The organism is Methanosarcina sp. 2.H.T.1A.6 (assembly GCF_000979455.1).
Lineage (GTDB): Archaea > Halobacteriota > Methanosarcinia > Methanosarcinales > Methanosarcinaceae > Methanosarcina.
In genome coordinates this window covers 1-95,219 of record NZ_JJOY01000041.1, presented here as the reverse complement: position 1 = coordinate 95,219, position 95,219 = coordinate 1, and the positions used below count along the sequence as shown (strand labels likewise).

General features: G+C 42.3%; 85 protein-coding genes. 57 read left to right on the top strand and 28 right to left on the bottom strand.

The window, feature by feature from the left end:
* Nucleotides 1–1,038: hypothetical protein (locus EO98_RS12170; RefSeq protein ID WP_235284790.1), on the bottom strand; the 1,038-nt coding region annotated here is incomplete at its 3' end.
* A gap of 1,092 nt (nt 1,039–2,130) precedes the next feature.
* Between EO98_RS12170 and EO98_RS12165 the strand changes: the two genes are divergently transcribed.
* The 10 genes from EO98_RS12165 (at nt 2,131) to EO98_RS12115 (ending at nt 10,734) form a co-directional block, all read left to right on the top strand.
* Nucleotides 2,131–2,757, top strand: a complete 627-nt coding sequence (locus EO98_RS12165) for a magnesium transporter (RefSeq protein ID WP_048132576.1) — start codon at nt 2,131–2,133, stop codon at nt 2,755–2,757.
* Nucleotides 2,754–3,332 (top strand): magnesium transporter, encoded by a 579-nt coding sequence (locus EO98_RS12160; RefSeq protein WP_200895254.1) that lies wholly within the window; start codon nt 2,754–2,756, stop codon nt 3,330–3,332. The genes EO98_RS12165 and EO98_RS12160 overlap by 4 nt, the downstream gene beginning before the upstream one ends.
* A 150-nt stretch (nt 3,333–3,482) precedes the next feature.
* Complete coding sequence (locus EO98_RS12155) at nt 3,483–4,682, top strand: potassium channel family protein (RefSeq protein ID WP_048137417.1); 1,200 nt, start codon at nt 3,483–3,485, stop codon at nt 4,680–4,682.
* Between the two features lie 430 nt (nt 4,683–5,112).
* The gene (locus EO98_RS12150) at nt 5,113–5,991 is read left to right on the top strand and encodes a DUF362 domain-containing protein (RefSeq protein ID WP_048137415.1); all 879 of its coding nucleotides are present in this window, start codon (nt 5,113–5,115) and stop codon (nt 5,989–5,991) included.
* 254 nt (nt 5,992–6,245) lie between these two features.
* Nucleotides 6,246–6,452 (top strand): hypothetical protein, encoded by a 207-nt coding sequence (locus tag EO98_RS12145; RefSeq protein ID WP_048132579.1) that lies wholly within the window; start codon nt 6,246–6,248, stop codon nt 6,450–6,452.
* 321 nt (nt 6,453–6,773) lie between these two features.
* Complete coding sequence (locus EO98_RS12135; RefSeq protein ID WP_048137411.1) at nt 6,774–7,358, top strand: YbhB/YbcL family Raf kinase inhibitor-like protein; 585 nt, start codon at nt 6,774–6,776, stop codon at nt 7,356–7,358.
* 120 nt (nt 7,359–7,478) lie between these two features.
* The gene (gene msrA / locus EO98_RS12130) at nt 7,479–8,039 is read left to right on the top strand and encodes a peptide-methionine (S)-S-oxide reductase MsrA (RefSeq protein WP_200895253.1); all 561 of its coding nucleotides are present in this window, start codon (nt 7,479–7,481) and stop codon (nt 8,037–8,039) included.
* Between the two features lie 260 nt (nt 8,040–8,299).
* A complete protein-coding gene (locus tag EO98_RS12125) occupies nt 8,300–9,013 on the top strand; it encodes an ABC transporter ATP-binding protein (protein ID WP_048137409.1) in 714 nt (237 codons plus the stop codon).
* A gap of 119 nt (nt 9,014–9,132) precedes the next feature.
* Complete coding sequence (locus EO98_RS12120; protein WP_048137407.1) at nt 9,133–9,813, top strand: heme exporter protein CcmB; 681 nt, start codon at nt 9,133–9,135, stop codon at nt 9,811–9,813.
* Nucleotides 9,814–9,990: 177 nt separating this feature from the next.
* Nucleotides 9,991–10,734 (top strand): cytochrome c biogenesis protein, encoded by a 744-nt coding sequence (locus EO98_RS12115; protein WP_082098595.1) that lies wholly within the window; start codon nt 9,991–9,993, stop codon nt 10,732–10,734.
* 223 nt (nt 10,735–10,957) lie between these two features.
* Here the strand turns inward: EO98_RS12115 and EO98_RS12110 are convergent, their stop codons facing one another.
* The gene (locus tag EO98_RS12110; protein ID WP_048137403.1) at nt 10,958–11,212 is read right to left on the bottom strand and encodes a hypothetical protein; all 255 of its coding nucleotides are present in this window, start codon (nt 11,210–11,212) and stop codon (nt 10,958–10,960) included.
* Between the two features lie 62 nt (nt 11,213–11,274).
* On the opposite strand from EO98_RS12110, the gene EO98_RS12105 reads away from it, so the two are divergent.
* Entirely contained in the window at nt 11,275–12,372 is a 1,098-nt protein-coding gene (locus tag EO98_RS12105; RefSeq protein ID WP_048137401.1) for an NADH:flavin oxidoreductase, read from the top strand.
* Nucleotides 12,373–12,555: 183 nt separating this feature from the next.
* Here the strand turns inward: EO98_RS12105 and EO98_RS17540 are convergent, their stop codons facing one another.
* The 6 genes from EO98_RS17540 to EO98_RS12070 form a co-directional block, all read right to left on the bottom strand.
* Nucleotides 12,556–13,794 carry a 2'-5' RNA ligase family protein gene (locus tag EO98_RS17540; RefSeq protein ID WP_052734426.1) on the bottom strand — a complete coding sequence of 413 codons (1,239 nt, stop codon included), beginning with the start codon at nt 13,792–13,794 and terminating at the stop codon, nt 12,556–12,558.
* Between the two features lie 85 nt (nt 13,795–13,879).
* Complete coding sequence (locus tag EO98_RS12090) at nt 13,880–14,107, bottom strand: hypothetical protein (protein ID WP_048137400.1); 228 nt, start codon at nt 14,105–14,107, stop codon at nt 13,880–13,882.
* A 136-nt stretch (nt 14,108–14,243) separates the two neighbouring features.
* Nucleotides 14,244–14,843 carry a hypothetical protein gene (locus EO98_RS12085; RefSeq protein WP_048137398.1) on the bottom strand — a complete coding sequence of 200 codons (600 nt, stop codon included), beginning with the start codon at nt 14,841–14,843 and terminating at the stop codon, nt 14,244–14,246.
* Between the two features lie 721 nt (nt 14,844–15,564).
* A complete protein-coding gene (locus EO98_RS17535; RefSeq protein ID WP_052734425.1) occupies nt 15,565–17,283 on the bottom strand; it encodes a pentapeptide repeat-containing protein in 1,719 nt (572 codons plus the stop codon).
* Nucleotides 17,284–17,333: 50 nt separating this feature from the next.
* Nucleotides 17,334–18,353: a hypothetical protein gene (locus EO98_RS12075; RefSeq protein WP_156164096.1), complete on the bottom strand. Its 1,020-nt coding sequence runs from the start codon at nt 18,351–18,353 to the stop codon at nt 17,334–17,336.
* Between the two features lie 522 nt (nt 18,354–18,875).
* Nucleotides 18,876–19,208 carry a hypothetical protein gene (locus EO98_RS12070; protein ID WP_048137394.1) on the bottom strand — a complete coding sequence of 111 codons (333 nt, stop codon included), beginning with the start codon at nt 19,206–19,208 and terminating at the stop codon, nt 18,876–18,878.
* 269 nt (nt 19,209–19,477) lie between these two features.
* Between EO98_RS12070 and EO98_RS12065 the strand changes: the two genes are divergently transcribed.
* The 9 genes from EO98_RS12065 to EO98_RS12020 all read left to right on the top strand — a co-directional run bounded on the left by EO98_RS12065 (nt 19,478) and on the right by EO98_RS12020 (nt 29,362).
* Nucleotides 19,478–19,972, top strand: a complete 495-nt coding sequence (locus tag EO98_RS12065) for a winged helix-turn-helix domain-containing protein (protein ID WP_048137393.1) — start codon at nt 19,478–19,480, stop codon at nt 19,970–19,972.
* An 11-nt stretch (nt 19,973–19,983) separates the two neighbouring features.
* Nucleotides 19,984–20,325, top strand: coding sequence for a DUF3467 domain-containing protein (locus EO98_RS12060; protein ID WP_052734424.1), 342 nt, complete (start codon nt 19,984–19,986; stop codon nt 20,323–20,325).
* A 641-nt stretch (nt 20,326–20,966) separates the two neighbouring features.
* The gene (locus tag EO98_RS12055) at nt 20,967–21,278 is read left to right on the top strand and encodes a hypothetical protein (RefSeq protein WP_048137389.1); all 312 of its coding nucleotides are present in this window, start codon (nt 20,967–20,969) and stop codon (nt 21,276–21,278) included.
* Between the two features lie 1,193 nt (nt 21,279–22,471).
* Complete coding sequence (locus EO98_RS12045; RefSeq protein WP_048132585.1) at nt 22,472–23,050, top strand: helix-turn-helix domain-containing protein; 579 nt, start codon at nt 22,472–22,474, stop codon at nt 23,048–23,050.
* Between the two features lie 107 nt (nt 23,051–23,157).
* Entirely contained in the window at nt 23,158–23,613 is a 456-nt protein-coding gene (locus tag EO98_RS12040; RefSeq protein WP_048132586.1) for a thioesterase family protein, read from the top strand.
* 96 nt (nt 23,614–23,709) lie between these two features.
* Nucleotides 23,710–25,362, top strand: a complete 1,653-nt coding sequence (locus EO98_RS12035) for an AMP-binding protein (RefSeq protein WP_048137385.1) — start codon at nt 23,710–23,712, stop codon at nt 25,360–25,362.
* A gap of 372 nt (nt 25,363–25,734) precedes the next feature.
* Nucleotides 25,735–27,600, top strand: a complete 1,866-nt coding sequence (gene hcp / locus EO98_RS12030; RefSeq protein WP_369799047.1) for a hydroxylamine reductase — start codon at nt 25,735–25,737, stop codon at nt 27,598–27,600.
* A gap of 156 nt (nt 27,601–27,756) precedes the next feature.
* Complete coding sequence (locus EO98_RS12025; protein WP_048132589.1) at nt 27,757–27,999, top strand: hypothetical protein; 243 nt, start codon at nt 27,757–27,759, stop codon at nt 27,997–27,999.
* A gap of 673 nt (nt 28,000–28,672) precedes the next feature.
* The gene (locus EO98_RS12020; protein WP_052734423.1) at nt 28,673–29,362 is read left to right on the top strand and encodes a pentapeptide repeat-containing protein; all 690 of its coding nucleotides are present in this window, start codon (nt 28,673–28,675) and stop codon (nt 29,360–29,362) included.
* A 329-nt stretch (nt 29,363–29,691) separates the two neighbouring features.
* Here the strand turns inward: EO98_RS12020 and EO98_RS12015 are convergent, their stop codons facing one another.
* Nucleotides 29,692–30,114, bottom strand: coding sequence for a phosphate-starvation-inducible PsiE family protein (locus tag EO98_RS12015; RefSeq protein ID WP_235282858.1), 423 nt, complete (start codon nt 30,112–30,114; stop codon nt 29,692–29,694).
* 597 nt (nt 30,115–30,711) lie between these two features.
* Between EO98_RS12015 and EO98_RS12010 the strand changes: the two genes are divergently transcribed.
* Both EO98_RS12010 and EO98_RS17530 read left to right on the top strand, forming a co-directional pair.
* Nucleotides 30,712–33,777, top strand: coding sequence for a chemotaxis protein CheB (locus tag EO98_RS12010; protein WP_200895252.1), 3,066 nt, complete (start codon nt 30,712–30,714; stop codon nt 33,775–33,777).
* A gap of 976 nt (nt 33,778–34,753) precedes the next feature.
* Nucleotides 34,754–37,573, top strand: coding sequence for a PAS domain S-box protein (locus EO98_RS17530; RefSeq protein WP_052734421.1), 2,820 nt, complete (start codon nt 34,754–34,756; stop codon nt 37,571–37,573).
* 276 nt (nt 37,574–37,849) lie between these two features.
* On the opposite strand, the gene EO98_RS11995 is transcribed toward EO98_RS17530, so the two are convergent.
* Both EO98_RS11995 and EO98_RS11990 read right to left on the bottom strand, forming a co-directional pair.
* A complete protein-coding gene (locus tag EO98_RS11995) occupies nt 37,850–38,776 on the bottom strand; it encodes a DUF5996 family protein (RefSeq protein ID WP_048137382.1) in 927 nt (308 codons plus the stop codon).
* A 200-nt stretch (nt 38,777–38,976) separates the two neighbouring features.
* Nucleotides 38,977–39,339 carry a VOC family protein gene (locus EO98_RS11990; protein ID WP_048137380.1) on the bottom strand — a complete coding sequence of 121 codons (363 nt, stop codon included), beginning with the start codon at nt 39,337–39,339 and terminating at the stop codon, nt 38,977–38,979.
* A 74-nt stretch (nt 39,340–39,413) separates the two neighbouring features.
* Here EO98_RS11990 and EO98_RS11985 point away from each other — a divergent pair, with 74 nt between their 5' ends.
* Nucleotides 39,414–39,611, top strand: coding sequence for a hypothetical protein (locus EO98_RS11985; protein WP_156161127.1), 198 nt, complete (start codon nt 39,414–39,416; stop codon nt 39,609–39,611).
* 55 nt (nt 39,612–39,666) lie between these two features.
* On the opposite strand, the gene EO98_RS11980 is transcribed toward EO98_RS11985, so the two are convergent.
* Nucleotides 39,667–40,596, bottom strand: a complete 930-nt coding sequence (locus EO98_RS11980) for a glycosyltransferase family 2 protein (RefSeq protein WP_235283445.1) — start codon at nt 40,594–40,596, stop codon at nt 39,667–39,669.
* 154 nt (nt 40,597–40,750) lie between these two features.
* Here EO98_RS11980 and EO98_RS11975 point away from each other — a divergent pair, with 154 nt between their 5' ends.
* From EO98_RS11975 to EO98_RS17940, 12 genes are all read left to right on the top strand, one after another.
* Complete coding sequence (locus EO98_RS11975) at nt 40,751–42,181, top strand: flippase (protein WP_048137374.1); 1,431 nt, start codon at nt 40,751–40,753, stop codon at nt 42,179–42,181.
* A 109-nt stretch (nt 42,182–42,290) separates the two neighbouring features.
* Entirely contained in the window at nt 42,291–43,460 is a 1,170-nt protein-coding gene (locus EO98_RS11970) for an ATP-grasp domain-containing protein (protein ID WP_048137372.1), read from the top strand.
* 342 nt (nt 43,461–43,802) lie between these two features.
* Complete coding sequence (locus EO98_RS11965) at nt 43,803–44,822, top strand: ATP-binding cassette domain-containing protein (protein WP_311135558.1); 1,020 nt, start codon at nt 43,803–43,805, stop codon at nt 44,820–44,822.
* A gap of 3 nt (nt 44,823–44,825) precedes the next feature.
* Complete coding sequence (locus tag EO98_RS11960) at nt 44,826–45,662, top strand: ABC transporter permease (RefSeq protein WP_048137369.1); 837 nt, start codon at nt 44,826–44,828, stop codon at nt 45,660–45,662.
* A 34-nt stretch (nt 45,663–45,696) separates the two neighbouring features.
* The gene (locus EO98_RS11955) at nt 45,697–45,957 is read left to right on the top strand and encodes a UBP-type zinc finger domain-containing protein (protein WP_048131370.1); all 261 of its coding nucleotides are present in this window, start codon (nt 45,697–45,699) and stop codon (nt 45,955–45,957) included.
* A 306-nt stretch (nt 45,958–46,263) separates the two neighbouring features.
* Nucleotides 46,264–46,977: an SDR family oxidoreductase gene (locus tag EO98_RS11950; RefSeq protein WP_327037286.1), complete on the top strand. Its 714-nt coding sequence runs from the start codon at nt 46,264–46,266 to the stop codon at nt 46,975–46,977.
* Nucleotides 46,978–47,351: 374 nt separating this feature from the next.
* Nucleotides 47,352–48,065: an SDR family NAD(P)-dependent oxidoreductase gene (locus EO98_RS11945; RefSeq protein WP_048137367.1), complete on the top strand. Its 714-nt coding sequence runs from the start codon at nt 47,352–47,354 to the stop codon at nt 48,063–48,065.
* 57 nt (nt 48,066–48,122) lie between these two features.
* On the top strand, nt 48,123–48,797 hold the full coding sequence (locus EO98_RS11940; protein WP_048137365.1) for a phosphoribosyltransferase: 675 nt from the start codon (nt 48,123–48,125) through the stop codon (nt 48,795–48,797).
* Nucleotides 48,798–49,842: 1,045 nt separating this feature from the next.
* Nucleotides 49,843–50,298: a hypothetical protein gene (locus tag EO98_RS11930; protein ID WP_048137361.1), complete on the top strand. Its 456-nt coding sequence runs from the start codon at nt 49,843–49,845 to the stop codon at nt 50,296–50,298.
* Between the two features lie 41 nt (nt 50,299–50,339).
* Nucleotides 50,340–50,798, top strand: a complete 459-nt coding sequence (locus EO98_RS11925; protein ID WP_048137358.1) for a hypothetical protein — start codon at nt 50,340–50,342, stop codon at nt 50,796–50,798.
* A 185-nt stretch (nt 50,799–50,983) separates the two neighbouring features.
* Nucleotides 50,984–51,193 (top strand): nucleotidyltransferase family protein, encoded by a 210-nt coding sequence (locus EO98_RS11920; protein WP_082098592.1) that lies wholly within the window; start codon nt 50,984–50,986, stop codon nt 51,191–51,193.
* 20 nt (nt 51,194–51,213) lie between these two features.
* On the top strand, nt 51,214–51,399 hold the full coding sequence (locus EO98_RS17940) for a DUF86 domain-containing protein (RefSeq protein WP_327037285.1): 186 nt from the start codon (nt 51,214–51,216) through the stop codon (nt 51,397–51,399).
* Nucleotides 51,400–51,411: 12 nt separating this feature from the next.
* Here EO98_RS17940 and EO98_RS11910 read toward each other — a convergent pair whose 3' ends face one another.
* The 10 genes from EO98_RS11910 to EO98_RS11865 form a co-directional block, all read right to left on the bottom strand.
* Nucleotides 51,412–52,131, bottom strand: a complete 720-nt coding sequence (locus tag EO98_RS11910) for a hypothetical protein (protein WP_156161125.1) — start codon at nt 52,129–52,131, stop codon at nt 51,412–51,414.
* Nucleotides 52,132–52,614: 483 nt separating this feature from the next.
* Complete coding sequence (locus EO98_RS11905) at nt 52,615–53,373, bottom strand: hypothetical protein (RefSeq protein ID WP_048137354.1); 759 nt, start codon at nt 53,371–53,373, stop codon at nt 52,615–52,617.
* 391 nt (nt 53,374–53,764) lie between these two features.
* On the bottom strand, nt 53,765–53,956 hold the full coding sequence (locus EO98_RS11900; protein ID WP_048137352.1) for a hypothetical protein: 192 nt from the start codon (nt 53,954–53,956) through the stop codon (nt 53,765–53,767).
* A gap of 86 nt (nt 53,957–54,042) precedes the next feature.
* Nucleotides 54,043–54,648, bottom strand: a complete 606-nt coding sequence (locus EO98_RS11895) for a hypothetical protein (protein WP_235284789.1) — start codon at nt 54,646–54,648, stop codon at nt 54,043–54,045.
* A 281-nt stretch (nt 54,649–54,929) separates the two neighbouring features.
* Nucleotides 54,930–55,148: a hypothetical protein gene (locus EO98_RS18905; RefSeq protein ID WP_048137348.1), complete on the bottom strand. Its 219-nt coding sequence runs from the start codon at nt 55,146–55,148 to the stop codon at nt 54,930–54,932.
* A 1,143-nt stretch (nt 55,149–56,291) separates the two neighbouring features.
* Nucleotides 56,292–57,728 carry an NAD(P)/FAD-dependent oxidoreductase gene (locus EO98_RS11885; protein ID WP_048140561.1) on the bottom strand — a complete coding sequence of 479 codons (1,437 nt, stop codon included), beginning with the start codon at nt 57,726–57,728 and terminating at the stop codon, nt 56,292–56,294.
* A gap of 872 nt (nt 57,729–58,600) precedes the next feature.
* Complete coding sequence (locus EO98_RS11880; RefSeq protein ID WP_048140557.1) at nt 58,601–61,339, bottom strand: DEAD/DEAH box helicase; 2,739 nt, start codon at nt 61,337–61,339, stop codon at nt 58,601–58,603.
* A 485-nt stretch (nt 61,340–61,824) separates the two neighbouring features.
* On the bottom strand, nt 61,825–62,373 hold the full coding sequence (locus tag EO98_RS11875; RefSeq protein ID WP_048131934.1) for a LemA family protein: 549 nt from the start codon (nt 62,371–62,373) through the stop codon (nt 61,825–61,827).
* 51 nt (nt 62,374–62,424) lie between these two features.
* Entirely contained in the window at nt 62,425–64,209 is a 1,785-nt protein-coding gene (locus EO98_RS11870) for a DUF2207 domain-containing protein (protein WP_235284788.1), read from the bottom strand.
* A gap of 232 nt (nt 64,210–64,441) precedes the next feature.
* Nucleotides 64,442–65,623: an acyltransferase family protein gene (locus EO98_RS11865; protein ID WP_048140554.1), complete on the bottom strand. Its 1,182-nt coding sequence runs from the start codon at nt 65,621–65,623 to the stop codon at nt 64,442–64,444.
* 421 nt (nt 65,624–66,044) lie between these two features.
* Between EO98_RS11865 and EO98_RS11860 the strand changes: the two genes are divergently transcribed.
* From EO98_RS11860 to EO98_RS11795, 15 genes are all read left to right on the top strand, one after another.
* Nucleotides 66,045–66,635: a 50S ribosomal protein L15e gene (locus EO98_RS11860; protein ID WP_048131926.1), complete on the top strand. Its 591-nt coding sequence runs from the start codon at nt 66,045–66,047 to the stop codon at nt 66,633–66,635.
* Nucleotides 66,636–66,649: 14 nt separating this feature from the next.
* Complete coding sequence (locus EO98_RS11855) at nt 66,650–67,075, top strand: RNA-binding protein (RefSeq protein WP_048140552.1); 426 nt, start codon at nt 66,650–66,652, stop codon at nt 67,073–67,075.
* Nucleotides 67,068–67,787, top strand: a complete 720-nt coding sequence (gene rnp3 / locus EO98_RS11850) for a ribonuclease P protein component 3 (protein ID WP_048131922.1) — start codon at nt 67,068–67,070, stop codon at nt 67,785–67,787. The genes EO98_RS11855 and rnp3 overlap by 8 nt, the downstream gene beginning before the upstream one ends.
* Nucleotides 67,784–68,146: an Rpp14/Pop5 family protein gene (locus EO98_RS11845; RefSeq protein ID WP_048140551.1), complete on the top strand. Its 363-nt coding sequence runs from the start codon at nt 67,784–67,786 to the stop codon at nt 68,144–68,146. The genes rnp3 and EO98_RS11845 overlap by 4 nt, the downstream gene beginning before the upstream one ends.
* A 1,102-nt stretch (nt 68,147–69,248) precedes the next feature.
* Nucleotides 69,249–69,998, top strand: a complete 750-nt coding sequence (psmA, locus tag EO98_RS11840) for an archaeal proteasome endopeptidase complex subunit alpha (protein ID WP_048140549.1) — start codon at nt 69,249–69,251, stop codon at nt 69,996–69,998.
* Between the two features lie 78 nt (nt 69,999–70,076).
* Nucleotides 70,077–70,769 (top strand): ribosome assembly factor SBDS, encoded by a 693-nt coding sequence (locus EO98_RS11835; protein WP_048140548.1) that lies wholly within the window; start codon nt 70,077–70,079, stop codon nt 70,767–70,769.
* Nucleotides 70,770–70,780: 11 nt separating this feature from the next.
* Nucleotides 70,781–71,563: an exosome complex RNA-binding protein Rrp4 gene (gene rrp4 / locus EO98_RS11830; protein ID WP_048140546.1), complete on the top strand. Its 783-nt coding sequence runs from the start codon at nt 70,781–70,783 to the stop codon at nt 71,561–71,563.
* Nucleotides 71,564–71,641: 78 nt separating this feature from the next.
* On the top strand, nt 71,642–73,096 hold the full coding sequence (rrp41, locus tag EO98_RS11825) for an exosome complex exonuclease Rrp41 (RefSeq protein ID WP_048140544.1): 1,455 nt from the start codon (nt 71,642–71,644) through the stop codon (nt 73,094–73,096).
* The gene (gene rrp42 / locus EO98_RS11820) at nt 73,080–73,880 is read left to right on the top strand and encodes an exosome complex protein Rrp42 (protein WP_048131912.1); all 801 of its coding nucleotides are present in this window, start codon (nt 73,080–73,082) and stop codon (nt 73,878–73,880) included. The genes rrp41 and rrp42 overlap by 17 nt, the downstream gene beginning before the upstream one ends.
* Nucleotides 73,881–74,039: 159 nt before the next feature.
* Nucleotides 74,040–74,324 carry a 50S ribosomal protein L37ae gene (locus EO98_RS11815; RefSeq protein WP_048140542.1) on the top strand — a complete coding sequence of 95 codons (285 nt, stop codon included), beginning with the start codon at nt 74,040–74,042 and terminating at the stop codon, nt 74,322–74,324.
* A 29-nt stretch (nt 74,325–74,353) separates the two neighbouring features.
* On the top strand, nt 74,354–74,491 hold the full coding sequence (locus EO98_RS17930; RefSeq protein WP_011021777.1) for a DNA-directed RNA polymerase subunit P: 138 nt from the start codon (nt 74,354–74,356) through the stop codon (nt 74,489–74,491).
* Nucleotides 74,492–74,496: 5 nt separating this feature from the next.
* The gene (locus EO98_RS11810) at nt 74,497–74,970 is read left to right on the top strand and encodes an rRNA maturation protein (RefSeq protein WP_048140541.1); all 474 of its coding nucleotides are present in this window, start codon (nt 74,497–74,499) and stop codon (nt 74,968–74,970) included.
* A gap of 226 nt (nt 74,971–75,196) precedes the next feature.
* Nucleotides 75,197–75,442: a KEOPS complex subunit Pcc1 gene (locus tag EO98_RS11805; RefSeq protein WP_048140539.1), complete on the top strand. Its 246-nt coding sequence runs from the start codon at nt 75,197–75,199 to the stop codon at nt 75,440–75,442.
* A gap of 483 nt (nt 75,443–75,925) precedes the next feature.
* Complete coding sequence (locus tag EO98_RS11800; protein WP_235283609.1) at nt 75,926–78,028, top strand: CHASE4 domain-containing protein; 2,103 nt, start codon at nt 75,926–75,928, stop codon at nt 78,026–78,028.
* A 547-nt stretch (nt 78,029–78,575) separates the two neighbouring features.
* Entirely contained in the window at nt 78,576–81,257 is a 2,682-nt protein-coding gene (locus EO98_RS11795; RefSeq protein WP_052734516.1) for a NosD domain-containing protein, read from the top strand.
* A 304-nt stretch (nt 81,258–81,561) separates the two neighbouring features.
* On the opposite strand, the gene EO98_RS18900 is transcribed toward EO98_RS11795, so the two are convergent.
* Entirely contained in the window at nt 81,562–81,735 is a 174-nt protein-coding gene (locus tag EO98_RS18900) for a hypothetical protein (RefSeq protein WP_200894988.1), read from the bottom strand.
* A gap of 463 nt (nt 81,736–82,198) precedes the next feature.
* Nucleotides 82,199–82,594 carry a Mov34/MPN/PAD-1 family protein gene (locus tag EO98_RS11790; protein WP_048131902.1) on the bottom strand — a complete coding sequence of 132 codons (396 nt, stop codon included), beginning with the start codon at nt 82,592–82,594 and terminating at the stop codon, nt 82,199–82,201.
* 328 nt (nt 82,595–82,922) lie between these two features.
* Between EO98_RS11790 and EO98_RS11785 the strand changes: the two genes are divergently transcribed.
* Together EO98_RS11785 and EO98_RS18895 are read left to right on the top strand one after the other, a co-directional pair.
* Nucleotides 82,923–84,146 carry an NADP-dependent malic enzyme gene (locus EO98_RS11785; protein ID WP_048140563.1) on the top strand — a complete coding sequence of 408 codons (1,224 nt, stop codon included), beginning with the start codon at nt 82,923–82,925 and terminating at the stop codon, nt 84,144–84,146.
* Between the two features lie 109 nt (nt 84,147–84,255).
* The gene (locus EO98_RS18895; protein ID WP_200895251.1) at nt 84,256–84,411 is read left to right on the top strand and encodes a hypothetical protein; all 156 of its coding nucleotides are present in this window, start codon (nt 84,256–84,258) and stop codon (nt 84,409–84,411) included.
* Between the two features lie 360 nt (nt 84,412–84,771).
* Here the strand turns inward: EO98_RS18895 and EO98_RS11780 are convergent, their stop codons facing one another.
* Complete coding sequence (locus tag EO98_RS11780; protein ID WP_048140536.1) at nt 84,772–85,017, bottom strand: hypothetical protein; 246 nt, start codon at nt 85,015–85,017, stop codon at nt 84,772–84,774.
* Between the two features lie 200 nt (nt 85,018–85,217).
* On the opposite strand from EO98_RS11780, the gene EO98_RS11775 reads away from it, so the two are divergent.
* A complete protein-coding gene (locus EO98_RS11775) occupies nt 85,218–85,907 on the top strand; it encodes a trans-aconitate 2-methyltransferase (RefSeq protein WP_048140530.1) in 690 nt (229 codons plus the stop codon).
* Between the two features lie 306 nt (nt 85,908–86,213).
* Here the strand turns inward: EO98_RS11775 and EO98_RS11770 are convergent, their stop codons facing one another.
* Nucleotides 86,214–86,738, bottom strand: a complete 525-nt coding sequence (locus tag EO98_RS11770; RefSeq protein ID WP_048140528.1) for a YIP1 family protein — start codon at nt 86,736–86,738, stop codon at nt 86,214–86,216.
* A 74-nt stretch (nt 86,739–86,812) separates the two neighbouring features.
* On the opposite strand from EO98_RS11770, the gene EO98_RS18510 reads away from it, so the two are divergent.
* The 4 genes from EO98_RS18510 to EO98_RS11755 all read left to right on the top strand — a co-directional run bounded on the left by EO98_RS18510 (nt 86,813) and on the right by EO98_RS11755 (nt 91,165).
* A complete protein-coding gene (locus EO98_RS18510; RefSeq protein WP_156161124.1) occupies nt 86,813–86,950 on the top strand; it encodes a hypothetical protein in 138 nt (45 codons plus the stop codon).
* A 381-nt stretch (nt 86,951–87,331) separates the two neighbouring features.
* Entirely contained in the window at nt 87,332–89,191 is a 1,860-nt protein-coding gene (gene iorA, locus EO98_RS11765; protein ID WP_048140527.1) for an indolepyruvate ferredoxin oxidoreductase subunit alpha, read from the top strand.
* Nucleotides 89,188–89,865 (top strand): indolepyruvate oxidoreductase subunit beta, encoded by a 678-nt coding sequence (locus EO98_RS11760; RefSeq protein ID WP_048140526.1) that lies wholly within the window; start codon nt 89,188–89,190, stop codon nt 89,863–89,865. The genes iorA and EO98_RS11760 overlap by 4 nt, the downstream gene beginning before the upstream one ends.
* Nucleotides 89,858–91,165 carry a phenylacetate--CoA ligase family protein gene (locus EO98_RS11755; RefSeq protein ID WP_048140521.1) on the top strand — a complete coding sequence of 436 codons (1,308 nt, stop codon included), beginning with the start codon at nt 89,858–89,860 and terminating at the stop codon, nt 91,163–91,165. The genes EO98_RS11760 and EO98_RS11755 overlap by 8 nt, the downstream gene beginning before the upstream one ends.
* Nucleotides 91,166–91,246: 81 nt before the next feature.
* Here the strand turns inward: EO98_RS11755 and EO98_RS11750 are convergent, their stop codons facing one another.
* Entirely contained in the window at nt 91,247–92,356 is a 1,110-nt protein-coding gene (locus tag EO98_RS11750) for a mechanosensitive ion channel family protein (RefSeq protein ID WP_048140518.1), read from the bottom strand.
* A 304-nt stretch (nt 92,357–92,660) separates the two neighbouring features.
* The coding region (locus EO98_RS11745) for a fasciclin domain-containing protein (RefSeq protein WP_048160061.1) at nt 92,661–95,219 on the bottom strand (2,559 nt) is incomplete at its 5' end.

Here is a 95,219-nt window from a genome sequence, read left to right as displayed (position 1 = left end):
ATTATTATTATTATTATTATTATTTAATTTATTGAGTAAGCTAGCGTTTTTTTCTTCGGAAGCTGATAAATTCGCTGTCTCTTCAACTACTCCTAAATCTGCACTCTCAACGTCATTAATAAATATGCCTTCGTCAAAAATAACCGGAACACCAGTTACATTTTGTTTTCTTGCTTCTTTATAAATGATCTCATAAATCTCTTTAACTATAGTATCCTTTTCTTTAGAAGGTAAAGTCTCATTAATTCCTACTTCCAGTCTAGTGAGTTCTCTTCCGTATGTTATTACCTGTCCTTTTTTCATATATGGATTGATTTTATTCTGGGTGCTACCAGCAATTGCAGACAGCTTCTCCGCCCAGGTAATTATTTCATTCTGGTCTTTCAGAAGAGGGATTTTTCCATAAGCTGCAACTATTTTTTGTACTGGAGTGGTTGGTTTTTCCTTCATAACTTCTTCAAGTGTATATATATCAGATTCAGAAAGATTCTCTGTACTTTCCCCAAACCAGTGATAAATGCCTTGTTCTGAGTTCAATGTAATTTCCTGCCTATAAGTTCCATACCCGAATTCTACCGGAATATCCTGTATACCCATCTCTTTTGCAGAATCATCTATTAGAGTGTAAATTTCATTTATCAGCGACTCATTAACATTGCCATACTTGAACAAAATTACGAAGTATCCCTTAGCATTAGCCCCACATGTCATTACCTCTCCATTAGGATACATGTATTTGGAGACAACAGTGTCTTTTATCTCATTACTAAGTTCTTCAAGTGTAAAGTCCCATCTTTCGTTTTGATCCTCAGTTTCCAGTACAGGAAGTTTTCCGTATCTTGTAATTACATTATTTCCTTGTGAGTACAAACCAAAAAAGTAAGTATAATAGTCAAAATCTACATTACTTACTTCTGAATTTTCAGAATTATTACTTTCCTGAGAAAGTTGCACTGAATCATCAGCAGATGCAGGAAATATCAAGACCCCAAAAAATAACAGTAACGTTATCAACAAAGTATCAGATTTTCTAATCATATAACTGCTCCATGCTTAATTAACTAAAGAAAGACAAAACTAATCCCAACACTTTATAATGTAAAATTTCTGCATTGGTCATCGGTTAAGGAATTTTCTTGTATGTATGCTATCGATTTTAGAGCAAAAAATAATCCCAAGTTTCTAACATCAAAACTAAAATCGATGCCCTGTTCCAACTTTACATCAATATTTGCTTTTGAAAAATGTTACAGAAATAGAGCAATTTACCAGGATTCCTCCCTTAGCCGAAGACGCATGAAAATTTCTGTGATTTCAAGCTCTTAGAGTTAATGACAACTTAAATTATTTTGATGCCGCCAAGATTTATCACGTGTATTATCAAAAGAAGTATGCTTATCGTAATTTTGTTCTTAATCATTCGTCTAACTCCTAAGTTGTTTTTCCCTTAGGAGGCAGGATCAGGCAAGCTTAAATACAGGCAAAGCTAACATAATCACTGCCTTTTAGGGTGTATTTTATGGAGTTCGTGTGGTACGGGAAATACTTTTGAACTCCATGAATTCCTCTTAGTTATCTCCTTATAAGTTTTCCGACCATCCTCTCTAACTATCCGTTTTTCATACTCATTTTGAGTCTGCAATTACTCTGAATCTTTGATAGTTCGATGATCTGGCCAGAAACTATATATCTAAACATCCTTCCATTCGCATTCATGCAATTATATAATAAAAAGAATAGCATGACATGGTTTCATCCTTTCTTCCTTCCTATGAGCCTGTAAATAAATCCACTTTATACAGTTTGCAGGCTTCGCGCCCTCCAACCAGTCCGAATTTCCCCACATCAAAACTTTTTCTCTTTGTCAGTTCAGAAATTTTTCCCTGAACTGCGTTCTGTATTTTACAAAGTAACAGCAAAAACGACAAAAACTTCAAGATTTGGTAAAATATAAGGTTGGGACTTATCCGACCTTATTCTTCGTAATGTCGGGAAAATTGCCACCTTCAATAACTAAGATTGAGTTTTTTTCTATTATTTTGTACAGACTTGAAATAAATTTTTTTTTCACATACTCACTTTTCGAAAGTTCCCTATTATTTTAATAATATCAGCGTATTATACAACCGCATGCCTCCCGAGTCGCACAGGGATGAGGACATCTTCGAATCCCAGTTTAGAGACAAGTATCTCAGCGAGTACGCGAGTGTCTCTTCAATAGTACGTGAGGCGCTGCCTTTTGAACTTATGGCGACTGTAGGAGGGGTTATCGCAGGGGTCATTTTTTCAGGAATGACCAGCGAACTTGAAATGATTCCCGGATTAATTGTTATTTATCCTGGCGTGCTCGGGCTGCGCGGGAATATTTCCTCAACCCTTGGTTCGAGGCTAGGCAGTGCAATCCATATGGGGTTGATCACTGACATAGACAGGAACAACCCTGAGCTGACAAATAATATTTCAGGTTCTCTTCTTCTTGGTTTTTTTATGGCGATCTTGCTCGGGTTTTTAGGGCATTTTGTCACCCTCGCCCTGGGTTTTGAAAGTGCGGGAGCTTTCAAACTTATCCTTATCTGTGTGATTTCTGCCCTTACTTCCGGAGTAATCCTCTCTTTTGTTGCTGTCCTGCTTGCCATAGGTATGTTCAGGTTCGGTTTCGATCCCGATAATGTTGTTACGCCTTCAATTGCAACTATCGGGGATATCGTTTCCATGTTCATGCTTTTTCTCTCGGCAAAACTGGTGGTGATGCTTTGAGAAAAACCGGGAAACAGACCAGCTATTACACTGTAAGAGGCATTATCCAGCGCGGGCTTCCCGTTCTTTCGGTCACCTGCGTAATAGGAATCATTGTCGGGCAGATACTTAACACAAGAGAAAACAGCCTGCTTTCCATGCCTGCAATCCTGATCCTTATTCCTTCCCTTATCAAGATCGGGGGCGATACAGGCAGTATGCTGGGTGCCAGACTCTCATCGGCTTTCCACATGGGACTTGGGGACCGGATTTACAGGAACCCTGTGGTCCATAACAGCGTTATTGCAGCATCAATTGTGGGCTTTGTTTCTTCGATTTCTGTCAGTGTGCTGGTTTTCTTTGCAAGCAAACTTATGGGGTTTGGGATGCCTTTCATTACCCTGCTGGAAATCAGCCTTATTGCAGTTGTTATAGAACTTACAGTTGTATACTCTGCTACAGTTGTAATCGCCTTTGCTTCTCACCGCTTCGGGATAGATCCTGATGATACTGTTATCCCTTTAATAGCAAGTCTTGGAGACCTCGTAGGGGTTATGGGGATCTTCACAGCCCTGCATTTGCTGGAAATTATATAAATGGGATGCGACTTAATATTATTACTTTTATCCAGAATATTTTTATTTAATCTATTAAGCCTTCCAATTCAGAATAATTCGAAAATTAATAATTACTATGAGGTATATACTCATACACACCAACAATAAGGTAGAGTTGATACATAGACCATGTTCCCTAAAGAATTCAGATACAGTCCAAGGAATCTTATAGACCTTTTGACTGAGATGAAGGATACTTCCGAACTCATGGTAGACCTTGCGTATTCTGCAATGGTCTATGATGATGAGGACATCGCAGAAGAGGTGCTTAACCTTGAAGATAAAATGGATACCCTCGACTATAATATGAAGATGGCTGCAATGTTAAGCACGCGCAGGGTTGATGAAGCTGAAGAACTCCTGGGAGTTCTGAAGGTTGCTGCATCCTCGGAAAATATAGCAAACGCTGCAGGCGACATTGCCAAAATCGTTCTCATGAACATGGGCATTCCTATGGAGCTGAAGGTAGCCCTCAGGGAAGCCGAAGAAACCATTGTCAGGGCAACCGTTGCTGCAGAATCTGTAATGACCGGGCGCACTCTTGGTGACCTCGAGCTTGATATCGAGACCGGGATGTGGGTAATTGCGATCCGCAGAAGCGAGGACTGGATTTACGATCCTGATAAGGAAACCCGACTCCGCCAGGGAGATGTGCTGATCGCCAGGGGGCATGATGAAGGTGTCCCTCTTTTCTTTCAAATGGCGACGACAAGGAAGTTTATTCCGAGAGAAATCGAGCACGATAAGATCTTAAAGGACCTCGAACATGCCGTGGACATAATCGTGGACATGAAAAACATGTCTGAACTCTCGGTAGGGCTTGCGTACTCTGCTATCCTCTTCGATAACGAAGATATCGCATATGAGGTCAGCGCCCTTGAGTCCGAAATGGATTCCATGAAGTACGAACTTCAGCACTGGGTGCTTGAAACTGCAAAACACGTTGAAGATGTAAACATGCTCAGGGGAATCCTGCACCTTGCCAGCGCCTCGGAAGCAATTTCGGATGCTGCCTACGGGATTGCAGATACGGTTCTCAGGGATATTGAGCTCCACCCGATCATAACCCTTGCAGTCCGGAACTCCGAAGAGGTAATCACACGGCTCCAGGTCGAAAAATGCTCTCCAATAGTTGGCAAGACCTTTTCGGAACTGAGACTCGAAACCGAAACCGGGTTGCATGTAATGGCAATTAAGAGAGCGGAACGCTGGGTCTATGCTCCCAAAGGCAATACTGTTGTTCAGGCAGGAGATACGCTTATTGCCCGCGGTTCAAGAATCGGAGAAGTGGCGCTCATAGAGATGTGCGAGTGCAAGTTACGCCAGTAACACCCGAGTTTCGCCGCCCGAATTGCGCCTCGCCCGAATTGCAATTCGTCCGAGTTGTGATTCGGGATCTCAGGAAATCTGATATTTTCTGGGAGTTGCGATGTAATCGCAACAGCCCGCGGTTCTTTTCGCTGCGTTCAAGAGGGCTTATTTATGGCTTATAGCAGCAGTGAGCTTCGCTTAAGCGGACTAAATTACAAATATTGGTGGAGCTTGAAAGCCGGTTTTCATGCTCAGGGAATGTATTTCTCTGGCCGGGAGGCCGGTTACAGCCCTGCGCGGCGCGCGGGGGGAGACAGATCTGGAGGGTTTTGGATATCTTGAAAATGTCACTGATTAATCAGCGTTTGCTCTTTGCTTAAGCACACAGAAATCAATTATATTTCTGATTTTTATACCTCGGGTTACAATTCCTCTATGGGAGTTTGGTATGGTAATTGTTGGACTTTCAAGAAATCGGGATACTCTGGAGTCCGTGAAGACAGCTGTGGAGCTGGCAGGTGGGCTTGGAATCAAGGACGGGTCAACTGTCTTGATCCGGCCGAACGCAAATACTGCAGACCCTGCACCGGGCTCGACAAATCCCGAGGTTTTGAGGGGCGCTATCAGGGAAGTAAAAAGATGCAATCCTGGAAAAATAATCGTGGCTGAGAAGTCGATGTCCCCCCTGAATACGGAGGCAGTGCTTAACAGATTGGGGCTCTGGCAGGTTGCGGAGGCTGAGGAAGTTGATGAGATTCTGACATTCGACCACATGAAACGCGAACATGTGGAGCCCGGGAAGGCTTACTCCTGGCCATGGGGATTTGATGTGCCTGAGTTTCTGAAGTCAATAGATTACACGATTGCTCTTCCGGTAATCAAGACTCATTGGACTGCAACGTTTACTATGGGCCTTAAGTCCCAGATCAGCATAACTGCAGACCGGGATAGGAGGCAGCTTCCTCACGGGCAGGGGATGGATGTGCTTTTCGGAAACATGATTGCTGAGTCTAACCTCGTTTATAAGCCTGATTTCTATATCTCGGATGCTACAAAGTGCTTTGTAACCGACGGCCCGAATATAGGGACTCTGAGGGAACCGGGAATTATCCTGGCAAGCCCGGATGTGATTGCAAACGACACTACAGGACTTGCCCTTCTTAAAACCCTGGGCACGGTTCCTAAGATCCAGATGAACTCAGTCTGGGCTCAGCCCCAGATCAAAAGGGCTGTGGAGCTGGGACTGGGGGTGCGCAGCAAAGAAGAGGTCACGGTCAAGGGCTCCGGGGTAGAGGAGATAAACGAGATTATTGCCAACCTTGCCTGAACTGTCGTTACCTTATATTATCTGAAAAAGATCTCCGGAGGTATCAGATTCCCGAAAGTGCCATAGTTCCCGGGAGAATAAGAGCTGGCTGAGGGTGAAAACCTGGAAGGCTTTAAAGGATAGACACCTGTACCAAGACACCTGTATCTTCAATAAATTTCAGCTCCTGGTTTTCAATGACTGTGCAATTATGCTCACATATCACCAAAATTTATTTATTTTCGACAGGCACATAGATTATGGGGGTATTTTCTATGAAATGCGAAATTTGTGAAGCAGAGAGCGATGCAAGATACTGCAACGATTGTGGCAAAGTTATGAACGAAGTTATAAGACGCGTAGGTGAAGCTCGCTGGGCAGCAATTGATGACTGCGCATTTATCTATCCGCTTGTACGGCGCGTAGGTAAAGGGGAGCTTACAGTTAATGATATAATTCAGTCTCTTGAAGTTGAAGATTGAGTTATCTGCCTTTCAGAGCTTCATCTTATCAAGAGATGGCTTTAAAGATCGTTCCCGGGCTGCAGTTTATTTTTAAACCTGTTTTTCAGGTTACCGGAGGTACCGATACCGATGGTGTAGCCCGGGAATTCCGGGAGACGGATTTAAGTTTTTTAAGAGGCCCGGGCTTTAAGATCTGATTCTAAATTAGTTTAGACTACGGTCTTTAAGTTCAAGTTTTGAAGTTGGGCTTTGAGATAAAATCCTTAAGGTTATATCTCTTCAGCCTTAACATTATTAGTGTTAATCAATTTTCTCTGATCGCAGGGACTGGTGCTGTACGTGAACAGAAAAGCCGGAGCAGTTGTTTTAATGTTCCTGTTTGCAGGAGTTCTCTTGATTTCGGGATGTATTAAAAATGAGCAGATTGAAGCACCTGCAGATGAAGAGTCTTCCGATGCCGGGAAAGGGGATGAAAATATGGACCTCCAGATTATAAAGGTTTTTAGTAGCGCGTTTGAATCTAATAGTACTATCCCCCGAAAATATACCTGTAATGGGGAAAACATAAATCCGCCTCTGGAATTTACTAACATTCCTGAGGAGGCCGAAAGTCTGGTATTGATCATGGACGATCCTGATTCTCCCATGAATCCATTTACTCACTGGGTCGTCTGGAATATCGAGCCGGTGGCGAAAATAGAGGAGGATAGTATCCCCGGGATTGAGGGAATTAATAACTTCAGGAAGATCGGCTATGGCGGTCCATGCCCTTCCTCAGGCACGCACAGGTACTTCTTCAAAGTTTATGCATTGGACAGGCAGCTTGAGCTCAAAGCAGGGTCCGGGAGAAACGAGCTTGAAAGCGAAATGATAGGGCATATTATTGCTGAAGGGGAACTGATGGGGAAATACGGTAAAACCTGATCCGAGAAAAAGGATCTTATCCTGAGTAAGCTATACTTTTATTATGCGGCATGCTTCGATTATGAAATATGCCCTGATCATAAGGCAGACCTGATTTTCTTTAAGACTGGGGGGAAGATAGTGGAAGAAAATAAAAAGGCTGAACAGAGAAACGCAACACCTGAAGAGAGTACGGACATATTTGAAAACCCTGAAGAGGGCCTGGAAAAGGCAACCTTTGCTGCAGGCTGTTTCTGGGGAATTGAAGAGGCTTTTCGGCAGGTAAAAGGCGTGGTTGCAACTGCGGTTGGCTACAGCGGAGGGCATTTTGAAAAGCCTACTTACGAGCAGGTCTGCACCCTTAATACCGGGCATGCAGAGGCTATAAGGGTCATTTTCGATCCCAAAGTTGTTTCGTATCAATCCTTGCTGGATGTTTTCTGGAAGGTCCATGACCCTACAACAAAGGACAGGCAGGGACAAGATGTCGGAAAACAGTACCGCTCCGTGATCTTTTACCACAACGAGGAGCAAAAAGCTGCTGCTCTAGCCTCAAAGGAAGGACTCGAGAAGTCAGGAGCTTTCAAAAATCCTATCATAACCGAAATAGTACCGGTTTCTGATTTCTATATGGCAGAAGATTACCACCAGCAGTACTTCGAAAAGAAGGGGTTTTTGAAGAATATACTCAGGAAGTTTTAATAAATAATTGCTGGAGACAAGTTCTGCAAGCAGAATCAGTATACGGAACTGTGCGAAAAAGTCATTTACAACCAGGTCATGCACAGACTATAACTTTCATGTATCAGACTATAACTTTCATGCTCGGACAGCCAGACTATACAGCATTAGACTATACAGCATTAGACTATACCGAGCTATAATCCAGTGCAAAGTTACAGGCCGATAAATCACAGACCATATAAAAAGATTAATTTAGAGGGATTCTCAAAGTAGGTCCGATGGAAAACGCGGTCTCTATAAGGGAACTATCAAAAGTTTTCGGGAAAACTCCTGTCCTGAAAGCCCTTGACCTTGACCTCAAAAAAGGCGAATTTGCAGTTGTTTTTGGCCCTAACGGGGCTGGGAAGACCACTCTTTTGAAGTTGATCTCAACCCTGATCGAACCTACCGGAGGCTCTGTTTTCGTGTCCGGATTTAATATAACTGAAGAGCCGGAAAAGGTCCGCAAAGAAATAGGGATGCTTTCCCACGATTCCTACTTATACGGAGATCTTACTGCAAAAGAAAACCTGCATTTTTTCGGAAAGATGTATGGAATAAACGGTCAGGAACTCGAAAAGAGAATTTTACAGCTTTTAAATGAAGTCGGGCTTGCAACAAAAGCGGACGAACGTGTCAGCACTTTTTCAAGAGGTATGAAACAGAGGCTTTCCATTGCAAGGGCTCTGCTTCACAGACCTTCCCTCCTCCTCCTGGACGAACCCTATACAGGGCTTGACCCCGGAGCCTCCCTGGTTTTCGAAAATCTCCTCAAAAGCCCTGAATTCCAGGGAAGCACAAAATTAATGGTTTCCCACGACCTTGAAAGGGGCTTTGCCCTCTGCGACAGGGTTCTTATCCTGAATAAAGGAAAGTTTGTATATGATGGATTTAAGGTAAATTTCTCAGGTTTTCAGGAATTCAGGGAAAAATGCGGCTCCATGCTCACATGAGCCCAAAAGTTAAGAACGAAAACACGATTAAAGTGCAAATATTAAAAATGCAAATATAAAAAGATTAATATTGAAATCAGGATAAAGTAATAAATAACGTGAAAACAGGAGTTTAAAAAATGATCCGGAGCTTTTATATCGCTGCAAAAGACCTTAAAGCCGAGTTCCGGACAAAACAGATGCTTAACTCAATGTTCATTTTCTCGCTTCTCGTGCTTGTGGTCTTCAGCATTTCTTTTGGGGATTTTCTAGGGGATACTGAGAAAGTTGAAAAACTTGCTCCCGGCGTGCTCTGGATTGCTTTCACCTTTGCCGGAATGCTCGGGCTTTCCAGGACCTTCGTAATGGAAACTGAAAACGGCTGTCTTGAAGCACTTATGCTCTGCCCTGTGGACAGAGGGGCGATTTATACCGGAAAAATCCTCTCCAACCTTGCGATTGTATTTCTTATGGAAGCTGTAACCCTGCCCTTCTTTATCATACTTTTCAATTACAGCCTGGGAATCGGAACCCTGCTCCTGCTCCTGCTCATCCTCTTCCTCGGGACTTTCGGGTTTATTGCTGTCGGGACCCTGCTCTCTGCCCTTACCCTTGGTACCCGTACCAGAGAACTTCTCCTGCCTGTCCTTCTCCTGCCTTTACTCCTGCCTGTCCTGATTCCTGCAGTGGAAGCAACTGCCGGAATTCTTGCCGGAAACAGCATCGGGAATTTGATTCCTGAAATAAGGCTGCTTGCAGTTTACGACCTTGTGTTCTTTGTAATCTCGCATCTGGTCTTTGAACATGTTGTTTCTGACTGAGGTCTGACTGAGGTCTTCCTAGCAGGAAAAAAAGGAAAAGGAAAAAAGAAAAGAAAGAGAGGAAAAGAAAGAAAGGAAAAGGAAAATAGTAAACATAAGGTCATTCGAGACAGCGATCAAAATCGAATCAATAATAAACGAAGTAAATCGAATTAATAACAAGTATCAGTATTGAACTTGTGCTTTATCTTTAATCTCTCAAGACACGTGAACAAAATGGCATCAAATTCCAGAAAAACCGGAGTACTGGCAGTTGCAACTGCCAGTGTAATGCTTCTTGCGATATATATGCTCTTTTTCTACCTGCCTCCGATAAAGGACGAAGCAGGCGAGGTTCTGAGCGGGAGCTTCAGGATCTTTTTCTTCCATATGCCAATAGCAATTATATCCTATCTGGCGTTTGGAGTCGTATTTGCCGCAAGTATCCTCTACCTCCGGGATAAATCTCTCAAATGGGACATCTACGCCCGCTCGGCTGCAGAAGTGGGAACCCTTTTTGCGTTCCTGGTGCTTGTCACGGGTTCGATCTGGGCAAAGGATGCCTGGGGCTGGTACTGGATCTGGGATCTCAGGCTGACAACCTCCCTGGTTCTCTTCCTTGTTTACCTCGCCTACACGATGCTCAGAAAAGCCCTCGAAGAGCCTGAAAAAAGAGCCAGACTCTCGGCAGTCTTCGGAATTTTAGGTTTCATTTCCGTACCCCTGAGTTTCTTTTCAATCCGGCTCTGGCGCTCAGCTCATCCCCTTATGTTCGGAGGAAACACAGGCGGAAGCGGAGGAGGACTTGAAGGGACAGCACTTCAACTGACTCTCCTTGTCAATTTCATAGCTTATTTCCTGCTCTTCCTCACCCTCTTTTCCGTGAAAGTGCAGAATGAGCGGATGGAAGAGGAACTTGACTCACGCAGATATGCGGAATAAAAGACCTGATCTGCCCAAGTTACTTTATTCATCATTTTCTTTTTTTAGCCCAGCTTACATAATATCTATAGACCACACCAGATATAGATAAGACGAGATAGTCTCGCCTAAAATAGATGCCGAATTGGGGCAATACAAGTATGAAATTATTCTGGACAATGAATTTACTTATGAAGAGTAAGTACAGGCGGATTACACTGCGAATCTGAGTTTTTCAGAAAAACTATACATTTACATTCCCGATTATCCGGATGACCTTCTCATGTTTGGAATTGAAGTTTCCTGAGTAAATTTCCCTTCCTTTCCCTTCCTTTCCCTTCCCTCCTCTCCCTTCCTTTCCTTCCCTTCCCCTCTTCTCCCTTCCCCTCTTCCCCCTTCCCCCCTCTCCCTTTCCCTCCTCTCCCTTTCCCTCCTCTCCCTTTCCCTCCTCTCCCTTCCTTTTCCTGTAACAGCTAAGAGAAACTTTGTGCCTGAACACGAAGTTTTCTATTTCAAAGAATCCGGGATAATTATTTACCTTTCCTTCTCCTATTTTTTCCCATGATTTTTGACCCTGTCACATTCTGTAACATGGAACTCCAGAACCGAGTTGTAAGGTCAGCAACACATGAATTCATGGCTGAAGAAGACGGAACGCCCACTTCCCGGCTCGGTGACCTCTATGAAGAGCTTGCAAAAAGTGAAGTCGGATTAATAATAACTGGCTATTCTTGTGTCCTCCCCGGCGGGCAGAGCGATAATTTGCAGCAGGGCATCTACGATGATCGCTTCATCGAGCCATACCGGAAGATAACCGAGAGGGTACACAGGTACAGAAGCAAGATAGTGCTCCAGATAGTGCATGGAGGACGGCAGGCAGACATTTCGGACGAATATCCGTTTCCTCTTGCCCCGTCAGTGGTCAAAAACGGGCATTCGTCAGTAGTCCCTAGGGAGATGACCGACAAGGAAATCCTTGAAATGATTGAGGCTTTTACCATGGGAGCTGTGAGGGCAAAGGCGGCAGGGTTTGACGGAGTCCAGCTTCACTGTGCCCATGGTTTCCTTTTAAGCAATTTCATCTCTCCCTACACAAACAGGCGGAATGACAGGTGGGGAGGCTCCGTCGAAAACCGGGTAAGGATAGTTACGGAGATAGTAAAGCGCATAAAAGAGGAAGCTGGGGACGATTTTCCTATTCTTGTGAAAATGAATGCAACGGATGGGTTTCTGCCCGGTTCCTCAAAGGCAGGGCTGGGACTCGATGCTCCTGAATGCGTGGAAATTGCAAAGCTTCTTGAAAAGGCAGGTGTATGTGCAATAGAGGTCAGCGGAGGGATAGGTGAAGCAGGTGGGGTAACCATAAAAACTGCAATAAACTCTCCTGCAAAAGAGGCATATTTCAAGAACTACTCAAAAATGATCAAAAGTGCAGTGGATATCCCGGTAATCCTTGTAGGTGGTATCAGGTCTCTTTCTGTTATGGAGGATCTTCTTGCAGACGGGTTTGCAGACCTTATATCAATGAGCAGGACGTTCATCAGCGAACCTGACATTGTTTTAAAGCTTAAATCAGGAGAGGCTAAAAAGGCAAGGTGCGTATCCTGCAACCTCTGTTTTGATCCCAAAGGGATCAGGTGCAATTTCGAGTTTCAGTGAGTTCAGGAAAAATGTAGTTTTTTCCTTTTTCCTTTTTTCCTTTTTCCCGATTTTCCTTTTTCCTTTTTTTCTAATTTTTCCTTTTTTCTTCTAGCTGGTTTTTGGTTTTTGTTAACAATTGTTTTTTAATTATTACTTCGAAAAGCGGGTCTGAACGTATATTTTTGACAAAATAATGTGGAGTTATTTACCAAAAAGCCATGTAAATATACGATACAAAAAAGATTGTATAGACTCTTCTTCTTTTTGTTTCGATGACCCATTAACTTTAGACTCAATCGTTTGTTCTTTAACTACCTCGTTTTTTGTTAAATGTATCAATCTAAGTATAGTCCTTATATCAACTGGTTTATAATTTATTACTTCTACAGATACATTAATGGATTTATTTTTATAATTAATCATAGGTATATTATTATGAACATGTCCATGAATTACCCAGCCATTCCAATTAGGTGGTACATCTGCGGGATTGTGCGTTAAAAAAAATTTAGTGCTTTCAAATGTGACTATTTTTGAGTCAATAAATCTGATATTATCTGAAGCGTCGTGATTTCCCCTAAAGAATATGATATTACCGTTTAATCTTTTTAACCAATAGTCTGTTGATGAATTTTTTCCATATGCGAGATCACCAAGAAAATAAACTGTATCATGTTTAGATATTGTTGAATTCCAGTTATTTATCAATGTATTATTCATATCATTGAGACTATAAAATGGCCTATTACAATACCTTATTATGTTGTAATGTCCTAAATGCAAATCAGATATTACAAATATACGATTATTTAATGGTTGATCTATTTCTGTGTTTTTACTTTCGTGTCTTTTACTTAATAATCTCATTGTCTCGGCGAGAATTTTTCTATCCAATGCTTCAGACCTATTAAGCATCTTTCGAAGTAAGAAATCATACTCTGCAAGTATTCTTCCGTTTTTCAGCAATGTTGCTCTTAACATTTTATGACTATATCTTTTATCATGTTTGATCTTTCGTCCAATTCTTCTAATCTTTTCTTGGTCTACTTTATTTACAATTGTTGTATGAAACCTGAAATCCTCAACAAAATCCCACTTAGCTAAGTAGCAATTATTAAATAATTTGTCTCTTAAATCCTTACGGAAAATAATAAGCTCTTCACTTGGATGAACATCTAAGTAAACTACACCGTTATCTACAAAAACACCAATACCTTCAACAACATACCCGATTAAATCAACGTTTTTACATACTGATTCGAAATCTTTTATTAATCCATTTTCGTATTTTGTATCAAACGGTCCTACTAGTGTAATATGCGGCACCGGTCGTCTTGGTATTTGCACATTAAATTGCTTACCTGAATCTAATATGAGTTCTCTTATATCGTATTTTGCTTTACCAAACATTCTGATTTCGATTAAGTATGAAGCACTCATGTAGATCATTCAGTTATTCGACTTGAGTTCATTAGTGAACTTAAATACCTATAAAAATCATTATACACTGCATTCTTATCTAAATCTACCATCTTTGACCTTGTTTCCACTTCATTGTATTATTCATTATTTTTAATTCCAAATTATCTACTGTAGATTTTAATCGTCTACCATTTCTCATTTCATTTTCAAGATATTTCAATTCGTGCAAATCAGTCATGAATCCCTTATATGGCTCAAAAATAAGCTTTCCTTCTTTATTGAAAGGCAATAAAGGACCAACTACCAACCATACCTTGTATGATAATTTCATTACCTTACTCCCTTGTCAGTTGTTTTGTCATCGGTTAACGAATTTTATGCACATCTTCGAATACTACATATAGTGATTTTCCAACAGAATCTGCTTAGATGCTGCATAAAAATGATCCTAATTTCTTTATAGTCTCTTACAATGGACGGCCATCCCTCTTTTCTTTAATATCATCCTTAAAGCGTCTCACATCTTTTACGAAGTTGGAGACCTTGCGAGGCAGTGCATCGTCAAGTTTACCTATGCAAATTGTTTCGGTTTCCTTTCCATCCGGCCAAATGACATTTATGATATCAAATTTCTGGTATTGATCAGAGTTTCGAAATGATGATCTACCAATACCCTTCGCCCCACCACCCACATTACCTTTATGTGTCACATAAATATTTTCGTCGTCATCCATTACAAATAATCCATTCACTTTCCGGTTAATACCCTCACAAGGAAAATCGATTAAACATGTTATAATAAGACGAGGTGGTTTGGATGTATCTTGGGATGAAGTGGATGAATCTTGTACACCAACTGGACCCCAATAGAGTTTCTCAGCTTTATCAAAAAATGACCAGATCCCCAATGATTTGTTCCAGCATACACATCTTTTTTTTTCTTTTTCAGGGTATCTTCGGTAAGCCAAGTAGCTGAGAAATGGTGTGGTACCTTTTGTCATTTTGCCTGAAAATGAATCAAATGCTTCCGCAATCTCGTCTTCTTTAATTAATGGTGTGTATTCCATGTTGTAGCCCCAAGTTCGGTCTTAAGTTCCTCTTTTATTAAAAGTTTACTAATTTAGTTTGTCCCCACTCGGCATCATATAAAATGGAACACAGCATAGCTATTTTTTCAACTATCCCGAGCTTTCTACATACATATTACTAGAAGCCACGTTAAGCCTCATAGCCAATCGTATAGGACGAGTCTGGAGTAATTTCCATCCCTAAATATGGGATGCGTAAAGAAGACAGCAAAACTGGGTTCGGGATATATTGAATTTGGCATTTGTCAAAACTAGAACATGGCATATCCCGAAAATCTTGCTTAGAGGCTTAGTTCAGAGTTTACCATCTTTGACCTTGCTTCGTTGTTCTTCTCATTCTATAGACACTATATTTCCTTATGATGAAATTTTACGAAATATAAAAAACTATCACTAAAAACGATAACCATATCGATGATCTTTTAATATATTCATCCAACCAAAATTAAACTTTTGATTAATTTACATTCTGACGATTAATTAGAGCCTATACGAAAAGTTCTGCTGCTCTAAACATTGTTATGTGGAAATGAGCACAGAAGTAGAATTCTATTTTTTATCATATTCTCGTAGTGTGCCCAATTTTTCGTTTTGTTTTTATAGCACATTAGCTGGAGGTTAAATAGAGGGATATTGAAAGATACTAGCTATTTATGACCTCAGAACCCGAAAAAGATTAAGAACGTATTAAGTGAGGAAGTTATCTTGAGATCTGATATGTAATGACAAAAATAATCAGAGATACCATTATCAGCCCAAAAATAGTTTCTCCCATTACTAATGGTTGCATTAATGGTATTGATATATCAGGCTGTATATTTGGAAAACTGTATCCTGTAAAAGTAGTGAGACTAAAGTAAAGATAGTCTATTAGTTTGACTTCTCTTCCTTGAACAATTATACCATTTATATGCCAGAAACAAAAAGAGAATAGAATAATACCAATCATAGAAGAAAAAATAGGATTCCAAATTTGGTCTCCATGTCCTGATAAAACTTTCAGAATAAACCCATCAAAAACTCTTGCCCTAATATTATTCTTAAAACCTCCCTTTGCAAGTAAAAGTTTTCGATAAGACTCATTTGCCCTATAATGAGCATGTTTTGCTTGAAGACTGTCACCATTGGATGAATAAAAGTTATATAATTTTGTATATATTTCAAAGGAAGATTCATAAAGAAGTCCTTTTCTATATGAAGATAAGAATGTCGGATATTCAAAAAAAAGTTCTTTTCTATCATCAAATAAAAAATATTCATATGCAATAGCTATCATATAGTTTTTTAATGATGGTATTTTGTTCCATAGATGACTATTTTCTTTCGGCTTTTTATAAAATACTAAATCATCAAATTTTTCCTTAATTTCATAAGAAATTTTCCCTTTTTGATGTGCATCGATTAAGTCTTTGTAGAAAATAACTTTGTAAATATTAAGTGCTTTACCATAACCGATACACCTTATAATTTCTTCTTTATTTAAAGCATCTAATACAAAATCGGAATCACTTTCGAAGTCCTCAATTTTTTCGACATCAAACATAATTTGTTTATTTAATATAAATGGAAATGGTCTTTTAGTCGAGAGAGTATCTGCAACGAATTCGTTAATCTCTTTCTCACTAATTTCAGTAGAGTTAAAGAAAATGGCAGTTCTGAATGTCTTTGTTTCATCAACATATGAGCTAGATATATTTGAACCTATGAGCCGAGTTCCTTCTAAAATGGATTTGGAATCAAAAATAGTGCCTATTAAAGATGCCTGCCTTATATCAGCATAACTAAGATCTGCTCCACTCAGATCTGAATCAGCTAAATCAGATTTTGAAAGATTAGAATAATACATCTTCGCTTCAATTAATTTACATCTTCTTAAGTTTGCATTTTCGAGAGTAGCATATTCCAAATTTGCTCTGCTAAGATTCGCACCACTCAAGTCTGAATTTGTTAGATCAGAGTATCTTAAGTCAGCATCCTGAAAGTTTATTGTAGTGAGACTATAATTTTGTAATCTTGCAAATTCCAAGCATGCTCCCTTTAAATTGGTTTGGAAAAGTTTTACTCCCTGCAAATTAGCTCTTGGTAGATACGCATTTTCTAAATTTGCTTCTCTTAAATCTGAACCTTGCAAATTTGCGGAATTTAAGTTAGCTTCTTTTAAATTTGCTTTATAAAAAGATGATCCCTCTAAATTAGCTAAAATTAAATTAATGCCTTGTAAATCAACAAAGTTAAAGTTGACTTTAGGAAGGAAGATACCGATAATTTCATTCTCTTTTAAAAGATTTAGCTGCTCTTTAGAAGGTCTTTTTTCTTCTATTTCCTGATGCCAGAAGCAGTATTTACTTCCCTCTTCAACTTCAAAAGGACACGTAAAGTTGTAGTGAGTACCTTGGAACTTATATTTGCATCTGGCCATTAAAATGTCTCCTATTTCTAAATGAAAGTAAATTTATTCAATTAAGTCTTTTAAAAACTTATAAACAACAGGTATTGACAAAATAAAAGGGGCATAAGTGCAAAATCAACGCGATATCCTAAAATATGATCAAAGGTTTCATTAAGAAGATTATTTAAAACCTCGTCTGGAATAAAAAATTTAAATAATCCTATAATAAAAAAAATACCAACAAAAACTTCCATAAGGTAAGTTTGTTTTTTATTGATATTATATATAAAATTAGTAAATAGATTGTTTTTAGGTATAACATAAGAATGTTGATTAAGAAATGTTACTATGTCTTGATGAATAGAATGAATTATTTTTATGATATCTAAAGAAGTTATCGTATTTTCATTATCTATCAAATTTGCCATTGAGTTTAGTTTTGTTTTGAAAGAGTTTAGTTCTGTCTCACTACAATAACTTAAGTATAAGGGAAGATAACGGATTATTAATTGTTTTACGGTGATATTTTCTTCAGTTTGCAAAGAGTCAATATTCATTCTTTTATTATAAAGAGCGCTAAAATGAAAATCGATGCCGTCTAGAACCTTTTTAAAGTGCTTCGTAAACTCTTTAATAGCTAAATATCTTATATCGGTATCGTTTGGAGAAATATAATTAATTAAAATATCGTTAGCTCTAGTGATATTGTTATATTTGTCATATACTCCCATTTTATAAAAGGTAATTTTCATTAAGGTGAACATAAAAAGTGCGTACCATCCAAGACAGAATAATATTATCCCCGCTAAAACAAAGTACACATGGACGTTAACTAAGGTTACCAATGCAATGCCTGTAGTTATCAGACAAACTGGGATCAATGTATAGTAATAGTCAAAGAAATCCGAAACTATAGTTACACCTTTAATATGAGAATATTTGAGAACATGTATTGGCATATGTTTCCATTTAAAATACGTATAAAAAAGTATAGAAATAGTCATTAAATATACAGCAACAAAAATAATTTCAGGAAGCATTCTAATAATAGGTAAAACATTAGGAATTGCTTTTACTTGAGAAGGAAACCAAGATATCACCGAAATAATAAAAGTAATAAAGAAAAGATAAGAATAATTTGTGTTCCGTAGAAACTCGAGTATTACAACAATGTTATTAGTATTTATTGTATTTTTTAATAGATTTTTTATAAATAGTAATAACTTCATATTTGTTTTTGTAGATATTTAGAAATAAACTACTTTTGGTAAAAATAGCCTATTTTAGGCTCAATATCTTTTTTACTATGTTTGTTCTCCACTTCAATAATAATTTTTTATGAAGATGTCGAATAAAAAGAGTGTGCTTATATATGAGTTGCTTTTCTGACCTGCTAATTGTTCTAGCATCAAAAACATATCTACATACGGTTCTGTATAGTTTATTAGGGATCGAGCCAAAATCAAATGCTGTGTAAAGTCGGAGGATAAAATGACGTTTTCTTTTAGAACTTAATTGCATTATAAAAATAATGCTTTTTATATAATAGGGCTCTGTAACGTTTCGTCTGTTTTCCTAGAAATGTTCATGTAAAAACGGAAAATTACTAAAAGAATATTTTATTAATGTTTTTTGTATTTTATATTTAATGTCTCTATATCAATAAAGTCATACTGACCTGAATATCTCTTTAATACATCGAGGACGAAAGGGTAATACTCTTGATGGAAACAATAATCAGGCCTTGATTGCGCTGGATACTTATGTATAATCCCTAGTTTATATAATTTGTCGATAGCTTTTCTCATTAGACCGATTTTATCTGATTTAACGCCTTGAAAAAGGCTTTTTTCGTCGTAATGCCCATTTCTACAAAATCTAGGTTTACGACAAAGTTTTTCTAGAATCATTAATTCATATTCGTTAAACTCAATTTTTTCCCAATCAATTTCCATCAGACTACTAATAATTTTTTTACAATATATACCTGCTGTTTATATTGCAGGTTACGAAAACAAGCTGTAAAATAGAATTTACAGGTAGGCAATAAGATTAAATACAATATTTACATATTGTAATGTACAACACAGATACTTTGAGGATAAAATGAAGGTGTTACCAAACTATCTATTTCGAATTGCCATGTTAAGATTGTTTTTCTTAACAATTTAACGTAATTGGAGGTTAATAAATTTAATTAGTTACAAAAAGAGGGGTAGAAAATATGGCATTACAAGATATTTTGGGAAAAACGGTTGCAGTACAAATTATTGACTTTTTAGCTGAGAACCCAGCATTTACATACAACCAAACTGAAATTGCAGAATGTGTGGGAATATCAAGACAAAGCGTGAACTCTAAATTACCCGAATTAATGTATAACGGGATAATTGAAATAAAAGAAAAACGTAGCAATGCAAATTATTATCAACTTGTAAAAAATGAAATTGTGAGAAATTTAATTCGTGTTATATATGCAAATGGATTATTCTTGTCAGAATATGAAGATGATGAAAAGACAATTATTTCAAATCTAAAAGAAGTTGTTGGACCAATTACATATTGTGAAGTGAATGACTGCTTCTGTTATCCTGACAGGACATCTGAACTTATATTTCCAGCGAAATCACTTGAAATAATTGAAGTGACAGAATCTCCATATAAAAAATCAAACCACCAAGAATATAATTTAGGTGAAACCACCACAGCATCCGCTTAATGGGGTATAATATGGAAGAGAAAAATGAAGGTAAAAGTGTAGAGCCAATAGTTACCGAAAAGAAGGAAAAAGAAGTATCAATAGCTCGCACTCCAATTTTTAGTAAAACATATGCTACTAATGTTTTTGTCACTAAAACTGATTCCGATTTTCGCATAGAGTTATTAAATGAAAAGTTTGAAACTGAGGATCGGGTTCAATTTCACAGCGATGGTCTCGTAATATTAACTAATCAAGCAGCTAAAAAACTACTCTTAACTCTAAGTAAAAAAATAGAAGAATATGAAAACAAAAGCGGAGAAATTGAAATCGATGAAGATAGAATGAATGTCGATTTAAGTCATATAGAATAAAATAACTCTTCAAATTGCATTTATAAATACTCTAAATAATTATTTTTTCTTTATTTTTATTCATTTGTTGATTCTACTTTTGGAACTATAACGACAATTATCAACTTATTTTTCTTGTTATACTCCAATCTGATTTATCCCTTCTTTTAAATCAAATTGCTTAGGACTCGTTACAAAATAACCTAGGTAACGCATAATTATGTTAGAAGTTAATCGAGCTGCTTGCTTGTGGAAATGGTTGAGTACAGTCTAAAAAATTACCTATGATATTTCGCGGCGGGTCCATTAACTATCCCGCTGGAATCGTTGTTCTTAAAGAATTGCTTTGCTATGACTGTATGTGTACTCATAGGAAGTTATAAGCTGTTAGTTATTCCGTTCATATGAAATGGACGGAACAAAGCTATTTTTGATACACCCCTCCAGAGCTTTCTACATGCGTATTACTAGAAGCCACGTGCGGCTTCATAGCCAATCGTATAGGATGAGATTGGAGTATTTATCCATCCCTAAATAGCCGAGGCTTACAAACGGGTTCGGGATATGATAGTTAGACGCCAATTCAACATACCCTGAAAATTATCGCCCTACTTGACTATATAAAATAAAAGTTTATATCTCTTGCACCGAATATTCTATATATGTCAGATGTTACAAGAGACGAGTATGAAAAATATATACTTGAAAGAGCAGAAATCAATGCTGAAGCCAAAAGAGTTACTGAGAAAGTTATACAGTTTAGAAAAGCACTAATTGAAGCGAAGCGCCAAAATGGAATTATATCGGCGAATCAGATTCAGGCTATAGCAGCACAAGAATCGGATCCAATCGTGCGATCTGCTCTCGATGAAATAGTAAACAAAATAATCCAACCAAAAGTTAAACCGATTGATACCAAGAAAGGTTCCAAGAGATCGCTATTCGATCTGTTACCAAACTCTGGGAGGTGTTAACATCGTTGCAGTAGGATATGCTCATAGAACGAACTTCCTCAAGTTCAGGATATTAGAGGCGTTGCATAATTCGAAAGAACCTCTGACCACGAGGGATATTGAAAGAATAACAGGTGTTCAATACACCACGATATCTGCTGCCATGTCACGGTATCAGCATAAACGAAAACGAAGTGGCAAAATAATAAAACTGCCTTACATTAAGCGGTTAGTGAAAAAAGGTCCTAACGGATTATACCGATATAGAATAACAAAGAAAGGTATAGACGCATATGCCGACTATGCACAGCGAATCAAACGTGGGGTAGGTCTCAAACGAGTTGGTAAGTCTCAGCATATGGAAACGTATGATAGATCTCCACAGAACAAGATACGATCAGCGACTGACTTCGAACTACTACCCGAACAAATATTGCCATATTATGTTATAACCGAGGAAGGGAAACAATATCTCAGTAAGATAGAAGATGTGTTATACGTAGAAAGCCGAGTAAAGGAAGCCGTGAGTGGTGAAGCTTAACATTTTATTTTATAGACCTTTATAAGGATTTATAGTCTACAAACATTTTATTTTATAGACCTTTATAAGGATTTATAGTCTACAAACATTTTATTCTATAAAACTGCCTGAAATCGACTGATTAAAATAACACCCTTCTTTTTGAACATTTTATGCTATAAATTTGTACGGGCTGCAAAACTTTCCCTTTTCCTTATATTATATTTTGTGCCGATTTTTTGATTAATTTTGCTGGAAAAAGCATGTTCTAAGCATCGCGATTTTGCTTGCTATGAAAGGTATATAAAGCGCTATAAAGCAATATAAAATGTGTATAAAGCAATATAATTTTTCGCAGTCACCCACATCTACCATATCCCGGACAGTACATATATACAATCTCTCCTACAACACTGCCACATGGCACCAAGTCACCCGCACTTTAAATTTGATTAGGAAGCCATAAATCTTATATAGAAGCAGTTCTATATTTAACTTAGTAAGTTCCTAAATACTTTTTTATTTAGACTGATTGCTATAGCTGGCGCTTTTTAGTAGGTTCCGCCATTTCAAAAACTTTTTTATAATAGAGAGATACAAAAGAGATAAGCTTTACAGGCTGTTTATAGGGATTCTGGTTTACATTTTTTTGCCAGATCCGTTACCTAAAAAATGTGTTTGAGGAAACAGAATTATGTCAGAAGAGAACCGTGTCGGCGGTAAGATACGTCATCTTAGAGAAGCCCAGGATATGACTGTTGAAGAACTGGCCGAAGCCAGTCAGAGCAGCGTGGAGTTAATCCAGCAATTAGAAAACGGAGCCCTAGTTCCGTCCTTAACCCCTCTTTTAAAGATTGCTCGGGCTTTAGGCGTCCGTCTCGGGACTTTTCTAGACGACATGCCCCAGAGCGGGCCTGTAGTGGTAAGAGCAGGGCTATCCGAAAATGTGGTCCGTTTTTCCGGAAAGACCGAGAGACCAAAGAAGAGTGCTCTTGAGTTTTACGCTCTTGCCTCGGATAAAGCAGACCGCCATATGGAGCCTTTCATCATTGACATCCATCCCTCTCCTGAGGAAAGCCACAAACTCTCTTCTCATGAAGGGGAGGAGTTCATCTACGTCCTTTCCGGAGAAATTGAAATCTTCTACGGCAAGGATGTTCACAGGCTGAGTGTCGGAGACAGCATCTATTACGATTCCATTGTCCCTCATGACCTCCATGCAGCGGGAACAGAAGATGCCCGAATAATGGCTGTAGTCTATGCTCCTCTCTGAGAGCCTCAGTTGAGTAGGTAAGAGAGTAAGACTGTGACTTCAATGGCAGAAGTTTTGATTAAATAATTGGTAATTGAGTACAGATATTAAAAGCTAGGGAATCCAGAATGTTCAGTATAAATGTTAGTCCGCGCTTTGGAGATATTGATGGTCTGGGGCATGTAAACAATACAGTCCTTCCAGTCTGGTTCGAAACGGGAAGAAACTCCATTTTCAGGCTTTTCTCACCGGACCTTAACCTTAGCCCTGATGTGTGGCACCTGATTCTTGTAAGAACTGAGTTTGATTTTGTGAACCAGATGTATTTCAGGTCCGATGTGGAGATCAGGACCTTTGTTGCAAAGATCGGTAATAGTTCCTTTACTGTCGGGCATGAAGCCTGGCAGGAAGGGGAACTCAAGGTCAAAGGCCAGGCAGTACTGGTCTATTACGACTTCAAACTCCAGAAAGCGTTCCCCCTTCCGGAATCTATCCGCGAGGTCCTTAAAAGGCATATGTTCCCTTCAATGGACGCCTCCCCGGTGGACGCAGAAACGGATACGGATTCTCCCTGCTCGATTTAAATATACTTCAGGAACGCCCTTGACTGGCCTGGATATAAAACCCCCATTCATAAGCTTGAAGTTTCTGAAAGTAGTCCAGAAAAAGAGGCTGAAACCATGCATCTTATAGAAGATTCTCTAGGAGAATACTTTGAAAAACAGGTAGCTATAGACCCTGACCACGAGTTTATCATTTATCCGGACCGTAACCTGCGTTTTACTTACGGTCAATTCAATGAAAGGGTAAACAACCTTGCAAAAGGGCTGCTTGCAATCGGGATAAAAAAGGGAGATCATGTAGGGATCTGGGCAAAGAATGTCCCTGATTGGCTTACCTTCATGTTTGCCACCTCTAAGATCGGGGCAGTGCTCGTTACGGTAAATACCGCCTACAAGAGCCATGAAGTTGAGTATGTGCTCAAACAGTCAGATATGAAGGCACTTGCTCTTATCGATAGTTTCAGGGACGTTGATTACCTGAATATTATCAATGAACTGGTTCCTGAGCTAAAAAGTTCCGAAAGAGGGCGCCTGAAAAGTAAAAATTTCCCATGCCTGAAGAGCGTAATTTATGTTGGGCAGGAAAAGCACAGGGGAATGTACAACACCAGCGAGCTAATGCTCCTTGGCAGCCATTATCCGGACGACGAGCTTAAAGAGATTATGGCAAATGTTCGCGGGGATGATGTGGTCAACATGCAGTACACCTCAGGGACTACCGGTTTTCCGAAAGGCGTTATGCTGACCAGCAAAAATATCCTGAATAACGGGCTCTCCATTGGCGACCGCCAGAAATTCACCCATGAAGACCGGCTCTGCCTGCCCGTACCTCTTTTCCACTGCTTTGGAATCGTGCTCGGGGTTATGGCTGTCCTGACCCACAGGGCAACGCTTGTTATGCTTGAGGTTTTCGACCCCCTGCTTGTGCTTGCTGCAATCCAGAAAGAGAAGTGTACCGCACTTTACGGCGTACCTACGATGTTCATTGCCGAGTACACCCATCCCATGTTTGATATGTTCGACCTCTCTTCCCTGAGGACCGGGATTATGGCTGGTTCTACCTGCCCCGTGGAAGCCATGAAAAAGGTCGTAAAAGATATGCACTGCCATCAGATCACGAGTGTCTACGGGCTTACGGAAGCATCTCCGGGAATGACCCAGACAACTATCGACGATCCCGTAGAACTCAGAGTTGAGACCGTGGGAAAGTCCTTCCCTGGCGTTGAAGTCAGAGTGGTTGACCCATCCACAAATGAGCCAGTGCCTCCTAACACAGTAGGAGAGCTCTGCTGCCGTGGATATAATATCATGAAGGGTTACTACAAGATGCCGGAAGAAACTAAAAAAGTGATCGATGAAGAGGGCTGGCTGCACAGTGGAGACCTTGGGACCTGTGACGAAAAAGGTTATTACAGGATCACCGGACGCATAAAGGACATGATCATCCGGGGCGGGGAAAACATCTATCCCCGGGAAATTGAAGAGTTCCTGCATGCTATGCCCGGAGTCAAAGATGCCCAGGTTGTTGGTATACCCGATAAGAAATACGGGGAACTCGTAGGAGCCTTTGTTATCCCCGAAAAAGGTGCAGACCTTACGGAAGCCGATGTCAGGGACTATGCTATAAGCAAGATCGCACGCTATAAGGTTCCGAAGCATGTCTTCATAGTAAATGAGTACCCTCTGACCGCAAGCGGTAAAATCCAGAAATACAAGCTCAAAGAACTGGCTTTGGAGCTTCTGAAAAATAGAGAGACAAACGGCAACTAATTCAGTACTATCGACCTTCGGGTCGATTTCTTTTTTATTCGAATTAAAACTCAAAAAGCAGTTTTCAGGTTTTTTCCTTTTTCATTAGTGCTTTTCCGTTTCCCAATCTTGATAAGCTTTTTCTCTGGTATCAGTTTCGATACTGATACCCACTTCGAAACTGTCTGCTATATATGATTTGGTATCACATATCAACTAGTATCCTAATGATAGTAGTATCAAATATATACTCCACTTGGGCGCTGCAAAAAATATTGAAAACCCGCAGAAAACATTGAAAAGAAAGGGAAAATTGGAAATTAACTGTGCAAATTAGCTGTGCAAATTAGCTGTGCAAATTATCTGTGTAAACAGATTTGAGGTGGATAAAATATGTTCTGTAATCAATGCGAGGAAGCACTTAACGGAAAAGGCTGTACGAAAAACGGAGTATGCGGAAAGAAGGGAGAAGTTGCGGATCTTCAGGACAAATTACTCTATGTCCTTAAAAGTATCGCATATTATAACCAGAAAGCAAGGGCTGAAGGCCTTAATGAAGAAACAACCGACAGGTTTGTGCTTGACAGCTTCTTTTCTACCCTTACAAATACCAATTTTGACGGGAAACAGATCGAATCCTTTATTCAGAAAGGGTTTGAACTGCGCGACGGTATTAAGGCAAAACTGCCCGCTGAGCTGGCATCCTCAGAAAAAGCCCTGCCTGCCTTGGCTACAGTAACTCCTGAAAACATAGATCGTCCGGATGTTGCTGTCCACTCAACTGCGGATGAAGATGTCAGGTCTCTTCGTGAACTTCTGACCTACGGAATGAAGGGGCTGGCGGCTTATGCTCATCATGCCTATATCCTCGGGTATAAAGACGAATCAATTTTTGAGTTCATAGAAAAAGGGCTGGTTTCTACCACAGATGACAGCGTGGGAGTAGAAGCTCTAATCGGCCTGGTTCTGGAATGCGGGCAGAAAGGCGTCTCAACCCTTGCCCTGCTAGACAAAGCAAACACCGAAACTTACGGAAACCCTGAGCCGACGGCAATCAACATCGGTGTGATAAACAGGCCCGGAATCCTCATAAGTGGACATGACCTGTGGGACCTTGAACAGCTCCTTGAGCAGACGAAGGGCAGCGGAATCGATGTCTACACCCATGGGGAGATGCTTCCTGCAAACGCATACCCGGCTTTCAAGAAGTACGACAACTTCGCAGGCAACTACGGGAACGCCTGGTGGAAACAGAACGAAGAGTTCGAAAAGTTCAACGGCCCGATCCTGATGACTACCAACTGTATAATCCCGCCAAAGGACTCCTACATTGGCAGGATCTACACCACAGGGGTCGTGGGCTTTGAAGGGGTAACCCACATCTACGAAAAAGAAGACGGTACAAAGGATTTCTCCGCCTTCATCGAACAGGCAAAGACCTGCAAACCCCCCGAGCAGCTGGAAAGCGGGACAATCATCGGAGGCTTTGCGCATGTGGCAGCTCTCTCGGTTGCGGACAAAATCATAGACGCCGTAAAAACCGGAAAGATCAGCAGGTTCATGGTCATGGCAGGCTGTGATGGCAGGCACAAGGAAAGGGTCTACTATACTGAGTTTGCAAAAGCCCTCCCCAAAGACACCGTGATCCTGACCGCGGGCTGTGCCAAATACCGGTACAACAAGCTGGATCTCGGGGACATCGGAGGAATCCCAAGAGTGATCGATGCCGGGCAGTGTAATGACTCTTACTCGCTTGTGGTAATAGCCCAGAAGCTTGCAGAAGCTTTTGGCCTGAAGGACATAAACGACCTGCCGATTTCCTACAACATCGGCTGGTACGAGCAAAAAGCCGTGCTCGTGCTGCTCGCCCTCCTGAGCCTCGGCGTAAAAGATATCACTCTCGGCCCTACGCTTCCGGCCTTTGTCTCTCCGAACGTCCTTAAAGTGCTGGTCGAAAACTTCAATATCAGGCCGAACGCAACCGTTGAAGAAGACCTGAAGGTTCTGCTGAAACTCCCGGAGCCCGCGGAAAAACCAGAAACTCCGAAAAAACCTGAGGAAAAACCAAAAAACCCGCAGAATTCCCCGAAAAAGACACAGGATAACCAGAAGCAACAGGATAACCAGAAGCCACAGAACAACCAGAAGAGCTCGCAGAATTCCGAAAAGAAGCTGGAAAAACCTGTAGAAAAGCCGGAAACAAAAGCAAGAAAATCCTGGCTCAGCAGCATACCGTTTATTCGTAAATTTTTAAGGTAAGAGGGGAATTAAAAACCTCTTACTCAGCTATTTTTCTTTAAGTTGAATACCCCATTGCTTGCAGCGGGGTGTGCCAACGCAAATTTTATACCCTGAAAAGTGAATGAAATAAGTTAAAATGGAAAATATTTGAAAATACATAGAGAGGTGAACTAAATGAATAGATTTGAGTATTGTTATTTAACGACTGGTAGGTCATATGAAGACGTATACACTCTCAAATTCTCTAATAGTCAACCAATCTCTCTAAGCGGAAAACTACTTCCCGATGTTTTGGATCAATTAGGAAAAGATGGCTGGGAAATGGTTGGATTTGACTCTCTAGAAGGTGGTCATTTTATTTTTTTCAAGAGAGAACTAAGAGATACTGATGAGGGATACATTGGAGCTAAGGGATAATTACTATTCGGTTTGAATTTTGTAGCAAAACCAACCGGTGATATTACCTGGTAGAGATGCAAACACCTTATTCTGCACACCTCTGAGAGCGTGTCTTAAAATTAAATTTGATTTTACAATTGGGACCGGACTTACGCATTTGAACTGAAAAACGGTAGAATTTAACTGTTAAATGTCTAAAGTGTAAGTTTTAACTATGATGTCTTATGCGTTTGATATTATATATCGAGCGAGTAAGTAAGATGTAATAAATTTACGATCTGAATTTAAAATCAACAATGCCCACTATCCAAATGTAGAACTGGTTTGAATTTTAAGACAGCCTCTTAAAAGATTGTTGTTATTTTCCGTAGGATCAGGACCAGAACAATAATTGATAATGATAACGTTTTTTATACAGGCCTTCCATGTTCTTAAGGATGGGGATATCCTTGATAGATCAGAGAGCTGCAGATCCTTAACAGGGCACCAAAGGCTTTTCGGATTAGATGCCAGACCTTAAAGGCCTTTCCTGGCCATGACAGGCCTGATAGACCGAGACTGTGAATCGATACAATTTTAAAAGCTAAATCCTGAAGAGCAGAAGATATCTTCCTAACATGGTAATGTTTATTTTAGTTCACAATTGAGAAAGGGCAAACAAAAATCGTGGTGAAGGAAAAGAGGTTGAGGCATGTCTGACCTTAAAGAAGCTAACTTTAAAGCGGGTAACTTTGAAAAGGCTAACCTTAAAGGAGCTAACCTTAGAGGGGCTGATCTTCTAGAGGCTAACCTTGAAAGGGCTAACCTTGAAAAAGCTAATCTTGAGGGGGCTAACCTTAAAGGAGCTAAACTTGAGTGGGCTAAGCTTGAAAAGGCTAACCTTGAAAGGGCTAACCTTGAGGGGGCTAACCTTAAAGGAGCTAAACTTGAGTGGGCTAAGCTTGAGGGAGCTAACCTTAGAGGAGCTAACCTTAAAGAAGCTAACCTTGAGTGGGCTAAGATTGAAAAATCTAACCTTGAAAGGGCTAACCTTGAAAGAGCTAACCTTGAAAAGGCTCATCTTGAGTGGGCTAAGCTTGAGGGAGCTAACCTTGAGGGGGCTAAGCTTGAAAAGGCTAAGCTTGAAAAGGCTAAGCTTGAAGGGGCTGATCTTAAAGGAGCTAACCTTAAAGGGGCTAACCTTGAGGGGGCTAACCTTGAGGGGGCTAATCTTGAGGGAGCTAACCTTGAGGGAGCTAACCTTAAAAGGGCTTACCATTTATCACTTGACCAGCTTTCTAAAGTGAAAACACTTTATGATACAAAATTAGACGAAGAACTCTTCATACCACTAAAAGAGAAATATCCTGCCCTTTTTGAAGTACCTGATTACGATGAATGACCGGATATTTCCAAAACTTCCAAATGGTATAGATATCAACCGTTTTAAGACGCGTTTAAAATATCTCTAATGTTGATAGCCATATTTTAAACGTTCAACAGAGAGGCCGAAAATTAACCTTTACTTTTTTATGAGGGCTTAATTATTATGGTTCTTCGCTGTTTTTTATGGGTTGAAAATAATTCCTTAGTTATAATGTAGCCCGGTCAAAAAGAGAAACATCAAGCTTGAATGTGATTTTCAACAACAAATGTTTTTAAATTTTAGATCTACTACTTCAACATTTAGGGGATGAATGTAAATTACCCACTCGAAACAGCGAAGAGCCATTATGGTGGATATTTGACAGCTAGAGCTCTTATTATACCTAATGTCAACAGCAATATCGATAGGCCTAAAATAAATTGATAATCAAATCTTTGGGCATATACCCCTGCCGCGATTTCACGCATGACTATTAAAATCGTAGCGTCGGTTACATATGTAATTCTGATTTCTTCATGTTCACGAAAATCAACAAAAGTCTTGAAAAGGTCAATAAGAACAAAAATTGTGAGGACACTGGAGACTATCTGACCAAAACCACCTCCAAGAGTCCCGAATAAAATTGATTTGATGTCCAGGAGGATATTTATCACCCCCGCAAGTAGCGCCAGTAGCAGTATATAAAGGATGATAATAGTGATCAAATCAATTATCTTTTTAAATATTTTATTCTGATCTATCATGAATATTTTATAATGAGCTCTCATTTAACTCCCCCTCAATAAAAAATATTATGATTTCTTAAATTCCAGTTTGATATATTTGTGCTCCTATAATATTGAGTTAATATTATAGGAGCCTTCCCAAAACCAATTTGATTTTCAAATCAAACAGGCCTATGAAGAGCTTATTTGATATTTCCGAAAAACGCAAGAGAATATTATCTATTAGAACAAGAGAATACTATCTGTTAAATTATCTGTTAGAGATATTATCTATTTAGTCCTTTTTGAAGAATTTAAAGATTTAAGACATTATTGGAAAAACGGCAACGAATGTACCTGACGTGAGAAGGGAATCTAATTGAGTTACTTTTTAGGGAGAGATTGCATTAGAGGTGAGTAAAAATAATTTGGGAAATTTTCCAACCCCTTGGCCAATGGTAAGAGGGCATGGGTATTCGCCTGGAAGTATTTTTTTACTAAGGTTAAGGCTTAAAAAATACATCCGTCTAGTGGAAAACTCCCTGGATTTCATCTATCTTTATGAGTTCAAACCTGTCCAAGATTATGTGCGTAAACCTGGCAGCTACTTCCATCATCTAGTACACACATGAAGGGCATTACAACGATTCAGTTTCAGGCATGAAAGGATGCGATAATATGATCAAAAAAAAGGAAGCTACAGGCAAAGAGGAAAAGCTGCATACTGCACAAGAAACTTCCATTAGTAAACTCCCTGTCCCGGATGCAGACTCGAATAAATCCCCAAAAGAGGACTTTCCCATCGTGGGCATAGGCGCATCGGCTGGTGGGTTGGCTGCGTTCGGGAATTTCTTTTCAGCTATTCCCGACGACACCAATCCCGGCATGGCGTTTATCCTGGTGCAGCACCTGGACCCTAACCACAAGAGCATCCTCACCGACCTGATCGGGCGTTATACACGGATGCCGATTTACGAGGTCAAGGACGGGATGGTTGTCCATCCTGACTGCGTCTACGTCATTCCGCCTAACCACGACATGATTTTTCAGGATGGTGCACTGCAGTTGCTGGAACCGGTCGAGCCGCGCGGCCATCGTCTTCCGATTGATTTATTCTTCAGATCCCTGGCTCAGGGCAAGCAAGAGCTGGCCATTGGCATCGTACTCTCGGGTACCGGCAGCGACGGCACACTGGGAATGCGTGCGATCAAGGCCGAGGGCGGCATGTTGATGGCGCAGACCCCCAAATCCAGCGAGTACGACGGCATGCCGCGCAGCGCCATTGCCACAGGCCTGGTAGACTACATCCTGGAGCCTGCCGAGATGCCGGCCCAGCTCATTACCTATGTCACCCAGGCCTTTGGAAAAAGACCCCATGCGGTCCTCAAGGCCGAAGACGCGATGAAAAAGATATTCAACCTGCTGCGCGCCCAGAACGGCCACGATTTTTCCCATTACAAGCAGAACACCATCAGCCGCCGCATCGATCGGCGTATGGCCATCCAGAATATCAAGAGTGTAGATGAGTATGTGCGTTATTTAGAGCAAAAACCTGCCGAAGTGAAGGCACTCTTTCACGACCTTTTAATCGGCGTCACCAGTTTCTTCCGCAATCCAACGGCGTTCGAGGCACTCCTGGAGAAAGTCATCCCGCATCTCTTTACCGACAAGCACCCGGATTCAACGATACGGATCTGGGTGCCCGGCTGCTCCACAGGTGAGGAGGCCTATTCTATCGGCATCCTGCTCCAGGAGCAGATGGAAATGTTGAAGCAAATATTCAAGGTACAAATCTTTGCAACCGATATTGACAGCCGGGCCATCGGAGAAGCCCGCAGCGGCGTCTATCCCGCCAGCATCTCCATCGATATCTCACCGGAAAGGCTGGAGCGCTTCTTTACCCAGGATTCAAGCGGCAGCTACTGCATTCGGAAAAGTATCCGTGACATGATTGTTTTTTCTGAGCAGGACATTATCAAAGACCCACCGTTCTCCAAACTTGACCTGCTCAGCTGTCGCAACTTGCTGATATATATGGACAGGGAACTGCAGAAGAAGCTCATCCCCCTCTTCCACTACGCATTGAACCCGGGCGGATTTCTCTTCCTTGGTCCCTCCGAGACCGTGGGTGAGTTCGATAACTTTTTTGACACGCTGGACCGCAAGTCGAAGCTGTATCGCAAAAAGGATGTTAGCAGTGGACGCCCTCCCATAGGGACACTTATGCCATCAAGACCGGAAAGCAGGGAGATCCAAAGACCATCCGGCAAGGCTCCTAGCGAAAGCAAACCTCAGCTGCGCGAGCTGACCGAACAGACGATGCTGCAACATTACGCTCCGGTCGGTGTGCTCGTCAACCAGCGAGGTGACATCCTCTATCTTCATGGCCGTACCGGCATGTACCTGGAACCGGCTCCTGGTGAGGCTGGCCTGAATATCCTGAAGATGGCTCGCGAGGGATTGCGGCAGGAGTTGGCCACGGACCTGTACAAAGCCGCGGTCAATAAAGAGCCGGTATTCCACCCCGGGTTGCGGGTCAAAACCAATGGTGACTTCACTACAGTCAATCTGGCACTACGACCTGTGGCGTCAGACCCTGCCGCCGCCACCGGGCCAAACCTGTTTCTGGTCACCTTTGAAAAACCGCCGGAGGGGGAGCAGAGCAAAACCGGGAAGACCACCGCCATAGGTGCCGGGGAAAGCGCCTTTGAGAGCGCAATGGTAGGTGACGCGCGCATCTTAGAGCTGAAGCGGGAACTGCAGATTAAGGAAGAACATCTCAAAGCTTCCAATGAAGAACTGGAGACCTCCAATGAAGAACTCAAATCCTCCAACGAAGAGATGCAGTCAATCAACGAGGAACTGCAATCCACCAACGAGGAGCTGGAGACTTCCAAGGAAGAACTGCAGTCAGTCAACGAGGAATTGGCTACGGTCAATACCGAACTGGAAAAAAAGGTGTCCGATCTGTCGCAGGCAATTAACGATATGAACAACCTGTTAGCCGGCACGGGTATAGGTACTATTTTTGTGGACCATCAACTGCGCATCCTGCGCTTCACTCCTGCCGTTACACAGGTAATCAATCTGATTCCGACCGATGTGGGACGGCCGGTTGGGCACATTGTCTCAAACCTGTTGGGCTATGCCCGTTTGATAGAAGATATAAAGGAGGTGCTGGACAGCCTAGTACCCAAAGATATTGAAGTCCAGGCCCGGGAGGGCTCGTGGTACCTGCTGCGCATCCGGCCCTATCGCACACTTGAAAACGTAATCAAGGGAGCGGTGATTACCTTTACTGATATTACCGAGATGAAGCGGGCAAGGGAGATTCTGAAGGAATCCGAGACCATACGCCGCCTGGCAGTGGTAGTGCACGACGCGGGCGATGCTATAACGTTGCAGGATATGGAAGGTCGCATCCTGGCATGGAATCCGAGGGCTGAGAAGATTTACGGCTGGAGAGAAGCCGAGGCACTGACGATGAATATTAGCAGCCTGATTCCGGTGAACCGGAAAGAAGAAGAGTTGGGCACACTGAAGAAGCTTATCCACACTGAAGTTCTGGAACCTTACCGCACACAGCGGCTCACCAAAGACGGCCGGATAATGGATGTGTGGCTGACCGCCACCTCATTGGTGAATGAAGCCGGGGAGGTATATGCCATTGCAACTACGGAGAGGGAAATCAAACCAGAAAATACGAAGAAGGAAGACCACGACTAAAAAAGGGACCTGTTCGGGCCGGTGGCTGACCTTCACAAGAGAGTGGAGGAGATAGCCCTAATAAAAACAACTCAGGTGCCGGAAAATCTGGATTCGCTGTCTTTGAAGATGGCGAAACAGGTACCCCACGAGCTGCGGGTGCATTAGATCAAGTTAAGATTTAATGGGCAAATTTTTGGGAGCCCATTCTCTTTACTTGTTGTCTATTTATTATGTTTTTCAGTTTTGCAGGAGTTGGCAATTACATGTTTTTGAAAACTCCAAATCAACATCAATAGGCTGTTTTTTGGTGCGTTGGGTAGTTGCCATATACCAGGTATAAGAATGTTGCGTTATATGCAGAGGTGACTATAAATGATTGAGCTGATCCAAAAATCCATTTTTATTCTTATCATCATAATTATTCAGGATTGTTTTCATGATCGTAAGCTCGATTGGTCACTTAAAATACTAGATCCAAAGAAGCAAATTTTGAATTTTGGGATCGGCTCATTAAAATCTTTAGGACTTACGCAGTTGAACCAAAAACCAGTTGCATGAGACACCAAAGAGTCTAACTAATAATGTTCTTGGTAAGGTTTCACGTGCTTGTTTTTTCATCACAAGTGCGTAACTTCTAATCTTATGAATGAACTATTATATGTTAAAAGAGTAAACTTACGAAATACACTTTAAACATAAACTGAATGCACTTTGTTCAGTTTATGAAGTGTTGTTTTTTATTGCGAGAACTATAATATACAAAATAGGATCGGGAGGGTGAGTCGTTGATCAAATCTGAAAAAACAAGCACACTCCACCCGTGTTTGGAAAAAAGTAGAGAGATTCTTATGCTTACGGTTTTCGGTAACTGACTCCCAAAACCCAAAACAGCGAAGAGCCGAAATTGTGAAACGTGGAGAGGGGAGGCAGGGCACACATACCATGAGAAAACGAAATTTTTGCCTTTACATCCTCAAGTCGGAGAAGGTGTAAAATGAGAGAAAGCCTGAGAAAATCTGGCATTGATATTATTGGAGACGTGTCCTGGGGAACCCATTTCTGTCAATTTTACCAGACAAAAGAAGATTTGGTGGACACACTGGCCCCATATTTCAAGGCCGGGCTGGAAAATAACGAATTTTGTATGTGGATCGTATCACAACCCTCGGAAGTAGAAGAGGCAAAAGAAGCCCTTAGAAGGGCTGTTCCTGATTTTGATGTTTATCTGGAGCGAGGGCAAATAGAAATTTTTCCCTACACTTACTGGTATTTAAAAGAGGGCAATTTCGATTCGGAGAGAGTCTTAAATGGCTGGGTTGAAAAACTCAACCAGGCCCTGACTAATGGCTATGACGGTCTGAGGTTGGGAAATTCTTTCCGGCTGAAAAAAAAGGATTGGAGTGATTTTGATGATTATGAGGAACAGGTAAACGATGTCATTGGCAATTACCGGATGATTGCTCTCTGTACATATCCTCTCGACTGGTGCAACGTAGCTGAGATCATCGATGTGGTCATCAACCACCAATTTGCTTTGATCAAAAGGGAAGGAAAATGGGAACAGATAGAAAGCTCCAGGCGCAAGAAAGCAGAAGAGAAAATTCAGAATCTGGCGAATATTGTGGAATATTCGAACGATGCCATTATAATCAAATCCCTTGATGGCATCATTACCAGCTGGAATAAAGGTGCAGAGCAAATTTATGGTTATTCATCTGGAGAAGTTCTGGGAAAGCCCATATCCATTCTGGAGCCATCCATATTAGTTGAAGAAACAGAAGAATTGGCTGAACTGATTAAACAGGGAGATAAAATCCACAATTATGAGACTCTACGGTTAAGAAAGGATGGTAGGATAATAAATGTCTCACTAACTATTTCTCCGGTTTTTGATGCATCCGGAAAGCTGACCGATATCTCGGTTATTGCTAGAGATATAACCAAAAGTAAAATAGCAGAAGAAAAACTTCGGAAAAACGAGGAAAGATACAGGATTGCCACAGAGCAGACAGGACAGGTGGTATATGAGTACGATTTAAGAACAGATAAGAGCAGCTGGGCAGGTGCCATAGAAGAAGTTACAGGGTATAGTTTTGAAGAAATCCATAAGCTTGGCAAGGAAGTCTGGATTAAAAATATCCATCCCACAGATATGAATCGAGGGGATGAGAAATTTCAGAGTGTGAGAAATACCGGAGGCAGATTTAAGGAAGAATTAAGGTTGAGAAAAAAAGATGGAACTTGCATTTATATAGAAAATAATGGAGTCTGGCTTACGGATTATGAGGGTCAGCCTTACGGGACTATAGGAGTACTGAAAGATATTTCAGAGAAAAAACTTGCCAGTAAAAAACTTCAAGAAAGTGAAGAACGATATCGTACAGCAGCCGAACAGACCGGGCAGGTTATATTCGATTTCGATCTCGAAACACATGAAGTCAGCTGGGCAGGAGCTATACGGGAAGTAACAGGGTACGATCCGGAAGAGTTAGAGAATTTAGATAAATCGGTTTGGATAGAACATGTGCATCCTGAAGACAGGATGGAACTGCTTGAGAACCTGATGAAGTCTTTTGAGGAAGATAAAAAATTTCAGGTAGAATTCAGGTTCAGAAAAAAAGATGGCAACTACCTCTATGCCGAAAACTATGGAGTCTGGCTAAAAAGTGACGACGGAAAGGTATACAGAGCCATAGGAGTTATTAAAAATATTACGGAATGGAAACTTGCAATAAAAAACGTTGAAGCGAGTGAGAGGAAATACCGCTCTTTCATACAGAATTTCCATGGGATTGCTTTCCAGCTTGATGAAAACTTTGTTCCTCTATTTCTGCATGGTGCTGTTGAAGAGATCACCGGGTATAGCGAAGAAGAGTTTATGTCCTGGATTAAGTGGAAAGACATAATCCATCCGGAAGACCTGTCTTTCGTTCTCAAAGAAGAGGAAAAGATTCAAAGTTCTCAATCCATTGGTTACGAAGAAACCGAATTTCGTATAAAGCACAGGGATGGAAGAATCAGATGGGTTAATGAAATCTACCAGAAAATTCAGGGAAAGGATGGAAAGCCGGAATTCTATCAGGGTACGATTTATGATGTGACCGAAAGAAAAGAGACAGAAAAGTTCCTTTCGAATATCGAAACTGCCCGTAAAAAAGAAATTCACCATCGGATCAAGAATAACCTGCAGGTAATCTCCTCCCTGCTGGATCTCCAGGCTGAAAAATTCAACAACAGAGAATGTGTAAAGGGTTTGGAAGTCCTGGAAGCCTTCAGGGAAAGTCAGGACAGAGTAATATCAATGGCTCTTATCCATGAGGAACTGTACAAAGGTGGAGGGCTCGATACACTGAACTTTTCGTCATATGTTGAGGAACTCACTAAGAATCTTTTCCAGACATACAGGCTTGGAAATGCCAGTACAAGCTTAAATATGAATCTGGAAGAAAACATTTTCCTTGATATGGATACTGCAGTCCCATTAGGTATAATCATCAACGAACTTGTTTCAAACTCTCTCAAACATGCATTTGCCGACAGAGATAATGGGATAATTCAAATCAAACTTTGTAGAGAAGACTCCCAGGAAAGCAAAGACAATAGAGCAGGAAGCAATAATGAGGGCTTAAAGGGCACCAGTTTTATTCTGACAATATCAGATAACGGAATAGGTATGCCTGAAAGTTTTGATCTGGAAAATTCCGAAGGTCTTGGCATACAACTGGTAACTACCCTTGTAGACCAGTTAGAAGGTGGATTTGAACTGAAAATAGACAACGGAACGGAATTCACTATAAGGTTTACAGCAGCGTAAAAGGAGCAAGGATACTAACCATTTCAAGAGTCGTTACTTTATGACCTTCTTAACCTTCAGGTTTTTTGCCACTCTCTTTGCGGCTACTTTTAGGATTTGGTTTTTCTTAAACAAAAAGTCAATAGAAAAAGGAAACTAAAGAGAAGTTAAGGGAAAAAACTGAAGAGATAATCCGGCAAAAAGCCTGGAAACTCTTTAATTTTTAACTCAGGTTTCAGTTCTTTCCACCTTTCAAGTATATCAGGCAGCTCTTTAGGTCGCTCATTAAGGTGCTTTTCAAGTTTTTTCATATGAAGGGAGCCTGAAAGCCTCTATATCCCAGTTAGCCTTTTTTGCCCCTGCCTGATACACGCTTTCCAGGAAATCCAGCACCTTCTGCTCAGGAGCCTCCGCTTCCCTGATGCTGTTATACATGAGAAGGGCAAGCCCGGATTCAGGACTCCAAAAAGCTTCTTTAGGGCTCAGCGGCTCGTCCATAAGCCCTTCGGGCTGCGGGTGCATAAAAGCGTAAAAAGCCGGCTCCCTTACATTCGGGTCCCCTGCCCAGAATCCGAAGCCGATTATCTCATGCGAAGAAGATTCACGTTCAACTACACCTGCTCCCTCTCTCACAGGGACAGCTCTACCCGAAAACCGGGAAAGAGAGAGGTCAACGTGGTGCCAGAAGAAAGCCACAGGAGAACTTTTCCCTATAAACCGGCCCCTGAAAACCTGAAAGATCGAATCGACCTGTACAAGGACCTGCCAGAACCTCTTCACATACTCTTCATCATATGTCGCATGCGTTTCATCCGTTGCAAAAGGCTTGGTGCTTATGGCAGGTACGTCATAAGGGACCGCCCTGATCTCTGCAGTAATCCCGAGGTCTTTCAGGCATGAAAACACATTTTCATAAAACTCAGCCACGGAAAGTCCCTTCAGGGGAATGGTCCTGGAAGCCCACTCATTTGTTTCGATCCTTAAAACATGGTTCTTGAAATCAAACTCCATCTCAAAAGTTATGCCCCTGTAAGGAATTGGCCCGGTCGTAAGCCCGCGCACCGAGACATAAAAAGGCACGTGCCACCAGTGGTTCTTTTTCGGAAACAACCCGAGCCTTATTTTCCCCACGATCTGCAGAAACAGGTGCAGCGTGTTCTTCGTATCTTCCCATTCTTCAATGGGCAGAGGCGGAAAACGTAGATTTTTGACATTACTGTTCATATACTATCCCCTTCAAGGAGTCTCCATCAGTAAACTATAGTAAAGTTACTGGGAGCTTAAAATAAAATCATATGGGTTATTATATATAAACAGGTCAATTTTAACGGCAGGAAGTTTTCCTCCCACTACAATAGAAATCAATTTTTAAACTTTAAACAGCGATTTTACAGATTTTGCCGCTTGAATTGATCGAACTTCTTTCACGGGGATTTTGAGTGTTCCACATACTCTACTACCGCCCCGTCCGGATGTCTTACTGTCATATTCCTGCCGGTCGGAACCTTCACCGGCCCCCGGATAATTTCTGCTCCTTTTTCTTCCAGATAAGCCCTGGAATCATCGAGGGAATCAACAAGAAATGTAGCCTGCGTGCTTCTGAAAGGTTTCAGAGCTTCATCCGAGCCGGCTATTAGCAAAATGTCTCCTACCTGAGCCAGTTCCAGGCCGATTTGAGGGATCTTAAAACGCATGGTTGCGGGGGTGCCAAGTAGTTCTTCGTAGAATTCGAGGGCTGGATTTAGGTCGGGAATGTAGAGGCGGGAGAGGGTTTTCAGGATTTTCATATTTTCACTCCATACTATGGAGCTAATATCGAGTTAAATTTATTCTTGATTGGTTGAACAATTCTCATTATTATATGGACAACCATAGGAAAGGTTCGAAAAATGTTAATCCTCTACCCTACGTCTCTGAATTTTTAAAAGACACTGATGCAGAACTGCAAATTCCTATTTTGAGAAACGAAACAGTAGCCGGACTGAAGGCCGAAAAAGGGCTTACGATTCTTGAAGAAAACAAGTTTATAAGTTCCAAAATTCCATCAGTTGGAGCTTGAAGAAAATATTTTAAAATCTCGTTTTTAACGGAAATTCTTCCGAAAAAAAGTATTATTAAGTTGTGGAAACCAGGGATTTGAGTCTGCCAATTACTAAATTCTTGTATTCGACTAACCTCGAAGTCCAGTAATATTCCCGGATTTCCCTGTCTTTTATTCTTTCTTCGCGTTTAATAAAGGGCCTTATATATCCCAGTAAAAAGGCTATTCCGGTATAGTGTGGTTTTTTCAGGGTGTAGTTAAACACATTCAGTAATATTAAGATTGGATTTTTATTTAGATAGTAAGCCATGTATCCGTTGTATTTGTATCCCTTCCACAAACCTTCTGCACTGCCTGTTAATCTTTTTTCTACCATCTGTATTTCGTTAAATCTTTGAATCTGCCAGCCCCTCATTATGGCTTTTATATTTGAGATTGAATCCGCAGAAGGTTCTAATGAAAAACCGTCAGTATCAAAAAAGCATTCTTTTGACCAGACTCTTCCGGTGCCTGATGGGAAGTTTTCAGCCTGTCCGGACAGCTTTAATTTTCCATCAATTTCATGGTATAGTCCTCCACTTGCAATACCTAACTTATTGCTGGATTCAAATTTATGCAATATCTTTTCAAAGTATTCTTTTTCCAGTACTGTATCCGCATCCATTGAAGCAATAAAACTATATCGGATTTTATGTCTGCCGCAATATTTTACAATAAAATCAAATCCGGATTTATATACATAAGATACGTGAAAAATTATGTCTCTCGGATGAGGCGGCAAACGTATAGTTTTTATCCAGGCATGTTTGGACACAAAGCTGTGTATTATTTTTGGAGAATTGTCAGTACTTCCATCATCAATAATCAACCAGAGAACAGGTTTTACAGTCTGGGAAATTACGGACTCGATTACCTCATGAAGATTCTTTTCTTCATCCTTAACAGGCGTTATCAAAACATACACAAATAATTCACTCTCCCCAACAACTAAAGAAATTTGCAAGGATATATAGTTGCCGTATTAAGGAGTTTCACCAGTTTCCAACGAATTTTATTCCGGAAGATGTATTCTTTTGTGCACACTTTAATAATGGCTTCAGAATAAGTTCAACAATAAAGTTATATTCCTTTGTCACATTGTCCTTATAGATATTTTTATGCAGACTATTAAATACCTTGCGAGAAATAGCGGGTTTTTGTTTCTTAACGGCATAACAACAAACATTCTCAGTTTCTTCGCCATGTTATACATTGCCCGTTACCTGGGCCCCGAGGACTACGGAATATATTGTTTTGCTTTTGCTTTTATCTATTTTTTCAGTTTCATCCCTGACCTGGGAGTCCATCAAATACTTGTAAGGGAGGCTGCAAAATATCCCGAAAAAGCAGGGAAACTGATCGGCAACGGGACGATAATAAAATTCTTCCTTGCGTTCGTAGCATTAACCTTAGCTTTTATTATTATAAATATCATAAATTTCCCTCCCTCCACAAAAAATGCATTGTATATAGTGTCTCTCGGACTGCTTATCAGCGGAACCGGAGCCTACGGAACTATATATGAAGCAAAATTGAGAATGGAATACTCTTTATTTTTCAACCTGATCAGCAGGGTCTTTCTTCTTACTTTTATTTTTCTGGCTGTTGCAAATCATTCGACACTTAATGTTTTTATCTTTGCCTCGGTTTCAGCCACCCTTATACATAATTTATTGATGATCATTTTCTCAAAAAAATTAGTTAAAGTATCCTTCGATGTTGATCTCTCTTTAATAAAACAGCTATTAAAAGAAGCTATTCCGATTGCAGTCGCCTCGGTCTTTACTGTTGTATATTTCAGGATTGATGTCCTTATGCTCTCCTTTTTACGGGGAGATGCTGAAGTCGGGTTTTATTCTGCTGCATATCGCCTTACGGATGCGCTTGTTTTCCTTCCGACAGCGTTTACAACTTCCACATTTCCTTTGATGTCAAAATATTTTAAGGATTCTTTTGATTCATTCAGTTTTGCATATGCCAGGACTTTTAAGTACCTTTTTGCAGCAGGTCTGCTGATTGCAGTCCTGGTAACCTTTACTTCGGAGAAAATCATTCTGACCTTTTACGGGCCCGAATATCAGAAATCAGTAATTGCGCTGCAAATCCTTATCTGGGCAACAGCTATCACGTTCATAAGTGTTCTTATCAGTTCCACATGCGTTTCGAGCGGGAATCAGCAAATAATCTCAAAGACAGCCATATTAGCCGCATTTCTAAACGTAATTTTAAACCTGATACTGATCCCTTCAAATGGCTACGTAGGTGCTGCTATCGCGACTGTATTTTCAGTATTCGGGTCAATGATTTTTGGGATTTTCTGGATTCATAAGAACCTTTTACACGAAAACCCGCTCAAAGGAGCCGTTTCTCCCCTTATAGGAGCAGGCGTGATATCTCTATTCATTATCCTGTTCAGGCCATATATGGATATCCTTATCCTCAGCGCTGCTTCCATCCCGGTTTTTGCTGCAGTCCTTTATTTCACCGGCTGGATAGACTCCGATGACAAAAACATTCTCTTAAAACTTATTTCCCGCACCACATCCTGATACAAAAAGATGAAGGGATTTCTAATAGCGCCAAAATAAATATTACTAACCTATCTCTTATTATCTGAATTCAGGTTTCAGGCCGATAGACCATAAAAAGGTTAGAAAAATGATAATTCTCGACCACCCCTACGTCTCCGAATTTTTAAAAGATACTGCTGCAGAGATGCAGATTCCTGTTTTAAAAAATGAAATGGCAACCGAAATAAATGCCAAAAAAGAGCTGAGGCTCCTTGAAGAAGCTGAGTTTATAAAATTAATAAAAGAAAAGGGTGAATGTTCCCTTTATTCCAACTCCGAAAACTCCCTTGGCTGGATTTCTGAAAATTTGGATTTTACAGGGCTGCCTGCAAAAATTGAACTTTTCAAGAACAAAATCAAATTCAGAGAACTGCTGGAAAGGATATATCCTGACTTCTATTTCCAGGGCGTTGATTTTGAAAAGCTGGATGAGATCCGGGTTGAGGATATCAAAAAGCCCTTCATCATAAAGCCCTCTGTAGGCTTTTTCAGCCTTGGGGTGTATAAGGTTTCAACTGATGGGGAATGGTTTTCAGTCCTTCAGCGCATAAAAGCCGAAGTCGAGGAAATTAAGGGACGCTATCCGGTGCAGGTTCTTGATACCGGGAAGTTTATTATCGAAGAAAATATCGAAGGAGAAGAGTTTGCGGTTGATGCTTACTTCAACAGTGCAGGAAAGCCGGTAGTCGTGAACATCTTCAAGCACATTTTCTCTTCGGAAAACGATGTTAGCGACAGGGTATACTTTACTTCAAAATCGGTTATAGAAACTTATCGGGAAGCTGTGGAAGACCTTTTGAAGGAAATAGGGAAACTGGCAGGGCTTAAGAATTTCCCCCTCCATATCGAGCTGCGGATAGGTAACGACAGGAGAATCCAGCCCATTGAGGTGAACCCCATGCGTTTTGCCGGCTGGTGTACAACAGATCTCGCCTATTTTGCATATGGGATTAACACTTACAGGTACTTCCTTAGGCAGCTTGAACCGGACTGGAAAAGGATTCTCGAAGGCAGGGAGGGAAAGAGCTTCTGCCTTGTGATGCTGAACAAGCCGGTAGATTTGAATTTGAATGAAATAAAGGCTTTTGATTATGAAAAATTGCTTTCGGACCTTGAAAAGCCCCTGGAACTCAGGAAAGCCGACCATGAGAAGTACGGCTTCTTCGGGTACATGTTTACCGAAACCAGGGACAGCAATTGGGGAGAAATCGAAAGGATTCTGAAATCGGATTTGAAGGAGTATATTATAGGGAATTAAGTTATTTATCTCTGGAAAATGAAGGCCTTAAGAATAGAGACGTCCTTCGCAGAAAAAAAAGCCTGGCTGCTTTGCGGCCTGGAACTTTTTTACAATCATTTATCAGAAATCTGCTTTTCTCAAAAGGCCGCCCACAAAGCGGGCGGTGAGTGCCCTGGGTATGAGACAAGTAGATCCTGACTCTTTATTGGGATTAAGCTACTTATGGTTCATAACCAGGGTCTTTCGGCTCAAAACAGGTTTTCCTTCAAATATATTTTAAAACTTTTTTAGATCACTTTAACTGGACTTCTGGAAAATGCCATCCCGGAAGTAAAGTATCTATTTATCGCTTAAGGTCGAATCTCCTTAGGAAAAGGGATAGGGGTCCTGACACTGGAAGGCAGCATCATCGAGGTAAATGACCTTGAATATTCCTTCGGCGACGTAAAAGCCGTCGATAACATCAGTTTTACTGTTCAGGAAGGCGAGATTTTCTCTTTTCTCGGGCCAAACGGGGCTGGGAAGAGTACTGTAATCAATATCCTCACCACCCTGCTGATGATCCAGAAGGGGACAGCAAAGGTTGCCGGCTATGACGTGGAAAAAGAGCCTGAAAAGGTGAGGGAATCCATAGGCATCGTTTTTCAGGAGCTGACCCTTGATCGGGACATGACTGTGCGTGAGATCCTGGAGTACCACGGAAGGCTCTATTCCATGCCGAAAACTGCAAGGCAGGAACGGATTGAAGAGCTTATTAAACTGGTCGAACTTGAAGGAAAGCGGGATACTCTGACAAGGCACCTCAGCGGTGGGATGAAACGCAGGCTTGAGATTGCAAGGGGGCTTATGACCCGGCCAAAAGTGCTTTTCATGGACGAGCCTACACTCGGGCTTGACCCTCAGACCCGGATAAGGATCTGGGAATATGTGAAGGATATCAACCGGCAGGGCACAACCATTTTCCTGACAACCCATTATATGGACGAAGCCGACCAGCTCAGCGACAGGATAAGCATCATAGACCACGGAAAAATTATCGTCACAGGCAAGTCCTGGGAGTTAAAAAACGCCCTTGGACAGGACCTTATCTACCTGGAAAGCAGTGACAATGCTGCTGCTTCAGGTTTGCTCAAAGGGCTTTCCAGTGTAAAAGGGATCAGGGAAAAATCAAAGGGAATAGTTGTCATGGTCAATGTAGACGGCACCTATCTGCTGCCTGAGATCATGGATCTACTTCGAAACGGGGGGATCAGGGTTAAGGCCGTAAACCTCAAAAAACCTTCAATGGATGATGTTTTTGTCCACTACACCGGCAGGGAGTTCAGGGACGAGGGAGCAGAGAAGGGGTCGGTGGCAATCGTGCGGGCAGGGAGGCGTTAAAAGATGCACACGGGGTTTCTTACCATCTACTGGCGGGATATGCTCAGGTTTGTCAGGTTCAGGACCCTCCTGTTTGCGTCTCTTGTCCAGCCGGCTCTCTGGCTTGCGTTTTTCGGAATTGCGATGTCCAACAACTTTGATCGGGTGACTGCAACTCTCCCTGTCTTTCCCGGGGTCAGGTCTGTTAACTACCTTACCTTCATAGGGGCAGGCGTCATTGCCATGACCACGCTTTTTACAAGCCTCTTCGGGGGGACCGTGCTGCTCTTTGACAAAAACTGGGGGCTTATGCGGGAAACTCTTTCAAGCCCGCTTCCGAGAATCCACATCATTATAGGGATAGGGCTTTCAGGCATGACCAAGTCCTTTATCCAGGCCTCCGTTATTATGGGGTTCGGGATTTTGCTCGGGGTCCAGTTTTTTGAAGGCTACAGCCCGATGCAGCTTCTAGTTTCCCTGCTCGGGATCATGCTCTTTGTCGGGATATTTTCTCTGGGCTTTCTCTTCCTCTCGGCTGCAATCGCCATAAGCATGGAAAGCCCGGAAGGAATGCAGGCAGTGATAACCCTGCTTACCATGCCCTTCTTTTTCACGAGCAATGCTCTCTATCCTGTAAGTTCTTTTCCTCCACTGCTTCGGGCCCTGTCCACAATCAATCCCCTTACCCATCTGGTCAGCGGGATCAGGTATTTTGCAATAGGGAGCGACTTTTCTGCGATAGGAATCCGTTATACTTACACCCAGAGCGATATCCTTGTCTCCTTCTTTGCCCTGCTGGCTTTTGCAGGAATAATGTTTCTTATTGCAAGGTGGAGGTTTAGCAAGGTGACTGTCACATGATTCACGTTTTAAGAAATTGAATTGAAGGAAAACCATGGTTTGTGAACACAAAGATTTGATACAAATAGAAGATGTAGAACCGGGCTCAAAGGGTTGTGGGGAATGCCTGAAAAGCGGAGACAGGTGGGTTCATTTGAGGATATGTCTTATCTGCGGGCACGTGGGGTGCTGTGACATGTCAAAAAACAAGCATGCAACAAAACACTTTCAGGAGACCGGACACCCCATAATTCAGTCTTTCCAGCCCGGAGAAGACTGGAAGTATTGCTATCTGGACGGCGAATATCTGGAGTGAACCTGAAGAATATCTGGAATAAACCGGCAGTTCTAACTTTCATCTTCCTGCCATCAGGAACTCAGCCAGGGCTCCGGAGAAATCAGTGCTTTTTTTCAAGGAAGGCAAGTTAATCAATAGAAAAAGAACCTGAAACCAGGTATGAAAGAACATGTCGCAAGAAATTAAGTTTGAAAGAGATATTTATTCCTGAACCCTATTATGGAACTATGTTTCCAAAAGTATATGCGTCCTCCGATCCGATTATTAAATTTGAGATTAAATAAAAAATTACTGGATAAAACTGTTCAAGTACAGGTGATACCGATGATGAGCTTAAAAGGCCAAACAGCAATCGTAACTGGAGGAGGCAGAGGGATCGGGAGGGCGGTCTGCCTGTCGCTGGCAAAAGAGGGAGCAAATATTGTCATTGTGGCAAGGCACAGGGAAGAAATCGAAGAAACCGCAAGAATGGTCAAAAACATAGGGAGCAGATCCCTTGAGATCCAGGCAGATGTGAGATCTGAAGCGGATGTTGAGGGTATGATCCTGAAGGCCATCGAGAAGTGTGGGAGGATTGATATCCTCGTCAACAATGCAGGGGTCGTACACATGAACCACATAGAGGAGACCTCAATTGAAGAATACGACGAGATGATGGATACAAATGTTAAGGGGACTTTCCTCTGCACGAAATACGCTGTGCCTTATCTTGAAAAGAGCGAAAACGGCAAGATAATTAATATCTCCTCAGGCGCAGGCAAGCACGGGCTTTCAGACCTTTCCGTCTACTGTGCCTCGAAGTTTGCGGTAAACGGAATGACCGAAGCCCTGGCTTCCGAGTTGAGCGGAAGGGTGATGGTCTATTCCGTCTGCCCGGGGGCAGTGGACTCGGAGATGTACCATTCCATGTTCAGGGACAAGCCTGTGCTCAAACCGGACCACGTTGCTGAAAAAGTCCTGGAACTGGCTCTCCCGGAGTCAAACATAATTTCCGGCTCGGTCATCGAGGTCTATGCCCCGCCGGTCCCGCTGCTCTGATAGGCTATAAAGGATGGGAAACATTGGTTTTACGGATAACCGAAAAGGCATGCAAGGGAGAATCCGCCTGAATTGTCTTTTTCCTCCCTCTTTATGACTTTGTTGGCGGATATTTGCTCAGGTTAAGCTTTACTTCTGATCCAGTTTTACATCTGATCCAGTTTTACATCTGGTTCAGTTTTACATCTGGTTCAGTTTTACATCTGGTTCAGTTTTACATCTGATCCAGTTTTACATCTGGTTCAGTTTTCCGTCCGAATTTTTAGCCTGAACAGGGCTAAGCTTGATGATTTCCTTTTCAGAACTCTTTCTCAGAAACTATGCTTCCAAAGATATATCCTTCATCCTGCTAAAGAATTAATAAAGGGACTTCTATGAAACTGAAAGGTCAGACAGCTATTGTAACCGGTGGGGGAAGAGGAATTGGAAGGGCCATCTGCCTGGCGCTGGCAGGAGAAGGAGCCGATGTTGTAATTGCTGCAAGAACCGGGAAAGAGATTAGGGAAACTGCCCGGTTGGTTGAGAGAAAAGGAGGAAGGGCTCTTGCAGTAAAGACCGATCTCAGGGTAGAAAGAGACGTTAAGGACCTTATTTCAAAGGCAGTAAATGCCTTTGGGAGGATTGACATTCTGGTGAATAATGCCGGAGTAGCATACAGTAAGTACCTTGTGGAAACCTCGACAGAGGAATATGATGAAATAATGGACACAAACGTGAAGGGGATTTTTTACTGCACAAAGTATGCTCTGCCCCAGTTGCTGAAGCGGGGGAACGGCCGGATCATCAACATAGCTTCAGAGGAAGGAAAACGTGGGGTTCCTAAGCTTTCGGTTTACTGCGCCTCGAAATTTGCGATAATAGGCCTAACCGAAGCCCTTGCCTACGAGGTGGGAGGAGGGCTGCAGGTATATGCAGTCTGCCCTGCAGGTGTGGACACCCGGATGTACCACTCCATATACTCCGATGTGCCGACTCTCAAACCGGAAGATGTTGCAAAGCAGGTACTGGCCCTCTGCCTGCCGGAAACGACCCTCCCATCAGGCTCTTCAGTTGAGGTCTACAGCCCACCTGTAAGGGTTGTTTTTTAATGGGGTATTAAAAGAGGGACAAACTCAGGAAGTTAAGGGGGAAGCTGAGGAGGAAGTATGTTCAAAAACCGTAAAGATGCAGGAGAGAAACTGGCTCAAGCTCTTGAAAGGTACAGGCCTGAAAACCCTCTGATCCTTGCTATTCCGCGCGGGGGAGTGGAAGTGGGACTGCAGGTTTCAAGGAAGCTGGGAGCTGATTTCTCCCTTATTATTGTAAGGAAACTGCCTTTTCCTGACAACCCTGAAGCCGGATTCGGGGCAATAGCCGAGAACGGGAGTACCTTTATTATAAAAAATGCCGGCTACTGGTTCGCCAGGGAAACTATTGAAAAGATCAAACAGGAACAGATTGCTGAGGTCGAAAGGCGCGTAAATGCTTTCAGAGGAGGAAATCCCCTACCTAAACTTTCAAGAAGAACAATAATCCTTGTCGATGACGGGATTGCTATGGGTTCTACCATGCGGGTAGCCATTAAACTCTGCAGAGCCCGGAAGGCAGGAAAAATTGTAGTTGCTGTGCCTGTGGCCGGAAGAGAGGCAGCAGACGCGATAGCAAAAGAAGCCGACGAACTCGTAGTACTCGATATACCTGTCTATTTCAGGGCTGTTGCCCAGGTTTATGAAAACTGGTATGATGTCTCGGATGAAGAAGTGCTTGACCTGCTCAGGCAAAGGATAAGTGAAAAAGGGATAAAAGATCATGAGTTTGACCAATCTGAACTGGTAACCTGAAAGAAATCCATGATCAAATATCTCTATTAAACAGATCCCGGAAAAATGAAGCTTCAAAATTAAATTCCTTTGCACTCAATGTTCCTGTTGTCCTTCCCGAGTTCCGCTTCGGGAGCACGGTGTCCTTTTCGCTGCGCTCAAGAGGACTAAGCTACAAAATTACAGGCTGTATTTCTCTAATTGCGCCTCGGGACCTCAGGAAATCGGAGATTTTCTAGGAGTTGTGATGTAATCGCAACAGTACGCCGCCCTTTTCGCTTTGCTCAAGGGGGCTAATTTATAGTTTCTCGCAGTGAGCTTTGTTCAAGAGGACTTTGAACAACTCTGGTTCTATTTTTAGTTTAATTCGTTTGCCTGCAAATCACATACAGTTGCCTTGATGGTACTTCACGAATAAACGACTAATCTTTAACTATATATATCATTAAATCTACTAAAATACTGGGCATCTGGAAAGGTCATTAAAGACTTGTTTTTAACTCTTTTTAATAACCCCCCATACCCCCCAACTCCCCAATATCCAGATGCCCAATCCCCATATTACAGATGTTTTTTCAATTCTCTTTTCCATCTTTGTTTCGCTTCCTGCTTTTCGCCACCCGAATTGCGCTTTGGGATCACAGTAAATCGAAGATTTTCTGGGAGTTGCGATGTAATCGCAACAGTACGCGGTCCTTTTCGCTGCGTTCAAGAGGACTAACTTTTGGCGAAGATTCATAACTTTTTTTACTTTTCTGTAGTAACTCTCTCTAGATAAGTGATCTTTTCTGAACTGAAGCAACATCACTAGCATTTTTAACGAATCTTGTACGCGCGCAGTGCGGCTTTTCCTTAGTATCAAATAAGTAAATAAAATTTCAAAGTGATCTTGTGCAGGTTTTCAGATAATAAATTAAATTCGCTGAATTCAGCGTGCTCAATTTCTTGCTTCTTGCTTCTGTTTTTTGAAAGAACCCTAAATTGCGCTTGGTGGGAATATTTATGTTCCTTGATGATGTATAGAAAAATAAGCTCAGGTGTAATATGCGAGTAAGGAGGCTATTTGTTGGGGGACAAATTTGCACCTTCAAAGGGGAACAGTGGATCTGAAAAAACTCGAGAAAATGCCTGCAATAATCCTTATGTTGAGAATATGTCTGTTACAGGGGCTATCTCAGAATCTTTCATTTTGAAGTTCGGAGAATACCGTGTTTACATTATAAGTATGGTTTTCTTGATAGCAGGTGCTATTATACTCATTTACGGTTTGATTAAAGAGGGCTCTCAAGTATTCCTTCTGGGTTCTCTCTTTCTGATTCTTGGTTGCTGGTTTTTTATTTTGAGGGAATATTATCTCTCCAGAAAATGTAAAAGATGCGGAAAAGAATTTGCTTATGTGAAGACTCGGGATACAGAAATTGCGACTGAGGTACATAGTGTAGATAGTTATGATTATTTCAAATGCAAGTACTGTGGACAGGAGTGTGTGGAAAAAAAGGATGTAACTCCAGGACTTCAGTGATGAGATATATTTGCGGTTGAAATTAGTGAAATGGAGAGCATATGTTTGGAGAAAAATCTGCTTCTTCGAAGGTTGATAACGCTAAAGAGGCATTATCGGACTGTCACAAGCCATATATTGAAAGCCCATCCTTTGAAGCAAAAACCTCTTCATATCTGATTTTTAGATATGGGGAACCAAATCTTCTTTTTTTCTGCATAGTATCTGCTGGAGTGGGCATTGCATTATTTATTATCGGCAGCGAGCTACAATCAAGAATAACCTTCTTTCTGGGTATCCCTTTCCTTTTACTTGCAGCTATTTTCTATCAAGCAAGAGATTACTACCTCTCAAGGATATGTAAAAAATGCGGGAGAGAATTTGCTTATGTGCAAACCCGAAAACCAGTGGTATATGATGACTGGTCACAAACAATAAAAATTACCAGCTATTACAGGTGCAGGTATTGTGGGCATAAATATATGGAAACAAAGAGCGCAATATCCGCATATGTTCCCTGAAGGGGTTCGGTTTATTGATCATGCTTTTTGGATTTTTTTTTCGGAAAGGCCCAGGCTCGCATCCGGTCAATATTTCCGTAGATGCTTTTTTAATAATGCAAATTGGAGAAAATGACAAATAGATACGTACATATATTCTCGTTAGTGAGAAATTAAGTGTTAAAATAAAATTTCTGTGGAAATAAGTGGAGACCTTCGGAAACAATGCCTTCTCAGAGCTAAAAGACGCAGAGTATTTTATCAAAATATTAAGGCAACATCTACCCGAATTAAGAGAGAAATATAGTGTAAGCTATCTTGGGATTTTTGGGTCTTATATCCGTGGAGAACAAACTGAGGATAGTGACCTTGACATTCTGGTTCAATTCGAGAAGAAGCCTGGGCTATTGAAATAATAGGCGAAGCAACAAAAAATTTGCTAGAATCCTTGAAGAAGGAGCATTCTGAAGTTCCGTGGAGAAAAATGACTGGAGCCCGTGATAAAATGATTCACGGTTATTTCGGGGTTGACCTTGAAGTCGTCTGGAGCACAATAAAAGATGACATCCCTTCCGTAAAACCATTAATAGAGAAACTTCTCGGTGAAATCGAAAATTGTTAATCCAATTTTTATTCAGCTTGTAGCGATGTAATCGTACTTTATGCTGATTTCCATATACCCACAACTTGTACATTTATAGTGTTTGATTGTTCTAAAAGCGTTATAATACTCCTGATGCACATCAGGGTACCTGTATTCTGCTAAAGCAAGCTTTCTTCCGCATCCTTTACAGGTTTTTCTATTTTTATTAACCTTTTTTGATTTGGATTTAGAATTTTTGTAGTCGATTTCTGTCTTGATATCTTTATTATTGCAGTACCTGCATTTCATGTACCTTGTTATTGTTTTTTCAAATTTGTCGTAAGTACTTACCATTTTGATAAGAGGTTTTTTAATTTCCTCGTAAGCAAAATCTCTACCACATTTCTTACATTTGGAAATGTTATAGTAATTCTCGATTTCAGACATATATGAAGAAATGACAAAAAATGTCAAGCTTGCAAAGAAAAGCATGGTCGGTGAAAGCGAGCTATTTTTTTCTAAAATCATTTCTAAAATTAACAGGAAGAACAGTAAAATGGATGAATACATAGTCAATATTTTTATGAGTTTTGTCATCCCTAAACCAAATCGGTTGACAAGATAAGGAGCTAGTTTATCAGGAAAACTATTAAAATCGCCTTCCAAGCTTATTGTCAATCTATCTGTTTCTCTGTCCAGTTCGTAACAAACATCATCTATGCATTTTTTGTTTACGCCTACTGGAAATTCTACATATTTATGGATGCTCAAAATATCAGTGACCAGTTTCCAATTATCTAGCCTTTTTTCCCTGATTATATTTATGTATATCTCAGAATAAGATAATCCTTTTGTTAAGTAATAATTATTACCTCCAAATCTATATAGCTAAATACTGGTGTGTATTCAAAGAAATTAATGTTAAAACTAGTGGCAAATATATTTTTTCTGGTTGTAGCGAATAATTACATAAAATAAATCTAGAATGCCACAACAAATAAAAAAGTAAGTACGGGATTCTATGTGCTGAAAATCCTTCTTCTTTTATGTTTTTTTCAGACTGGCCCGAGCTGGCACCCTGTGAAAGACATATGAATATGGTTTTCCGGAAAGATTTCCAGAACTATATTTTATATTTCTGCAGTGTCCTCATAAACTAACCCTTGAAAACTATCCCCATTAGTGTTTCACATCTACCCTGCTTTTTTAACTTTAGGAAGAAACAACTGCGGAGTTATTATTAAATTCTTTACTTCATTGGATATTTATTTCCTCTATAATCCCCTTCTCTATTGTAATTTCCTGAAAGCCACAATTTGAACATTTATAGTGCCTGACTGTTGTTTCTACATTGTCTACTTTTTTCACATCTGGGTCCCTATATTCCGACATTGCAAACTCTTTCTCGCATATTCTACAGGTATCTTCCTTCTGTTTACTTTTTTTACCTTTGTGGTTATTATAATCGAGTTCTTCTGTCCTGTAATCTTCAGTTCCACAGAACTTACATTTCCAGTACTTTGTCCTCGCTATCTTATATTTGTCGAGAGTGCTTACTTCCGTAATAAGAGGATCTTTAAATTCTTCAAGTGCAAAATCTCGATTACATTTTTTGCATCTTGAACTTTTGTGATAAGCTGCTGCATCTGTATATTGACGTGAAAGGCTGCCAAAGTAAATAATCGCCCCAACTGCTGCCAGAACAAAACACCAGAATGCATTCTCTAAAAATTCGAAGAGGTCCAGGAGGGCATAAACCAGAATCAGTATGAAAAATGTAGTCACGAATAAATACGCGAAAAGTATTCCAAAACGTCTTGCTTTTTCTTCCCCCCACTTTTCAATCAATTGAGGCGCTTTGTCTTTCCAATAAAATGACCTAATTTCTCCTTTTGAGGTAATTGTTAACGTCTCAGTGTAGGTGTTCAGTTCATAGCAAGAGTTCTCTAAACATCTTTTGTGTTTCCCTTGTGGGAATCCCAGACGCTTGATATTATTTCCCAATGTGCTCATGACCTGTTTACTATTACACTAACCCTTTTCTGGATTATATCTAATTCCATACTGGGATAAGATAAGCCTGTTGTTAAAAAATATTTATTAATAAATAATCTATATAACTAAATATTAGTATATGTCCAAAAGAATTGATTTAGAAGAGCTATAAATTAAATCTGCTCTCTATTGTTGCTCGTGAATAAGGCATTAATCAATTTCAGAATACTATGATAAGTAAAAAATGTAAATATGGAATTACCAGTGAATTAGATATCCGTAGAATTCTATGTGCTAAAAATCTGTCTTCTTTTGTGCTTTTTCGGATTGCCCGAGCTGCGCTCGGTGAAAAGACAGGGTCGAGATAGTGAATATGGTTTTTCGGGGGAGATTTTTCATAACTTCTTTTTTATATTTCTACAACAGCTCCCTCTAACAAACCCCGAACAACCGTTCCCATAAGTTTCCCGCTATCTCCCCGCGTCTTTCTCAGTTTTAATTCGAGTTCATCACACAAACCCATGAGCTGCTCGACTTTCTCAACGATGTGCTTTTGTTCATTGAGGAGATGGAGAACCCCTACTGTAAAAATAGTTCCCACGCATTGCGATTACATTTGGAGTCTCACAAAAAATTAAAGTTTTTAAAAAGGGTTTCTTGATTCATTTTTAAGCCTATTATTGGTTTTTAGACGACTGAGAAGAATTTGACTGCAAAGTCGCAGAACTGGATGATTACGTCCTTGTCAAGTTCGAATTCTTTTCTGTTGCCAAGGTAGTTTTTGGAAGTTGGGGTTACTGCCTCTCCGGTTCTAAGTTCTTCGTAGGTTATGCATTTGATGTGTTTCTTTGAGACGACGACGAAGTAGCAGTTTTCATAGGGGTAGTCTTTGTCCAGGTCTTCAGAGGTGAATACTTCATCTTTTCGGAATTTGACTTCTATGAAGAAGACTTCCCCATTTTTGTTGTTCTGGATTACAAAGTCGGGCATCCTGCGGATGTTTGTGGCAACGTCACTTCGGACGCCCCTGAGAAGTTTCATGATTCCGGGAACGGTGTTTTCCATGCCGTATCTGAAGACTGAATAATTGAGGGAGAGGAATAATTCTTCGATAAGAGTTTCAGCAATTCTTCCTTTGATCATATTTTCCACAAAATTGCTATCCCTTTTGGAAAAATTGACTGATTGATCAGGATTTGATGAGTATGGCGGAGCTTTGGAAGTTTCCGAAGGTTGATGATTGGTAACTTCTTTCTGATGCTGCCTGCATAGAGCTTGCTCGTATCTGTCCATTGAATAATTGAATTCTGCATCCGTTATATCTGATTTGCAAACCGAACAAAAATATCCCATATCTAAACCTCACTCTATTATAAAGTTTAATTATAGATAAAAGCATTTATAAGTTCTTCCTGAAGTCATGTCCCGTTATCTGATATTTCGTCGAGCAGGGCTTTGTATTCAGCAAGAAGTTCTTCAGGGTCACCGTGATCGTTTTCCATTGTGTTGGGGTTTTTAATGTTGAGGTTGTAGTTGCTGGTGATTATATCTTCGACTTTGATTTTTCAGGCTTGTTAGGTTTCTGTTTGGTTGGCACAACAGGCTTTTTCGGGAGCGAATTCTTTTATGTGCATGGTTTGGTTTTGGAATAGACTTGCAATGATCCTGCCGTTTGTAAGTTTCACCTCTTCCCGGATTTGGCGGTCTACCCAGTTAGCCTGTTTGATCGCAGGTGTGATAAATTTCGAGCAGATATCCCGTTCACTCATCTTTTTTTTATCGGCTTCTTCCATTTACAGTCATCCTGCAGAATTCACAATCACATTAAACGGTAAGTAATTTTCAGTGTAGTTCACTACTTTAACTATTAAATCTCTTGTGTTTTTTCAATTCTTGCAGGCATGACGACTTTTCAGCACCCTTTTACCTTTTTTTGTGACTTTTAAATTAGATTATACTAACGATTAACATTAAACTATCAAACTAACAGTTATCCGGGTTCTCTAATGATTATATTCCTGCGTCGCGATTATACATTAAAAATAATATATACTCCAGATGCATAGTATGAATTGCGTTCTCATCAATTGAACACCCCACTAGCAAACAAACACCTACTCCAAAAAGATTTACCCCACACTAAAATTAAAAAACGAAAAACTCTCACCCCACAAGTCAAATACCTCAACCCTCTTCCCAAACAAAAGTTAAAAAGTTAAATCTTTTTACTCCTTTCGGAATTTCCCAGGTTTTTGAGATGGGAACGCAACCTCTTTTAAAGCAAAATAATAACAAAACAAAAACTAATAAAACAAAAACTAATAAAACAAAAACTAAAATATTTTTTTAGTCATTTTTCAATCTTATCACGTTAGAAGGTAAGTAATTTTCAGTGCCGTTCCTACTTTTACTATTAAATTTCGTGTATTTTTGAAATTCTTGCAGGTATGATCACTGTTGATCAATTTTTTAATTTTTAGATATTGTTATTTTAGAGTCTGTTATATTACTGACCTAACATTAGATTATTTGCCCCTGAATTATTCTAATTCACTAATGATTACATTACTGCGTCGCGATTATACATTAAAAATAATATATACCCCAGATGCATAGTATGAATTGCGTTCTCATCAATTGAACACCCCACTAGCAAACAAACACCTACTCCAAAAAGATTTACCCCACACTAAAATTAAAAAACGAAAAACTCTCACCCCCCAAGTCAAATACCTCAACACTCTTCCCAAACAAAAAGTTAAAAAGTTAAATCTTTTAACTCCTTTCGGAATTTCCAGGTTTTTGAGATGGGAACGCAACCTCTTTTAAAGCAAAATTATAACAAAACAAAAACTAAAATATTTTCTTAGTCATTTTTCAATCCTTAGAATCTACAATTTGTTTTTGTGTCTTCTGTTACCTTTTTTGATTTTCTGTTACCTTTTTTGATCTTCCTTTACCTTTTTTATAATCCCTTCTGCAGCCATGATTCCGGTTGCAGCGGCATTGACTATGTCCCTTGAGAGCCCTGCTCCGTCTCCTGCTGCAAAGAGGTTTATGATACTGGTTTCCATCTGGCGGTCGACTTTCAGATGCATGGCGTAGAACTTGACTTCAGGGGCGTAAAGCAGGGTTGAGTCCGAGGCAACGCCGGGAATGATCTCGTTTAAAGTCTCAAGGCCTTCGATTATGTCCATGACTATCCTGTGCGGGAGAGCCATTGAGATATCGCCGGGTGTGACATCTTTTAATGTGTTTATAACCAGGTTTTTGGCAAGGCGCTCTTTTGTAGAACGGCGTCCGCGCCTGAGGTCGCCCATGCGCTGGAGGACAGGTTTTCCTCCGCCGATCGTTGTTGCGAGTTTTGCGATTGAACGGGCGTATTTGGTTGTGTTTTCCATGGGCTCGGTCAGTTCGATATGGACGAGGAAAGCGAAATTGGTGTTTTCGGATTCCGTGTTTGCCATCGAATGGCCGTTGGTTGCAATAAAGTCTTCATATTCTTCCTTTACGACAAAACCGCGCATGTTGGTGCAGAAAGTCCTGACAAAGTCATCATAGCGGCGGCTCTGTATATGGAACTTGGGATCCCGGTTGATTTTCGTTACAGGGTCCATAATAATTGCAGGGACTTCCACCCTGACTCCTATGTCAATCCCTCCGTAACGGGCTTCAAGATCATGTTTTTCAATCATTTCCGAGACCCAGTTGCAGCCCCTTCTTCCAGGCGACAGGAGCACGTAACGCGCACGGACAACTCTTCCGCCTGAGAGTATAACTCCTTTGCACGTTCCGCCTTCAACAAGCAGGTCCTGGACTTCGGTCTCAATCAGGAAATCCACACCTTTATCAACAAGGTCCTGTTTGAAGCATCCTATGACTACAGGAGCATTGTCCGAACCTATATGCCGCTGCTTTATCTCTATAAACCGGGCTCCGACCGAGGCAGCCCTGCGTTTTAACTCCTCTATTTCCGGGCCTTCGGTAAGGAGGGCACCCTGAGGCGCTCCGAATTTAAGGAAAACTTTATCAACCCTTTCCACCAGTTTCCAGGCCTCTGTCTGGTCTCCGGTCAGGGCTGCAAGGTCTCCTCCTATGTCAGGCCGCAGGTTCAGGGTCCCGTCAGAAAACGTCCCGCAGCCCCCAACCCCGCACATGATCTCACATGGAGTGCAGTGCATGCAGTAGCTCTGGGTTTTCATGGGGCACAGGCGTTTATCAATGTCCCTGCCCATATCAATAACAAGAATTTTCAGCTTCCCGGCTGCAAGCTCGTAAGCTGCAAACATCCCCGCTGGCCCTGCCCCTATGATTATGACATCATATGCAGAGTCTATCTTTTCTTTTTCTACAGCCTGGTTTTCGTCACCCATGGGTAACTCCCCTGGAGTTTTGAACGTTAAGCACCGGAATAACCTGTGAATTTCTTTAAGATTTTGAATATAAATTTCTTTACGAAATTCTGTAAATTCCCCACCGTTTTTAGCATATTATTATATTTCCTGTTTATATTTACACCCACCTCCATGCTACACCTGCCTCCGATGAATATAGTCTCGAGATTCTTCGGCAAAAAGCCGTATCATGCCGTATTCGGGATGTAGAAGTTGTGCCCGTGAGTACCCGCAGGTTACTTTCTTCAAGCATTCCACAGGATTCAGGACAGTATCTACGCTGAGACCCTTCCATTGACAGGCTTTATGTTCATATTTCAGTTACCAGTGGTTACCAGTGTACTGATCAATCACTGGAAATTGACGAACGAAAGTGCAAGCATAAAGGCCATAAATAGGCAGGTAAACACCATCAGAAAAAACAACTTTTGCAAATAATCCTCCTCCTTTTCCCACTATTTTAATATTCTTTCCCACTACCTAACTATATGTAACTCTCAATATAAAAAACTTTCAGCCATCCACTAAAATATATGTAAAAAGTATATGCTTGTCCCAAAGTCTCTTTGAAATATCTTCTATCGCCCGAGTTGCGCTACCCGAGTCGCACCTCGGGATCTCAGGAAATCGGAGATTTTCTGAATAGTATATACGGTTAATCAGGGCCCACCGGAACTGTAATAAACATGCAATTAAAAATAATCCGAATGGAGATTTTAAGTTATCAGCTAACAGTCCGGGATGTTAGTTCAGGTCATTAATATTGATAAGAGGCAGAGGGTTGATGAAATCTTATTTGAAATTTGGCCTGAAATGAGGAAGGTCAAAGAGTCTGAAAATTATTCCTTTCCTCAGTTCATTCTTCTAATAACCAGTTTCCTCACAGCCTTTTTCTGTTCTTCCGTATCAGATGCGCCATTTTCTGTGCTTTTGAAAAGCTCGGTCCAGACCTTGAAGTGGTAGTCGCTGCCTGCCCCAAGGTCCCTGACCCGGATATCAATGGGCTTTTCTCTCGTAGCTTCCTTTTGCCCTGCGAGTTTGTGGTGAAAGGTTTTTGCTGCAGCCTTTTCCGGGGAAGGAGCCGAGATGACTCCAAGCATTCCCCCATTTTCGTCCGTGGCAATGAAGGTCTTTTCCTTTTTCTCCTGTCCTTCCTGCGGATCCTGTTTTATGGTCTCCCGCCTGAGCTGCCTCCTGACCCTGTCAAGGGCATCCCCTGAGTCCTTTTTTTCCGGGATCTGCCTCAGGGCTATGGCTTCAGAGAGGTGCCTTTCTTTTTTCTCAGGGGGGATGTAGGGGGCTTTTCCCAGGAGTTCGTGCAGAAGCATGACTGCAGCGTGCTTGTCAAGGGGTTCGTTGTTGTTTCCGCACTTGGGGGACTGGATACAGCCAGGGCAGCCGCTTTCGCAGGGGCAGCTTTCAATGGCTTTTAAGGTGCCGTCGAGGACCTCTTCAATCAGGTCATAGCCTTTTTCAGCGTACCCGACTCCTCCCCTGTGCCCGTCGTAGATGAAGATCCCGCTTTTGCCTCCGAGGTCGGGATGGGAAGGAGTTGAAACCCCTCCCACATCGCTCCTGTCCACAAGCAGGTGCAGAGGGTACATGGAAATCATCGCATGCTCAACAGCATGGATCCCGCCTGCAAAATCGAGCTTGTGCTCTTCGATCAGCTCCTGCAGCCTGTTTGGGAGTTTAAGCCAGAGAGCAACTGTCTGAAGGGTTATCGGAGGCATCTCAAGGTCATGGGCACTCATGGTCTCGTCGCTGTGGGTCCGGATTTTCCTGTACCCTATGATCGTGTCCGTTACCTCCACGTCTCCAAGCCCCACCTCCACCTCGGGAGCGTGCCGGAGAGGTTTTACCGCATATGTCTCCCGCACCAAGACCGAGGAATCTATCATGGGTTTTGTGTAGTAGTTGTCGTGCGTCTTTACGGCATGGATTTCCTTTTTCTCGTGGTCGACCCTGTTTATGTAGAAAGGTTCTCCCCTGTGTATGTAGACCGCACCCGGATGGCACTCCCGGAAAGCCAGGGTCTCCTCTATGTCCTTTTCAATAGGAAAGCTCTTTTCCCCTTCAAAAGCAAGAAGAGAGTAAGTATTATTATCTATCCCTCTCAGGGAGACTTGTTTGTAAGGGAAAGGGTCAGTGGAATACTTCAGGTCACTGCCTGCAAGCAGCCCTTCGGCTTCCAGAAGCTCAACAACTCTTGGATACCCTTTCCCAAAGTACTTTTCATCGGATACCCTGAGAGGAATTTCTTTTGCTGCGCAGAGCAGGTGCCCTGCAAGGATATAGGGGTTTTTAGGGTTAAGTACTGCATTTTCGCTGCTTCTTGCAAAAAAGTCGTCCGGGTTTCTCATATAATACTGGTCAAGGGCATTTGTGCCGGCTACCATAAGGACAAGGCTTTCGTTTCCGCTCCTGCCTGCCCTGCCTGCCTGCTGCCTTGCGCTCATAACCGTGCCTGGATAGCCGTCAAGAATGCAGGCATCAAGCCCTCCTATATCTATCCCGAGTTCAAGGGCATTTGTGGAAATGACGCCCCTGAGTTCTCCCGAATTCATTTTCTTTTCGATCTCTTCCCTCTCCCTGTCAAAATAGCCGCTCCTGTAAGAACAGACAGCGGAAGCGAGGCCGCGTTCCCTCAAAAGTTCCCTGCAGCTCTTATACATGCGCTCCACTCCCTGCCTTGACCGCGTAAATGCAAGGGTCTGGAGCCCCGCCTGGACTGCCCGCGTAAAAAGGGTTGAGGTTTCGGAAAAACTGCTTTTTCTGACTGTACTCCCCCTTCCATTCAGGTAAAGAGGGGGGTTCCAGAACACAAATTTCTGGGGGCCGTGTGAAGAGCCGTTATTCTCAACTACTTCTGCTTCCCTTCCCAGCAGGGTTTCGGTATGCTCTTTCGGGTTGCCTATAGTTGCCGAACAGCAGATAAACTGCGGGGAAGCTCCATAGTGTTCGGCAGTCCGGAGAAGCCTTCGGAGCACGTTTGCCATATTACTTCCTATAACTCCCCTGTAGTAATGGCTCTCGTCAACAACAATGAATTTGAGGTTTGAAAAAAAGCGTCTCCAGAGATGGTGCCAGGCAAGGAAGCTCATGTGTACCATTTCAGGGTTTGTGAAAACAATATTAGTCTGCCCTTCCCTGATTTCTCTCTTCTGGGCTGCAGTCAGGGCGCCAGTATAACGGGCTATGCCTGCTCCGGAATTCAGTGCCCCTTCAAATTCAAGGAAGGCTTTTAACTGGTCGTTTACAAGGGCATTGAGGGGAGATATATAAAGGGCAGTAGCCTCAGGGTCTTTCATGACAGTTTCAAAAATAGGGATCATGTAAGTAAGGGACTTTCCGCTTGCCGTGCTTGTGCAGAGCACTATGTCTTTTCCTTCCCGGATCTTTTCGATCGCTTCAGCCTGATGGGAGTATAAAGATTCGATTCCAATGCCTGAAAGGGCAGTTTTTACCTGCTCCTTCAGCTCAAGAGGTGAATAAAGGGCGTCCCTTGCAGGTTTTTCTTCAATATGAACTATCTGGTTTTCATATCGGCTGGAAGCTTTTATTTCATTCAGCAGGCGGGAAATCTCCATTTTTCGGCTCCACTTTTTATTTTTCCAATTTTTATTATACCTTATACTCTGTTAATCCACTACGGAGGGTTGATATTTTGAGATCTAATTTTCCCAGTGCGGATGAAGATTACGCTTTAATTTGATCGAAGCCCAACGGCCCAGGCGGGGGAGCGGCGCGGGACAAAAGATATGAAAGATGCCGTTCCAGCTTGCCCTTGGATAATATTAACCTATTGACTGCATACCACCTGCACTTTTAAGATTCTTCGTTTCTCTTCTTAATTCAAATTTTTGAATCCAGAACTCTGCCTCGTCGTAACAATATTAGCTATATCATGTCGTTTCTAAAAACCAGAAAATGAAAAGACCGGGATACGTGTAAGAACCTAACAGATTAAAATGCCGGTGAAGCTGATAACAAACAAACAAACAAACAAAAAACAGCAAGTAAAAGTAATCGAAAATTAGTAAACTGGTTCAGTAACCTGAACCAGTGTACATTATTAGAACTCGACCTTAGGAACTTCCCTTTCGGCTTGCAGGGTTTCAAATAGATCTTTTTTCTTGAATCCCATCAAAGATGCAACAATATTTCTAGGGATTGTCTGAATACTGATATTATATTTCATAACGGTATCATTATAAAATTGTCTTGCATAGGCAATTTTGTTTTCGGTCTCCATGAGGTCTTTCTGGAGCTGCATGAAGTTCTGGTTGGCCTTCAGGTCCGGATAGTTTTCTGCAACTGCAAAAAGGGATTTCAGAGTAGATGAGAGGTAATTGGATGCTTCTGCAGTTTCATTTACATTATTTGCAGACATTACTGCAGCCCTTGCTTTTGTAATGTTTTCCAAAAGGGTTTTTTCGTGTTTCGCATACCCTTTCACCGTTTCTATCAGGTTGGGGATGAGGTCATAACGCCTTTTCAGCTGGACTTCTATCTGAGCCCAGGAATTTTCTACCCGGTTTCTTTGCTTTATAAGGTCATTGTAAATTATAACGAAGAGCAAACCCAGAATTATTACTACTATTACCATAATTTCTACTATCATATAGATCACCATCTCCTTATCAAAAGTACTTTACCTGGCATTTACACGGCATCATCTTGCACCACCGCCGCCGCCACCTGAGCCGCCGCCCACGCCGCCGACACCGCCTCCACTTCCGCTTGAAGATGGAGCTGATGCCGAATAGGCACTCCCAAAACCGGACCCGAACTGGCTGTAACTGTGTTGTACATAGTAGAAGTGACTGTATTTCAGCTGTTCATCAGGAACAACTAAAGACATGTTTTTAAGGACTTCTTCTGCGACTCCCAGAGCAGTTGCATACACCAGGTAAGAGTCCCAGATCTTTATTGATTCCGGCGGATGCTCTTTGAGAGCAGAAAAATCGGTGAGATATTTTCTAAAGTTATCCCAGCGTTCATAATAGAGCTTTCCTTCAGGGGTCCAGTGGCCCATTACCTTTTCGAACGTCCCGGAGAAAATTATCATAATTATCCCGAAGAATACAACTAAAGCCACCAGTATATTCACATTTGATGCAAGAGGAAAGGATTCTGAAGGGAAATATTTGGAAATTACAACAAAATAAACAACTGCCGCTATTATAGTTGCCACACCGAAAATACCCATATATGTGTTCCCTGTGGACCGGAAGAGTTTCTCAACTACAATATGCTTTTCAACTTTTTTATTCCAGGCCAGCACAAATTGATAGAAATCGGTTCCCTTTCCAAGTTCCTTTTTCAGTTTATCCCAGGAAACCTTATTTTCGGTAGCATGTTTTTTCAATAAATTGAACACATCTTTTTCGAAATCTTCCAATATTGGGAGCTTTCCATTAGCTATCTCGGAGGAGTCCGGACTGACGAGTTCAATTAAAATGTTTTCAGATTCGGATTTGAACAGGCCCAATGCCCTGCTTTCTTCTGATTTTACAGTGCGGAGAGTAATATAACCAAGGTTAGCAAGGTTCATGACCGTGGCTGTAAACCCGTCCATTGTAGGAGTACCTATATTCCCCTGCATTATGGCATTAACTACGGCAGGGCTGGAATCAGTAGGAGGTTCTCTCTCATATATTGCCTCATAATCTATTTTTGGCTCTCTCCCATACCTGAAATAAATGATGAAGGGAAATGCCAGGGCAAAGATCGCAAATACAATTGCCAGATTATAAAGGCCCTTTAAGATCCAGCCTTTCATTTCATATTCATTCTCAATGGATTTTATTTTTTCAAGGCCCGCTTCATTGTCTACCTGGACCAGGCTGGAATTGGGAGATTCAATTCTTGGGAAAACAACTCTGATCTCATACCATTTATTTGAGGGAATTTCGGATGTCTGTAAATTGAGCACATTCTGTTCTACACCCGCAGCCTGCGTATAACCGGTCGGATGAATCCAGTACTGGACATCACTTTCGTTTTCCACAGGGAGCGTAATGCTTCCCTTCAAGCTTCCCAGAGTTTTCTCCCATTCTTCGCCCCACAGCTTATAATGAAATTCGGAAACATCGCTGTGGACCTTGACTGCGCCATAATGGTCGTAGGAAATAAAAAAGGTCACTTTTTCCGGAGTGGGGGTCGGAAGCTCACCTATCAACTCGTAGCCTTCGGAAGTCTGTTCAACTCTGAAGTTACATGCTTCTTCTGAACAATATCCCTGGATATTCCGGATGGATTCTCCGGGGGACACCTCGAGTATTCTAAAAACTTCTTGATAATTCCCTTCAAATGTGTAGGATATCGATTCTTCAACGTGGACTAAGCCGCTGGGATCAATAGTTATATTCGTTGCTGCTTCTTCCAGCGCGTAGTCTCTTGCACTGGCTGAGGGTACCAAGCAGAGAAGGACCAGCAAAAGAATAGTTATCTTCAATGCCGCAGGATTAAAAGCAGACTTAATACTTGTTTTTTTAACAGGTCCAACAGAACCAGGTTCAATAGAACCTTTTGAAAGCCGCAACCATATTCCTCCAACTCTGTATTAATTTTAAAATATTAATCTTCTCCGAAGGTCATTAAGATCTTAAAGTCTTCGGCTGAAGATATTTACTATTTTTCAGAATCGACAGATCAGCTTTATTAATTTACAGGCTTCCTGAACCTGGTCAGGAAGCTTTCAAAGCCTTCGAAGATTTCTTTTTCCCCAGTATGAAGGGAAAATAGTTGTTAATGATGAAGATCACAGGTACCAGGCAAATAAGATTCAGCACGGTTAAGCTCAGAGCAAAAGTCACATTGTAATAGAAATACTCAAGCTCGACCCCGAAACTCAGAAGTGCCAGTTTTGTCAGGACATCCTTTATAGGAAAATGGAGCGCAAGCACAATCAGGCTATTTCTTCCGTAATATTCCAGGATTCTTGAACTTCCGATTTTTTTGAATAGATAAACAAAGGCAAAGATCCCTGAGAAAGCAAGAAGATAATACGAGAAGAAGCCTCCGTATTTCAGCACGTTCATGTTGACCTTATCGGTTGTAGGGAACTCCAGGAGGTATCCAAGATACAGCAGGTTCAGAAGGACAAAAACCACAGGGAAAACCTTCTCAGCCCGGACGAACTTTTCTCTGAACCCCGAACCCGAATTAAGGCTCGAACTTGAGCTCAGACTCAAATCTGCATTCTGACTCAAACCTGCACTCAGCCCTGAGCCTGAATTAAGGCTTGAGCCAGATCCAGACTCTTTTTCCGGCTCTGTGATTTTTTTAAATAAATTTCCGGCTCCGTAAAAGACCACGGCAGAGATAGCTACATCAGCGTTCCAGAACAGCCTGGAAGGTGCATAAACCGCATAAAGATACCCGACGATACCGGCTGCAATAAGCCAGAGTACAAGTTTTCGCGGTTCCCTGTAATACTTCTTTGCAAACCCGTAAAAGAGAATCTCGGTTACGAATAGGCAGCTCAGGAACCAGAGAGGCGGATTATAAGAGATGAGGGGGCCAAGTGCGTACAGAATGGAATAGATGCCGTAAAGAGTACTGTTTTCGAAAAACTCAATATTCGTGACTCCGGGCTGAAATCCTGCATCCAGCAAAAAGTAAAACAGGCCAGTGAGTAGTGCAAAAGAAAAGTAAGGCACAATAAGAGACCTGAATCTCCCCTTTACAAAATTTGCAGCCGATCCTGCATATTTCTCAAAGTCAAACAGCAGACCGGAAATAAAAAAGAAGAGCGGCATGTGAAAAGAAAATATGTAAGTATCAAGCGCTACAGGTAAACTGTGGTGCGCAAACACTACAAGCATAATCCCAATTCCTTTTAAAGCGTCAATCCAGTGAAGCCTCATATTAACCCGGAATGTAAACAGTGTTTACAATATAATAATATTTTGTTAATTCTCATTGTGTGTACGTTGTTTCCGAACATTGCAAGAACTTCCACGCAACATCGGGAAACTGAATCGTATCTAAAGTAGAAGTTGTTTCCGAATATTACAAGAACTTCCACCACGGTTTATTAGTTTCCATTTTTTTTATAGCATCCTGGTATTTACTTTACTCTTTTTCTAGGTTTCCCCTGAGCTTTACCCGCACCTCTGTGTCTCTTTTTGCGGATTCTTTGCTTTTAAAGGGCTTTTGAAGGGGCAAAGCTTTAAATCAGATGATTCAGTTGTATCGCATGTTTCATTTTCGGGATTAGATCCCGTTGGAATGTGGTCCTGCAGGCAGGGCTGAACCATGAAACATAAGTGAAACTTGGTGTTTAAATTGTCAAAATCTTTTTACGGATATATACGTGATGCATGGAAAAACCCTGATGAGACATACGTGAACGAGCTCCGCTGGGAGCGCCTCCAGGTCTGGAGGAAGCAGGGTTCCGTGACCAGAATCGAAAGACCAACCAGGATTGACAGGGCACGCTCCCTTGGATACAAAGCCAAGCAGGGAATTGTCGTTGTCAGAGTGAATGTACGCCGTGGAGGGCTTGGTAAATCAAGACCAAAGCGTGGAAGAAGAACCCAGAGGATGGGGACGAATAAGATCTCAGGCGGAATGAGCATCCAGAGGATCGCTGAAGCCCGTGCAGATCGCAAATACCCGAACCTTGAAGTCCTGAACTCCTACTGGGTAGGGGAAGATGGAAAGCACAAGTGGTTTGAAGTCATCCTTGTAGACCCGCACCACCCTGTAATTAAGAGCGACAAGAACCTGAACTGGGTCTGTGACTCATCCATCAGGGGTAGAGCTACCAGAGGCAAAACCAGTGCAGGCAGGAAGGGCAGAGGCATGACTACACGCGGCAAGGGAACTGAAAAGACCAGGCCGAGCATCCGTTCAAATCAGAGTCGAGGCAAGTGATTCATCACATAACAATGCGTGTGATCGCCCACGCAACCGAAGACGTATCCAGAGTCCGCGAGACTCTGGACTTTTTTTTATTAGGTGCCGGCGTAAAGGACAGAGATAAGCTCATAGAAGAGCTTGAGGCTGAAGGGCACCATGGAAATCCAATTACTATCCTTAGCTTACAGCTTAAAAAGAAGGCAGAATGCCTGAAATTTGCCCATTTTGTCCGGGAAAACTTTTCGGAAGAAGATGTGGGAATGCTCAGGAAAGAAATGCCTGAGAGGCTGGACGATGATACGGTTTTTCACCTCCGCTTTGACAAGCAGGCTGCATACCTGCAGCAGGTAAAACTGACTAACTCTTCTGACGCCATTATTGCAAAGGTCAAGATCGAGACCTATCCGAAGAACTGGGAGAAAGCCGGAGCCATAGTGGAGGAGTTATTTGGGTAAACCGAAGTTTTATGATTTTTGCGTTCATGCAGCTCCGGACGGGGACCATACTGCTCCGGAACTGGTTTCCCTTGCCCGGCATTTCGGATACGACGGGATTGCCCTTGCTAACCATTCCGATAAACTCCCTGATAAAAAGCCAGTACTGCCTTCAATAGAGGGTTTTGAGGTCTTCAGGGGAATTGAGCTTGTGGAAGAAAACCCTTCTAAATTACACAGTTTGATCGGAAAATTCAGGAATTCAATGGATGTCCTGATTGTGCACGGAGGGTCCGAAGCAGTCAACAGGGCTGCGCTCGAAAACCCCAGGGTAGACATTCTAAACCACCCGGCTTTTGACAGGAGCAGCGGGTTAAACCAGGTACTGGCAAAAGCAGCTGCAGAAAATGGAGTTGCAATAGGTATCACCCTTAGACCTATTCTTCATTCCCGGGGTTCAAGGCGAGTCCGTTTGTTGTCCGACCTTAAGGCAAACCTTGAGCTTACCCGAAAATACGAGGTATCCCTTGTCCTTTGCAGTGATGCTATGTCCTGCTTTGACCTGCGTTCCCCAATGGAAACTCTTGCCCTTGCTGAGGTCTGCGGACTTGAAGAAGATGAGGCTCTTGATGCCATAAGCATTGTTCCGGAAAGAATTATCACAAAGAACCGCCCCGGTCCTGGATATGTAAGGGATGGTATTGAAGTTCTTGAGGGAGATGATCTCTTTTGAAACGCCTGCTTCCTTCGCTCCGCGCTAGAAAGCGCTATCTTGCTTTTGAACTGATCTCTGAAGAGCCTGCAAGCAGAAACGATATCGTAAGGGAAGTTATTTCCTCTGCTTCATCGCTGATCGGAGATGTTACAACCAGCGACTGTGATATTAAGGTGCTGGGATTTGAAGGCGGAATCGGAATTCTCCAGTGCTCCCATACCAGAGTAAAAGAAACGAGAGCCTCCCTGGCTGCGCTGACCCGGATTAACGGGAAAAGGGCAACTCTTCATGTGCTGGGAGCGTCAGGCACTGTTAAAGGCGCTACTGAAAAGTTTCTACAGGATTACAGGCCCTTTGAGCCTGAAATACAGGAATAAGGATTCGGGATCGGCTTCCGGAAAGGTAAAGTCAAATCCTGAAGCTGTAATTAAGCTTCTGAAAAGCTGTAATTAAGCTTCTGAAAAGCTGTAATTAAGCTTCTGATAACATGGAATCAGGGCCTTGAAGAGCTAAAGTTAAGGTTCTGGAAAGCTTGACCTGAGACTCAGGAATGTCAGAGCTGAGATCCGGGTTTTCAGAGGGTTTATATGTGGTCTCGTTTATATCCGGTCTTATTTATATGAAGTAAAAACTGGATATCTGCCTTACAGCATTGACAGAAGTCTGCAGGTATCAGCCAGTCTTAAGGATGTCTGCGGAATACTTCAGGCTGAAACTTTCCGTTGTGAACTTCAGTAACGGCCGAATAAGCTGTCTAATATATGCTATAATGAATGAGTATTAGTGTAACAAAGTATAATATTGATTGGCAGAACTGATTGACAGAAAAGCAGCTTTGAGGCGACTCCTGGTAATTTACTCATGAGTTGTCTGAGAGCCTGGATTGGAGGCATCTCTGCGTTTCGGGGGTAGAATCCTGCAGGAGGTAAATTCTTCCTTACAGGTTCCAAATCTGGATTTAAACGCCGGAAAAGCCCCGGGCTCTCACAAACATTATAACTGAGTAAATACACTTTATTAACGGACATAGTTAACATTGGAATGGACCTTAATACTCTGTTAAAAAGTTTACTGGAGTGCGTGAATCCGGGTTATGTCTGGAAAACGTGCTTTGCAGGGTAAAAGTGCCTTTAAACTCCCTGTAACCGGGATATTTTCCGCTGGTTTCATCAGGAAAAAACTCTGTCAGGATTGAAAGTCCCGTGTAAAAGGCTAAAAACTCTAATAAGGAAGAAATACGTTATAGGGAATCAATAATCGGTTTCCTTACCTGAACACTGGGTCGGGGACTTTAAGCTCCTGAGCTTTCGGGATATCCGCACAGGTTAAATAACGTTTACTGACCAAAGCCTTTTTTGGGCATGCGGTGGTTTAGTTGACGATTCTGCGGATTTGAAATCCTTTAGGAAAAATGACCGGTTTCTGGCCGGGAAAATTGAAACAATATGGAACATATATTAAGGCAAGGAGATACGGAATATGCAGATGGCACCACAGATGGGTTATGACAGGGCAATTACGGTTTTCAGCCCTGACGGAAGACTTTTCCAGGTAGAGTATGCCCGCGAAGCGGTCAAAAGGGGAACAACAGCCGTAGGAATCAAGGCGGCTGATGGGGTAGTGCTGCTTGTTGACAAGCGAATAACAAGCAGGCTTGTGGAAGCCGCATCAATCGAAAAAATATTCCAGATTGACGACCACATAGGAGCCGCAACCTCAGGGCTCGTGGCAGACGCCCGCTCCCTTGTTGACAGGGCTCGTGTAGAAGCCCAGGTAAACAGGGTTTCTTATGATGAACTCATAGGTGTGGAGGTTATCTCCAAGAAAATCTGTGATCACAAGCAGACCTATACCCAGTACGGAGGAGTTCGTCCCTACGGAACTGCACTCCTGATTGCCGGCGTGGACGACAACAAGCCAAGGCTCTTTGAGACCGACCCCAGCGGGGCTCTCCTCGAGTACAAGGCAACAGCCATAGGTGCAGGCAGAAATGCAGTTGTTGAGGTTTTTGAGGCAGACTACAGGGAAGATATGAATATTGAAGCTTCTATCCTCCTTGGGATGGATGCACTCTATAAAGCAGCTGAAGGCAAGTTCGATGCCGGAACCCTTGAAGTGGGTGTTGTATCCCTTCAGGACAAGAAATTCCGAAAACTGAGTCCTGAGGAAGTTGAGAACTACGTTCAGCAGATCCTTGAGAAACACAAGGGAACTGAAAACAAAGAATAAAACCTATAAATATTTAAAGAACGAGTTATCAGAGAATTTCTGAATCTCAAACTTACATTTTAGAGAAGGTATTCGAAAATGGTGTCCCTGGACGAGGCAGTGACTGCCCGGCTTAAAAGAGGCAGTAAACATTTCGAAGTCCTGGTCGAGCCCGAAGGGGCTCTGGCCTATAAGCGAGGAGAGGAAGTAAACCTCGAAGACATTCTGGCAGTTGAAACTATCTTCGAAGATGCAAACAGAGGGGACCGGGCAGCAGAGTCTGATATAATCAACTCTTTTGAGACAACCGATCCCTTTAAGATTGCTGCCGTGATCCTGAAGAGCGGAGAGCTTCAACTTACCGTCGATCAGAGAAAACGAATTCTTGAAGAGAAAAAGAAAAAGGTTATCTATACCATTTCCAGAAATGCTATAAACCCTCAGACTAGAGCACCGCATCCTCCCGCACGAATAGAAAGAGCGATGGAAGAGGCAAAGGTGCACATAGACCCTTTAAAAAGCGTAGATCAGCTGGTAGCTATTGCAATGAAAGCCATTCGCCCGCTTATCCCGATACGCTTTGAAGAAATCAATATTGCTGTGAAAATCCCTCCCGAATATGCTCCCAAAGCATACGGAGATATTTCCAAAGCCGGAAGCATTACGAAGGAAGAATGGCAGCGTGACGGCTCATGGGTTGCAGTAGTGCGGATTCCTGCGGGAGTCCAGACTGATTTTTACGCTCTTATAAATCATCTCACGAAGGGAGAGGCTCAGACTAAACTTTTATAAGAGGATGTTGGATGGATAAAAAAATAGTGATCCCTGGTGACCTGCTATCCGAGGAAATGAAAAAAGCCGGATACGGGACGTATATCAAGAACAACAAGATCTATTCTTCGTTTTGCGGTATTGAAAACCTCAAAGAGGATAAAGTTGGAGTGATCCCACTTGCGGGAGCTTACATCCCCTCAGTGAATGATGTGGTGATAGGGATCGTTATTGTGGTTACTCCATCCAACTGGATACTGAATATTGGAGCTCCTTATGACGGTCTGCTCCATGTATCCGAATATCCGAGAAGAGTCGAATCCCGGGAAATGCCTGAAATTATGAATGTAGGCGACTCTGCAATTCTCAGGGTAAAAGATGTAGACAGCTCCATGAAAATCGAGCTTGCCCTGAGGGACCCGAGCCTTCATAAACTCAAAACAGGCCAGATTGTCGAAGTTGAGCCTGTAAAAGTCCCCCGTGTAATAGGACACGGCGGTTCCATGATCTCCATGCTGAAGAAAGAAACAAACTGCAGCATTTTCGTAGGCCAGAACGGCAGAATATGGATCGATGGAAAGGACGAGGATGTAGAGCTTTTGAGTAAGGCTCTCCGGAAAATCGAAGTTGAAGCCCAGCGTTCCGGATTGACAGACCGGATCTACAATTTTTTGAAAAATGAACGGATTAGACAGAAAGAGTCCAAGCCTGTTACGTTTTTTCAAAATGAGAAGAAAGGTGCGACTGCAGGAAAGGACGATCACTCCGAAGATATATACAGGAAGATCGATGTACTGCTGGACCCGACGAATTAAATTCCGGATGGAGTCAAGAAGATTTTAGGTAAGCTTCTCTAGAGTATTTTGGTTTAGGAGTTGTTTGGAGATTAAAGTATGAGTGATAAACCTGATAAATTAATCACTGACGATGGGCTGCGCCTTGACGGGAGACGTGCGGATGAGATAAGGCCCATGAAAATTGAGATCGGCGTGCTTTCGCGAGCCGACGGTTCATGTTATCTTGAATGGGGCAGGAATAAGATCCTGGTAGGCGTGTTCGGACCCCGTGAAGCTCATCCCCGCCGCAGCCAGCGCGCAGATTCGGCAGTTATCCGTTACAGGTATAATATGGCATCATTCTCCGTGGAAGACCGTGCTCGTCCGGGACCCAGCAGGCGGAGCATCGAAATCTCAAAGGTTTCCAGGGAAGCTTTCGAACCTGTGATTATGGCTGAACTCTTTCCGAAGACAGCAATTGATATTTTCGTGGAAGTGCTTCAGGCCGATGCAGGGACAAGGACGGCAGCAATTAATGCTTCAAGTATAGCTCTTGCAGATGCCGGAATCCCCATGAAGGGCCTTATTACCTCCTGTGCTTTCGGAAAGGTTGACGGGCAGATTGTGCTTGACCTCAATAAGGATGAGGACAACTACGGAGACGCTGACTTCCCTGTAGCAATGACCCAGGACGGGGAAATTACTCTTGTCCAGATGGATGGGCACCTTACTCCGGAAGAGATTAAGAAAGGTATGGAGCTCGTAAAGAAAGGTTGCAAGGAGATCCTTGAAATCCAGCAGGCAGTCCTTAGAAAGAAGTTTGCGACTCCTGTTGAGGATACCGAGGAAGAAGCTGCAGGAACTGAAAAGGAAGGCGAAAAAGAAGAGTCCGTACCTGCCCCCGAGGCTGTTCAGGAAGCAGCAGTTGTTGAAGAGGCTGTTAAGGAAACTGAAGAATTAGGAGCAGAGGCATCAGAAGAACCATCTGCAGCTGATGTCCTTTCCAGTGAGGTAATCCCTGACTTCGATGAAGAACTCGATGAAGAGATTGAAGAAGAGTTCGAAGCCGAAGAGTTCGAAGCCGAAGAGGAAGACGAGGATCTTGAAGACGAAGATGAGGCCGAAGAGGAAGAATTTGAGGCTGAATCTGAAGACGATTTAGAGGACGATTTAGAGGACGATTTAGAAGAAGCTCTTGAAGACGAAGATGAGTTTGAAGCTTCTTTTGAAGGTACTCCTGAACTCAAAGAGTTTGACGAAATTGAAGCCAGGCTTGAGAAAGAATCTGTCTCCATAGAAGCCGAAGAGGAAATCGGACTCGAGCCTGAAGCTGAGGAATTTGTCGAAGAAGAATCCTCCCTTGAAGAAGAATCCGAAGTTGAGGAAACCGAAGCTGCCTCAGAAGAAACTATTGAGCCTGAAACAGAGGTCGAACCCAAGGTTGAAACCGGGGAAGCTTCCACTGAAGCAGTAGAGGCAGAAGAAGAGCCTGAAGAAGAAAAATCCGAAGGTCCCTGGAAGGTAGTAAAAGACCCCTCTGAAGCCGGAAACAGAGGTGAAAAAGATGAGTGAAATCATAGCCACACTTAAGAAGGACTATATTTACAGCCTGATGGTCAAAGGAAAGCGTCAGGACTGGCGCGGGTTTAAAGATTTCAGGGAGCTCAAGCTCGAAACAAACATTATTTCCAAAGCTGAAGGGTCTGCAAAGGTTACCCTTGGGAACACCCAGGTTCTTGTAGGTGTGAAGCTTCAGAAAGGAACTCCATTTCCAGACTCTCAGGATGAAGGAGTGATTATTACCAACCTTGAGCTTAACCCGATAGCTTCTCCCGAATATGAGCCCGGGCCTCCAAGAGAAGAAGCAATCGAAATGGCAAGGGTCGTTGACAGGGGAATCCGGGAATCAGGCGCAATTGATATAAAGAAGCTTTGCATAACGGTGGGAGAATCCGTATGGATTGTCTTTATAGATGTCCATATCCTGAACAATGACGGAAATATCATTGATGCATCCTGTCTTGCTGCAATTGCAGCCCTTATGACCACAGTCGTCCCGAACGAACAACAGGGACTGGGCGAGAACGTGCCCCTTGCAATGAAAGAAATGCCTGTTGGTATAACTCTTGCAAAGGTCGGCTCAAAACTGATGGTTGACCCCTCCCTTGACGAGGAGGCAGTTTGCGAAACAAAACTGACCATAGTTTCCAGTTCGGACGGATCTGTAGCAGGCATGCAGAAAATGGGTTCTGCCCCACTTTCCGAGGCAGAACTGTTCGAGGCAATAGACCTGGCACTTGAAAAGGCAGCCGAAATCAGGGAACTCTACCTGAAAGGGCTTGCAAAAAGTGAATAAATCAGGCCGGATTAATTAATTATAAATATTAAATGCCAGTATTACGGTCTAAGTGCACGTATTAAGGTGATAGAAGAACCCGGGTCTCTGGGCTAACAGTCCATAGATCGGTTAAGGGCTCTATCACTTTGATTAAATACATTTTAAGGAGTTATAACGATGGCAAAAAAATTCACTAAGAAAGGAAGAATTTCCAGATCTGCAGGCAGGTTTGGTCCCAGGTACGGGAGAAAAGACCGAAAGCTTGTCGCAGACCTGGAAGAACGCATGCGAGCTCCGCATGTATGCTCCAAATGTGCCCGCCCTGCAGTTAAAAGGATTGGAACCGGGATCTGGAAATGCAGCAAGTGCGGACACACCTTCGCTGGCGGGACCTATATCCCCTCCACAAGCGTTGGTCAGACCCTGCTGCGCACCATGAAGAACCTTGCTGAGGCAAAGTAAACAAACAATTTTCAGGGATGTGAGGTTGTATGGGTTATAAGTGCACTCGATGTAAACAGAAAGTGGAAATTGACTACGAGTACACAGGAATCAGGTGCCCGTATTGCGGACACCGGATCCTGGTTAAAGAGCGTCCTACAACCATCAAACGCATCAAGGCCGAGTAAGAAGTATGTTAGTTACTTCTTCTCGTAAACCTTCTGCAAAGACCCGGACGCTTTGCAAGCTTCTTTCGCGCTTTATTGCCGGCAGGAGCATTTCCCGCGGCAAGATGGGAATGCAGGAACTTCTGGAGTTTGCAGAGGGCGGGCCTCTCATAGTTGTAGGAGAGTACCACGGAAATCCCGGGGAACTCGGCTTTTATGATGATGCAGGGAAGCTTCTTTTTTCCCTCAGGTTTTCGGACTGGTATTCTGAGGAAATCGATTCTTACTGGTTTCCGGATGTTGAACCGGTGCTTACAGGTCAGGGAGAGATTGCGGACGTATTTGAGTCTTTTTTCCATTTCAACAGGGTCGAAAGTGATAAGGTCGATCAGCTTCCTCCCCGCTCCACATTGATGGCGGCAGGAGAAAAAGAGGTCGATTTCATGGGCAGCGGGAAGTCCCTTTTTAAACTTACTGTCAAAGGTTTCAAAAAGTACTGACCGGACACCCTTTTTCAACCCTTTTTTCTGAATTTTCTGGAATTTCAGGTTTTCTGAGGAATTTCAGTCTATTTTCAGGAGTAAATTTTAATATCAACTTTCCTGATTCCTTACCCGGATTTAAGAGTTAAGTTTTCAGAATAAACCTTTTAAAGATAAAGTTAGAATCCATAGCCAGTTTAAGAGTTAAGATTTTTAGACCCGGATTCTTCCCAGGAGGAGTTCTTTGAAACTTTCCGCAGAGTTTACATTTGAAACCGAAACTGTTGAACAGATCTATCAGGCTGTCCTTCCAGAGCTTAATGATAACTTCTCTGAAAGGTCAAGAATAGGGCTGTCCCTTGAAGGTGCAAATTGCCTTGTACTTACGGTTAAAGCCGACGATGCAGTTTCCCTGCGTTCTGCCCTGAACACCTGGTTCAGGCTTATCCAGATCGCTCAGGAAGTCCTTGAAGTCACATCTGAAGCATAACTTGTCAACCGGCGCTCAGTCGCCAGAATTGCGTCTCTAGTGGGTATATACCCGGATTTACCAGATAACAGGCACAAACAGGGGTAAGACAAGGAATATGCCTGCAACTGCTTTTTATGCCCAGTTTTCTCAAAATAAGTGTGTAAATCAGGGATCCAAAATCTATGATTGGGGACGGTGTGGATTTCACCTGTAATATATTTAATTTTTTATAAATGTCTAGTTAGATTCATTCTAATTTTTTATATATAATTAATAAGTTTAATTAGACGGATAAGTGTTACTCAGTTTTACATTTCTTTTCAATGTCTCCCTACTCTTATATACTTCTCTCACCTTTTTAATGTATACATTATATTGCTCTTTAGCTTTTCTTTATCTCTAGTCTCTGGGGTGTCTGGAATAGATATCAGTAAAAAAATTTTCATAATAACAATTTTAATTTTTACCGTTTTAATTGCTACATTTACATTTACCTATAATATGCAGCTTTCTAATTTTTTGGAGTTTGAACAGGCTGATACATTGAATAATGTTGAAAAGGTACAGAATGTGGTCTCTACCGAACAGAGTTATCTTGATAACATGGTTCAGGACTGGGCCTGCTGGGATGATACTTACCGTTTTATCGAAGATGGAAACCAGGATTATATAAATGCAGACCTTCAGAACGAGACTCTTGTAGAACTCAAAGTTAATGTGATGCTTTATGTGAATGATTCCGGGAAACTGGTCTATGCAAAATCGATAGACATTAATTCTGGAGAAGAAAGACCGGTCCCAGAAAAGCTTCTTAAACTGGTAGAAGAAGGTACCCTTCTCACAAAATCAGAAAACGACAATATAAGCAGTTGTGTTTTGCTGGACGAAGGCCCCATGTTTATTGCCTGCCATCCAATCCTTACGACAAAGTATCAGGGGCCTATGAAGGGCACTTTGATTTTCGGGAGGTACTTTGACAGTGATCTTCTTGATTATTTCAATCAAACTACCTGCTCTTCCATTTTAATGTACAGAACTGATCAGGAGATTCCCCCTGAGATTCAAATGAAATTTAAAAACTTTTCGGAGTTTCCGGACAGGAATATTGTCGAACCCATCAGCAAAGAAAAAATAGCAGGTTATTTTGAGTTAAAGGACGTTTCAGGTCAGCCTGCCCTTATTATGAGAGCTGATTTCCCAAGAGAACTCTATTTAAATGGAAAAAAAGCCCTGAATTATATGTATTTTTTCCTTTTGCTAACCGGGCTTGTGACAGGGGCCGGAGTTAAATTTGCACTTGACAGTTTCTTCGTATCTAGACTTGTTGAGATTGACAACTTCGTTACAAAAGTCAGGTCGGAAAAAGATCTTTCCAATAGATTGGTTCTCAAAGACAACGATGAACTCTATCGCCTCTCAAGAGAAATAAACGGGATGCTGAATGAAATCGACCTGGTACATCAGGAATTAAAGGCTCAGGAACGCGAAAAGAAGGTTCTGCTTGATTCTTTGAACGAGCTGGTTATTTTCGTAAATCCTCAGCTTAATATCATCTGGGCAAACAAAGCTGCTCTTGAATATATGCATGTGGACCTTGAAAAAGCAACGGGAAAACGCCTTAAACCTACTCTGGGTATAAACAGCCCCCTGGTTAAGCATCTGTACCTTGAAGATATCTTTGTATCAGGGAATAAAGAGTCAGGGGAATTTACTGAAGAGGACGGCAACACCTGGTTTATTCAGGCAATCCCGGTAACTGACGGTAACGGCAAGATCGTAGGCGTCCTGGAGACCTGCAGAAACATTACTGGAAAGAAAGCAGTAGAAAAACTTTATCAGGAAAAACAAATAGCAGAAATTGCAAACCGTACCAAGAGCGAGTTCCTGGCAAATGTGAGCCATGAACTGAGGACCCCGCTTAACTCAATCATAGGGTTCTCAGACCTGCTGTATGAACAGGTTTTCGGGGAGTTGAATGAAAAGCAGTTAAAATATGCAGGCAATATTTCAAGGAGTGGAAAGCACCTTCTTAATCTGATCAATGACATTCTGGACCTTTCTAAAGTAGAAGCCGGAAAAATGGAGCTTGATTATAAGGAGTTTGAACTTGCTAATAAGCTCAACACGATAATAAGTCTCCTGTCTCCAATCACATACCTGAAAAATATTCAAATTGAAATCGATATGGATAGCAAGCTTACAAGCATCCGTGCGGATGAGGCCAGGTTTGCCCAGATAATGTACAACCTTGTTGATAATGCTGTCAAGTTCTCCCATGAAAACAGCTCTGTAACAATAGGGGCAAGAATAAAAGGAGACCTGGTAGAAATAACGGTTAAAGATACCGGAATCGGTATTAAAGCTGAGGACCAGCACAAACTCTTCAAGCCCTTCAGCCAGATCGATTCATTTTCCTCCAAAAAATTCCCGGGGACGGGGCTTGGCCTTTCTTTAGTTAAGCAGATTGTACACCTGCACGGAGGATATGTCTGGTTCAGGAGCAGTCCGGGCGAGGGGAGTACCTTTGCTTTCACAATTCCGATAAACGGCGATAAAAGATATGACGTCAATGCCGGATTAAGTGCGAAAGAGCAAAACGGCTGAAAACTGATGGCTTCAGGCGAGCAGTAAGGGGAAAGAGCACCTTTTTTTGGGAATTTGTCCCCTATTTTAGAACTCTTTTCATATTATACTTCCGGATAGATAGTTATTTCTGCGTATTTATTTAATTCCATGTAAGGTACTGAATAAATCCAACCCCCTCATATATTTATTAGATTTTATATAATTGAAACAGAAGTGATACAATGCCAAAATCTAGTGATGGGCGTAAAATTAAAAATCACTAAATTTTGAAAATAGTCACAATCCTTTGAACGTAACCTATTGATTGATGCCGAAAGATCTCTAATATTGAGTTTTATTGAAGACTGAATTCTTCTTGGAAATTCAAGATTTCAATCAAAAAATGCAAAATCACTGGATTTTGGTACTGAGTCACAGAAGTCCTGTTTATATTTATTACATAGTCTAAATCTCATCGATCAAAATTCAAAAGCTCAGGAAAGGGTTTTTCGCAGCACCTACTTATATTGCTCTCAAAACAGAATTAAATGGAGCTTTGAAACAGGTTTAGCAGGAGTGGGGATTCGTGGGAGCAAGCAGAATAATTATTTTTGTAGCTATTGCGCTTATAGCGAATGCGGTTTACAACCCTGTGTCGGCAAAGGAAATCACTGTGGGTAATAACCCGAAGGCAGATTTCAACTCGATTCAGGAAGCGGTAAACAGTTCGTCTTCAGGGGATATAATTTTTGTTTTACCGGGAATCTACAACGAAAGTGTAAATGTAAAAATAGAAGGCCTGAGTATTCTTTCGGACTCTGAAAACCCTGAAGATACCGTTGTTCAAACTTATATTGTAAGTGTCAGTAACGTTACTATCAGTGGCTTTAGCATACACGAGTTTACAGTCACCAGCTTGACCAAAGTAGAAGGGTGCACTGTAAAAAATAACAAATTTTTGGAGTTGGGTGCAACAATTGATGACTGTTCTAATTCTCTTTTTATAAATAATACCTTTTCGGGAAGGAGCATAGATTTTGGTGCTGAGTGCTATAATTGTATATTATCTGAAAATTCACTTTTTGATTCGGGAATTCATGTAATGGGAGCAGGGGGAAGTAGGAATAATATCACTATAGCTAATAATAAGCTTTTGAACAGTTTTTTCTCACTTACAGGTCCTCAGGAGAACAAGATTATAAGCAATACTATAGATGGCTCTGGAATTTTCCTTTCAGAATCTCATGAAAATATTATTAATAATAATTTCATTTCCAATGCCAGTTGCGGAATTTCTGCGAGTTTTATCTCCAGTGGTAACAAGATCACAAATAATACTCTAACCTCAAATACTAAAGGGATATGTGTTTCTTACTATTCTTCGGGGAACGTAATAAAAAATAATACAATTTCAACCAACGACATTGGTATATCACTTGAAGATATTGCTCTGATAACTGACAACAGAATTGAGCAAAACAGAGAATGTGGGATCTATCTGGATCTGTTCACCGACGATCCTTCTTCTAGCGGAGGACGCAGCCTAATTTATAATAACTCCTTCAATAACACGGTTAACCTCTTAAATAATACTAAAATCGAAGATTTCAGATATTTCGGATATTCTAATCCGAGCATGGATGACGCTGTCTGGAACACTACGAAAACGTCGGGAAGAAACATTGTAGGCGGGCCCTACCTGGGTGGCAATTACTGGGCAAAACCTGATGGGACCGGTTTTTCTGAGATCTGCACTGATTCAGACGGGGATTGGATCTGCGACTCTTCCTATAACATAAATGGGAGTGAAATTGACTATCTTCCTCTTGCATCTATATCCATACCTCAAAAGCCGCCGGTTGTAAACTTCAGTACCAATAGCATGCAGGGTCTTGCCCCATTAGCTGTCCAGTTCACAGATCTTTCACGATATGCATTTTCGTGGAGCTGGGATTTTGACAATGACGGAATATCAGACTCTACAGAAAAAGATCCGGTCTATGAGTATATAACCCCCGGAGTTTATACCGTTAGTCTGACAGTCAGCAATGCAAATGGTACGGCCTCAAAAACTCAGGAAATTATTGCGCAGGAAGCTAAAACCCTTCCTCTGACTGACTTTAGCTCCAATGTTACTAGCGGCCCGGTTCCTCTTTCCGTCCTTTTTACCGATATTTCGCAAAATGCAGCAAAAAGGACATGGGACTTTAACAATGACGGTGTTACTGATTCCATAAACAAAACTGCGGTTTATATGTATACTCTTCCTGGAACTTATATTATTAACCTGACTGTAATTAATTCGAAAGGAACCGTTTCAAAGTTATCTGCCATAACGGCATCTCCTGTGCGGCGTGTAGATGGGCAACTTACCCTCACGGAATATCAGATCACTACCAATGAATTAGGTCAGGAATGGCCTGTGATTTACAATGATATGGTTGTGTGGCAGGATAATCGCAATGGAAATGACGATATCTATATGTACGACATTTCCACTTCTAACGAAATTCAAGTAACTGCCAATAGTTCGGATCAAAGTTGGCCTGATATTTATGGGGACAGGATTGTGTGGATGGATAAACGTCATGGAAACACCACCATCTATATGTACAATCTTTCTACCTCAAAAGAAATTCAGATTACCAAAAACGGGTCAACAAGCAGTCCTGCTATCTATGAAGATAGAATAGTATGGCTTGATTATCGTAATGGAAAAGCTGAGATATATATATATGATCTCTCTACCTCCGAGGAGGCTCAGATTACCAGCAGTGAATCAGATAAGTCAAATCCTGACATATATGGCGATAGAATAGTATGGGAAGATTATCGCAATGGAAACTCTGATATCTATATGTATAATCTCTCCACTTCCACTGAAATTCAGATAACCACAAATGACTCATGGCAGTGGGAGCCAGTAATTTACGGGGATAGGATTATCTGGAACGATAATCGAACTGGAAACATTGAGGTTTACATATACAATCTTTCCACCTCTACGGAAACCCGAATAAAGACCCGTGCTGTGTCTGCCATTTACGGGGACAGGATTTTGTGGAAGGATTATCGCAATGGAACCCCTGATCTCTATATGTGCAATCTTTCCACTTCTAAAGAAATTCAGATGACTGCCAGTGAATCAGATAAGTTGAATCCTGCTATCTACGGTGACAGAACAGTCTGGACAGATTTTCGTAATGGAAACTCCGATATATACATGTGCGTTATCTCGGAAGAGGAAGAAGGAATAAAAACATGTTAATTGAAAAACCATGAGTTCAACATTAAAGGGTATGGGGAAATTTATTCAGTTCTCGAAAAGTCTGGATGAAATAGCAGATTGCAGCAAATAGATATCAGCACATAAAGAAACGTAAATGTAAAAAAGAAGATATAAAAAGGAAAGATTGAATGAGATTTAACTTAAAATTCATTTGATTCCGGCAAGCAGAAAATAGATTTTTTGCGCTTTCCGGTTTTTTGTCCAGCTGGAGGCTCGATCAATGTATTTTTACATTTTCAACCTCATTTAACAGAATTTTTTCGTCCCCGATCCGTGATCCATTTTAATACCTTGCCGCTCCGGCTTTTTTCGAATTGGGACCTTTATTTGGCCTGAAAGCCCGCTCCGGGCATTTCTTGGAATCGGTTTTCCCGCGTACTTCAAATCCGAGGCTGAAACATTCGCCTTTTAGCTCATCAATAACCGTATAGAATCTGCAGTCTTGGCATGTAGGCATTAGGATTACTACCTCCAGATACGTGAAGGCTATCTGGTTCTTGAGTCCCAGATACGTTTCCTGAATACAACCTTTAAGCTAAAACCGCCTCCCTTTAAATGAAGGCACAAGGTGTATCCCATAAATAATGTGTATCTGTAAATAAAATGTTTTTGGTAGGGAACAAGGCAGAAGCAGACGGAGGCGGGAGATAATTGCTGCTTTTTCAGGCTTTATAGTGAAAAAATAGTAAAGGTTATTCCGGAGAATCAAGCAGAGATATTAGTTTGATGTTTTCCTGATATCTGTATCAATAATTTCTGCGTGTTGCAGGGATATCCAGTCATAAACTCTCAGCAGGAAACCCGTTAAATCTTTAGATTTAGCGGGTATTTAACATCTGGGGTATTTAACATCTGGGGTATTTAACATCTGGGGTATTTAACATCAGGTTTTCTTATCGCGCCTTACTTCTGTTATCTTTTCAAAACTCTTCGTCCTCTTCGAATTCTACATCAAGGACGGGAAGTTCCCTTACATTTCCTTCCCTGTCATAACAGGTCCAGCTCTGCCTGTTGTAGGGACGGCCCACGATGATATGGAAGTTTCCGGTTTTTGAAAAGAGGTGTAAGTCGGCTTTTGAGGGATTGCGGTTGGGTCCGGGATGGCTGTGGACCGAGCCTGCAGCTTTTACATTCGGCATCATGTAAAGCCTGAGGACTGCATTTGAGTCGCTTGATTCGGTTCCTGGCAGGATAAGCACCTCGGTGATTATTCCGTCTTTCTCCTGCAAAAGCCCGGCAAACTCTTCCGGAGCCATTGACCTGCTAGCTTCAAGGATAAAATCAAGAGTATCACTGGCAATTCCTTTAATCTGCATACAGAGTAATTCTCCTGAAATGGTATATCTCTTTCTGGAAAGCGAAATCTGCAAACTGAGCAATCACTGGAAATAAAATATACAAAAATTCCAGGTTCATTTTCCCCCATCGGTTTTATCTATTATTTCGATAAATCATTATGTAGCATTATATTTCTTACAGGCAGTTTTTCCGGAGGTTTTTTTCTCCGGACACAGGGTTTGCTATATAGCACAGGGGGTTTTTGGAATAAAAGACATTCATTCGGTTTTAAGCTTGGAAAGAGATCCGGAAGATAATATGGGGAAGAACTCTGAAGGAGATTCTCAAAAGGGTTCCGGAAAGGGTATGGAAAAGGATAGTGACACTCACGCTTCATTATATCAGGAATCGCTTGCAATGCACAGGAGGCTAGAGGGTGTACTTGAGGTTGCAAGCAAGGTGCGCCTCCGTACAATCCACGACCTAAGTGTTGCCTATACGCCCGGAGTTGCTGAGCCGTGCCGGAAAATTAGCGAAAACCAGGGGCTTGTCTACCTTTACACCCTTAAGAAAAATACAGTTGCTGTTGTAACGGACGGGTCAGCAGTGCTCGGGCTTGGGAATATCGGGCCATATGCGGCTCTGCCGGTTATGGAAGGAAAGGCGATTATCTTCAAGGAATTTGCCGGCATAGACGCTTTTCCTATCTGCCTTGATACCCAGGACACCGAAGAGGTGATAAAAGCGGTAAAACACCTGGCTCCGGTTTTCGGAGGCATCAACCTGGAAGATATCAGTGCACCCCGCTGTTTTGAAATAGAAGCAAGGCTGCGGGAAGAGCTTGACCTTCCTGTTATCCATGACGACCAGCACGGGACAGCCATTGTCGTATTTGCCGGGCTTCTGAATGCCCTTAAAATTGTGAAAAAGGAGCTTGGAGAGCTAAAAATCGTTATTTCAGGGCTTGGGGCTGCAGGGGTTGCAATTTTCAGGTTCCTGGTCCGGGCAGGCGCAGATCCTGCAAAAATTCTTACATGTGACAGCAAGGGGCTTGTGTACGAGGGGCGAGAAGAAGGCATGAATCACATAAAAGAGGAAATTGCAAAGCTTACAAACCCTGAAAAAATAAAAGGCGGTCTCAAAGAAGCTTTCCCATGGGCTGACCTCTTTATCGGGGTTTCAGTCGGAGGGATCGTGACCGAGGATATGGTCCGCTCGATGGCAAAAGATTCTATTGTAATGGCAATGGCAAACCCTGTTCCTGAAATCATGCCCGATGCTGCAAAGCGGGCGGGGGCAAGAATTGTTGCTACCGGCAGGTCGGATTTTCCAAACCAGCTCAATAATTGCCTGAGTTTCCCGGGGCTTTTCAAAGGGGCTCTTGGCACCTGTGCGAGGAGGATAACGCCTGAAATGGAAATGGCAGCAGCCTATGCCCTTGCAAATGTAGTGACCGTTGGTGAGCTTTCCGAAGACCACATTATACCGGACCCCCTTGAGAAGCATGTCGTGCCCGCGGTAGCAAAAGCCGTTGCTAATGCTTCATTTGAAAGTTGTGCCGCAAGAAAAAACCTTGAAGATAGTGTCTGAAAGAGTCGAATTTTTCAGTTCGCAGACTAATCTTCAGAATTATTGTTTCAAAAGCAATTTTAACCTAAATTACATATTTTTTCTGTCAAGAATATAGAGGTGGTATGGAATGAATTGCAACAATTTGAAACAGGGTCAGGTTCTTATTTGTGAGAACTGCGGGCTCGAACTTAAGGTAGTAAATGAGTGCGGAGATGACCGCTGCGCTATAGGCTGTACCGGTGATATGGACTGTTGCGGGGAACCGATGAAATTGAAAGAATAAACAAGACAAATTACTGGGGTATGTAAGGCAATAAATCCGCAAGAAGCTGCATTAAAGATAAAACCAGAAAAAGCCTGAAAAGGGATTTTTTCTGGATTTAGGACTCATAAATGTCTAATTTTTGGCTCAATTTCAAGCGTGACCTTCCGTTGTGAGTTTTACTGCAAGGAAAAGCCTTGAAGATAGTGTCTGAGAGATTCACTGCAGTATCTGAAAGACCCAGGCAGTGTCTGAGATACCCATATTTCGGCTGAAAAAATTCTGTCTATACGTTAGAATACTATCGAAATCTCAGAAAAAACAGTTGAAAATATAAAAGCCGTGCTTAAAGTGAAAAAAGAAAGTGTCAATTGGAGTTTATCAGGTCTTGTTCTTTTTAATCTCTTCCAGTATTTTCTTTTGAGTCTCTGCGATCTCTTTTAATGTTGCATTGATCTCTGTCATTATCTCTATCGTTTTTTGTGTCGTGTTTGTTTCTGGGGTTTCCACCAGGCATGTCTCAGTTTGTTCCACTTCTTCCCTTTGCAGTTCCCGCAGAACATCTCCCAATACGCCAAATTCACGGCTCTTGTCAGCGCTTGCCGCCTCTTCATCTTCAAGATACATGCTTCTAACAATGCTGCGAAATATAAATAGATTCTTTTTTGAGCTTTAGAGAGAACCTGCCTAAATGAGCTTTGAGATATTGAAAACAAATGTCGTACGGAATACAGGTCAATAATGAATTAATCATATGCCGTACAAAGACGTATGCAGTAAGAAGGAAAAGAAGAAACCGTCCTCGGTGCTAAAACCTGGTGAAAAAAATGGGCGAAATTCAACGAAAGTTTGATGCTATTTCAAAAAAGTATGATGAACAGAGAAGGAAGTTTATACCTTGCTTCGATGACTTTTATGGAGCCGCGGTATCCGTGGCGTCAGTAGATGCAAAAAATCCGGGTATCCTGGACATAGGTGCCGGAACAGGACTTCTATCGGCTTTTCTGATGGAAAGATATCCAGATGCATCATTTACACTTATTGATATCTCGGAAAAGATGCTGGATATGGCAAAAGACAGGTTCAGAAATTACTCAAAAGTAAAATACATTGCAGCAGATTATTCAAAGTACGATTTCTCGGAAAAATACGATATGGTAGTGTCAGCCTTATCTATCCATCACCTGGAAGACAAAGAGAAAAAGGAGCTCTACAAAAAAAGCTACTCCATACTTAAAAAGAACGGGGTTTTTATTAACGCCGATCAGGTACATGGAGAAACTCCTTTCATCGAAAACCTGAATAAGACAACCTGGAGACAGCATATCGAAAGCAACGGCTTGCCCGAAGAAGAAATACTGGCTGGTTATGAAAGAGTTAAACTTGATAAGGATTCAAGCTTGGACCAGCAGCTCGATTGGCTTAAAGAAGCAGGTTTTTGCGATGTTAGCTGTATATATAAGCACTATCAGTTTGCAGTGATGTTTGGGAGAAAACTGGGTAAAAATAATAGTTGAGGGTTCGATAAAACCAATCTATCATATGAAAAACAAATCTTCTTTTAATTTTCATAAGTGGGGCATACAACTGTTACATTATATTATATAGGTGGTGGGAAACTCTCGTATGTAATGGGATCTCTATAAATTGGATGAACATCTTTCATGATCCCTCCTCCTACAATTACTTTTCTGGAGTTCTTTTAGATTTTATTAGGAACTTAAAGCTTAACGGACAGTTTTCTTAATTTTGGCTTTGTTGAGCGTGCGAAAGTGCGGTTCCTGGTGCCCGGATGTGTCGCGCCACAGAAAAAGATTACCGAATCATACAAAGCCGCTTAAAGAAACCAGCACTGCAAAAACAATAACCAGCAAGATGGACAGAAATAGGGCCAGGGCGGACCTCTCCAGGCTTACGTCATGTACAAATCTGCCGCCTACAACGTAAAGATATAACTGGTAAACCCCGAAAATCCCGCCTGCAAGAGGAATCCAGAGGAAGGAGGACGCAGCCGAGGCATAGAGTACGAACCTTGCAGTACCCTCATAAGTTCCCTTTCCCCCAAGCGTTTTTTGAATAATATGGAGCAGTGTAGCATCGAGAAGAAGGGCGATAACACCTCCAATAGGTACCATAAGTGCAACTGCAAATACCATCATAGAACCGAATCCTTCGACATCGTAAGCTCCGGGATTAAAAAGCAAGTAAAAAAACGAGTATATGGCAATGTTGATTACTGCAAAAATGATAGGATCAGTGTATCCTCCGGTCTTTGGCATTTCCCTGTAAAAATGAGATGGGCTTTTCATAACTTCTTTCCAGGTTCCGATGTAATCAAAACGCGTCATACTAAATAATATTACAAAGTTCTATTTATATTTGATCTCTCAGAAATATATACATACCTCACGCGAAAAATAATATGAAGGACGCTGGGGGATACAGGCATGTAAATATTCCGGGTAAATATCCAATTATTATTGACGGACAAAACCCATTCCTTACAGCGGCTTATGTCAGCATAATTTTTATTTCAGTCGAATACCCCGCAATCGGCTGAGGAACTGCTGCAGGAATCAAAACTTCTCCCAAAACTGTTTTTATACTGATTGATTAGTTTGAAGCTTTTTCAGGTTATCCTAATTAATTTTTTCACTTCACAGATCAGGTTACCTCGATCAATTTTACAACCTAATAAAACAAAAACTTTATATCCGTATTTTACGTACTTCTTCCCGCAGTGTTGTACATAGATGTGCGTCGTATTCCAATTACGTAAAAAGGCGACGAAATATCCAGATATATTTTCCAGGATTCTCAAAACAATTTTGGTAGATGATTTGAGAATGCAGGTTCGTTTTCAACCTCATTTTATTACTTTGAGGCTTGTCTAAATTTATCCAATTCGTTAAATTATTCCTACGATCCGAGATGAGTTTATTTGACTGAAAAAAAACTGTTAATGGGTAATGAAGCCATTGCACTTGGAGCGATAGAAGCTGGCGTACAGGTAGTTACCGGGTATCCGGGAACTCCCTCGACCGAAGCTCTGGAGACAATTCTCCGGTATGCGGACAGGTGCGGGATTTATACCGAATGGTCGAGCAACGAAAAGGTTGCACTTGAAACGGCTGTAGGGGCGGCTTATTCCGGGGCAAATGTGCTTGTGACCATGAAACAGGTAGGGTTAAATGTAGCATCCGACCCCCTGATGAGCCTGACCTACATAGGGGTAAAAGGGGCTCTTGTCCTGCTTGTTGCCGATGATCCGGGGCCTCATTCCTCTCAGACTGAGCAGGATACGAGGGTGTTCGGGCATTTTGCAAATATCCCTGTCCTTGACCCTGCAAACCCGCAGGAAGCTTACGAGCTTACAAAACTGGCTTTTGAGCTTTCGCATGAATTCGAAATTCCTGTCATCCTCAGGACTACCACGCGGGTTTCTCACAGCTGCGGGGATGTTGAAGTTGCAGCTGCAGAACCTGTGCCGGTTGAAGCTTCCTGTAAAGGCTTTACAAAGGACAGGCGCTGGACGATTTTCCCAAGGCTTACTGCCGAGCGGCACCCCTGGCTTGAAAACGTACAGGTGCAGCTTTCCGAGCGTTTTTCAGGGCTTCCATACAATTCCGTTTCTGGAAGCGGAAAAATCGGGATCATAGCCTCAGGGGTTTCAGCTCTCTACGTAAAGGAGGCTGTAAAGGGCTTTGAAGAGGTTTTCACCCTATTCAGGGTAGGGACAGTGTATCCTTTCCCTGAAAAGGCAGCCCTTTCCTTTTTAAAGGGCATCGAAAAACTGATCGTGGTCGAAGAACTTGACCCCTACCTTGAAGAACAGGCCCTCCAGCTTGTCGGAAAGGCTCACCTGCCTGTTGATATATATGGAAAAAAGAACGGCTTTTTCCCGGTGAGCGGGGAATACAATGTTGATATTGTTATTGACAGCGTCAACAAAGTGCTTGCAGACCTTGGAGAAACAGCCAGCCTTTCCCATGCTTCCCCTGCGATTTTGAGAGGGGAGCTTCCGCCTCTGCCAGTCCGGGCTCCTACCCTCTGTGCGGGCTGCATGCACAGGACCGTTTTTTACGCATTCAAACAGGCTGCAAAACAGCTTAAAAAGGATTCTCAGGTCGAGACTATTTTTTCCGGGGATATTGGCTGTTATACCCTTGGAAACGCATATCCTCTCAATATGGTAGACACCTGCCTCTGCATGGGGGCAGGGATGAGTATAGCAGGAGGGCTTTCCCGCACGAACCCGGAGGTAAAGCAGGTGGCTTTTATCGGGGACTCGACCTTCTTCCATTCAGGCATCCCCGCTGTGGTAAATGCTGTCTACAACGGAGCTGATGTTACCCTTGCAGTCCTTGACAACCGCACAACTGCCATGACAGGGCACCAGCCGCATCCCGGAATAGGAGTGACTGCCCTTGGAAGTCCCTCAAAAGCCATTGACATTGCCGGCGTGGTCCGGAGCTGTGGAGTTGAGTTTGTAAGGACCGTGGAAACAGGAAGCCTGGAAAATTGCGTGGAGGCGGCAAAGGAAGCCATGGAATTTAAGGGTCCTTCCGCGGTCGTGTTCAAAGGAAAATGTGTCGGGATTACAAAACCCTTTACACGCTTTGCAATTGATCCTGACAGCTGTACAGGCTGTGGGTTCTGCGTAAAGCAGCTCGGTTGTCCTGCCATTTTCCTCCCAGCGGGAGAAGATAAGCCTCTCATCCAGGACAGCTGCAGCGGCTGCGGGCTCTGTGCGCAAATCTGTCCTTCGGGAGACATAAGGGAAGAGGGGGTGAAGAAATGAAGAACGAAGGAACTAAGGGTGAAGGAACTAAGGGTGAAGGAATGAAGTATGATATTCTGATTGCAGGCGTTGGAGGGCAGGGTGTTGTGCTTGCTTCCCGCATGCTTGCGCTTGCTGCAATGAAAGCCGGGTTCCGTGTGAGCACTGCCGAAACCATAGGCATGTCCCAGAGGGAAGGTTCGGTAAGCAGCCATATCAGGATTGGAGATGAGATCCCGGGTTCCCTTATCCCTGCAGGACAGGCAGACCTGCTTATAGGGCTTGAACCTGCAGAAACCGTAAGAAACCTGCCTTTCCTGAAAAAAGACGGGAAAATTATAGTGAACTCTCATGCTATACCCCCTGCATCAAAGCCCCCGGGAAGTCCTGAATATGATCCTGCAGCTTTGCTGGCCTTTCTGGAAGCCCATGTTCAGGGTATACTTTGCCTTGATTTTACACAGCTTGCAGAAGAAGCAGGCACATACAGGGCTGCAAATGTTGCAATGCTTGGAGCGGCTGCCGGCACAGGTATGCTGCCTTTTTCAAGAGAAATTATTCTGGCAGTACTTGAAACCGAAATTCCTGAAAAACACAGGGCTGTAAACAGGGCTGCGTTTGAAGGTGCGATCGAAAGAATTAAGCTAATCCCCGGGCAACCAGACGGGGAACAGAAGGTGAAATTAAATGTATGAAGCATCCTTGGAGTCTGAGCTCGATCCGGATGTCCAGCTCTACCACCCCAAACTCTCGGAAGAGGATACCTTTGCAAAATTGAAGGGACTGCTTAAACGTGTGGTTGAAGGAAGCCCATTTTACCAGAAGAAGTTCAAGGAAGCAAACGTGGATATAGAGAATATCAGGTCTCTTGAAGACCTGAAACTCCTTCCTTTCACACACAAAGAGGAACTGAGGGATGCCTATCCCCTAGGGCTGCAGACCGTGCCCGATTCAGAGATTGTCCGGATCCATTCATCCTCCGGGACAACTGGCAAGCCTGTCATTATTCCCTATACTCGAAAAGACGTTGATGTCTGGGCAGAGCTGGTGATGCGCTGCTACATGCTGGCAGGCCTTACCAACCAGGACAGGATTCAGATTACACCCGGGTACGGGCTCTGGACCGCCGGGATAGGGTTCCAGCTCGGAGCCGAGCGCCTTGGAGCGATGGCAATACCCACAGGTCCGGGAAACACCGAAAAACAGCTTGAGATGCTTACGGACCTGAAGTCCACAGCCCTTGCAAGCACCTCTTCCTATGCGATTTTGCTTGCTGAAGAAATTGAAAAGCGCGGCTTAAAAGACCAGATCAACCTCAGGGTCGGAATTGTGGGTTCCGAACGCTGGAGCGAAAAGATGCGCAACAGGATTGAAACCGAACTCGGGATCGAGACCTTTGACATCTACGGGCTGACCGAAATCTACGGGCCGGGAATTGCCCTTGACTGCTCTTACCATGAGGGAATGCACTACTGGTCCGACTACCTGCTCTTTGAAATCATTGATCCGATAACAGGAGAACAGCTCCCAGAAGGTACTCTCGGGGAACTTGTAATTACCACCCTTGCAAAGGAAGGAGCACCTCTGATCCGCTACAGGACAAGGGACCTGACGCGCATAATCCCCGGGCTCTGTAAATGCGGCTGCCCTTTCCCCAGAATTGACAGGATCCTTGGAAGGTCTGATGACCGCATAAAGATCAAGGCAGTAAACATCTATCCCGGCCAGATCGAGGATATAATCCACAGGGTGCCCAGGGTCAGCAGTGAATATCAGATCCTTCTTACCCGCAAAAACGGCAGGGACAGTATGACCTTCAAAGTTGAAATTGAAGGGGCAGAAGATCCTGTAAAGAAAGAACAAACTGAAAAAGCCCTGAGAAAAGCGTTCAAGGACTTTATAGGGGTGAGCGTGGATATTGTGGGTGTTAAGCTCGGGGAACTTCCAAGAAGCATGAAAAAGACAAAAAGAGTAATCGATGAAAGGGAACTTTAAAATCCTTTCATCATTTAACCTACCTGTTTCATTACCCTTTATTTATTTCTCTTTTTTATTTCTCTTTTTTATTTTCCTTTTTTATTGACCTGTTTCATCATCAATATCAGTTAGCCTGCTCCTTGGAGCATATTCCATTTTACTCTTTTCTTCTGAGGCGGATTTTTCAGGAGACTTTTCCTTCTGAATATCTGTCTTGTACACGATAGTCCTGTAAGGATACGGAATTTCGATACCTTCACTGTCAAAGCGCCTTTTAATTGCTTCCCTTATTTCACACCCTGAACTGTATGCATCGCTCCTGTCCTTAAACCAGACCAGCAGGCGGAGATTTACGGAAAAATCCCCAAGATCTGTCACGTATACTTTAACCTCTCCTCTTTCCCTGAAATCCGGGTCTACAGTATGCAGCACGGACAGGTCCATGAATCCGTTTGCAAGGGTTTCGGGTTTCAGGAAACTGGGCTTTATAACACTGTGCTTCATGGTCTGGGGAGGCATGACCAGAGGATGCTTTCGGGCTTCTTCAATCATGATTTTTTTTGCCAGGCTAATATCAGAATCATAACCGATTCCAACGTTTATTGGCCAGATAACTGCAGGATCTTCTATGGTCCAGTTGATTACTGCCTCATTGCTGATTATTGAGTTAGGGATGATAAGGCGCCTGTTATCCCAGGTTATAATAACCGTATGCCTGAGGTTGAGGTCCGTAACCTTTCCGTATTCGTTCATAATATTCAGCCTGTCTCCAACCCTGAAAGGCTGAAAAATAACAAGGGAAATGCCTGCAATAATGTTGCTCAGCGTACTCTGGGCTGCAAAACCGATGACGATACCGGCAAGCCCTGCCCCTGTAAAGAGGGCTACAGAAAGACTGCGCAGGTCAGGAATACTGAATATTATAATAATTAGACCTATAAAATAGATTGATGCAACCGTAACGTGCCTGAACATCCGGAAAGCCGTGGTGTCCATGCGCAGCTTGCCGCTTGCTTTTGTAAAGTAACTTTCCATAAGGTGGTTTACAGTCCTTGCGACAAGGATGGTTCCCATGCCTATGAAAATGATGAATAAGAGGGTACCTAAGTTAGCCGAGAACCAGGCGAATGATTGATCTAATATTCTGTCAAAATAGGACATATTTTCTGCAAAAGAAGGGGATGAATTTAGGGTTTCGGGGGTATCCATGCCCTCAACCTTTAGCAGGAAGCTTTATATAAATATTGATTAAAAAATACATGAACTGTAAGGGTGTAGTAAATAAAGTTCTGCAAAAAGGATTGAAGCAGCTGGAATGGTTAACAGGTCATGTTGAATAAGGGAAAGTAATTAAAACAAGAAGTAAATTTGAGTAAAAAAGAAGATTTGAGTAAAAAAGAAGATTTGAGTAAAAAAGAAGTTTCCATAAATGGAAATCTCCTTCTTTTCTCCTTTAAGGTCTGTTTTTTCTGGTTTTCATTGGGCTCTTACATTACCTTTCAGGGTGACCTCCTCAGGCATACAGGTTTTCATCTCTCACAAAGACCCAGTAACCCTCATATGGTTCGATTTCAAGTTCATCTGTTCCAAGCTGGTTCTCGCCTAATGTCCCATTAAAGTCATTGTAACCGACATACTGGTAGTAGCCTGTAGTGTTGTTGCCCGGCACCCAGGGACCCACAATTTTTGCATACGAGCTGTCAATGGTCGTGAATGCAACTTCCGCAGAGACAGTCTCGTTTACAGGTGAACCCAGCGCGTTCCAGCCCGGATAGGTCTGTAAGCTCGGTGGAGCAGTAACCAGCTTTTTCTCAACTGAAGTAAACTGCTCTGTAGCATTGAACTCGGTTCCGTTGGGAACATTGATCCAGTATCCTTTCAGAGGCTCAATATTTGAGACATCTTCGAAGAGTTTGGTTGAAGCATTGTAATAAATCAGAGATGTATAGTTCACATCTGAAAGCAGATAATCAACGCTTGTATTGTTGGCTTCGAAAGGCATCGAGAAGAAGTACCAGGTTCCTGTCTGGTCTCCATCTGTCTGGTTTCCATCCGTCTGGTTTCCATCTGTCTGGTTTCCATCCGTCTGGTTGCCATCGGTCTGATCTCCATCTGTCTGGTTTCCATTTGTCTGGTTTCCATCCGTCTGGTTTCCATTTGTCTGGTTTCCATCCGTCTGGTTTCCATTTGTCTGGTTTCCATCCGTCTGGTTTCCATCCGTCTGGTTTCCATCAGAAGGAAGTCCGCTGTCCGGAGGGATGAGCACTTCATCGATTATACAGATAACTCCATTGTTTACAATGATTATCTGTGTGATAGTTACGTTTTGTATTGTGATATTGTCCCCTACCATATTGATTTGAAGTGCATTGCCCTGAATGTTAGTAACGGTATTCATGCTGGCAAGCTGTTCGCGAGTAAACTTCCCACTTATTACGTGGTAGGAGAGAACCTCCCTGAGCAGAGTTGTATTGCTCATGAGTTCATTACGGGTTTCTGCTGGCAGCTTATCGAAGGCTTCGTTACTTGGAATACAGACAGTATAAGGTCCTGTTTCATTCAGGGTCTGTGTCAGGTTTGCGGCCTGCGTTGCGTTTACAAATTCGGTTAATCTCGTCTGGTTCTGTGCCGCCTCTATGATGGTATCTCTTGCTTTCATTTCGGCGACCGTAATGTTAGTCACGTAGGTTGCATTCTCGATTGCAGCTTCTCCACCCACTTCAGTTGTGTACCAGAAGCTGAGGTTGTCCCCATCACTTACCGGGTTCATTCCGAAGTCATTTTCAGCCGGCTCCCCATTTATGTAGACAAACCACATTTCCCCGGTTTGATTATTGTTATTTATGCCCCCTATGCCCTCAAGTGCGAACGACACACTGGTCATGTTGGTCTCATTTTCGGTCATGTTCTGCATTAAAGACGCGTTAAAGTCGAGTCCTGTTGCATATAGAGCTCCGAAGTCTGTGAGATTGCTTATTGTATAATTCCGGGAAGCATTTTGCCTGAACTTGACGTTTCCTTCCGTCAGGTTTACAGTATCGTCATAGAGTACTGTCAGATTTAGTCCTGGCTCAGGTTCCGGTTCGGGTTCCGGCTCGGGTTCCGGCGGAATAAGGACCGCATCTATAGCGTGTATTACTCCGTTGCTGGCATTTACATCCTGCACTATTATCTTTGCGTCTCCTACAAACACTCCTTCCTCAGTGACATTTACCGGGAGTTCGCTTCCCTGAAGGGTCGTAATGTTGGTCCTGTTAACAACATCTGCTGCCATCAGCCTCTCACCTGCAACGTGGTAGAGGAGGACGTTTGTCAATGCGTTTGTGTCGTTAAGGAGAGCTTCGACTGTTCCGTTTGGAAGCGCGTTAAAAGCCTCATCATTCGGAGCAAAGACGGTGTATGGTCCTTCTCCTTTCAGAGTGTCAGTAAGGTTTGCAGTTCCAATTGCTGCAAGAAGAGTCGTGAAGTTTCCAGCCTGAGTTGCGGTTTCAATAATATCTTTCTCCTCAGACGGAACTTCTCCTTCTTCTACAGCAACCGTAATGTTAGCCACGTAGGTTGCATTTTCTATTGCGGCTTCTCCACCCACTTCAGTTGTATACCAGAAGCTGAGGTTGTCCCCGTCAGTTACATTATTCATGCCGAAGTCTCCTTCAGCAGGCATTCCGTTGAGGTAGAGGAACCACATCTCTCCGGTAGTGTTATTGTTTTCTACTCCTTCTATGCCCTCAAGCACAAATGACACACTCATGTTGTCGGTCATATTCCCGTCAGTTACGTTATCGGTCATATTCCCGTCAGGCATGTTCTGCATTACGGACACGTTAAAGTCGAGTCCTGCTGCATTGAGAGCTCCGAAGTCTGTGAGATTGCCAATTGTATAGGTCTGGGTGTCGTTTTCCGGCATGAAGGTAAAGCTTCCTTCCGTCAGGTTTACAGTATCATTGTACAGCGTTGTAAGATTTTGTCCTGGTTCTGGTTCCGGCTCGGGTTCCGGCTCAGGTTCAGGTGGAATAAGGACTGCATCTATAGCGTGTATTACTCCGTTGCTGGCATTTACATCCTGCACTAT

Excerpts from the sequence above, each read along its gene's own strand:
- EO98_RS11880 (WP_048140557.1), bottom strand. The coding sequence starts at position 61,339 with ATGGAGATTTCCCGCCTGCTGAATGAAATAAAAGCTTCCAGCCGATAT.
- EO98_RS11960 (WP_048137369.1), top strand. The coding sequence starts at position 44,826 with ATGCACACGGGGTTTCTTACCATCTACTGGCGGGATATGCTCAGGTTT.
- EO98_RS12105 (WP_048137401.1), top strand. The coding sequence starts at position 11,275 with ATGATTTTTGACCCTGTCACATTCTGTAACATGGAACTCCAGAACCGA.
- EO98_RS11855 (WP_048140552.1), top strand. The coding sequence starts at position 66,650 with ATGCGTGTGATCGCCCACGCAACCGAAGACGTATCCAGAGTCCGCGAG.
- EO98_RS12040 (WP_048132586.1), top strand. The coding sequence starts at position 23,158 with ATGTTCAGTATAAATGTTAGTCCGCGCTTTGGAGATATTGATGGTCTG.
- EO98_RS11785 (WP_048140563.1), top strand. The coding sequence starts at position 82,923 with ATGGAAAAGGATAGTGACACTCACGCTTCATTATATCAGGAATCGCTT.
- EO98_RS18895 (WP_200895251.1), top strand. The coding sequence starts at position 84,256 with ATGAATTGCAACAATTTGAAACAGGGTCAGGTTCTTATTTGTGAGAAC.
- EO98_RS12055 (WP_048137389.1), top strand. The coding sequence starts at position 20,967 with ATGTCAGATGTTACAAGAGACGAGTATGAAAAATATATACTTGAAAGA.
- EO98_RS12045 (WP_048132585.1), top strand. The coding sequence starts at position 22,472 with ATGTCAGAAGAGAACCGTGTCGGCGGTAAGATACGTCATCTTAGAGAA.
- EO98_RS12090 (WP_048137400.1), bottom strand. The coding sequence starts at position 14,107 with ATGAAATTATCATACAAGGTATGGTTGGTAGTTGGTCCTTTATTGCCT.
- EO98_RS11905 (WP_048137354.1), bottom strand. The coding sequence starts at position 53,373 with ATGAGCACATTGGGAAATAATATCAAGCGTCTGGGATTCCCACAAGGG.
- EO98_RS11940 (WP_048137365.1), top strand. The coding sequence starts at position 48,123 with ATGTTCAAAAACCGTAAAGATGCAGGAGAGAAACTGGCTCAAGCTCTT.
- EO98_RS17930 (WP_011021777.1), top strand. The coding sequence starts at position 74,354 with ATGGGTTATAAGTGCACTCGATGTAAACAGAAAGTGGAAATTGACTAC.
- EO98_RS11985 (WP_156161127.1), top strand. The coding sequence starts at position 39,414 with ATGGACAACCATAGGAAAGGTTCGAAAAATGTTAATCCTCTACCCTAC.
- rrp4 (WP_048140546.1), top strand. The coding sequence starts at position 70,781 with ATGGATAAAAAAATAGTGATCCCTGGTGACCTGCTATCCGAGGAAATG.
- EO98_RS12015 (WP_235282858.1), bottom strand. The coding sequence starts at position 30,114 with ATGAGAGCTCATTATAAAATATTCATGATAGATCAGAATAAAATATTT.
- EO98_RS11975 (WP_048137374.1), top strand. The coding sequence starts at position 40,751 with ATGCAGACTATTAAATACCTTGCGAGAAATAGCGGGTTTTTGTTTCTT.
- EO98_RS12070 (WP_048137394.1), bottom strand. The coding sequence starts at position 19,208 with ATGGAAATTGATTGGGAAAAAATTGAGTTTAACGAATATGAATTAATG.
- EO98_RS11925 (WP_048137358.1), top strand. The coding sequence starts at position 50,340 with ATGTTTGGAGAAAAATCTGCTTCTTCGAAGGTTGATAACGCTAAAGAG.
- psmA (WP_048140549.1), top strand. The coding sequence starts at position 69,249 with ATGCAGATGGCACCACAGATGGGTTATGACAGGGCAATTACGGTTTTC.
- EO98_RS11865 (WP_048140554.1), bottom strand. The coding sequence starts at position 65,623 with ATGAGGCTTCACTGGATTGACGCTTTAAAAGGAATTGGGATTATGCTT.
- EO98_RS12120 (WP_048137407.1), top strand. The coding sequence starts at position 9,133 with ATGATCCGGAGCTTTTATATCGCTGCAAAAGACCTTAAAGCCGAGTTC.
- EO98_RS11780 (WP_048140536.1), bottom strand. The coding sequence starts at position 85,017 with ATGTATCTTGAAGATGAAGAGGCGGCAAGCGCTGACAAGAGCCGTGAA.
- EO98_RS11885 (WP_048140561.1), bottom strand. The coding sequence starts at position 57,728 with ATGGGTGACGAAAACCAGGCTGTAGAAAAAGAAAAGATAGACTCTGCA.
- EO98_RS11770 (WP_048140528.1), bottom strand. The coding sequence starts at position 86,738 with ATGACGCGTTTTGATTACATCGGAACCTGGAAAGAAGTTATGAAAAGC.
- EO98_RS12125 (WP_048137409.1), top strand. The coding sequence starts at position 8,300 with ATGGAAAACGCGGTCTCTATAAGGGAACTATCAAAAGTTTTCGGGAAA.
- EO98_RS12065 (WP_048137393.1), top strand. The coding sequence starts at position 19,478 with ATGGCATTACAAGATATTTTGGGAAAAACGGTTGCAGTACAAATTATT.
- rrp41 (WP_048140544.1), top strand. The coding sequence starts at position 71,642 with ATGAGTGATAAACCTGATAAATTAATCACTGACGATGGGCTGCGCCTT.
- EO98_RS11950 (WP_327037286.1), top strand. The coding sequence starts at position 46,264 with ATGATGAGCTTAAAAGGCCAAACAGCAATCGTAACTGGAGGAGGCAGA.
- EO98_RS11970 (WP_048137372.1), top strand. The coding sequence starts at position 42,291 with ATGATAATTCTCGACCACCCCTACGTCTCCGAATTTTTAAAAGATACT.
- EO98_RS12155 (WP_048137417.1), top strand. The coding sequence starts at position 3,483 with ATGTTCCCTAAAGAATTCAGATACAGTCCAAGGAATCTTATAGACCTT.
- EO98_RS11945 (WP_048137367.1), top strand. The coding sequence starts at position 47,352 with ATGAAACTGAAAGGTCAGACAGCTATTGTAACCGGTGGGGGAAGAGGA.
- EO98_RS18510 (WP_156161124.1), top strand. The coding sequence starts at position 86,813 with ATGAAGGACGCTGGGGGATACAGGCATGTAAATATTCCGGGTAAATAT.
- EO98_RS12010 (WP_200895252.1), top strand. The coding sequence starts at position 30,712 with ATGAAAGGATGCGATAATATGATCAAAAAAAAGGAAGCTACAGGCAAA.
- EO98_RS17540 (WP_052734426.1), bottom strand. The coding sequence starts at position 13,794 with ATGAGTGCTTCATACTTAATCGAAATCAGAATGTTTGGTAAAGCAAAA.
- EO98_RS11755 (WP_048140521.1), top strand. The coding sequence starts at position 89,858 with ATGTATGAAGCATCCTTGGAGTCTGAGCTCGATCCGGATGTCCAGCTC.
- EO98_RS11955 (WP_048131370.1), top strand. The coding sequence starts at position 45,697 with ATGGTTTGTGAACACAAAGATTTGATACAAATAGAAGATGTAGAACCG.
- EO98_RS11800 (WP_235283609.1), top strand. The coding sequence starts at position 75,926 with ATGCAGCTTTCTAATTTTTTGGAGTTTGAACAGGCTGATACATTGAAT.
- EO98_RS12150 (WP_048137415.1), top strand. The coding sequence starts at position 5,113 with ATGGTAATTGTTGGACTTTCAAGAAATCGGGATACTCTGGAGTCCGTG.
- EO98_RS11810 (WP_048140541.1), top strand. The coding sequence starts at position 74,497 with ATGTTAGTTACTTCTTCTCGTAAACCTTCTGCAAAGACCCGGACGCTT.
- EO98_RS17535 (WP_052734425.1), bottom strand. The coding sequence starts at position 17,283 with ATGGCCAGATGCAAATATAAGTTCCAAGGTACTCACTACAACTTTACG.
- EO98_RS11895 (WP_235284789.1), bottom strand. The coding sequence starts at position 54,648 with ATGGACAGATACGAGCAAGCTCTATGCAGGCAGCATCAGAAAGAAGTT.
- EO98_RS11815 (WP_048140542.1), top strand. The coding sequence starts at position 74,040 with ATGGCAAAAAAATTCACTAAGAAAGGAAGAATTTCCAGATCTGCAGGC.
- EO98_RS11875 (WP_048131934.1), bottom strand. The coding sequence starts at position 62,373 with ATGATAGTAGAAATTATGGTAATAGTAGTAATAATTCTGGGTTTGCTC.
- EO98_RS11760 (WP_048140526.1), top strand. The coding sequence starts at position 89,188 with ATGAAGAACGAAGGAACTAAGGGTGAAGGAACTAAGGGTGAAGGAATG.
- EO98_RS11790 (WP_048131902.1), bottom strand. The coding sequence starts at position 82,594 with ATGCAGATTAAAGGAATTGCCAGTGATACTCTTGATTTTATCCTTGAA.
- EO98_RS11835 (WP_048140548.1), top strand. The coding sequence starts at position 70,077 with ATGGTGTCCCTGGACGAGGCAGTGACTGCCCGGCTTAAAAGAGGCAGT.
- EO98_RS11990 (WP_048137380.1), bottom strand. The coding sequence starts at position 39,339 with ATGAAAATCCTGAAAACCCTCTCCCGCCTCTACATTCCCGACCTAAAT.
- EO98_RS12025 (WP_048132589.1), top strand. The coding sequence starts at position 27,757 with ATGAATAGATTTGAGTATTGTTATTTAACGACTGGTAGGTCATATGAA.
- EO98_RS18905 (WP_048137348.1), bottom strand. The coding sequence starts at position 55,148 with ATGGAAGAAGCCGATAAAAAAAAGATGAGTGAACGGGATATCTGCTCG.
- EO98_RS11750 (WP_048140518.1), bottom strand. The coding sequence starts at position 92,356 with ATGGATACCCCCGAAACCCTAAATTCATCCCCTTCTTTTGCAGAAAAT.
- EO98_RS11995 (WP_048137382.1), bottom strand. The coding sequence starts at position 38,776 with ATGAACAGTAATGTCAAAAATCTACGTTTTCCGCCTCTGCCCATTGAA.
- EO98_RS12035 (WP_048137385.1), top strand. The coding sequence starts at position 23,710 with ATGCATCTTATAGAAGATTCTCTAGGAGAATACTTTGAAAAACAGGTA.
- EO98_RS12060 (WP_052734424.1), top strand. The coding sequence starts at position 19,984 with ATGGAAGAGAAAAATGAAGGTAAAAGTGTAGAGCCAATAGTTACCGAA.
- EO98_RS18900 (WP_200894988.1), bottom strand. The coding sequence starts at position 81,735 with ATGCCTACATGCCAAGACTGCAGATTCTATACGGTTATTGATGAGCTA.
- EO98_RS12020 (WP_052734423.1), top strand. The coding sequence starts at position 28,673 with ATGTCTGACCTTAAAGAAGCTAACTTTAAAGCGGGTAACTTTGAAAAG.
- EO98_RS12085 (WP_048137398.1), bottom strand. The coding sequence starts at position 14,843 with ATGGAATACACACCATTAATTAAAGAAGACGAGATTGCGGAAGCATTT.
- EO98_RS17530 (WP_052734421.1), top strand. The coding sequence starts at position 34,754 with ATGAGAGAAAGCCTGAGAAAATCTGGCATTGATATTATTGGAGACGTG.
- EO98_RS11775 (WP_048140530.1), top strand. The coding sequence starts at position 85,218 with ATGGGCGAAATTCAACGAAAGTTTGATGCTATTTCAAAAAAGTATGAT.
- EO98_RS12165 (WP_048132576.1), top strand. The coding sequence starts at position 2,131 with ATGCCTCCCGAGTCGCACAGGGATGAGGACATCTTCGAATCCCAGTTT.
- EO98_RS12145 (WP_048132579.1), top strand. The coding sequence starts at position 6,246 with ATGAAATGCGAAATTTGTGAAGCAGAGAGCGATGCAAGATACTGCAAC.
- hcp (WP_369799047.1), top strand. The coding sequence starts at position 25,735 with ATGTTCTGTAATCAATGCGAGGAAGCACTTAACGGAAAAGGCTGTACG.